This is a genomic window from Evansella clarkii (assembly GCF_002019695.1).
GTDB classification, from domain to species: Bacteria; Bacillota; Bacilli; order Bacillales; family Salisediminibacteriaceae; genus Evansella; species Evansella clarkii.
On sequence record NZ_KV917376.1, the window covers coordinates 2,880,040 to 2,995,382 of the forward strand.

Annotated in this window: 116 protein-coding genes and 1 pseudogene (1 of these 117 running past the window's edge); 111 read left to right on the forward strand and 6 right to left on the reverse strand. The window is 43.3% G+C overall.

Annotation, left to right across the window (positions count from 1 at the left end; translation table 11 throughout):
- The 8 genes from fmt to spoVM form a co-directional block, all read left to right on the forward strand.
- Positions 1 to 936 (forward strand): methionyl-tRNA formyltransferase (gene fmt / locus BK582_RS13365; protein WP_078595514.1); only part of this gene is annotated, 936 nt, incomplete at its 5' end.
- Entirely contained in the window at positions 923 to 2,278 is a 1,356-nt protein-coding gene (gene rsmB / locus BK582_RS13370) for a 16S rRNA (cytosine(967)-C(5))-methyltransferase RsmB (RefSeq protein ID WP_078595515.1), read from the forward strand. The genes fmt and rsmB, both read left to right, overlap by 14 nt.
- A 76-nt stretch (positions 2,279 to 2,354) precedes the next feature.
- Entirely contained in the window at positions 2,355 to 2,579 is a 225-nt protein-coding gene (locus tag BK582_RS27665) for a hypothetical protein (RefSeq protein WP_218190726.1), read from the forward strand.
- A complete protein-coding gene (locus BK582_RS13375) occupies positions 2,552 to 3,310 on the forward strand; it encodes a Stp1/IreP family PP2C-type Ser/Thr phosphatase (protein ID WP_078595516.1) in 759 nt (252 codons plus the stop codon). Before BK582_RS27665 ends, BK582_RS13375 begins: the two co-directional genes overlap by 28 nt.
- A complete protein-coding gene (gene pknB / locus BK582_RS13380; protein ID WP_078595517.1) occupies positions 3,307 to 5,361 on the forward strand; it encodes a Stk1 family PASTA domain-containing Ser/Thr kinase in 2,055 nt (684 codons plus the stop codon). The genes BK582_RS13375 and pknB overlap by 4 nt, the downstream gene beginning before the upstream one ends.
- A gap of 87 nt (positions 5,362 to 5,448) precedes the next feature.
- Positions 5,449 to 6,330: a ribosome small subunit-dependent GTPase A gene (gene rsgA, locus BK582_RS13385; protein ID WP_078595518.1), complete on the forward strand. Its 882-nt coding sequence runs from the start codon at positions 5,449 to 5,451 to the stop codon at positions 6,328 to 6,330.
- Positions 6,331 to 6,334: 4 nt separating this feature from the next.
- Positions 6,335 to 6,985: a ribulose-phosphate 3-epimerase gene (rpe, locus tag BK582_RS13390; protein ID WP_078595519.1), complete on the forward strand. Its 651-nt coding sequence runs from the start codon at positions 6,335 to 6,337 to the stop codon at positions 6,983 to 6,985.
- Between the two features lie 389 nt (positions 6,986 to 7,374).
- Positions 7,375 to 7,455, forward strand: coding sequence for a stage V sporulation protein SpoVM (gene spoVM, locus BK582_RS13395; RefSeq protein WP_078595520.1), 81 nt, complete (start codon positions 7,375 to 7,377; stop codon positions 7,453 to 7,455).
- Positions 7,456 to 7,636: 181 nt separating this feature from the next.
- On the opposite strand, the gene rpmB is transcribed toward spoVM, so the two are convergent.
- On the reverse strand, positions 7,637 to 7,825 hold the full coding sequence (gene rpmB / locus BK582_RS13400) for a 50S ribosomal protein L28 (protein ID WP_078595521.1): 189 nt from the start codon (positions 7,823 to 7,825) through the stop codon (positions 7,637 to 7,639).
- 535 nt (positions 7,826 to 8,360) lie between these two features.
- On the opposite strand from rpmB, the gene BK582_RS13405 reads away from it, so the two are divergent.
- The 17 genes from BK582_RS13405 (at position 8,361) to yfkAB (ending at position 26,435) form a co-directional block, all read left to right on the forward strand.
- Positions 8,361 to 8,723, forward strand: coding sequence for an Asp23/Gls24 family envelope stress response protein (locus BK582_RS13405; RefSeq protein ID WP_078595522.1), 363 nt, complete (start codon positions 8,361 to 8,363; stop codon positions 8,721 to 8,723).
- A gap of 15 nt (positions 8,724 to 8,738) precedes the next feature.
- Positions 8,739 to 10,421, forward strand: coding sequence for a DAK2 domain-containing protein (locus tag BK582_RS13410; RefSeq protein WP_078595523.1), 1,683 nt, complete (start codon positions 8,739 to 8,741; stop codon positions 10,419 to 10,421).
- Positions 10,422 to 10,450: 29 nt separating this feature from the next.
- Positions 10,451 to 11,311, forward strand: a complete 861-nt coding sequence (locus tag BK582_RS13415) for a DegV family protein (RefSeq protein WP_078595524.1) — start codon at positions 10,451 to 10,453, stop codon at positions 11,309 to 11,311.
- Between the two features lie 239 nt (positions 11,312 to 11,550).
- Positions 11,551 to 12,213: an L-serine ammonia-lyase, iron-sulfur-dependent subunit beta gene (sdaAB, locus tag BK582_RS13420; RefSeq protein WP_078595525.1), complete on the forward strand. Its 663-nt coding sequence runs from the start codon at positions 11,551 to 11,553 to the stop codon at positions 12,211 to 12,213.
- A 26-nt stretch (positions 12,214 to 12,239) separates the two neighbouring features.
- Positions 12,240 to 13,124 (forward strand): L-serine ammonia-lyase, iron-sulfur-dependent, subunit alpha, encoded by an 885-nt coding sequence (gene sdaAA / locus BK582_RS13425; RefSeq protein ID WP_078595526.1) that lies wholly within the window; start codon positions 12,240 to 12,242, stop codon positions 13,122 to 13,124.
- A 6-nt stretch (positions 13,125 to 13,130) separates the two neighbouring features.
- Positions 13,131 to 15,167, forward strand: a complete 2,037-nt coding sequence (gene recG, locus BK582_RS13430) for an ATP-dependent DNA helicase RecG (RefSeq protein WP_078595527.1) — start codon at positions 13,131 to 13,133, stop codon at positions 15,165 to 15,167.
- Positions 15,168 to 15,249: 82 nt separating this feature from the next.
- On the forward strand, positions 15,250 to 15,804 hold the full coding sequence (gene fapR / locus BK582_RS13435; protein ID WP_078595528.1) for a transcription factor FapR: 555 nt from the start codon (positions 15,250 to 15,252) through the stop codon (positions 15,802 to 15,804).
- Between the two features lie 18 nt (positions 15,805 to 15,822).
- A complete protein-coding gene (plsX, locus tag BK582_RS13440; protein WP_078595529.1) occupies positions 15,823 to 16,824 on the forward strand; it encodes a phosphate acyltransferase PlsX in 1,002 nt (333 codons plus the stop codon).
- Positions 16,825 to 16,829: 5 nt separating this feature from the next.
- Positions 16,830 to 17,768, forward strand: coding sequence for an ACP S-malonyltransferase (fabD, locus tag BK582_RS13445; protein WP_078595530.1), 939 nt, complete (start codon positions 16,830 to 16,832; stop codon positions 17,766 to 17,768).
- Between the two features lie 5 nt (positions 17,769 to 17,773).
- Entirely contained in the window at positions 17,774 to 18,514 is a 741-nt protein-coding gene (fabG, locus tag BK582_RS13450) for a 3-oxoacyl-[acyl-carrier-protein] reductase (protein ID WP_078595531.1), read from the forward strand.
- 102 nt (positions 18,515 to 18,616) lie between these two features.
- Positions 18,617 to 18,850: an acyl carrier protein gene (acpP, locus tag BK582_RS13455; protein WP_078595532.1), complete on the forward strand. Its 234-nt coding sequence runs from the start codon at positions 18,617 to 18,619 to the stop codon at positions 18,848 to 18,850.
- Positions 18,851 to 19,032: 182 nt separating this feature from the next.
- Positions 19,033 to 19,740, forward strand: coding sequence for a ribonuclease III (gene rnc / locus BK582_RS13460; RefSeq protein ID WP_236939327.1), 708 nt, complete (start codon positions 19,033 to 19,035; stop codon positions 19,738 to 19,740).
- Positions 19,741 to 21,096: 1,356 nt separating this feature from the next.
- Complete coding sequence (locus BK582_RS13465) at positions 21,097 to 22,083, forward strand: DMT family transporter (RefSeq protein ID WP_078595534.1); 987 nt, start codon at positions 21,097 to 21,099, stop codon at positions 22,081 to 22,083.
- A gap of 15 nt (positions 22,084 to 22,098) precedes the next feature.
- Positions 22,099 to 23,004, forward strand: a complete 906-nt coding sequence (locus BK582_RS13470) for a GNAT family N-acetyltransferase (protein WP_078595535.1) — start codon at positions 22,099 to 22,101, stop codon at positions 23,002 to 23,004.
- A 101-nt stretch (positions 23,005 to 23,105) separates the two neighbouring features.
- Positions 23,106 to 24,278, forward strand: a complete 1,173-nt coding sequence (locus BK582_RS13475) for a TraB/GumN family protein (protein ID WP_078595536.1) — start codon at positions 23,106 to 23,108, stop codon at positions 24,276 to 24,278.
- Between the two features lie 249 nt (positions 24,279 to 24,527).
- Positions 24,528 to 25,124: a hypothetical protein gene (locus BK582_RS13480; RefSeq protein WP_078595537.1), complete on the forward strand. Its 597-nt coding sequence runs from the start codon at positions 24,528 to 24,530 to the stop codon at positions 25,122 to 25,124.
- Between the two features lie 186 nt (positions 25,125 to 25,310).
- The gene (gene yfkAB, locus BK582_RS13485; protein ID WP_078595538.1) at positions 25,311 to 26,435 is read left to right on the forward strand and encodes a radical SAM/CxCxxxxC motif protein YfkAB; all 1,125 of its coding nucleotides are present in this window, start codon (positions 25,311 to 25,313) and stop codon (positions 26,433 to 26,435) included.
- A gap of 123 nt (positions 26,436 to 26,558) precedes the next feature.
- Here the strand turns inward: yfkAB and BK582_RS13490 are convergent, their stop codons facing one another.
- From BK582_RS13490 to rnz, 3 genes are all read right to left on the reverse strand, one after another.
- The gene (locus BK582_RS13490; protein WP_078595539.1) at positions 26,559 to 27,596 is read right to left on the reverse strand and encodes a cytochrome d ubiquinol oxidase subunit II; all 1,038 of its coding nucleotides are present in this window, start codon (positions 27,594 to 27,596) and stop codon (positions 26,559 to 26,561) included.
- 1 nt (position 27,597) lies between these two features.
- Complete coding sequence (locus BK582_RS13495) at positions 27,598 to 28,941, reverse strand: cytochrome ubiquinol oxidase subunit I (protein ID WP_078595540.1); 1,344 nt, start codon at positions 28,939 to 28,941, stop codon at positions 27,598 to 27,600.
- Positions 28,942 to 29,214: 273 nt separating this feature from the next.
- Positions 29,215 to 30,132, reverse strand: a complete 918-nt coding sequence (gene rnz, locus BK582_RS13500; RefSeq protein WP_078595541.1) for a ribonuclease Z — start codon at positions 30,130 to 30,132, stop codon at positions 29,215 to 29,217.
- Between the two features lie 135 nt (positions 30,133 to 30,267).
- Between rnz and BK582_RS13505 the strand changes: the two genes are divergently transcribed.
- From BK582_RS13505 to BK582_RS28305, 3 genes and pseudogenes are all read left to right on the forward strand, one after another.
- Positions 30,268 to 30,966 carry a hypothetical protein gene (locus tag BK582_RS13505; protein ID WP_078595542.1) on the forward strand — a complete coding sequence of 233 codons (699 nt, stop codon included), beginning with the start codon at positions 30,268 to 30,270 and terminating at the stop codon, positions 30,964 to 30,966.
- A 67-nt stretch (positions 30,967 to 31,033) separates the two neighbouring features.
- Positions 31,034 to 31,522, forward strand: a pseudogene (locus BK582_RS28300) (nucleotidyltransferase family protein); the annotation flags it as partial.
- A 42-nt stretch (positions 31,523 to 31,564) separates the two neighbouring features.
- Positions 31,565 to 32,023 carry a DinB family protein gene (locus BK582_RS28305; RefSeq protein WP_078598010.1) on the forward strand — a complete coding sequence of 153 codons (459 nt, stop codon included), beginning with the start codon at positions 31,565 to 31,567 and terminating at the stop codon, positions 32,021 to 32,023.
- A 57-nt stretch (positions 32,024 to 32,080) separates the two neighbouring features.
- Here BK582_RS28305 and BK582_RS26520 read toward each other — a convergent pair whose 3' ends face one another.
- Together BK582_RS26520 and BK582_RS13525 are read right to left on the reverse strand one after the other, a co-directional pair.
- Positions 32,081 to 32,311, reverse strand: coding sequence for a hypothetical protein (locus BK582_RS26520; protein ID WP_134163562.1), 231 nt, complete (start codon positions 32,309 to 32,311; stop codon positions 32,081 to 32,083).
- Between the two features lie 209 nt (positions 32,312 to 32,520).
- Positions 32,521 to 32,745, reverse strand: coding sequence for a DUF1128 domain-containing protein (locus BK582_RS13525; RefSeq protein ID WP_078595544.1), 225 nt, complete (start codon positions 32,743 to 32,745; stop codon positions 32,521 to 32,523).
- A 484-nt stretch (positions 32,746 to 33,229) separates the two neighbouring features.
- Here BK582_RS13525 and smc point away from each other — a divergent pair, with 484 nt between their 5' ends.
- The 83 genes from smc to BK582_RS13930 all read left to right on the forward strand — a co-directional run.
- Positions 33,230 to 36,799: a chromosome segregation protein SMC gene (gene smc, locus BK582_RS13530; protein WP_078595545.1), complete on the forward strand. Its 3,570-nt coding sequence runs from the start codon at positions 33,230 to 33,232 to the stop codon at positions 36,797 to 36,799.
- A 21-nt stretch (positions 36,800 to 36,820) separates the two neighbouring features.
- A complete protein-coding gene (gene ftsY / locus BK582_RS13535) occupies positions 36,821 to 37,831 on the forward strand; it encodes a signal recognition particle-docking protein FtsY (protein ID WP_078595546.1) in 1,011 nt (336 codons plus the stop codon).
- Between the two features lie 185 nt (positions 37,832 to 38,016).
- On the forward strand, positions 38,017 to 38,346 hold the full coding sequence (locus BK582_RS13540; protein WP_078595547.1) for a putative DNA-binding protein: 330 nt from the start codon (positions 38,017 to 38,019) through the stop codon (positions 38,344 to 38,346).
- Positions 38,347 to 38,358: 12 nt separating this feature from the next.
- Positions 38,359 to 39,711, forward strand: a complete 1,353-nt coding sequence (ffh, locus tag BK582_RS13545; protein ID WP_078595548.1) for a signal recognition particle protein — start codon at positions 38,359 to 38,361, stop codon at positions 39,709 to 39,711.
- Between the two features lie 413 nt (positions 39,712 to 40,124).
- Complete coding sequence (rpsP, locus tag BK582_RS13550; protein WP_078595550.1) at positions 40,125 to 40,397, forward strand: 30S ribosomal protein S16; 273 nt, start codon at positions 40,125 to 40,127, stop codon at positions 40,395 to 40,397.
- 37 nt (positions 40,398 to 40,434) lie between these two features.
- Positions 40,435 to 40,662 (forward strand): KH domain-containing protein, encoded by a 228-nt coding sequence (locus BK582_RS13555; RefSeq protein WP_078595551.1) that lies wholly within the window; start codon positions 40,435 to 40,437, stop codon positions 40,660 to 40,662.
- Positions 40,663 to 40,730: 68 nt separating this feature from the next.
- Positions 40,731 to 41,147, forward strand: a complete 417-nt coding sequence (locus BK582_RS13560) for a YlqD family protein (RefSeq protein WP_078595552.1) — start codon at positions 40,731 to 40,733, stop codon at positions 41,145 to 41,147.
- Positions 41,140 to 41,661 carry a ribosome maturation factor RimM gene (gene rimM / locus BK582_RS13565; RefSeq protein ID WP_078595554.1) on the forward strand — a complete coding sequence of 174 codons (522 nt, stop codon included), beginning with the start codon at positions 41,140 to 41,142 and terminating at the stop codon, positions 41,659 to 41,661. Before BK582_RS13560 ends, rimM begins: the two co-directional genes overlap by 8 nt.
- 2 nt (positions 41,662 to 41,663) lie before the next feature.
- Entirely contained in the window at positions 41,664 to 42,413 is a 750-nt protein-coding gene (trmD, locus tag BK582_RS13570; RefSeq protein WP_078595555.1) for a tRNA (guanosine(37)-N1)-methyltransferase TrmD, read from the forward strand.
- Positions 42,414 to 42,528: 115 nt separating this feature from the next.
- Positions 42,529 to 42,879, forward strand: coding sequence for a 50S ribosomal protein L19 (gene rplS, locus BK582_RS13575; RefSeq protein WP_078595556.1), 351 nt, complete (start codon positions 42,529 to 42,531; stop codon positions 42,877 to 42,879).
- A 499-nt stretch (positions 42,880 to 43,378) separates the two neighbouring features.
- Positions 43,379 to 43,927, forward strand: coding sequence for a signal peptidase I (lepB, locus tag BK582_RS13580; protein WP_078598012.1), 549 nt, complete (start codon positions 43,379 to 43,381; stop codon positions 43,925 to 43,927).
- An 11-nt stretch (positions 43,928 to 43,938) separates the two neighbouring features.
- Positions 43,939 to 44,790, forward strand: coding sequence for a ribosome biogenesis GTPase YlqF (gene ylqF, locus BK582_RS13585; protein ID WP_078595558.1), 852 nt, complete (start codon positions 43,939 to 43,941; stop codon positions 44,788 to 44,790).
- A gap of 164 nt (positions 44,791 to 44,954) precedes the next feature.
- Complete coding sequence (locus BK582_RS27025) at positions 44,955 to 45,101, forward strand: hypothetical protein (protein WP_169911005.1); 147 nt, start codon at positions 44,955 to 44,957, stop codon at positions 45,099 to 45,101.
- An 86-nt stretch (positions 45,102 to 45,187) separates the two neighbouring features.
- A complete protein-coding gene (locus BK582_RS13590; RefSeq protein WP_078595560.1) occupies positions 45,188 to 45,958 on the forward strand; it encodes a ribonuclease HII in 771 nt (256 codons plus the stop codon).
- A 39-nt stretch (positions 45,959 to 45,997) separates the two neighbouring features.
- Positions 45,998 to 47,335 (forward strand): hypothetical protein, encoded by a 1,338-nt coding sequence (locus BK582_RS13595; RefSeq protein WP_078595561.1) that lies wholly within the window; start codon positions 45,998 to 46,000, stop codon positions 47,333 to 47,335.
- The gene (locus BK582_RS13600) at positions 47,332 to 47,628 is read left to right on the forward strand and encodes an EscU/YscU/HrcU family type III secretion system export apparatus switch protein (protein WP_078595562.1); all 297 of its coding nucleotides are present in this window, start codon (positions 47,332 to 47,334) and stop codon (positions 47,626 to 47,628) included. Before BK582_RS13595 ends, BK582_RS13600 begins: the two co-directional genes overlap by 4 nt.
- Before the next feature lie 119 nt (positions 47,629 to 47,747).
- Positions 47,748 to 47,921 carry a small, acid-soluble spore protein, alpha/beta type gene (locus BK582_RS26525; protein ID WP_134163563.1) on the forward strand — a complete coding sequence of 58 codons (174 nt, stop codon included), beginning with the start codon at positions 47,748 to 47,750 and terminating at the stop codon, positions 47,919 to 47,921.
- A gap of 613 nt (positions 47,922 to 48,534) precedes the next feature.
- Entirely contained in the window at positions 48,535 to 49,698 is a 1,164-nt protein-coding gene (sucC, locus tag BK582_RS13605) for an ADP-forming succinate--CoA ligase subunit beta (RefSeq protein WP_078595563.1), read from the forward strand.
- 26 nt (positions 49,699 to 49,724) lie between these two features.
- Positions 49,725 to 50,630, forward strand: coding sequence for a succinate--CoA ligase subunit alpha (sucD, locus tag BK582_RS13610; RefSeq protein ID WP_078595565.1), 906 nt, complete (start codon positions 49,725 to 49,727; stop codon positions 50,628 to 50,630).
- Between the two features lie 93 nt (positions 50,631 to 50,723).
- Entirely contained in the window at positions 50,724 to 51,605 is an 882-nt protein-coding gene (gene dprA / locus BK582_RS13615) for a DNA-processing protein DprA (RefSeq protein ID WP_078595566.1), read from the forward strand.
- Between the two features lie 209 nt (positions 51,606 to 51,814).
- Positions 51,815 to 53,887, forward strand: a complete 2,073-nt coding sequence (topA, locus tag BK582_RS13620; RefSeq protein WP_078595567.1) for a type I DNA topoisomerase — start codon at positions 51,815 to 51,817, stop codon at positions 53,885 to 53,887.
- 231 nt (positions 53,888 to 54,118) lie between these two features.
- On the forward strand, positions 54,119 to 54,997 hold the full coding sequence (locus BK582_RS13625) for a tyrosine-type recombinase/integrase (RefSeq protein ID WP_078595569.1): 879 nt from the start codon (positions 54,119 to 54,121) through the stop codon (positions 54,995 to 54,997).
- A 28-nt stretch (positions 54,998 to 55,025) separates the two neighbouring features.
- Positions 55,026 to 55,571, forward strand: a complete 546-nt coding sequence (gene hslV, locus BK582_RS13630; RefSeq protein WP_078595571.1) for an ATP-dependent protease subunit HslV — start codon at positions 55,026 to 55,028, stop codon at positions 55,569 to 55,571.
- A gap of 276 nt (positions 55,572 to 55,847) precedes the next feature.
- Complete coding sequence (hslU, locus tag BK582_RS13635) at positions 55,848 to 57,248, forward strand: ATP-dependent protease ATPase subunit HslU (protein WP_078595573.1); 1,401 nt, start codon at positions 55,848 to 55,850, stop codon at positions 57,246 to 57,248.
- Between the two features lie 15 nt (positions 57,249 to 57,263).
- Positions 57,264 to 58,040 (forward strand): GTP-sensing pleiotropic transcriptional regulator CodY, encoded by a 777-nt coding sequence (codY, locus tag BK582_RS13640; RefSeq protein WP_078595575.1) that lies wholly within the window; start codon positions 57,264 to 57,266, stop codon positions 58,038 to 58,040.
- Positions 58,041 to 58,466: 426 nt separating this feature from the next.
- A complete protein-coding gene (gene flgB, locus BK582_RS13645) occupies positions 58,467 to 58,871 on the forward strand; it encodes a flagellar basal body rod protein FlgB (RefSeq protein WP_078595577.1) in 405 nt (134 codons plus the stop codon).
- 6 nt (positions 58,872 to 58,877) lie between these two features.
- Positions 58,878 to 59,333, forward strand: a complete 456-nt coding sequence (gene flgC / locus BK582_RS13650; RefSeq protein ID WP_078595579.1) for a flagellar basal body rod protein FlgC — start codon at positions 58,878 to 58,880, stop codon at positions 59,331 to 59,333.
- Between the two features lie 32 nt (positions 59,334 to 59,365).
- Positions 59,366 to 59,674: a flagellar hook-basal body complex protein FliE gene (gene fliE / locus BK582_RS13655; RefSeq protein ID WP_078595580.1), complete on the forward strand. Its 309-nt coding sequence runs from the start codon at positions 59,366 to 59,368 to the stop codon at positions 59,672 to 59,674.
- A 179-nt stretch (positions 59,675 to 59,853) separates the two neighbouring features.
- Positions 59,854 to 61,440, forward strand: coding sequence for a flagellar basal-body MS-ring/collar protein FliF (gene fliF, locus BK582_RS13660; protein WP_078595582.1), 1,587 nt, complete (start codon positions 59,854 to 59,856; stop codon positions 61,438 to 61,440).
- Between the two features lie 12 nt (positions 61,441 to 61,452).
- The gene (fliG, locus tag BK582_RS13665; RefSeq protein ID WP_078595584.1) at positions 61,453 to 62,463 is read left to right on the forward strand and encodes a flagellar motor switch protein FliG; all 1,011 of its coding nucleotides are present in this window, start codon (positions 61,453 to 61,455) and stop codon (positions 62,461 to 62,463) included.
- Entirely contained in the window at positions 62,456 to 63,244 is a 789-nt protein-coding gene (gene fliH / locus BK582_RS13670) for a flagellar assembly protein FliH (RefSeq protein ID WP_169911007.1), read from the forward strand. The genes fliG and fliH overlap by 8 nt, the downstream gene beginning before the upstream one ends.
- Positions 63,241 to 64,560, forward strand: a complete 1,320-nt coding sequence (gene fliI, locus BK582_RS13675; RefSeq protein WP_078595587.1) for a flagellar protein export ATPase FliI — start codon at positions 63,241 to 63,243, stop codon at positions 64,558 to 64,560. Before fliH ends, fliI begins: the two co-directional genes overlap by 4 nt.
- On the forward strand, positions 64,560 to 64,994 hold the full coding sequence (gene fliJ / locus BK582_RS13680; protein WP_078595589.1) for a flagellar export protein FliJ: 435 nt from the start codon (positions 64,560 to 64,562) through the stop codon (positions 64,992 to 64,994). The genes fliI and fliJ overlap by 1 nt, the downstream gene beginning before the upstream one ends.
- A gap of 15 nt (positions 64,995 to 65,009) precedes the next feature.
- On the forward strand, positions 65,010 to 65,579 hold the full coding sequence (locus BK582_RS13685; RefSeq protein ID WP_078595590.1) for a MotE family protein: 570 nt from the start codon (positions 65,010 to 65,012) through the stop codon (positions 65,577 to 65,579).
- A 22-nt stretch (positions 65,580 to 65,601) separates the two neighbouring features.
- On the forward strand, positions 65,602 to 66,837 hold the full coding sequence (locus BK582_RS13690) for a flagellar hook-length control protein FliK (RefSeq protein ID WP_078595592.1): 1,236 nt from the start codon (positions 65,602 to 65,604) through the stop codon (positions 66,835 to 66,837).
- Between the two features lie 10 nt (positions 66,838 to 66,847).
- Positions 66,848 to 67,297, forward strand: coding sequence for a flagellar hook assembly protein FlgD (gene flgD, locus BK582_RS13695; protein ID WP_078595595.1), 450 nt, complete (start codon positions 66,848 to 66,850; stop codon positions 67,295 to 67,297).
- Between the two features lie 29 nt (positions 67,298 to 67,326).
- The gene (locus BK582_RS13700) at positions 67,327 to 67,719 is read left to right on the forward strand and encodes a TIGR02530 family flagellar biosynthesis protein (RefSeq protein WP_078595596.1); all 393 of its coding nucleotides are present in this window, start codon (positions 67,327 to 67,329) and stop codon (positions 67,717 to 67,719) included.
- Positions 67,720 to 67,795: 76 nt separating this feature from the next.
- Positions 67,796 to 68,986, forward strand: coding sequence for a flagellar hook protein FlgE (locus tag BK582_RS13705; protein WP_078595597.1), 1,191 nt, complete (start codon positions 67,796 to 67,798; stop codon positions 68,984 to 68,986).
- A gap of 98 nt (positions 68,987 to 69,084) precedes the next feature.
- Entirely contained in the window at positions 69,085 to 69,309 is a 225-nt protein-coding gene (locus tag BK582_RS13710; protein WP_078595598.1) for a flagellar FlbD family protein, read from the forward strand.
- 1 nt (position 69,310) lies between these two features.
- Entirely contained in the window at positions 69,311 to 69,742 is a 432-nt protein-coding gene (gene fliL, locus BK582_RS13715) for a flagellar basal body-associated protein FliL (protein WP_078595599.1), read from the forward strand.
- Between the two features lie 37 nt (positions 69,743 to 69,779).
- Positions 69,780 to 70,766, forward strand: a complete 987-nt coding sequence (gene fliM / locus BK582_RS13720; RefSeq protein WP_078595600.1) for a flagellar motor switch protein FliM — start codon at positions 69,780 to 69,782, stop codon at positions 70,764 to 70,766.
- Between the two features lies 1 nt (position 70,767).
- Positions 70,768 to 72,018: a flagellar motor switch phosphatase FliY gene (gene fliY, locus BK582_RS13725; RefSeq protein WP_078595601.1), complete on the forward strand. Its 1,251-nt coding sequence runs from the start codon at positions 70,768 to 70,770 to the stop codon at positions 72,016 to 72,018.
- A gap of 17 nt (positions 72,019 to 72,035) precedes the next feature.
- The gene (locus BK582_RS13730; protein ID WP_078595602.1) at positions 72,036 to 72,398 is read left to right on the forward strand and encodes a response regulator; all 363 of its coding nucleotides are present in this window, start codon (positions 72,036 to 72,038) and stop codon (positions 72,396 to 72,398) included.
- 35 nt (positions 72,399 to 72,433) lie between these two features.
- On the forward strand, positions 72,434 to 73,132 hold the full coding sequence (locus BK582_RS13735) for a flagellar biosynthetic protein FliO (protein WP_244895497.1): 699 nt from the start codon (positions 72,434 to 72,436) through the stop codon (positions 73,130 to 73,132).
- Entirely contained in the window at positions 73,129 to 73,797 is a 669-nt protein-coding gene (gene fliP / locus BK582_RS13740) for a flagellar type III secretion system pore protein FliP (RefSeq protein ID WP_078595604.1), read from the forward strand. Before BK582_RS13735 ends, fliP begins: the two co-directional genes overlap by 4 nt.
- Positions 73,798 to 73,811: 14 nt before the next feature.
- Positions 73,812 to 74,081, forward strand: a complete 270-nt coding sequence (gene fliQ, locus BK582_RS13745) for a flagellar biosynthesis protein FliQ (RefSeq protein ID WP_078595605.1) — start codon at positions 73,812 to 73,814, stop codon at positions 74,079 to 74,081.
- A 4-nt stretch (positions 74,082 to 74,085) separates the two neighbouring features.
- Entirely contained in the window at positions 74,086 to 74,865 is a 780-nt protein-coding gene (fliR, locus tag BK582_RS13750; RefSeq protein WP_078595606.1) for a flagellar biosynthetic protein FliR, read from the forward strand.
- Positions 74,865 to 75,944: a flagellar biosynthesis protein FlhB gene (flhB, locus tag BK582_RS13755; RefSeq protein ID WP_078595607.1), complete on the forward strand. Its 1,080-nt coding sequence runs from the start codon at positions 74,865 to 74,867 to the stop codon at positions 75,942 to 75,944. The genes fliR and flhB overlap by 1 nt, the downstream gene beginning before the upstream one ends.
- A 47-nt stretch (positions 75,945 to 75,991) precedes the next feature.
- Positions 75,992 to 78,031 carry a flagellar biosynthesis protein FlhA gene (flhA, locus tag BK582_RS13760; protein WP_078595608.1) on the forward strand — a complete coding sequence of 680 codons (2,040 nt, stop codon included), beginning with the start codon at positions 75,992 to 75,994 and terminating at the stop codon, positions 78,029 to 78,031.
- Entirely contained in the window at positions 78,031 to 79,146 is a 1,116-nt protein-coding gene (flhF, locus tag BK582_RS13765; RefSeq protein ID WP_078595609.1) for a flagellar biosynthesis GTPase FlhF, read from the forward strand. Before flhA ends, flhF begins: the two co-directional genes overlap by 1 nt.
- A 4-nt stretch (positions 79,147 to 79,150) precedes the next feature.
- A complete protein-coding gene (locus BK582_RS13770) occupies positions 79,151 to 80,047 on the forward strand; it encodes a MinD/ParA family protein (protein ID WP_078595610.1) in 897 nt (298 codons plus the stop codon).
- Positions 80,034 to 81,113, forward strand: a complete 1,080-nt coding sequence (locus tag BK582_RS13775) for a protein-glutamate methylesterase/protein-glutamine glutaminase (RefSeq protein ID WP_139368252.1) — start codon at positions 80,034 to 80,036, stop codon at positions 81,111 to 81,113. The genes BK582_RS13770 and BK582_RS13775 overlap by 14 nt, the downstream gene beginning before the upstream one ends.
- Before the next feature lie 5 nt (positions 81,114 to 81,118).
- Positions 81,119 to 83,161 carry a chemotaxis protein CheA gene (locus BK582_RS13780; RefSeq protein WP_078595612.1) on the forward strand — a complete coding sequence of 681 codons (2,043 nt, stop codon included), beginning with the start codon at positions 81,119 to 81,121 and terminating at the stop codon, positions 83,159 to 83,161.
- 225 nt (positions 83,162 to 83,386) lie between these two features.
- Entirely contained in the window at positions 83,387 to 83,866 is a 480-nt protein-coding gene (locus BK582_RS13785) for a chemotaxis protein CheW (protein WP_078595613.1), read from the forward strand.
- On the forward strand, positions 83,863 to 84,504 hold the full coding sequence (locus tag BK582_RS13790; RefSeq protein WP_078595614.1) for a chemotaxis protein CheC: 642 nt from the start codon (positions 83,863 to 83,865) through the stop codon (positions 84,502 to 84,504). Before BK582_RS13785 ends, BK582_RS13790 begins: the two co-directional genes overlap by 4 nt.
- Positions 84,497 to 84,991 carry a chemotaxis protein CheD gene (locus BK582_RS13795; RefSeq protein WP_078595615.1) on the forward strand — a complete coding sequence of 165 codons (495 nt, stop codon included), beginning with the start codon at positions 84,497 to 84,499 and terminating at the stop codon, positions 84,989 to 84,991. The genes BK582_RS13790 and BK582_RS13795 overlap by 8 nt, the downstream gene beginning before the upstream one ends.
- A gap of 75 nt (positions 84,992 to 85,066) precedes the next feature.
- The gene (locus BK582_RS13800) at positions 85,067 to 85,840 is read left to right on the forward strand and encodes a FliA/WhiG family RNA polymerase sigma factor (protein ID WP_078595616.1); all 774 of its coding nucleotides are present in this window, start codon (positions 85,067 to 85,069) and stop codon (positions 85,838 to 85,840) included.
- Between the two features lie 112 nt (positions 85,841 to 85,952).
- A complete protein-coding gene (locus BK582_RS13805) occupies positions 85,953 to 87,335 on the forward strand; it encodes a DUF342 domain-containing protein (RefSeq protein WP_078595617.1) in 1,383 nt (460 codons plus the stop codon).
- 90 nt (positions 87,336 to 87,425) lie between these two features.
- Entirely contained in the window at positions 87,426 to 87,755 is a 330-nt protein-coding gene (locus tag BK582_RS13810) for a hypothetical protein (protein ID WP_078595618.1), read from the forward strand.
- A 12-nt stretch (positions 87,756 to 87,767) separates the two neighbouring features.
- Entirely contained in the window at positions 87,768 to 88,271 is a 504-nt protein-coding gene (locus BK582_RS13815; protein ID WP_078595619.1) for a DUF6115 domain-containing protein, read from the forward strand.
- 156 nt (positions 88,272 to 88,427) lie between these two features.
- Positions 88,428 to 89,126 carry a 30S ribosomal protein S2 gene (gene rpsB, locus BK582_RS13820; protein WP_078595620.1) on the forward strand — a complete coding sequence of 233 codons (699 nt, stop codon included), beginning with the start codon at positions 88,428 to 88,430 and terminating at the stop codon, positions 89,124 to 89,126.
- Between the two features lie 118 nt (positions 89,127 to 89,244).
- Positions 89,245 to 90,126 carry a translation elongation factor Ts gene (gene tsf / locus BK582_RS13825; protein ID WP_078595621.1) on the forward strand — a complete coding sequence of 294 codons (882 nt, stop codon included), beginning with the start codon at positions 89,245 to 89,247 and terminating at the stop codon, positions 90,124 to 90,126.
- Positions 90,127 to 90,376: 250 nt separating this feature from the next.
- On the forward strand, positions 90,377 to 91,102 hold the full coding sequence (pyrH, locus tag BK582_RS13830) for a UMP kinase (protein ID WP_078595622.1): 726 nt from the start codon (positions 90,377 to 90,379) through the stop codon (positions 91,100 to 91,102).
- On the forward strand, positions 91,102 to 91,659 hold the full coding sequence (frr, locus tag BK582_RS13835; protein ID WP_078595623.1) for a ribosome recycling factor: 558 nt from the start codon (positions 91,102 to 91,104) through the stop codon (positions 91,657 to 91,659). The genes pyrH and frr overlap by 1 nt, the downstream gene beginning before the upstream one ends.
- Positions 91,660 to 91,834: 175 nt before the next feature.
- On the forward strand, positions 91,835 to 92,602 hold the full coding sequence (locus BK582_RS13840; RefSeq protein WP_078595624.1) for an isoprenyl transferase: 768 nt from the start codon (positions 91,835 to 91,837) through the stop codon (positions 92,600 to 92,602).
- A 15-nt stretch (positions 92,603 to 92,617) separates the two neighbouring features.
- Entirely contained in the window at positions 92,618 to 93,409 is a 792-nt protein-coding gene (locus BK582_RS13845; protein ID WP_078595625.1) for a phosphatidate cytidylyltransferase, read from the forward strand.
- Between the two features lie 69 nt (positions 93,410 to 93,478).
- Positions 93,479 to 94,627 (forward strand): 1-deoxy-D-xylulose-5-phosphate reductoisomerase, encoded by a 1,149-nt coding sequence (locus tag BK582_RS13850; protein ID WP_078595626.1) that lies wholly within the window; start codon positions 93,479 to 93,481, stop codon positions 94,625 to 94,627.
- 13 nt (positions 94,628 to 94,640) lie between these two features.
- On the forward strand, positions 94,641 to 95,900 hold the full coding sequence (gene rseP, locus BK582_RS13855; RefSeq protein WP_078595627.1) for an RIP metalloprotease RseP: 1,260 nt from the start codon (positions 94,641 to 94,643) through the stop codon (positions 95,898 to 95,900).
- 52 nt (positions 95,901 to 95,952) lie between these two features.
- Positions 95,953 to 97,650 (forward strand): proline--tRNA ligase, encoded by a 1,698-nt coding sequence (locus tag BK582_RS13860; protein WP_078595628.1) that lies wholly within the window; start codon positions 95,953 to 95,955, stop codon positions 97,648 to 97,650.
- Between the two features lie 431 nt (positions 97,651 to 98,081).
- Positions 98,082 to 102,386: a PolC-type DNA polymerase III gene (locus BK582_RS13865; RefSeq protein ID WP_078595629.1), complete on the forward strand. Its 4,305-nt coding sequence runs from the start codon at positions 98,082 to 98,084 to the stop codon at positions 102,384 to 102,386.
- Positions 102,387 to 102,609: 223 nt separating this feature from the next.
- Entirely contained in the window at positions 102,610 to 103,086 is a 477-nt protein-coding gene (gene rimP, locus BK582_RS13870; RefSeq protein ID WP_078595630.1) for a ribosome maturation factor RimP, read from the forward strand.
- Between the two features lie 25 nt (positions 103,087 to 103,111).
- The gene (gene nusA / locus BK582_RS13875; RefSeq protein ID WP_078595631.1) at positions 103,112 to 104,251 is read left to right on the forward strand and encodes a transcription termination factor NusA; all 1,140 of its coding nucleotides are present in this window, start codon (positions 103,112 to 103,114) and stop codon (positions 104,249 to 104,251) included.
- Between the two features lie 14 nt (positions 104,252 to 104,265).
- Positions 104,266 to 104,541, forward strand: coding sequence for an RNase P modulator RnpM (gene rnpM / locus BK582_RS13880; protein ID WP_078595632.1), 276 nt, complete (start codon positions 104,266 to 104,268; stop codon positions 104,539 to 104,541).
- On the forward strand, positions 104,538 to 104,843 hold the full coding sequence (locus BK582_RS13885) for a YlxQ family RNA-binding protein (RefSeq protein WP_078595633.1): 306 nt from the start codon (positions 104,538 to 104,540) through the stop codon (positions 104,841 to 104,843). The genes rnpM and BK582_RS13885 overlap by 4 nt, the downstream gene beginning before the upstream one ends.
- Positions 104,844 to 104,920: 77 nt before the next feature.
- Positions 104,921 to 107,113, forward strand: a complete 2,193-nt coding sequence (gene infB, locus BK582_RS13890) for a translation initiation factor IF-2 (protein WP_078595634.1) — start codon at positions 104,921 to 104,923, stop codon at positions 107,111 to 107,113.
- Complete coding sequence (locus BK582_RS13895) at positions 107,110 to 107,391, forward strand: DUF503 domain-containing protein (RefSeq protein ID WP_414457985.1); 282 nt, start codon at positions 107,110 to 107,112, stop codon at positions 107,389 to 107,391. Before infB ends, BK582_RS13895 begins: the two co-directional genes overlap by 4 nt.
- Before the next feature lie 38 nt (positions 107,392 to 107,429).
- Positions 107,430 to 107,780: a 30S ribosome-binding factor RbfA gene (rbfA, locus tag BK582_RS13900; protein WP_078595635.1), complete on the forward strand. Its 351-nt coding sequence runs from the start codon at positions 107,430 to 107,432 to the stop codon at positions 107,778 to 107,780.
- 209 nt (positions 107,781 to 107,989) lie between these two features.
- A complete protein-coding gene (gene truB / locus BK582_RS13905) occupies positions 107,990 to 108,922 on the forward strand; it encodes a tRNA pseudouridine(55) synthase TruB (protein WP_078595636.1) in 933 nt (310 codons plus the stop codon).
- A 17-nt stretch (positions 108,923 to 108,939) separates the two neighbouring features.
- Positions 108,940 to 109,884, forward strand: coding sequence for a riboflavin biosynthesis protein RibF (ribF, locus tag BK582_RS13910; protein WP_420841230.1), 945 nt, complete (start codon positions 108,940 to 108,942; stop codon positions 109,882 to 109,884).
- A gap of 711 nt (positions 109,885 to 110,595) precedes the next feature.
- The gene (gene rpsO / locus BK582_RS13915) at positions 110,596 to 110,865 is read left to right on the forward strand and encodes a 30S ribosomal protein S15 (protein WP_078595638.1); all 270 of its coding nucleotides are present in this window, start codon (positions 110,596 to 110,598) and stop codon (positions 110,863 to 110,865) included.
- Positions 110,866 to 111,296: 431 nt separating this feature from the next.
- A complete protein-coding gene (gene pnp / locus BK582_RS13920) occupies positions 111,297 to 113,390 on the forward strand; it encodes a polyribonucleotide nucleotidyltransferase (RefSeq protein WP_078595639.1) in 2,094 nt (697 codons plus the stop codon).
- Positions 113,391 to 113,566: 176 nt separating this feature from the next.
- The gene (locus tag BK582_RS13925; protein WP_078595640.1) at positions 113,567 to 114,538 is read left to right on the forward strand and encodes a polysaccharide deacetylase family protein; all 972 of its coding nucleotides are present in this window, start codon (positions 113,567 to 113,569) and stop codon (positions 114,536 to 114,538) included.
- Positions 114,539 to 114,559: 21 nt separating this feature from the next.
- Positions 114,560 to 115,343 carry the 5' portion of a M16 family metallopeptidase gene (locus BK582_RS13930; RefSeq protein WP_078595641.1) on the forward strand. 458 nt of this gene lie beyond the right edge of the window, so the window shows 784 of its 1,242 coding nt (coding positions 1–784); it begins with the start codon at positions 114,560 to 114,562; its stop codon lies off the right edge, out of view.

Sequence of the window (115,343 nt, forward strand, 5' to 3'; positions counted from 1 at the left end):
ATGGGAACACCGGACTTTGCGGTTCCGGTACTCACCGGGTTAACAGAAAAAGGTTATGATGTCAGCCTTGTCGTTACACAGCCGGACCGGCCAAAGGGCAGAAAGCGGACACTCACTCCGCCTCCAGTAAAAACTGCAGCTGAAGAATTCGGGATTCCTGTTTTCCAGCCGGAGAAAATTAAAAATGAATGGCAGGAAATAGAGAAATATACCCCTGATATAATTGTTACCGCCGCTTTCGGCCAGATCCTTCCTAAGGAGCTGCTTGATATTCCGCCACTTGGATGCATCAATGTGCATGCCTCGTTACTGCCGAAATATCGCGGCGGAGCCCCGATTCATCAGGCGATCATAGACGGGGAAAAGGAAACAGGGATAACAATCATGTATATGGCTGAAAAGCTGGACGCAGGAGATATCCTGAGCCAGCAAGCGATACCGATTGAAAAAACAGACACGACCGGAACGATGCATGAGAAACTTAGTATCGTGGGAAGGGACCTTCTGCTGGAAACATTGCCGCAGCTTGAAGCGGGCACAATTACAGCGGAGGAGCAGGATGAATCGGCAGTTACATACGCGCCTAATATATCTAAAGAACAGGAAGAAATACGGTGGGAACGACCTGCATCCTCTGTTTATAATCAAGTAAGAGGACTCGTTCCATGGCCGGTTGCCTATACAACATGGGAAGGAAACCGGATGAAAATCTGGTGGACGGAAGAAAGCGCCCTGACTTCAGAGGCCTCTCCTGGAACAGTTGTAAAAATTGAGGAAGAGGCTTTCTATGTTGCCTGCGGGGAAAACACAGTATTGAGAATAGACGAAATTCAGCCTTCAGGTAAAAAGAGAATGGATGTAAAAACTTTCCTTCTTGGAGCTGGCAAGAACTTATCTGAAGGTGCAAGATTAGGAGCAGACAATGAAACAAGGTAATGTGCGAGAAGCAGCTCTGGATGTTCTGTTAAAAATTGAGAAAAGTCAGGCATACAGTAATCTGCTGCTTAATGACACGATAAAAAAAACAAAACTGAATCAAAAAGATATTCCGCTGCTTACGGAACTTGTATACGGAACTTTGCAGTACAAGAAAACACTGGACTTTTATCTGAAGCCTTTTTCAAAGCGGCCAATTGAAAAGCTGGAATTGTGGGTGCTGATTCTTCTTCGTCTGACTTTGTATCAGATTGTTTATCTGGACAGAATACCTGAGCGGGCTGCCGTCCACGAAGCCGTGCAAATAGCCAAAAAGAGAGGCCACCAGGGAATTTCGGGGATGGTAAACGGTATTCTAAGAACAATTCAGCGAAAAGGGCTTCCTTCTTTTGAAACGATAGAAGATTCTGAGGAGCGGCTCGCGGTAGAAACGAGCCATCCGGAATGGCTGATAGCCAGATGGACAGATCAGTTCGGCAAAGAACGGACAAGGCTGATGTCACAGGCTAACTTAAAACATCCTCTTCATACTGCGCGGGTAAACACTGTGAAAACAGACAGAGATACAGTAATAAAAAGTCTGCAGGAAGAAGGAATTGAAGCAGAACCAAGCAGCAGGGTTCCTGATAGTATTGTAGTTAAAAAGGGTTCACTCAGCGGGACAGAAGCTTTCCGTAAAGGGTGGCTCACCATTCAGGACGAAGGCTCTATGCTCGTAGCCTTCGCACTGGCACCTGCAGGGGGAGACAGAATATTAGATGCCTGTGCAGCGCCGGGAGGCAAATCCACCCATATTGCAGAAAAAATGAACGACGAGGGAGAAGTTGTTTCTCTCGATATTCATAAGCATAAAGTTGGTCTGATAAAAGAACAGAAAGAACGTCTTGGTTTAACTATCATCTCTCCGCAAGTAATGGATGCGCGAAAAGCCCACGAGTTTTTTGAAGAAGAGGCTTTCGATAAAATTCTGGTCGATGCCCCCTGTTCAGGTCTTGGGGTCATACAGCGCAAGCCGGATCTGAAATGGACGAAAACTCCGGAAGATGTTGCCCGCCTGTCCAGTATACAGAAGGAAATTCTGAATGAAGTATGGCCGCTCCTGAAAAAAGGAGGACGCCTTGTCTACAGCACGTGTACAGTAGATAAGGAAGAAAATGAAGCAGTTATTGATTCATTTGTTGAGGCTCATAAAGATGCTTCATTTGACAACGGATTTTCAGGCAGGCTGCCTGAAAGCTTTCAGCAGTCTGCCGGAGCTGGAGAAGGGAAGCTCCAGCTGTTTCCAGGTGAGCATGAGACTGACGGATTCTTTATTTCAGCCGTTGTGAAATCAGACAGCTGAGTTTTCTCAGACCGCCTTTAAAGGAAATAATGCCGCCTTTGGCGAAAAAATAATAAGTATTGCACAGTTTAATTATATGGTAGAAACCAAGTACCAAACACTTGGTTCAAATGTTCCCTCAAGGGAAAACAGCATATTGTCATTTTATTTAACATGCAGTATGAACATAGCTTCACCATTATCACCATACAGGGGAATTCAGAAACAGAATGTCCTGACCAGACGTCTGTTTCTGTCTGGTGGAGAGGAAGAAGAAACGAGGGGATTTGTTATATGGAAGCAGTTTTTCGTACAGATGTAGGGAGGATCAGATCCCACAATGAAGATGACGGATTTATATCCGAACAATTGAACGGGCAGATGCTTGTCCTTGTTGCCGATGGAATGGGAGGGCATCAGGCTGGTGACGTTGCGAGCAAAATGACTAAAGATATACTGCTGGAGAAGTGGCAGGAAAACAATCGGCCGCTGAACCCGAAAGAAGCTGAAAAGTGGCTGGAGGATTCGATATACGAAGTGAACCGGAGGCTTTTTGAGCACGCTCAGAAACACCCACAGTGTAAAGGGATGGGAACCACCCTTGTAGCTGCCATATGTACTGATCAGTTTATTTCCCATGCTCATGTAGGTGATTCGAGAATTTACTTAAAATCGGAAGGTCAAATGAAGCAAATTACATCTGATCATTCCCTCGTAGCAGAACTTGTCCGCTCAGGGCAGATCAGTGAAGAGGAAGCACAGAATCATCCAAGGAGAAACGTCGTATTAAGGGCCCTCGGTACAGAGAGCAATATTAAAGTTGATGTAAACACGATAAACTGGGATCCGGGTGCTTTATTAATGCTTTGTTCTGACGGGCTGACTGATATGCTTCCTGAAGACGAGATTTACCATCAGATAACAGATAAGGGTGAGCTGGAAAAGCTCGCAGAACAACTGATACAGATGGCAAATGATCGTGGAGGGGAAGACAATATCACAATTGCGCTGATCCGTCACACCGGGGATTTAAAGGAAGTGACTGATCGATGAAAGAAAAGCGTATAAATGACCGTTACGAGCTGCTGAGGCCAGTGGGCGGCGGAGGAATGGCTGATGTTTATTTAGCAAAAGATATCATTCTTGACAGAGAAGTGGCTGTAAAAGTCCTGAAACCTCAATTCTCAGGGGACGATGAATTTATCAGGCGTTTCCGGCGGGAAGCGCAGGCCGCAACAAGCCTTTCACATCCCAATGTGGTGAATATATACGATGTTGGGGAAGAGGACGATCTGTATTATATAGTAATGGAATATATCAGCGGTGATACGCTGAAGGATTATATCCAGAAAAAAGGAAAGCTGAGTGTGGAAGAAACAGTCAGCATTATGGAGCAGATTACAGCTGCAATCGGACATGCTCATGAAAACCGGATCATACACCGGGACATTAAACCTCACAATATACTCATAGGCTCAGACGGGCAGGCGAAAGTTACGGATTTTGGTATTGCAAGAGCAATCAGTGAGGCGACGATTACACATACAAATTCTGTTCTGGGTTCCGTTCATTATCTTTCACCTGAACAGGCAAGGGGAGGCCATGTAACCAGCAAATCCGATATTTATTCACTGGGAATAGTAATGTATGAAATGCTCAGCGGGGCAGTCCCTTTTAATGGTGACACAGCTGTATCTGTTGCAATCAAACATTTGCAGGAACCTCTGCCATTTCTCCGTGATAATGAACCATCCATACCTCAAAGTGTGGAAAATGTAGTTCTGATAGCCACAGCGAAAGACCCTCAAGCCAGATATGACTCAGCGGACCAGATGGCAGAGGATCTGACTACCGTCCTGTACCCTCAGAGAGAAAATGAAAAGAGAGCGGTTCAGGGTGAACAGGATACGGAAGCCACAAAGGCAGTGCCTGTGGTCCTCAGCGGAAATGAGAAAGATAATGAACAAACGATGATACACAATAAACCAGCAGGAAAAAATCCGCCAGCTGGCGAGGACGACTCAGGGAAACACGACAATAAGCAAGAAAAGAAAAAACGAGGGAAAAAGTTCTGGATAACTGCAGTAGTAGTATCTCTGCTGGCCATAGTCATTGCAATAGCTATTCTGCTGCCAGGCTGGCTTAGGGTCGATGAAGTTACTATCCCCGAAGATCTGGTCGGTATGGAGTACGAGGAGGCACTACAGGAACTTGCCGCCCTTAATCTGGAGGTGGAACCGGAGTTCCGCTTTGATGAAGAAGTGGAAGAGGGCATAGTACTGGCCCATTCTCCAGGATCAGGTGCAACTGTAAAAGTAGGAACAAGCGTGAGGCTTATTGTAAGTGAAGGTTCTGAGCCGGTTGAAATGCCAAACCTTGTTGGTGAATCATTAAGCTATGCAGAACAACTGCTGGAAAATTACGAACATGTAGAACTAAATTACCAGGAATCAAGCGAATATGATGAAGACACTGTTTTGACCCAGTCACCAGAGGCTGAATCCATGGTTATTCCAAGCGAGACTACTGTTACTCTTACAGTAAGTGAGCGTCCGGTTTATATGATGGCAAACTTGTATGGAATGTCAAGGACTGAAGTTCTGGAGACACTTGAAGATAATGATTTAATCGTTCTTGATTTTACAGAAGAGTACCATTCTACAATTGAACCAGGGAAAGTTGTTTCACAAGACCCTCCCAGGGGAACTGAAATTCGTGAAAGAACTACTGTGAGAGTTGTATTTTCTGCTGGACCGGAACCAGAACCAGAACCAGAACCGGAGCCGGAACCAGAACCAGAACCGGAAAATGAACCGGAAGAACAGCCGGTATCAGCCAGTGTTCCGTTTGATGTCAGTATCCCTGACTGGGATGGAGACGAGGAAGACCGACCAGTTTACAGAGTAAGTATTTCCGTTATTGATATGAGAAGCGAAGAACCGAGACAGGTAATAGACAGAGAAGTATCCGAAGATGAAAGGTTTCATATAGATATGAGGGTTGCCCCCGGTGAATCAGGCTATCTTGTTGTCATCGTTGACGGTGAAGAGCATGAAGAATCACCGTATGAATACACCTATGAAGAATTGCAGGAGTATGAGTAAAAATAGCAGCTGAAAGATTATGAAAGATTAATATGTAATATAAAATACGAAAGGGAGGAATTTCATTGGTTTTTTTCGGAGGTACGAATGGCTCAAGGTAGGATTGTAAAGGCGCTAAGCGGGTTTTACTATGTAGAAAATGAAGATGGAATATTTCAATGCCGGGGGCGGGGGAACTTCCGGAAGCGGAAGATCACCCCGTTAGTAGGCGATACGGTTGAATTTGAAGCGGAAAATAAAACGGATGGATATGTTTTAGAAGTAATGGAGCGGAAAAACGAACTGATCCGTCCTCCAATCTCAAATGTGGAACAGGCAATACTGGTTTTTTCTACGGAAGAACCGTCATTTAGTTCCTTGCTCCTTGACAAGTTCCTCGTTCACGTTGAAGCCAATGACATCGAGCCTGTCATCTGCCTCTCAAAAATTGACCTGCTCGATGAAGTGAAGGAAGCGGAAATGCAGAGGGCGGAAAAAATATATAAAAAGCTCGGCTATGAAGTAATAAACACTTCCATTTATCTTGAAGAAACGATTGAGACTTTGAGGCCCTACTTAAAAGACAGAGTCTCCGTGTTTGCCGGACAGTCAGGGGTGGGGAAATCTTCTCTGCTGAATGCTCTCAGGCCTGAATTGAACCTGGAAACAAGGCCAATTTCCAAGAGTCTCGGAAGAGGAAAACATACGACCCGCCACGTAGAACTTATCCCGGTGGAGTCAGGGTATGTTGCGGATACGCCAGGTTTCAGCTCTCTTGATTTCCACGGCATAGAAGCGGAAGAGCTCAGCTATTGTTTTCCCGAGATGAGAAGCCGGGTGAATGACTGTAAATTCCGGGGCTGCACCCATATTAATGAACCTTCCTGCTCTGTAAGAGAAGCAGTAAAGGATGGAGAAATTGCCGACTTCAGGTACGAACATTATTTGCAGTTCTTTGATGAAATAAAATCACAAAAGCGGAGGTACTGAGATTATGGTAAAAATTGCACCATCGATTTTATCAGCGGATTTCGCCAGATTAGGCGAAGAAGTTTCAGATGTGGAAAAAGGAGGAGCTGATTACATTCATGTGGATGTAATGGACGGGCATTTTGTTCCAAACATTACGATCGGCCCCTTGATTGTGGATGCAATAAGGCCTGTAACCAGGCTTCCGCTGGATGTTCATTTAATGATAGAGAATCCGGATCATTTTATTCCCCAGTTTGCGAAGTCAGGGGCAGATATTATAAGCGTTCACGCCGAAGCTTGCACTCATCTTCACCGGACAATACATCTTATTAAGGAAAATGGATCGAAAGCCGGTGTCGTACTGAACCCGGCAACTCCGGTGGAAGCAATCAAACACATTATCGAGGATGTGGACCTTGTTCTGCTTATGACCGTAAACCCCGGATTTGGCGGACAGTCCTTTATTCCTTCTGTACTTCCGAAAATCGCCCATGTTCGTGAGCTGGTAAACAGAACGGGTAAAGAGATTGAAATAGAAGTGGACGGAGGAGTTAACCCGGACACGGCAAAACAATGTATTGAGGCTGGTGCAAATGTGTTAGTAGCCGGTTCTGCCATATATAACAGCCGTAACAGAGAGCAGGCTATCTCGGCTATCAGAGGAACCATTTAAACGTTTGGAAACTGCAGGTTACCCCTTTTATCTGAGGGGGCCTGTTTTCTTTGTTCTGGCTTAATTTTTTAATGTTTTTTCAGTTTGGAAACCGCACATGTTTTAACCTTTATCATATGCTAATGAATATCCGGGCAGAAAACAATGGGTATGATTTTCCGCCGCCAGAAGGAAGATAATTACGGATTTATTTTTTTGTCCGAAAAAGGCAGAAGAGGCTGGTTTTCTAAGTGCCGCCGCACAACTTGCCTTATTTGAGAAGATGTATCTTCAGAAAAAGGGTACTATTTTCTGAAGGATGAATATAATGGGTAATAACGAAACACGTATTTATTCTTAAACTTTATGTCCTGTTCTGGCCATGGAAGCTCATTTGAGGAGGGGGAAAAATGAAGTTTTATACAATTAAACTGCCAAAGTTTATTGGCGGCTTTGTAAGAGCATGTCTGGGAGCCTTTAAGAAGGGTTAAATGCTGTATTGCAGTACGGACAATCCTTTCCATCCTGAATTTAATTGAGGTCATGGTAAGAGCAGATACACCGGGAATTCTGACTTCTTCCATGAACAGCAAAAAACGGCGCAAGAGGCGCCGTTTTTTAGTACAACTATAAAGAGAGGGAGTTCTGAATTCCGTCTCTTTTCATTTAATATTAAACGCGTTCAACTTTACCAGATTTAAGCGCTCTTGCAGAAACGTATACACGTTTTGGCTTTCCGTCTACCATGATACGCACTTTCTGAACGTTAGCACCCCAACGGCGTTTCGTTGCGTTTAATGCGTGAGAACGCTTGTTTCCTGTTTTAGGGCCTCTACCCGTAATTACACATTTACGTGACATAGTTTTTCCCTCCTTCGTAAAACCGGTCAAATTCCAAGTCTTCACTAATCAAGTTTCATAACAAACACTAAAACATCTTAGCACAGGAAAAAAAGAATTTCAAGTAGTATAAATTTTAGTTTAAAGGTTATCCCCTTGACAGCAAGCGTGACAGACAAGATAATAATATATTGTGCCGTCTTGTTCCTACAAACCAGCAGGAGTAAGTTCTTTAAACATACCGTTATTTTGTCAGACCTGATTTACGGCCGGGGATTGATTATACATAAATTCTTTACGCCAGAACAGGGAACAAGCAGCATCAGCCGGTTATTCTAATAGTATGATTAGGCACCCATCAGAGGTGCCTTATGAAATGGCTGATTTCGACAGTTATGGCAGGGGGATGGACTGCAGCGGAAGCGTCCCGGTTTAATACTTTTATCCGCTGCAGCCGGCAAATAAAGAAATCCTTTTCAAGTTTTCTTTTAAATTAATTTTTTTTATAGTAAAATTACACTAGCCATGAGGAAAACATCCAAAGGGGGGCTTTTGCATGACCATTGAAATGAAAACGAACTACGGAACAATTGACGTTTCAAAAGAAGTGGTAGCTGTTATTGCAGGCGGAGCGGCGATCGATTGCTACGGAATTGTGGGAATGGCTTCACAAAAGCAGCTTAAAGACGGAATTACCGACCTCTTAGGCAGAGAGAATATGGGACGCGGAGTTGTAATACGGGAAAAAGAAGAAGAGGTTTATATTGATATGTACATTATTGTAAGCTACGGAACTAAGATTTCAGAGGTAGCGCACAATGTCCAGTCCAAAGTAAAATACCAGCTGAAACAAATGCTGGGCCTGGAAGTAAGTTCGGTAAATATATTCGTACAAGGTGTACGTGTGACAAACCCATAGTTAGGAGGAGCATTCGTGACGATCAAGATAATTGAAGGAGAAAAGTTCGCCCAAATGTTAATTGAAGGAGCGAACAACTTATCCAACAATGCGAAATCCATCGATGCCTTAAATGTATTCCCTGTACCAGACGGAGATACAGGAACAAATATGAATTTAACAATCACTTCAGGTGTCAAGGAAGTTAAGGCACAGAGCAAGACCCATACAGGACAGGTGGCAGGTTATTTTGCCAAAGGACTGTTAATGGGAGCAAGAGGAAATTCCGGTGTAATATTATCACAGCTTTTCCGCGGTTTCTCCAAATCGGTGGAAGGGAAAGAGTCAATAGGAAGCAAAGATTTAAGTAAAGCCTTCGCTTACGGGGTAGACATGGCATATAAGGCTGTTATGAAGCCGGTGGAAGGAACGATCCTTACTGTGGCTAAAGACTCAGCGAATAAAGCCGTGGAATTCGCCAAAAAAAATGACGATACAATTGCGCTTATGGAGGCTGTTGTAACGGAAGCAAAGGCTTCTTTAGAGCGCACACCTGATCTTCTGCCTGTATTGAAGGAAGTTGGGGTAGTGGACTCCGGAGGACAGGGGCTTGTTACGATCTATGAAGGCTTCCTCGCTGTGTTAAAAGGGGAGAAAATCGCCGAAACAGAGGTACAGGGGCCAAGTATGGACGAGCTTGTTAAGGTGGAACATCATCAGTCTGCTCAAAGCCATATGTCCACAGAGGACATCGAATTCGGGTACTGTACAGAAGTGATGGTGAAATTTGAAGAAGAAAAAGTAGAGGAAAACCCATATAGTGAAACTGATTTCAGAGAAGAACTCAGCGAACATGGCGATTCCCTGCTTGTCGTTTCTGACGAAGACCTCCTGAAAATCCATATTCACGCAGAGTATCCCGGCAATGTAATTTCTGCCGCTCAAAGATATGGTTCTCTCGTCAATGTGAAGATAGAAAATATGCGGGAACAGCATACGAGCATCCTTCAGCAGGAAAGCCATTCTGCTGCTGCTCCATCTGTACCTGCAAAAGCGGAGAAAACCGAATACGCCGTAATCACTGTAGCAATGGGGGAAGGAATTTCCCAGTTATTCAAGAGCCTCGGCGCTAAGCGTGTTATCGAAGGCGGCCAGACAATGAATCCGTCAACAGAAGATTTTGTTAAAGCGATTGAAGAGAGTAACTCTGAAAAAATCGTACTGCTTCCGAATAACGGAAATATTATTATGGCTGCTGAGCAAGCTGCCTCGGTTTCCGACAAAGATGTTGTCGTAGTTCCTTCAAAGTCTGTTCCTCAAGGTTTAGCTGCCCTGCTGGCATTCAATCCTGCAGCTGATCTGAAAGATAATGAAGAAGAAATGAAGGAAGCCCTGTCAACAGTTAAAACCGGTGAGGTAACATACGCTGTCCGGGATACAAGTATTAGCGGTGTGGAGATTAAAAAAGGAGATTTCATGGGCATTGTCGAAAAAGATATAGTATCCACCGACAGTGACGTACAGGGTGTTGCAAAAGAGCTTCTGAGCAAAATGGTGGATGAAGACAGTGAAATCATTACGATTATCCGAGGAGAAGACCGTACAGAGGAAGAAGCGGACGAACTTGCTTCATATCTGGAAGAGCAATACAAGGATGTGGAAGTAGAAGTCCACGAAGGAAACCAGCCTCTATACTCATACATCATCTCAGTGGAGTAAGAGGATAAATTAAACAGGGGGTTGCGTTTATGGGAAAAGTTTTAATAGTCACCGATTCAACTGCTGATATACCGAAATCTCTGCAGGAAGAACTGGGAATAACAGTTGTGCCTCTGAAAGTCCACTTTGGTGAAGAGACTTTCGAAGATGGAGTCGATCTAAATCCTGGCCAATTTTATGAAAAACTAAAGAAAGCAGACCAGATTCCAACAACATCTCAGCCAACCCCGCATCAGTTTGAAGAGGAATACCGCCGCTTATCAGAAGAAAATCCTGAAAGTGATATTATTTCCATTCACTTGTCATCTAAACTGAGCGGTACATACCAGTCTGCTTATATAGCTTCCCAGACGCTTGGAGAAGAAATTCCGGTTACTGTGGTTGACTCAAAGAGGGCTTCTTATGCTATCGGAGTAGTCGTTGTGGAAGCTGCAGCTCTTGCCAGGAAGGGAGCTTCCAAAGACGAAGTAATCTCGAGGATTAACGAACTCCTTGAAGAAACTACCGTGTTTTTCATGGTTGACACCCTTGAGTACCTGGAGAAAAACGGACGAATCGGTAAAGCGTCCGCGGTACTAGGCTCCTTGCTGAAAATTAAGCCAATTCTTTCTCTGACAGAAGAAGGGGAAGTTTATCCGTATGAGAAAGTGAGAGGCAATAAGAAAGCTGTCGCAAAAATTCTGGATGAATTTGAGGACCGCTTCGGCAATGATCCTGTGCACGTTGGAATCTCCCATGCGGAAGTACAGGGAGAAGCCGATGAGCTTATGGAAAAAATTAAGGACCGGTTTAATGTAAAAAAAGAAATAGTTACAAATATCGGGCCAGTAATAGGCACCCATGTAGGCCCTGGCACAATCTCTATTGCATTTGGCAGGAGCAAAATGTAACACTTTGGAAACAGCCCTGATCTAAGGAATTATCCTGAGATCAGGGTTTTTTCCTGCTTAACTACTTTTATTCCTGCAGTGAAAGCTGCTGACATCTTTACATTCAGCATCTTAAACCGGCGATAACCTGTCCAGCCGGTTATGATAGCCCTTTTTCCCGCAATTTGTTAATATATACATAGTATTTTTGATTAAATGTGTTATTGTAATTAAAGAGAGTTTCCAGGGAGGAATTCGTAATGAAATACAGAAGTGTTTTTGATATTATCGGCCCGGTTATGATCGGGCCGTCAAGTTCACATACAGCAGGGGCCGCCAGAATCGGCCTCGTAGCAAGACAATTATTCCGCGCTGAACCAGCATGGGTGTCCTTTCACTTATACGGATCTTTTGCAAAAACGTATCAGGGGCATGGGACAGATGTCGCTCTTACAGGTGGAGTTTTAGGATTCGATACTTCGGATCCCCGCATTACCGATGCTCTTAATATTGCAGATACTAAAGGTATGAATGTATCCTTTCATGAAGAGGAAGCTCAGCCCGACCATCCGAATACTGTGAAGATTCGTCTCGGAAACGGGGTTCAGGAACTGGAATTAGTGGGTATTTCCATAGGTGGGGGAAAAGTTGAAATTACCGAACTGAATGGTTTCCCATTAAGGCTGAGCGGTAATCACCCTGCCATACTGGTCGTCCATAATGACCGGTATGGTGCAATCGCTTCCGTTTCCAGCCATCTTGCAAAATACGAAGTCAACATTGGACGTATGGAAGTTTCCAGAAAAGATGTGGGGAAAGAAGCATTAATGGTCATTGAAATGGACCAAAATATCGGAGAAGATATTTTAAAAGAAATTGAAGCGCTGGAGCATGTTGAAACAGTAACTAAAATAAACGAGTAAGACTTCAGCACCAAGGAGGTTGCATCATGTTTCGCAATGTTGAAGAATTGGTTGCTATAGCCGAAAAAGAAGGTATTCAGATTTCCGAAGTGATGATTCGCCAGGAAATGAAAATACACGATCGTTCCAGAGAGGAAGTTATTGCCCAGATGGAACGAAACCTTGATGTAATGGAAAAAGCAGTACACAGGGGTATTCATGAAGAAGTGAAATCCTTGTCCGGCCTTACAGGCGGAGACGGAAAAAAACTGTACGAATATATACAATCAAATGATACGCTTGCTGGTCCCCTCATGCTTGACGCGGTGGCAAAAGCAATGGCTACAAATGAAGTGAATGCTGCTATGGGAACAATCTGTGCAACACCAACCGCAGGTTCAGCAGGTGTAGCGCCAGGTGTGTTGTTTGCTCTTAAAGATAAGCTAAATCCAACAAGAGAACAAATGGTAAGATTTCTTTTTACTTCCGGAGCATTTGGATTCGTGGTAGCCAACAACGCATCGATCTCAGGTGCTGCAGGCGGGTGCCAGGCAGAGGTAGGTTCTGCCACCGGAATGGCGGCAGCTGCTGCAGTAGAAATGGCAGGGGGGACACCGCAGCAGTCAGCGGAAGCGATGGCGATCGCGCTAAAAAATATGCTCGGATTAGTTTGTGACCCTGTTGCGGGATTAGTGGAAGTTCCTTGTGTAAAAAGAAATGCTGCAGGTGCCTCGGGCGCTATTGTGTCCGCGGACCTGGCATTAGCCGGAATTAAAAGCCGAATACCTTGTGATGAGGTAATCGATGCCATGTACCGTATTGGTCAATCCATGCCGTCAGCATTGAGAGAAACTGCTGAAGGAGGACTGGCTGCAACACCGACCGGCCGTAAATACCAGGAGAAAATATTCGGCAAGTCTGCAAAGGTGTGATAACTAATGGAACAGCCAATTACAGAGATTCACGGAGTAGGCCCCAGGAGCTATGAACAGCTGCAGGCCATGGGGGTTTACACTGTAAACGATTTGCTTGATCACTTCCCGTTCAGGTACGAAGACCATGCAATCCGCCCGATTATGGAAGCCCAGCATAATGAAAGGGTTACTGTAAGAGGAAAGGTACACAGTGAACCATCTCTTAGATTTTACGGGAAAAATAAGTCCCGCCTGACCGTTCGCGTTCTCGTGGACGGTCTCTTAGTGCAGGCTGTCTTCTTTAACCAGGCGTACTTAAAAAAACAAGTTCGTCTTGGCGATACGATTATCCTGAGTGGTAAGTTCGATCGTAACCGGCTGATGATAACAGGAGGGACTATAAAGCAGGAACAAACTGACGGACCTGGACAAGGTCTGGAACCTGTTTACTCGGTGAAAGGCGATTTAAGGATAACTACCTTAAGAAAGTTGATCAGGCAGGCAATACAGCAATTCGAAGGAGAAATTGAAGAGATACTGCCTCCACAGCTTCTTGCTGCATACCGTCTGCTGCCACGGGAAGAAACTATCCGGGAACTGCATTTTCCTTCTTCTCCTGCACAACTGGGACAGGCAAAACGAAGAATGATTTATGAAGAACTGCTTCTTTTCCAGCTGAAAATGCAGATGTACCGCAAAATAGAGCGGGAAGCAGACGAAGGCCAAAAGAAAGAATTTGAGACAGAACTAATCAGAGATTTCGTCAGAGAGCTGCCATTTTCCTTAACCGGAGCACAAAAAAGAGTGCTGAAGGAAATTATTGATGATTTAAAAAGTGACTACAGAATGAACAGGCTTCTTCAGGGAGACGTGGGTTCAGGAAAAACAATCATTGCAGGCTGTGCCTTATTTGCTGCTGTACAAGCAGGTTTCCAGGGGGCGCTGATGGTGCCGACTGAGATTTTGGCAGAGCAGCACCTGGAGTCTCTAAAAGGACTGCTTGAACCTCATGGAATTAAAGTAGCCCTGCTGTCCGGATCGGCAAGAGCTAAAGAGCGAAGAGAGATCCTGGCTGACTTAAAGGATGGAAAAATAAACGTTTTAATAGGCACCCATGCGCTTATCCAGGAAGGGGTCGATTTCCATCACCTTGGTCTCGTTATAACGGACGAGCAGCACAGATTTGGTGTGGAGCAAAGGAGAATCCTGAGGAAAAAAGGCGTACGGCCTGATGTTCTCTTTATGACAGCAACTCCAATACCACGTACGCTTGCCATATCTGCTTTTGGCGATATGGACGTTTCCGTAATCGATGAAATGCCAGCCGGGAGAAAGCCGGTGGATACAAGATGGGTGAAGCCGGAAGTTCTTCCTAAGGTGATTGAATTTATAAAAAAAGAAATCAATAAAGGGCATCAGGCTTATGTAATCTGCCCCCTGATTGAAGAATCAGAAAAACTCGATGTCCAGAATGCGATAGATGTACATTTTCAGCTCCAGCAGGCGCTTCCGGATATAAATGTGGGCTTAATGCACGGACGCCTTTCCTCCCAGGAGAAAGATGAAGTGATGAATGAATACGCTGAAAATCAGGTTCAGGTCCTTGTCTCTACTACTGTCGTAGAGGTAGGAGTCAACGTTCCTAATGCCACAGTTATGGTCATCTACGACGCAGAAAGGTTCGGGCTTGCACAGCTTCACCAGCTGAGAGGCAGGGTAGGAAGAGGAGATGCTCAGTCCTACTGTATACTGCTTGCTAATCCAAAGACAGACGTTGGCAAAGAAAGAATGTCAATCATGACAGAGACAACAGATGGCTTTGAATTGTCAGAACGGGATCTGGAACTTCGGGGTCCAGGAGACTTTTTTGGGGCAAAACAAAGCGGACTCCCGGTATTTAAAGTTGCTGACATTGTAGAAGACTATCGGGTGCTTGAGGTGGCCAGGCAGGATGCGGTAAAGCTCGTTCATTCAGAAACATTCTGGAATGGGCAGGACTATGCAAAACTCCGGCAGTATTTAAAATCTGAGGGTATCTTTTCAGAAGAAAAACTGGACTAATAAATATTTATTGTTGAAAAGTACAGTACTACAAATATATACTACTATTAGTACCTAGTCATAGAAACGTGGAAGTGAGAAAATGAAAATATCTAAAAAACAAAGACAGCCGATGTTAAAAGAGAAAATTGCCGAAAATCCGTTTATAACCGACGAAGCATTAGCGGAGGAGTTTAAAGTCAGTGTACAGACAGTCAGGCTGGACAGACTTGAGCTTAATATCCCTGAAGTCAGAGAGCGTATAAAACATGTTGCTAAGCAGCAGTACGACACAGTTAAAGCACTCCCCATTGAGGAGGTTATCGGAGAAGTCATTGATCTTGAACTGGATAAGCACGCAATTTCCATCCTGGATATAAAGGAAGAGCATGTTTTTTCAAGAACTGGCATTGCGAGAGGGCATCATCTTTTTGCACAGGCAAATTCTCTGGCCGTCGCTGTAATTAACGATGAACTGGCATTGACCGCAGCAGCAAATATGTCCTTTAAAAGGCGTGTTAAAGTTGGGGAGCGTGTCATTTCAAAAGCGTACGTAACGGATATCCGCGAGGACCGCACCTTCGTTGAAGTAAACAGCTACGTTGGCCAGGAGCTTGTTTTTCAGGGAGAGTTCTCCATGTTTCGACAAGAACAATAAATTAAGGTTGGTGTAACAATGAGGCTATCAGTAGACGCAATGGGCGGTGACAATGCCCCGGAGAGCATTATAAAAGGGTGTGAAGCTGCTTTAGATAAATATAATGATCTTGAAATAATCCTGACAGGTAACGAAAATGAAATAAAAAAGTTTATTCAGCCATCTGACAGAGTACAAATTATCCATACAGAAGTTGTCATTGAAGGGGAAGATTCTCCGGTCCGGGCAGTCCGCCGGAAGAAAGACTCTTCTATGGTTCTTGCAGTACAGCAGGTGAAAGAAGGCAAGGCGGATGCTGCTGTTTCTGCTGGGAACACAGGAGCATTGATGACAGCCGGCCTCCTGGTTCTCGGAAGAATAAAAGGAATCGAACGGCCTGCTCTTTCTCCTATGCTGCCTACATTAGGCGGGGAAGGGTTTCTGCTTCTTGATGTGGGTGCTAATATGGATGCAAAGCCTGAACATCTCCTTCAATATGCCAAAATGGGAGATGTGTATATGCGGAAAGTTCGTAAAGTCGACAACCCAAGAATCGGGCTGTTGAACGTAGGGACTGAAGCAGGAAAAGGATCCGAGCTGACAAAGCAGGTCTATGGACTTTTGCAGGACAGCTCTGTTAATTTTGTTGGCAACGTGGAGGCCAGGGATCTTCTTGAAGGTGCCGCCGATGTGGTGGTATGTGACGGATTCTCAGGCAATCTCGTGCTTAAAACTATTGAAGGAACAGCCATGTCGTTGTTTTCCCTGCTAAAAGAAGAACTTACTTCTTCGTTCACAAATAAGCTGGCTGCCGGAGTGCTGAGGCCATCGTTTAAGCGGGTCAAAAATAAAATGGATTATTCCGAGTATGGAGGCGCCGGTCTTTTCGGATTAAGGGCTCCGGTAATTAAAGCTCATGGGTCCTCGGATGAGCGGGCATTTTTCAGTGCAATCCGGCAGGCAAAAACGATGCATGAAGAGAAAGTAGTCAGCACGATCGAGCAGGAGATTCAAAAAACAAAATCAGCTGAGGGGGAGTAATAACTATGGTAAAGATTTCATTACTTTTTCCCGGCCAGGGATCACAGCAGGTCGGTATGGGAAAAGAGCTTGCTGAGGCTTACCCTGTTTGCAGGGAGGTATTCAGCAAAGCGGATAAAGTTTTAGGTGAGTCGCTGTCAGAACTTATTTTTTCAGGTGAAGAAGAACTAAAAAGAACAGAGAATACTCAGCCTGCCCTCCTTACTGTAAGTACTGGCATATGGGAAATATTAAGAGAAAAAGGAATAACCGCGGACTTTGCTGCCGGGCACAGTCTTGGTGAATATTCGGCTCTTGTGGCTGCAGGTGCGTTGTCGTTTGAGGATGCTTGCGCAGCTGTAAGAAAGCGTGGACAATGGATGGAAGAAGCTGTGCCTGCAGGGAAAGGCACGATGGCGGCAGTTTTAGGTATGGACAGAGATTTACTCCAGAAAATTACGGACGAAGCGAGCGAAACAGCAGGAGCGGTTCAGCCTGCAAATTTTAACGCGTCAGGGCAGATTGTTATTTCCGGCACTGCCGAAGGAGTTGCTGCCGCTTCGGAACTAGCGAAGTCCAGGGGTGCAAAACGGGTAATCCCGTTAACAGTAAGCGGGCCGTTCCATTCATCACTCATGGAGCCAGCTGCTGAAAAAATGAAAGAACATCTCAAGAATGTTGAAATTTCGGAACCGAAAATACCAGTGGTTGCAAATGTAACTGCGGAAGAAACGAAGGATCCTGAAGAAATCAGGGAGCTGCTTTACAAACAAATCTACTCCCCGGTACTCTGGGAAGACACTATACATAAGCTAGTTGAAGAAGGTTCAGACACATTTATTGAGTTAGGGCCGGGAAAGGTTTTAAGCGGCCTTGTAAAAAAAGTTTCACGACGGGCTAGAGTATTGCCGGTCTATGATATGGAAACATTAGATAAAGCTGTTAAAGTGCTGACTGAGGAGTGAAGAGCATGAAAGGACAAAACGCATTAGTAACAGGAGGATCCCGTGGGATAGGCCGCGCGATTTGCATTGCCCTGGCGAAACAGGGTGTAAACGTAGCTGTAAACTACTCCGGAAGTAAAGAAAAAGCAGAGGCAGTGGCAGAAGAATGCCGCTCCTATGATGTAAAAGCATTTGCTTTACAGGCGAATGTAGCTGATTCAGAAGCTGTGAATGGAATGGTGAAAACCACTATTGAAGAGTTCGGGTCCCTGGAGATCCTAGTGAACAACGCAGGGATAACGAAAGATACACTTATCATGCGGATGAAAGAAGCGGACTTTGATGCCGTAATCGAAACGAACCTGAAAGGTGTTTTCAACTGTTCAAAGGCGGTTACCCGGCCGATGATGAAGCAGCGTTACGGGAGAATTATAAACATTTCCTCCGTAGTCGGAGTGCTTGGGAATGCCGGGCAGGCTAATTATGTGGCAAGTAAAGCGGGAGTTATCGGTTTAACAAAATCGATGGCAAGGGAACTTGCAAACAGAAATATAAATGTTAACTCTATTGCTCCCGGGTTCATTGAAACAGATATGACGGAAGCTCTCTCCGAAGAAGTAACCAGTGAAATGCTGAAGCAGATTCCCCTTGGGAAGCTTGGAACCCCCGAGCAGGTAGCAGATGTGGCGGTATTTCTTGCCAGCGATGCGTCTTCCTATATGACAGGGCAGACACTTCACGTAGACGGCGGAATGGTAATGCAATAACCACGCAGTAACCAGGGAAAAGCCTTAAATAATACTAAGTTGAAATCTAACTAGTTTTTTTCACCTGTTTATCCTATAATTACTTGAGAGGAGGTGAGTGTAATGGCAGCAATTCTTGACCGCGTTGCGAAAATCGTTTCAGATCGTCTTGGCGTAGATGAATCCGAAGTGAAGCCGGAAGCTACGTTTAAAGATGATTTAGGAGCAGACTCCTTGGATGTAGTTGAGCTTGTAATGGAGTTAGAAGACGAGTTCGACTTGGAAATTTCCGATGAAGATGCTGAAAAAATATCTACTGTAGGTGACGTGATTCAATACATAGAGCGTCATCAATAGTTTTAAACCCAAGCCCCTCACCGGGCTTGGGCTTTCAATAATGCTTAACGGCGTTATTATATTAAAAAGCTCATCCAGAGCAGACTAAACTGTCAAACTGAGACAAAGCGACGGGGGATCTCATGCAACAATCACGAAAGATTCAAAGAAGAGGAATAAAACGCCCAGCAAGAAAGCTTCAAATGACAAAGGCGCAAAAACAGAAGTACCGCCAGTTCTTATCTTCCATAGATATTCATTTTGATAATGAAGACCTGTTTATACAAGCCTTCACGCATTCATCTTATGTAAACGAGCACAGAATACGGCCGCATGATGACAATGAACGGCTGGAGTTTTTAGGCGATGCAGTTTTGGAATTGGCCATCTCTCAGTACCTCTACAAAAAATACCCGAACATGAGCGAAGGTGAGATGACCAAACTCAGAGCTGCAATCGTATGCGAACCATCATTGGCAAAAACAGCCGACCATCTCCACTTCGGTGATTATGTCCTCCTCGGTAAAGGAGAAGAAATGACAGGGGGCAGAAAACGGCCCGCACTCCTCGCAGACGTATTCGAGTCATTTATCGGGGCCCTTTACCTTGACCAGGGAATGGAAGCCGTATACAAGTTCCTTGAAGAACACGTCTATCCGAAAATCGAAGAAGGCGAATACTCTCATATGATGGATTTTAAATCCCAGCTGCAGGAACTCATTCAGCGTGAAGGGCAAGGCCACATCCAATACAAAATCGTACAGGAAAAAGGCCCCGCCCACGCAAGAGAATTCGTCTCGGAAGTATGGCTCGAAGAAGAAGAACTAGGCGCCGGAACCGGCAGATCCAAAAAAGAAGCCGAGCAAATGGCCGCCCAAAAAGCACTGGAAAAACTCACAAACAACCACTAATTTTATCGACTGACCAGGAACTGGAAAAGAAATTGCCGATGAATTCATTCAGCAAGGCAGCATCTCTTTTTCCAGTTCTTTTTTTATGCGCAGTGTTAATTTGCGAGGATGGCAGGCCTCGCAGGACAGGGGATAAATTAGCTCGCTCGTGGGAATTATTCCAGTGTGTCCCCTGCATTTGGGCCGGGAGTGGTGAGTGGTGCAGGCAGAAGTTGCAATTTGAACGTCTCGCATACCCGCTCGGGATAAAATAACGCCCAAGCGGTAACGCGAGCACGTCTCGCATACCCGCTCGAGATAAAAAATCGCCCAAGCGGTAACGCGAGCACGTCTCGCATACCCGCTCAGGATAAAAAATCGCCCAAGCGGTAACGTGAGAGCATCTCACACACCCGCTCGGGATAAAATAACGCCCAAGCGGTAACGCGAGCACGTCTTGCATACCCGCTCGGGATAAAATAACGCCCAAGTGGTAATGCAAGAACGTCTCACATACCCGCTCGGGATAAAATAACGCCCAAGCGGTAACGCGAGCACGTCTCGCATACCCGCTCGGGATAAAAAATCGCCCAAGCGGTAACGCGAGAGCATCTCGCATACCCGCTCGGGATAAAATAACGGCCAAGCGGTAACGTGAGAGCATCTCACACACCCGCTCGGGATAAAAAATCGCCCAAGCGGTAATGCAAGCACGTCTCGCATACCCGCTCGGGATAAAATAACGGCCAAGCGGTAACGCGAGAACGTCTCGCATACCCGCTCGAGATAAAAAATCGCCCAAGCGGTAACGCGAGCACGTCTCGCATACCCGCTCAGGATAAAATAACGGCCAAGCGGTAACGTGAGAGCATCTCACACACCCGCTCGGGATAAAATAACGCCCAAGCGGTAACGCGAGAACGTCTTGCATACCCGCTCGGGATAAAATAACGCCCAAGTGGTAATGCAAGAACGTCTCACATACCCGCTCGGGATAAAATAACGCCCAAGCGGTAACGCGAGAGCATCTCGCATACCCGCTCGGGATAAAATATCCCCCAAGCGGTAACGCGAGAACGTCTCGCATACCCGCTCGGGATAAAAAATCGCCCAAGCGGTAACGCGAGAGCATCTCAACCCCTCTCTGTCCCCATGCATACCCTCCAATCCCAAAAACAAAAATAATAAATTATCAGAAAAGTGTGTTATACTTACTTCATATATTATCCAAAGGGATGATTAACCAGGGCCGCTCTTCTAAGCTGCGGTCATTTTTGACGGCTTTATTCCTTTTCGGAAAACAGCTTAACATAATTAATTTATTGTAAACAATCAACGCAACGCTGATCTTTTTAAAACAACTGAGGCGGGAGATGTATGAGAGAAATATTAATCGGCATTGCAGCATCGATGTTTTTTGCAGTCACATTTATACTTAACCGTTCCATGGAGCTTGGCGGCGGAAGCTGGTTATGGAGCTCTTCATTAAGATTTTTATTTATGGTCCCGTTCCTGGTTATTATCGTACTCCTTAGGAAAAACATGAAACAACTGCTCCAGGAGATGGTAAAAAACCCTCTCCCATGGATAGTATGGAGTTTTACAGGATTCGTCCTGTTTTACGGCCCTCTTACATATGCAGCAGCTTATGGGCCAGGCTGGCTTGTAGCAGGAACCTGGCAGCTCACTATCGTAGCCGGCGTCTTACTGACACCATTTTTTTACAAAAGCATACCTGCTCCAACAGGAACAATCAAAGTAAGAGAAAAGATTCCTGTATTTGCGTTAATATTTTCTGTGATTATTTTTTCAGGCGTCATGCTCATGCAATGGCAGCACGGCAGTAATCTCACATGGAGTATTGCTTTATTAAGTATTTTGCCTGTGGCAGTGGCCGCTTTTGCATACCCTCTGGGCAACAGAAAAATGATGGAGTTATGCGGGGGGAGGCTTGATACTTTTCAGAGGGTTCTTGGAATGACACTGGCAAGTCTCCCATTCTGGGTAATAATTGGGTCTGCTGGGTACGCAACTGCCGGTCTTCCGTCATCCAGCCAGATGATCCAGGCTTTTGTCGTAGCTGTCTGCTCAGGGGTTGTAGCTACTACATTATTTTTTATAGCTACTGACAGAACGAAGGGTGACCAGGGAAAACTCGCTGCGGTAGAAGCTACCCAGTCGACTCAGGTAATGTTTGTATTAGTAGGGGAAGTACTGCTTCTTTCAGCTCCGCTGCCTGACGGTCTGGCATTTGGCGGGCTGTTCCTGGTGGTACTCGGTATGCTCCTTCACAGTTTTTTTGCCAGAAAGTCTGTGGAAAAATTACCGGATGTTAATGTGATAAAGAGTGAACAAAAAATTTAATAGGTGGGGAAGCATATGATGGAAATAAGAAAACCTGACAGTTACGCTGAAGCAGCAGAATTTATTGCAAAGATGAACAAAAAGAAATCGTCTCATACTGGATACTGCGGTACTGAGGCAGATGAAGTTTTACATACTCTGGAGAATGACTTTTCTGATTTTCCTCTGGACGATTCTCTCATAGCTGCCTATAAAGACGGCGAGCTGGTTGGCCTGCTCGGAATAGACGGGGACGAGGATCAGAAAACCGGAGAGTTATGGGGCCCGTTTATAGACATACCAGAGTGGGAAGATACAGCTGTGAAAATGTGGGACAAACTGGTTAGCCAGCTCGCTGGGAAAATAGAAAAAGCTTTCGGCTTTTATAATATAGCAAATGCTGAATGCGAGCTTTTTATGGAGATGGGAGCAGCTGTTAAGAACAGAGAAGACGTTATCTTAAGAATAACCCGGGAAGATATTCGCACAACTAATCAGCCAGCTATTGAGGAAATTTCAGAGCCGTATTATAAAGATTTTCAGCAGCTTCATGAAGAAAGTTTTAAGAATGCTTATTATACAGCTGCGGAAATACTGGAAAAAAGTGATGAGTACAATAAAACTATTATAGAAATAAAGAATGGTAAAATGGCCGGCTATGTCTATTGTGAAGCACGACCGGATTTCTCTGAGGGAGATATTCATTTTATTGCCGTTTCTCCATCTGGCAGAAACCAGGGTACAGGCAGGAAGTTAATTAATCATGCACTTTCTTATTTGTTTTCTTTTAAAGAGATTACCAATATTATTTTGTGTGTTGATGCGGGTAACAAAGCAGCTCTTAAAGTATACGGAAGCTCAGGGTTCAGTGAGCAGCACAGGCTGAATTTCTATACACTTGACTTTAAAAAAATTGAAGCTGTGAAAGCTGGACAATTATAGAGCAAATGGAGAAATAAAATGGTATGATAGTAAAATACTATTGCTTGTGAGCTTTTTAACATCCAAAAGCAATTAGATATACGGTAAAAGGAAGGTAGCAAATGTCTGAAGAAAATATCACCAGGTTAGAAATAAACGGAAAAGAGCTCATATTAATCGGTACTGCTCATGTTTCGAGGCACAGTGCAGAGCAGGTAAAAGAAGTTATTGAAGCAGAACAGCCGGATACTGTTTGTATTGAGCTTGATAAACAAAGATATGAATCAATTATGGATGCGGACAAATGGAAAAACATGGATATATTCAAGGTTATTAAAGAAAAGAAGACGACGTTGCTTCTTATGAACCTGATGATTTCATCTTTTCAAAAGCGTATAGCCAAACAATTCGGTATTAAGCCAGGCCAGGAAATGATACAGGGTATAGAATCGGCAAAGGATACAGGGGCGGAACTCGTTCTTGCTGACAGGAATATTCAGGTAACTTTCTCCCGTATATGGCACGGAGTCGGCCTTGGAGGAAAACTGAAACTCATGCTGCAAATCTTTGCCAGTGTACTGTACAATGAAAAGGTTTCAGAAGAAGAACTGGAAAAAATGAAGCAGGAAGATATGCTGGACTCTATGCTTGAAGAGTTTACAGAGCATTTTCCTAAATTAAAGAAGCCTTTGATTGATGAAAGGGACCAGTATTTATCACAAAAGATCAAAGAAGCTCCAGGAAACAAGATAGTAGCTGTGTTAGGAGCAGCACATGTTCCTGGAATTAAGAAAGAAATCGAAAATGACCATAACATTGAGGAACTTAACAAAGTGCCTCCAAAATCAAAAGCACCTAAAGTGATCGCTTGGGCGATACCTTTGCTTATTATCGGAATGATTGCATATACTTTTTATGCAAATCCGGAGGCGGGCCTGCAGCAGACACTAAGCTGGGTATTATGGAACAGTTCATTCTCTGCTATAGGGGCAGCAGTTGCTTTCGGACATCCCCTTGCTGTACTGATGGCATTTATTATTGCTCCGCTAAGTTCATTAAGTCCGATGCTGGCAGCAGGCTGGTTTGCCGGAATTGTTCAGACATATTACCGCCGGCCGAATGTAGGGGACTTTGAAAACCTTAGTGAGGACGTTTATTCGGCAAAAGGGTTCTGGAATAACAAAGTGACCCGGATCCTCCTGGTCGTAGTTTTGACTAACCTTGGAAGTACATTAGGCACTTTAATTGCAGGTGCAGATATAGTAAGGCTGTTTATTCAGAATGTTTTTGGATAAGCTGCAGCAGGAAGGCGTTTTCCATACTGGGAAAATGCCTTTTCTAATTCCGAATATATTATAAACAGGCTCTGTTAAAGACTAATATAGATCGAATAAATCGACGGGTTTGCGGAGAAGTAGTGCTCTTTGAAGCAATGCCTGAAGCACTTGGGCTCCCTGTATTGAAAATTAACAACTAAGTTTCAGAGCCTGTAAATAAAATAACGGTCATCTTCACATTCTAAGAAAAAAGGGCAGGTATTCCATATGGATGTGAACTTGGCTAAGGAACAGGAAAATCAACTGGAAAAGATAAGAGTTCTCAATGAACAAATAAGCCAGCTGGAAACCGAATACTGGCATCAATTTTCCAGCATGAGCGAGATAAAGTTCTGGGTTGTTCTCCTTTTGTTTGCAGTGCCATTAATTGCACTGCTGTTATTTATAGACAGGAGGCGTGTGTTTTTACTATGTTTTTATGGATTTAACATACATGTATGGTTTGGCTACCTTGATACCTGGGGAGTGAAGCAGGGAATCTGGGAATATCCGTATCAGCTTCTGCCTTTCCTGCCCGGAAACGTAACACTTGAAGCTTCTTTAATGCCTGTAGCTTTTATCTTTGTCTATCAGCTGACAATTGCGAGCTTTAAAAAGTATTTAATTTATACTTTAGCTCTTTCTGCCTTCTGGTGTTTTATATTAAAGCCGATATTTGTAATGCATGATTTATTCAGACTGTATAAAGGGGTTAATTTTTTTCATTTATTCATCATATTAATTGGTGTTTTTCTGTTCTCTAAGCTGCTGACATATATATTTCTTAAATTGAGCGAACAATCAGGAGCCTTTACAAGAGACTAGATATATCGTGGCGCTCCGGCATCAAGTGCATTCCAGAGTTTTATCAGTTTGAGGATAGTTACAGGCTAATTTACATTCGTCTATAACACTCTGTTGACTCGCATGTTAAAATGTAAAATGGCATTCAAATGCATATGGCTGTGAAATTCATCGGGCAGCCAGTAAACCAGAAAGGATGCGGTAAACATGCCAGCAGTAAATACGAATCACCGTCTTTCTCCGGAATATGACCCGTGGGAAGCTTACATAGATGTTGAAGAATACGGGGAAATGGTCTTATCAAATATTGAATTTACTACGACAACACTTTGTAATATGCGATGCGCCCACTGTGCCGTCGGGTATACATTGTCAAATAAGGATCCTGAGGCAGTTCCCATTGAACTTATACTGGGAAGATTAGAGGAAGTTCCATATTTAAGAACTCTCAGCATTACAGGCGGAGAACCAATGATGTCGCAAAAATCGGTTGATAACTATGTTCTCCCTTTACTTCAATATGCTCACAGCAGAGGCGTGAGAACGCAGATTAATTCCAACCTCACATTGCCTTTTGAAAGGTATAAAAAGATAATCCCTAACCTTGATGTGCTCCATATCTCTCACAACTGGGGGACAATCAGAGAATTCACAGAAACAGGGTTTGCCAGGATGGATCGAAAACCAGCTGAAAGTCAGCGGGAAAGATATTTTCACAGAATGGTTGAAAATTCAAAGCGCCTCTCTGCGGAAGGGGTGATGGTGTCTGCTGAAACAATGCTGAATAAACGTACTTATCCATATCTTGAATCTATCCATGACCATATCATTGAAATGGGGTGCAGCAGACACGAAATTCATCCAATGTACCCTGTCGATTATGCCAGCCAACTTGAAACTCTGGAGCTTCATGAAATGCGTGCGGCAATTAAACGGCTTTTGAGCCATCGTGACCAGAATGTGTGGATGCTGTTTGGGACACTGCCTTTTTATCCATGCAGTTCCTCGGAAGATGATCTGGAGTTAATCAGCCAGCTGCATCAGGCGAAAAACGTTACTGTGAGAAATGATCCCGATGGCAGATCCAGATTAAATGTAAATATTTTTACTGGTGAAGTGATTGTCACAGATTTTGGAGATGAACCTCCATTGGGGAATATCCAGAATTCATCCTTAACGGAAGCATATGAACGGTGGCTGAAAACACCAACGGCGAAAAGCTTAAACTGTCATTGCCCCGCTGTGAAATGCCTAGGGCCAAATGTTCTTGTAAAAAACACGTACTATGAAGAGGAAGATTTTCAGAAAAAGAACGCAAAGATCAGTTTTTAATAGAGAAATTAGTATATAGTTGCCGTTATGCACTAAGTATTAGCACCTGCTGGCGGAGAAAAATATTATACATTGAAAAACCCCCGTCATGCGTTGTATGGCGGGGGAGTTTTTGGTGGTCTTTTATTTTTCTTCCTGGTTGATTTGAAGATACCTTTTGTCCTTCATAAATAACCGCCAGAAGACGATGAAAGCAGGTATCAGGATTGCCAGCCCGCCTCCATAGCCGTACAGGAGCCAGCGGAACATAACTGGGTCAGTAAAAGCTTCGTACACTGTCAAGTCGGGATAGAGAATGTATGGCATGTGGGAGAGCCCGTATCCAAAACTTGCAAGGCCGAACTGTAAAATGATCAGCAGAACTCCTATTCTGGGTCGGCCCAGGTTTGTTTTATCAGACTTCCACCACAGGGTGCTGTATCCAATAACAGCAGCTGCCAGTGATAAAGCAAATAAATACCAGATATCCATCATAGTTTCGACCATCCAGGGAGCCTCTGGGATTAATGTAAGGAGAGCGGATACTGCGAACAATAATGTAACAGGTCCTAAAACAATGGCATTCTTTCTGTATATTCCATATACTTCTTCGTTTCCCGCCTCTCTTGCATAATCACTGAGAAGAAGCGCGGAAAGAAATAATTCTGTTGCTAAGCCGAAGCCAATGTGCGTATAAACGGCCGGACTGGTTAATACCTCATTAAAAAGGATGAAGTGCCTCTCGCCTGAAGAAGCAATAAATCCTCCAATGGAAACAGGGAGAATGCTCACCATCAGAGCAGGGATTAATAATCCGGTAAGCCCTGATATTACAGTAAGAGTCCTTGTATATTTCTTTACGGTAAAGGAATACACCATAAAAGCACTGCGTATCGCCAGTAAGATCAGCACAAGGCTTACCGGCAGAATCATGAGAGTACCGAGATAAAAAGCGGCCCCCGGGAAAAAACCGACTAATGCAATGACCAGCAGTACGAGAAAAACATTCGTTACTTCCCAGGAAGGGGACAAATATCTGTTCGCAATCTGAGATGCCTGTGTCTCTTTGCTTGTCTGATAAAACATCGCCCAGAAACCTGCACCGAAATCGATGGAGCCTGCAATCGCGTAAACAAACAGGAAAACCCAGATAATTAAAATTGCTATATATACTTCACTCATCTTAGTCCAGCACCTGCACTTTCATTTTTGTCAGGTCTTCGTGGAGCGGATTTTTTGAGAAGTAATACTTCAGAACAAGACCGGTTAACACAAGCAGCATGACGTAAAGAGCCATGAAGAGGATGAAAAGTGTGCCGATATTACCTGATTGTGTCGCTGCATCAGTTGTTGACTGGATACCGTATATTGTCCATGGCTGCCGGCCGGTGCAGCTGAAAATCCAGCCCATTTCTATGGCGAGCATGGACAATGGTCCGGTAGTTACTAGTATTAAAAGCAGCCATGCGGGAAAATCCCGTCCTCTGAATAAAACAGACCATGCTATTGCTATCCCTGCTATTCCAATAAGTGAAAAACCAATCCCTACCATAATATTAAACAGAGTGTGGACAAATAGGGGCGGCCATTCTTCTCTCGGAAAGTCGTTCAGGCCCTGTACGACTCCTTCGGTTGTGCCTGTCGCAAGCCAGCTTAACATCCCGGGAATCTCTATTCCTCCAATTATCGTTCCTGTTTCAGGATCAGGAATACCCATGATAGCCAGTGGGGCATTTGCCTGGGTTTCAAAAAGACCTTCTGCAGCTGCAAGTTTTAAAGGCATTTCATTATGCAGCATTTTAGCGGTATCATGGCCGTTCGTTGCAGTATAAAGACTTGCAATTAAAGCTACAACGAGGGTCAGCATGAGGCCTTTTTTGTGATAAGCACGTTCATGATCGGAATTCGTTTTTCTCAAAAGCTTATATGCGGCAATAGAAACAAGAACAAAAGCCCCGGTCATATAAGCGGTTGCAAGAACATGCTTGGAAGTATACTGCATACTTGGATTCATAACTGCTGCCCATGGATCTACATCTGTTACCTGGCCGTCTGTAAGCTGGAAACCCCTGGGTGTGTTCATCCATGAATGTGCGATATTTATTAAGTATGCTGAAGAGGAAGCACCAAACGCCACTAAGGCAACGCTTATTACTCTCATGACATTTGACAGCCTGTCAGCTGCGTAAATATAGATAGACATAAACACAGCTTCGAGAAAAAATGCAAAAATTTCAATTTGAAAAGGAACTGCAATTACTTTACCGACAATCTCCATGAAACCTGGCCACAGTAAAGAGAGCATAACTCCAACAATCGTCCCGGATGGGATAGCAACTCCAAGGAGTATAGCAAAACCCTTCGTCCATCTCTTTGCCATAATACCGTAATCATCATCTTTCCGAATCCACCGCATTATTTCAGCAAACAGTATCATTAACGTTACTCCTACACCCAGCGTAGCGAAAATGATGTGAAAAGCCATTGAAGAGCCGAATAATGTGCGGGTTAGTAAAACCTGATCCATTTCTCCATCTCCATTCAATACCAGTTTTAAAATTAGAATGCGTCATAAGATGGGGAGTATTCATTTATTTTCCAAAAATAGTTTTATATTAAGTTCAGTAATTTTCAGGCAAAACAAAACCCTCAGAATTCCACTGAGGGTTTCCCATTTATACGAAAAACTATATCTGTATTTACAAAAATTTAAGATGGAACAGTTCAAACAGATCAGGCTGGAGGGTAATCAGGATTATAATTCACCAATTGAAAACGGACAGAGGGAGCCAGCGAATTTTTATACAGTAAAAGAATATAAATCCTCAGCGATAAAAGTTTCAGGAAAAACTTCCCTGGCTTCCTCCAGCATAAGGTCAACTGCCTTTCCCTGATACCTGGAACTGATATGGTTCAAAATTAGTTGTTTTACTCCGGCAGCTCTTGCAGTTTTAGCGGCCTGTAAGGCAGTTGAATGAAAATATTCCTCTGCCAGTTTCACTTCACTTTCTTTGAAAGTAGCTTCATGGACAAGTATATCTGCTTTTTCTGCGAGCTCCGCGCATTTTTCAGTAAACTTAGTGTCCCCTATTATCGTTACTGTTTTTCCGGACTTTGGTGGACCTAAAAAATCTTTTCCCTGAATAAAACGACCGTCAGGAAGGGTAACATCCATCCCTTTCTTTAGGTGTTTATACAATGGGCCAGGAGGAACACCTTCACTCTTGAGCTTTTCAGCCAGCAATGCCCCAGGCTGTTCCTTCTCTGCCACTCTGAAACCGTAAGAAGTTATCCCATGGTTAAGTTTAGCGGATGAAACGACATACTCACTGTCTTCAAATATTGGACCGTTGCTGTCTATTTCCTTTATTTCCAGCGGGTATCTTACATACGTACTGCTGGCTCTGAGAGAAACTTCAATAAACTCTCTGATTCCTGCAGGCCCATAAACAGTAAGAGGTGTTTCTGCCCCATGAAAAGAGCGGGTGCCTAACAGACCTGGAAGGCCGTATATATGATCTCCATGCATGTGTGTGATGAATATTTTATTAATTTTCCCTGGCTTTAAAGAGGTATGTAAAATCTGATGCTGGGTTGCCTCGCCGCAGTCAAAAAGCCAGACAACCCCCTTTTTATCCGCAAGCTGCAGAGCTAAGGAGGATACGTTTCGATGCTTAGCAGGTATTCCTCCGCCTGTTCCTAAAAATGTTATTTTCACGAGCGGCCTCCTTCTTATATTTCTTTGCAATTCTAATACTAATAAAGGAATTGAATAACAGCAAACAGAATAATACATTGAAAGAACTTAACAACGTGTTTTTTGCAGGCAAGGTTAAACAGGAGGAGCGTTTTAATGAAAAGAAAACCAGTGATAATCATTTTATTTCTTACATCTTTTTCAGTAGTTTACTTTTTATCCTGCAAAGAGTCATCGGTAGTTGCAGGTTTTCCTGTACCAGTTACGGCAGAGCTTACTAAAGAGGATAAAACAGAAATGTTTGAAATTTATGATTGGCGGAGGGCTTCTGAGGAAAATGGCCTGCCCCTGTCTTACCTTGCCATGATCAGGCTTTGGGGATGGAAAGAAGCAGACGTAATGGGAACTATGACAACCTATGAAAAGGATGGCAGGAAGGTGGATGTGGTTTCCCAGACCCGGTATCTCTCCATCAGCGAACCTTCAGCCGTCAGGGACAGAGAGAGAACCCCCTCTAAAGTCTCTGTAGATGAATGGGGTACGGTGCCTTATAAGGGAAGATATTATCTATATTTTGTCCTTAAAGTTAAAGAAGCAGACAAGGATATTGCCATGCTCGAAAGTATCGACATAGAGGAGGGAAACATTTCGTTTGAACAGTTTATCATTAATTATACCCCTTCAGATGACCCGGAAGTATGGCAGGAACAGGATGAATTAGAACTGCCAGTTAAGGCAGAGGCTGGGGGGGGATATCTGATTATTATCTCATCAGAAGACAGTGCAATATTTGAAGAAATGGATCAGTACGGATTGACTATCCACTTTAACAATTATATTTATGAAGTTAAGTGAAAGAAGAGGATTTTTAATGATAAAAAATGAGGCTGACATTATTCGCCTGATAAAACAAGACAGCTGGATGGTGCGTGTATTACATGCTGCTCAAAAACTGGATCTGCCGGACTGGTGGATTTCCGCAGGGTTTGTCCGTTCGAAAATCTGGGATGTGCAGCATGGGTATCAAACCAGGACTCCGCTTCCGGATATCGATGTCATTTATTTTGATGAAGGCTGTACAGCTGAAGCGAAAGAAAAGGAATACGAAGCTTACTTGCGGAATTTCTTTCCTAATACTCCCTGGTCTGTGAAAAATCAGGCAAGAATGCATCTACTGAACGGATTTCCGCCGTATAAATCTTCTCAGGACGGAATTGCTAAATTTCCTGAAACAGCTACCGCGCTGGGGGTGAAACTGGACAGCACCGGTAATATTTTGCTTACAGCGCCCCACGGTGCGGAAGATGCTATTAATATGATATTAAAACCCAGTCCATTTTTTGAAAAAGACCCTCAAAGATTGATAATTTTTGAACAGAGGGTGGCCAAAAAGAACTGGAGAAAAATATGGCCTGAAGTAAAGATGCTTCGGTTGCAAAAGGAGGATGATCTTATGATCGATTTTTTTCGATATAACTGGCAGGTAAGGGATGAATGGTTTGAATGGTGCCAGCAGCTGACACTGGAACAGCTCACAGCACAGAGAACGGGAGGGCAGGGGAGTATATTATTTACGCTTTTTCATATTATTGATGTTGAATACAGCTGGATCCGCGCTGTAAAAGGTATGGAAGATATAAGGGTGGATTACGCTGAATACGATACCGTTGAAAAATTAAAAACCCTCTCTGACAGGTGGCGAGGAGAAATAGAAGATTTTTTAACAAGCTATAATGATTTTTCTAGTAAAGAGGAAATTTATGCGCCCTGGCTCAAAATGAAATTTCCGGCGGGGGAGGTTTTCCGCCACATTATCAGCCACGAGATACATCATACAGGTCAGCTTTCCGTATGGTCAAGGGAATTAAATTTAAAGCCAGTTTCGGCTAATTTCATAGGAAGAAGCTTTTAAACAAAAAGAATGAACGCTTCACCATAATGATGAAGCGCTCGTTCGTCGAACTATTAATTAATAGCCCCCCATATGTCCTCCGTGATGATGTCCTGGATGTCCGTGATGATGATGGGGCCAGTGGTGCCCGCCGTGGTGATGATGTCCCCAATGGTGAGGGGCGTGATGCCCCCAGTGATGGTGCGGCCAGTGATGTCCGCCGTAGTATCCCCAGTGGGGACGTCCGAAACCTGGCCCAAAACCTGGGCCAAAACCTCCTTGTGCGCCGAAAAGAAGTGGCAGAAACATAAACATCTCTCCCTGAATAATATAAGAGCTGCTGTCATATTCACTGAATATCAGCCTGCACCCTATATGTATGAAAACAGGGATAAAAGTGCATCAGCAGGCGCCCGTATGTATGAGCCTATTGCAAAGTATTTTCCAGCATAAAAAAATCACCCTGAAATAGTCAGGATGACCCTTATCATTATGCTTTTATTATAAGTATTAATGTATTATTTATCCCGGAGGCTGCCTAATTCTGAAACGATAGCATCCATTTCACTGACACTAAAGTTACTTTTCTTCATTACCATTGTATGCAGTTCTTCAATATCCTCAAACCGGTCAAGGGAATAGTGTTCCGCTTTCATAGCGCCGCCATTTACAATCTGGAGCTGGCTTTTTATATCTTCAATCATTAAGTCCAGGTTCTCGCGGTTTTTTTCTTTCGTGCTCATCCTTTTCACCTGCCCTTCTTATTTATTTATAATTCCATTTCCTTATTGTAACATTATAAAACGAAAACTACATATTCATTTGAGTCAATTTCATAATTCAAGACTTTCATCATTAATACGAACATTTTTCTGAATTGTTATATTATTGTTCAATTTACGCTACAGACGGACGCGTTCTGCGGGCACGGCTTCAACTAATTATTAACGGCTGAACGCCGTCGATAATGGATTTTCAGCTTTTCATGCTTTTCCCGCCAGAGTCGCCGTCTTACGCTGCAATCAAAAATAATGTTCGTCTTTTTTTATGCAAAGTCTATATATAAAAATCATTCATTTTGAATAGATTTAAACAGCCGCGCAGTTTATGGTAAAATAGACAGGTTAGGATGTTAGTTCATAATTCGTACAGGATAACTTACAGCATCTAAATTAAAACGATTTACATAGAATACTTATTTTAAAGAAGTAATTGGGGTGAAATATTGTGTTTTTAAAGAGACTGGACCTTGTCGGTTTTAAATCTTTTGCCGACAGAATCGCAATAGATTTTGTCCCGGGCGTCACTGCTGTAGTAGGACCGAATGGCAGTGGTAAAAGTAATATATCCGATGCGATTCGCTGGGTTCTTGGCGAACAGTCGGCGAAAAACCTTCGTGGTTCAAAAATGGAAGATATTATTTTTTCAGGAAGTGACAGCCGTAAGCCGTTAAATATGGCTGAAATTACTCTTGTACTTGATAACGAAGACCATCATCTTTCTATCGATTACAGTGAGGTTGCGGTTACCCGGAGAGTATACAGGTCAGGAGACAGTGAATATTTAATTAACAAACAGCCATGCAGACTGAAAGATATCATCGATCTGTTTATGGATTCAGGACTTGGGAAAGAAGCTTTTTCGATCATTGGGCAGGGCCGGGTTGAAGAAATACTCAGCAGTAAGTCTGAAGAGCGGCGGATGATTTTTGAAGAGGCTGCAGGTGTACTTAAATATAAGAAAAGAAAGCTGGCTTCCGAAAAGAAGCTCAATGATACACAGGATAACCTTAACCGGGTGAAAGATATATTATTTGAACTGGAGTCACAGGTTGAACCGCTTAAAGAACAGGCGTCGGCCGCTAAAGAATATCTTGCTAAAAAAGCGGAATTAAAAGAGTACGAAGTAGGTGTGCTTGTTAAAGAAATTGAGGATTTCCACGAGCAGTGGACGAATGAGAAGAAAGAGTGTGAAACCCTCCAGCAGAAGGAGAACGGTTTGCAGACCACTGTAAAGCAGCAGGAAGCAAAAGCGGAACGGCTCCGGTCGGATATGCAGGCCATAGATGACTCTGTAAACGAACTTCAGGAGATCCTCCTTTCCACGAGTGAGGAACTGGAAAAACAGGAGGGGCAGAAAGAAGTCTGGAAAGAACGAAAAAAGAATTTTGCCCAGAATAAAGAACAGTTTATACAGGAAATGGAAGACCTGAAAAAACAAAAAATTACCCTTAAAGAAAAGCTTGAAATTCAGGAAGAAGCTTTAAAGAAGTACAGGGAAAAGGCAAACGCCACCTCCTCTCTGCTGAAGGAGAAACAAAGTGTTCTCGAAGAGCTCGAGAAAAATACAGCGGAACGCCTTGAGCAGCTGAAGGGTGATTATATTGAATGGCTTAACGGGCAGGCCTCTGCAAGAAATGAGATGCGTTATCTTCAGGAGCAGGTTGCGAAGCTGGAGGACAAGCAGGCCCGGCTGGATACTGATAATAAAGAGCTTTTAAGCAAGAGAGAAGATTTTCAGGATAAACTGACGGATTTACATGCTTTATGGGAAGAGCAAAAACAGCTGATAAATATAAAACTGCAGGAATATGAACAGAAGAAAAGAGCTTTTGAGAAAGGAGAGAATGAGTATTCAAAAAAAGAGACTCTCCTTTATGAAGCAATGCGTCATTTGCAGCAGCTGAAATCGAGAAAAGAAGTTCTTGAGGAAATGCAAAATGAGTACTCTGGTTTTTTCCATGGAGTAAAGGAACTGCTGAAGGAAAGAGACATGGAATTTACCGGAATAAAAGGCGCGGTAGCGGAGCTTATTGACGTGGATAAAAAACACCAGACCGCACTGGATATTGCATTAGGTGCAGCCCAGCAGCATGTTGTAGTTGATAATGAACAGACTGGACGAAAAGCGATCCAGTTTCTGAAACAGAGGCGTCTTGGCAGGGCGACCTTGCTGCCTATGGATGTTATAAAGCCAAGGAGCGTCCCCCCTCATGATCTGCAGGGAGCTATGAATCAGCCTGGCTTTATTGGGGTGGCAAAAGACTTAATAAGCTATTCACCGGAATATGAGAATGTTCTCTCCCACTTACTGGGCCATATTCTCATTGCTGAGGATATGAAATCCGCCGGTTCAATCGCAGGAGCACTCCGGTACAGATACAGAATTGTTACCCTGGAGGGAGATGTCATCAACCCTGGAGGAGCTATGACCGGGGGAAGCATTAAACAGAAGCAAAGCCAGATTCTCGGCCGCCAGAACGAACTTGAGAATGTGACCAGAAAACTGGATAAACTTGAAGGAGAAACACATAAACTTCAAAAGGAAGTCTCGGAAATAAAAGAGAACCTGGCAAACCTTCAGACAGAGATGAAGAAGATCCAGAGAGAGGGAGACCAGATCAGGGAAGAGGAACGAAGCAGAAAATCTGCAGTCCATGAACTTGAATTGTCTGCGGAAAATATAAACGAAAGACTAAAATTGTATGACCTCGAAAAAAGGGAATTTACTTCTGAACTGAGGGAAAAGAAGGAACGGATTAAAGAGCTGCAGGCATTGGCGGAAGAAGCGGAAGTTAAAACAGAAAGCCTTAATAAGGAAATCGAACTGCTCTCCAAGCAGGAGGAAGAGGACAAAACCTCAAGGGAAACAGTTTCTGAAGAGGTTACGGAAATGAAAATCCTTCTTGCTAAAGAAAACGAACAGCTTATCTATGCACAGGAGAACTACAGCAGGCTGAAACAGGACTTTGACACGGTTTCCGGGACACTGTCCTCCAAAGAAAGTGATTTTATCCTTCTTGAAAAAGAGATGTCTTCCCAGACGGAAAATGTGGACTCCCTGGAGTCCATCATCACTAAAAGAAGGCAGGAAAAAGACCAGACGATTAAACTGATCTCAAAAAGGCGATCAGAAAGGCTTTCTCTTCAGCAGGAACATGATGACCTGGAAAGGGAGCTTAAAGAAAATAAACGGCAGCTGAAGTTTCTTTCCTCGGTTCTCCATGAAACAGAAGTAAAGGTGAACCGGCTGGATGTTGAGCTTGACAATCGGCTTAACAAGCTTCAGGGAGAATACGAGTTGTCTTATGACGGCGCTAAAAACGACTTTCCTCTTCCGGTTCCGCTTGAGGAAGCGAGGAAAAAAGTAAAACTTATAAAAATGTCCATCGAAGAACTGGGAACAGTTAATACCGGGGCGATTGAAGAATACGAACGGGTAAAAGACCGCTATGAATTTCTGCTGAAGCAAAAAGAAGATCTGGAAGAAGCGAAAAACACACTGCACCAGATCATTTCAGAAATGGATGAAGAGATGACAAGAAGGTTCAAGGAAACATTCGAGCAAATCCAGTCCCATTTCCATGTCGTTTTTAAAAAGCTGTTCGGAGGCGGACAGGCTGATCTGAAGCTGACTGACCCGGAAAACCTGCTGACAACAGGAGTTGATATAGTCGCTCAGCCTCCTGGAAAAAAACTGCAGAACCTGGCACTATTATCAGGCGGGGAACGGGCATTAACTGCGATTGCCCTCTTGTTTGCCATTCTGAAGGTAAGGCCAGTGCCTTTCTGTGTCCTTGATGAGGTGGAAGCGGCCCTGGATGAAGCGAATGTGGCCCGTTTCGCCCAGTATTTAAAAGCCTTCAGCGCAGAGACGCAGTTTATTGTCGTCACACACAGAAAAGGCACTATGGAAGAAGCTGATGTCCTGTATGGGGTGACTATGCAGGAATCAGGCGTATCAAAACTGATGTCAGTCCGGCTGGAAGAAAGTGAAGAATTAGTTGGAGCTGATTAACATAAGGAAGGAGCACAACAAATGAGTTTTTTTAAGAGGTTAAAAGAAAAAATTACTCACCAGACAGACACCGTAACAGAAAAATTTAAAGACGGCCTTTCCAAGACGAGAAATTCATTCGTAGGGGCGATGAATGATCTCGTGAAAAATTACCGGAAAGTGGACGAGGAGTTTTTTGAAGAACTGGAAGATATATTAATATCTGCTGATGTTGGAGTCCACACTGTTATGGATCTAATAGATGAACTTAAAGATGAAGCGAGAACAAGGAATATTAAAGATGCGGTTGACCTTCAGCCGGTTATATCCGAAAAACTTGCTGAACTTCTTCAGAAATCTGACGAGGAGACCACCCTTAATATAAAAGAAAATGACTTAACGGTTATTCTTTTTGTTGGGGTGAATGGTGTTGGTAAAACAACGACAATTGGAAAACTAGCTCACAAATTTAAGCAGGAAGGCAAAAACGTCCTTCTTGCTGCTGGTGATACTTTCAGGGCAGGGGCGATAGAGCAGCTGGAAGTGTGGGGAGAGCGTGTCGGCGTAGACGTAATTAAACAGCAGGCCGGATCAGACCCGGCAGCAGTAATGTATGATGCTGTCCAGTCAGCCAAATCCCGCAATGCGGATGTCCTTCTGTGCGATACGGCGGGAAGGCTGCAGAATAAAGTGAACCTGATGAACGAGCTTGAGAAAGTAAAGCGGGTTATTACAAGAGAAATACCAGATGCTCCCCATGAGGTTCTTCTCGTGCTTGACGCCACTACCGGCCAAAATGCCATGAGCCAGGCCAAGACATTCGGCAAAGCAACAGATGTATCCGGGATCGTGCTTACGAAACTCGATGGTACTGCAAAGGGAGGCATTGTGCTTGCCATCCGCCACGAGCTTGATATTCCGGTAAAATTAGTCGGGCTTGGGGAAGGTATGGATGACCTCCAGGAATTTCAGGCTGACCAGTATGTTCACGGTCTGTTTGCCGATGTTCTCGCCCAGTCAGAAGAAGCAGCAGAAGATCTTGATAAGTACTGAAAAATGGCTGTGATATAATAAAATAATTAAGCTGCGGCTGTACCCCCGGAAAGGGAGGGGCAGTCGCAGCGTATGATACAGGAGTAAGTCCGGAACACTGACAAGATAAAAACTTGACAGTCTTCCAATCCTCTAGTACTATAGTTTAATGTAAAGCGAAATTCCTTAACAAGGCGGTGTTTGATTTGCTTGAAAAAACTATCCGCATGAATTACTTGTATGATTTTTATCAGACGCTGCTCACCTCGAAACAGAATCAGTATATGTCGATGTACTATCTCGATGACTGGTCTTTAGGGGAAATCGCCGAACACTTCGAAGTGAGCCGGCAGGCTGTCTATGATAATATCAGGCGGACGGAAGCTTTGTTGGAGGAATATGAAGAAAAGCTGATGCTCCTGCAAAGGTACGAACAGCGTAAAAAACTTTTCAGCAGGCTGAAAGAAACTATAGAGGAAAATGGAAGTCCCGGTACAATGATCGAGATCGTAGAATCTCTCGAGAAACTGGAATAGGGGGCAAATTGAATGGCATTTGAAGGTTTGGCAGAACGCCTGCAAGGAACCTTAAACAAAATCCGCGGAAAAGGAAAAGTCTCGGAAGCGGATGTAAAAGAAATGATGCGGGAAGTGCGTCTTGCACTTCTTGAAGCAGACGTTAACTTTAAGGTAGTAAAACAATTTATTGCCAGCGTAAAAGAACGGGCTGTGGGCCAGGAGGTATTGCAAAGCTTGACTCCTGGGCAGCAGGTAATCAAAGTAGTAAACGAAGAACTTACCAAACTCATGGGCGGAGAGCAGAGCAAAATAGCAGCTGCAACCAAACCGCCTACAGTTGTAATGATGGTAGGTTTGCAAGGTGCCGGTAAGACGACAACGACCGGAAAACTTGCAAACTACCTGAGAAAAAAGAATAACAGGAATCCTCTGATGGTGGCGGCAGATATATACAGGCCGGCTGCGATAAAGCAGCTTGAAACTCTTGGTAAACAGCTTAATATGCCTGTCTTCTCCATGGGTGATCAGGTAAGTCCTGTGGAAATTGCCAAAAATGCAATGGAAAAAGCCAGGGAAGAGCATCATGATTATGTGCTGATTGATACTGCCGGCCGGCTTCACGTTGATGAAGAGCTGATGAATGAGCTTGCGGAGATTAAAGAACTGACTCAGCCTGATGAAATCCTTCTTGTTGTTGACGCGATGACAGGGCAGGATGCTGTCAATGTCGCTGAAAGCTTTAACGAACGCCTTGGGATTACCGGTGTAGTTTTAACCAAACTGGACGGTGACACCCGCGGTGGTGCAGCTCTTTCTGTTAAGGCAGTTACAGACACGCCGATTAAGTTTGCTGGTATGGGCGAAAAAGTCGATGCTCTGGAGCCGTTTCATCCCGACCGTATGGCATCCCGTATTCTCGGCATGGGGGATGTGCTTACTCTTATTGAGAAAGCACAGACAAATGTGGATGAAGAGAAAGCGCGGGAACTTGAAAAGAAGATCCGCTCCAATGATCTCACATTCGACGACTTTCTCGAACAGCTTAATCAGGTGAAAAGTATGGGTCCTCTTGACGAGCTGTTGAATATGATGCCTGGTGCCGGGAAAATGAAGGGCTTGAAAAACGTCCAGGTTGATGATAAACAGCTGGGCCACATTGAAGCTATCGTTCAGTCCATGACCAAGGAAGAAAAACAGGATCCGTCTCTCTTAAATGCAAGCAGACGCCGGAGGATTGCTAAAGGAAGCGGGACGTCCATCCAGGAAGTTAACCGCCTCATTAAACAATTCAGCGAAATGAAAAAAATGATGAAGCAGATGACCGGTATGCAAAAAGGGAAAAAAGGTAAGAAAAAAGGCGGATTTAACCTTCCGTTTATGTAAATCGCAGCATTTTTTATAGGAAATTATATATATTTTCCGACGAAAGTTATCTAGCTTCAGCGCCTACGAGCTCGAGGTCACTTCAGGCCTTTTTGGAAGCCAAATGCGGCTTCTGTTCAGGCATCCTCGAGTAGGCTGTCCAACGAGCATAGCCTCTTGAGCCACTGCGAGTTGCCTCGACGGATACACTCCGAAGCTGAACTCGCAGAGGAAGAGGCAGTGCTTGGGCCTGCGGTTACTCGGCCCAAATTTACGCTTCGAAGCCCACGCAGGCCGCATTTGTCGCTCGTGAGCAAGGCGCTTACGCTTTTATTTGAAACACTGTAAAGTTTTTTTACTTTACTGGGGTTGTCCCCCGGTAGAATTTATGATAATATATCTAATTGTGTGAATGATATTTGGAGGTGAAACACATGGCAGTTAAAATTCGTCTTAAGCGAATGGGAGCAAAGAAATCACCGTTCTATCGCGTAGTAGTAGCTAATTCCCGCTCTCCGCGTGATGGTCGTTTTATTGAAGAAATCGGAACTTACAATCCACTTAAAAATCCTGTAGAATTTAACGTAGATGAAGATAAAGCGTTAAAATGGATGATGGATGGTGCTAAACCTTCCGATACAGTACGTAACTTGTTCTCCAGCGCAGGATTAATGGAAAAGCTTCACAATGCAAAAAACGAAAAATAAGTTTTTTGCGTGGAAATAAAGTCCAAAGGTGAGTGACATGAAAGAACTAGTTGAATCTATTGCGAAGGCTCTTGTAGATCACCCTGATGATGTCCGGGTTACAGAATTGGAAAATGGCAGATCACTCACGCTAAAGCTGGAAGTCCATGCGGATGACATGGGGAAAGTGATCGGTAAACAAGGGCGTATAGCAAAAGCGATTCGTTCTGTTGTGAACGCAGCAGGAGCGAATCATAACAAACGCATTAATTTAGAGATCGGGTAAAGGGTGAGGTGTGTCCTCTCCCTTTTTCCGTATATATAAAATGTTCATAAATGCGGAGGTGCAGTTTTATGGAAATTATAAAAAAGGTAGTCGTTAAACAAATTCTCACAGAGGAAAGCAGACAGCGCCTGAAAGAACAGTTTATCGGCAGGCAGTATCAGTTAAATAAAGAAATTCAGCAGCTTGAATTTGTGCTACATAAAAAGCTGAAAGATAACAAAAATAATATAAAATATCAGAATTCTTTAAAAGAAAGCTTTAACAGGGAAGTAAAACGCCGTAAAGACCGTTTACGCCAGCTCGAACTGAAGCTGGGCCAGCTGGATGAGATGGACCTGGGCTCTGAACTTCGTGAAGGGACGATTCAGATGATTGAACAGGTTGCAGAGGGAGATAACTGGGAAGAAATTATGAAAGGTACAGAAATCGTTATTAAAGACGGTGTTGTACATGAAATCCGCCAGGGAGGCGTAGAGGATGAGTGATTGGCTCAACGTCGGGAAGATTGTGAATACACATGGGGTACGAGGGGAAGTCCGTGTTATTTCCCGTACCGATTTTCCCGAAGAGCGCTATTCCGAAGGCAGCATTCTTCATGCTGTGAACGAGCAGGGAGAGCGGCGCCCGCTTAAGGTCGTTTCCTGGAGAAAACATAAACAGTTTGACCTCCTGACCTTTGAAAGTATCGATTCATTAAACGATGCAGAAATGCTGAAGGGGAAAATTCTGCAGGTTGACCGTTCTGCCATTAATAACGAGCTGCCTGAAGGAGAATTTTTTTACCATGAAATCATCGGGTGTGAGGTTTTCACAGAGTCTGGAGAAGCGATTGGCAAAGTGAAAGAAATACTCTCGCCAGGTGCTAATGATGTATGGGTTGTACAGCGGAAGGACAAAGGGAAAGACATTCTTATTCCTTATATAGATGAAGTGGTAAAACAAGTAAAACCTGAGGAACAGAAAGTTGTTATTAACCTCATGGAAGGGTTGCTTGATTAATAATGAAAATTTCCATCCTGACATTATTTCCTGATATGTTTACCGGTGTATTCCAGCAATCTATTCTGAAAAATGCCCAGGAAAAAAACCTGGTGGAGTACGAGCTGGTTAATTACAGAGAATACACAAAGGACAGGCATAACAGGGTTGACGACTATCCCTATGGAGGCGGCGGTGGAATGGTTCTGACCCCCCAGCCGGTTTTTGATGCTGTCCAGGCAGTGAAACAGCAGGGTTCAGATGCAAAGACTCCAAGAGTCATCCTTTTATGTCCCCAAGGCAAACGGTACACTCAGAAAAAAGCGGAAGAGCTGGCAAAGGAAGAACATTTAATCTTAATTTGCGGTCATTACGAAGGTTATGACGAACGTATCCGTGAACATGTTGTTACCGAGGAGATTTCCATTGGTGATTATGTACTCACAGGCGGGGAAATTGGTGCAATGGTTATCGCAGACAGTGTAACCCGCCTGCTTCCAGGGGCACTTGGAAATGAAACGTCGGCAGTAACCGATTCGTACAGCACCGGCCTGCTGGAACATCCTCATTATACAAGGCCAGCAGACTATCAGGGTATGAAAGTTCCTGATGTCCTTCTTTCCGGCCATCACGAAAAAATCGACCGGTGGCGGAGAGAACAGTCTCTGAAAAGGACATATGAAAGACGTCCTGAACTGCTGGAAAACATAGACCTCACTAAGGAAGACACAGAATTTATAAAGAAGCTGAAGGAAACTGAGGAAAACAGTTGAGATTAGTGTAAGGCTGTGGTATTATAATCTTTGTGGTTTTTAAACCACTGATCAAGACGTTCCGCTGTCAGACAGTCAGGACAAGAATGTCTGTAGGGAAGGAGGCGAACAGATAATGGAACAAATCATTCGTGAAATTACGAAAGAGCAATTAAAATCTGATCTTCCGGAATTCCGTCCTGGTGATACGGTTAAAGTACACGTTAAAGTTGTTGAGGGTACTCGTGAGCGTATTCAGGTGTTTGAAGGTGTAGTAATCAAACTTAAAGGATCCGGTATCAGCGAAACATTCACTGTTCGTAAGATATCTTACGGTGTAGGTGTTGAGCGTACATTCCCTGTACACTCCCCGCGTGTCGATAAGATTGAAGTTTCTCGCCGAGGTAAAGTGCGTCGTGCGAAGCTTTATTACTTACGTGAACTTCGCGGTAAAGCTGCTCGTATTAAAGAAAGAGCACGCCGATAAGCAGAGTAAAAATGTTCAGAAAGAGAGCCTGTCAGCAGGTTCTCTTTTTTTCTGTCCTGCCTTATTTTTTTAGAGTTTAATGAGTATGTCATTAGCTCAAAATGACTATAAAACTCATTTATAAATGAGATATTGATGAGTTCGGAGCAAAGGAGACTGTCTCTTCCTCTTCCAGATTAGCTCCGCAGAATATCTGTCGAGACAAATCGAAGCATTTGCGGAGGAGCGATGCTCTTTCCGGTCGGGAAAAGCAACGGCAGAAGACTTAAGTAATATATACAACCGAGGAATGCCCGTATTACACAACAAATTACATAAAAAAACATTAGATAGTTTAAGTAAACTCCCCCATTCTATGTTAAAATAACTTCTGTAATCATATTAGTAATATATGGTTAAGAGGGGGTTCCCTTAAAGACATATCACGTATAGTTTGAGTATAAAATTTGACAGCTATGCCTGGCGAATATATATAAATAAGCTGGAGGATGGATATAGAATGGCAAAATCAGAATCATGGGAGTGGATTAAAGCAGTCGCCGTTGCGCTGCTGCTTGCAGTTGTAATCCGTTATTTCTTTTTCGCGCCGATAGTAGTTGACGGGCAGTCAATGATGCCCACACTTGAGCATAATGACCGAATGATAGTTAATAAAATAGGATATACAATAGGGGAACCTGACAGGTTTGATATAATTGTTTTCCACGCACCGCAAAATAAAGATTATATAAAGCGTGTAATCGGACTCCCGGGGGATACCATATATTATGAGGATGATGTGCTCTATATAAATGGGGAAGCTGTGGAAGAGCCTTATTTAGATAAATTCAAAGAAGAAACATTGAACCGTCCGTTTACAAGGGACTTCCATTTGAGCGAAGCACCTGGTGGATATGAAACAGTGCCTGAAGGTCACGTGTTTGTCCTCGGGGATAACCGCCAGCACAGTAAAGACAGCCGCCATATCGGGGTGGTCCCGTATGAAGAGGTGGTTGGTAAAGCAAACCTTGTATTCTGGCCGTTCTCAGAAGTTCGTGTTGTAGAGTAGGAGGAAGCATAATGGCTATTCAGTGGTATCCGGGCCATATGGCTAAAGCAAGGCGCCAGGCTCAGGAAAAGCTTAAATTAATTGATGTAGTAATTGAACTGGTTGACGCAAGGATTCCATTGTCGTCACGTAATCCGGTGATAGATGAACTGGCAAAAGGGAAGCCAAGACTGATGCTGTTAAATAAATCAGACCTGGCAGACCCGGCCCTCACAGAAAAATGGGTGGCTTATTTTGAGGGCAAAGGATTTTCTGTGTTAAAAATAGATGCCCAGAAAGGAACCGGAGTGAAATCCGTTCCTGAAGAAGTACAGCTCCTCGCCAAACCTCTCACAGACAAAATGAGAGCAAAAGGGATGAACCCGCGAGCTGTCAGAGCTCTTATCCTGGGGATTCCAAACGTGGGTAAATCAACGATTATTAACAGGCTTGCCAATAAAAGAATTGCTAAGATTGGAGACAAGCCAGGTGTAACTAAAGCACAGCAATGGATTAAAGTTGGGAAAGAAATGGAACTCCTGGATACACCGGGAATTCTCTGGCCTAAATTTGAGGATCAGGCTGTCGGTTACCGTCTGGCACTAACTGGAGCGATCAAGGAAGAGATAGTTGATCTCCAGGACCTCACAGTTTTTCTGCTCCGATTCCTGAAAGAGGAATACCCAGGCAGGTTGAAGGAAAGATACAAGCTCGAAGACATCCCCGACGATGTCGTTGAACTTTTTGATGAAATCGGCAAAAAAAGAGGAGCCCTGATGGGGGGCGGAATGGTGGATTACGACAGAGTGGCTGAAATTCTCTTCAGAGAGTTTCGCTCAGGTACTATGGGGAGAATAACCATGGAAAAGCCGCCTGTTAACTGAGTTATACTGTAAGATGAAAAGCGCGCCAGGTGCGTGCTTTTTCATATTCTTGGGAGAATATCAGGTGTTTTCAGAGGATAACTATCGGGCAAAATTACATTATGCTTGAATGAATTTCATAAATAGACTTTGTATAGTAAAATACGAACGACGCTTCTGTTCGATTGCAGCGTAAGACGGCGACTCTTGCGGGAACAGCGCGAGCTGAAAATCCATTTTTGACGGCGTTCAGCCGGAAGAAATTAGTTGAAGCCGTGCCCGCAGAACGCGTCCGTCTGAAGCATAAATCGAACAACAAAGTAACCTTTTAAGGTAATGTTCGTATTAAAATTATGAAATTGATTCCCTTTATAAAAGTTTATTTTCAGCCGATACATAACTTGAGGAGTGAATTACCGTGGTTCAAAAATTGTCAATTAAAGAAATCAAGACTGCTATGCAACAGATAACAGAGCCTGATGATCCGTTTCTTGAACAAATAAAAGCAGACGGCAGAAAAGGAGTACAGCAGCTCTATACATCATGGACAAAACAATACAGTAAAAACCAGGAACTACATAGAAATTTTTATGAAATGAGAAAAAATGAAGAAAGTTTATGGAATAAGGGGTACAAGCTGGTTGGCGGAATAGATGAAGTGGGAAGAGGTCCTCTGGCAGGTCCTGTGATTGCTTCTTGTGTTACCTTATCCCCTGATTTTTATCTGCCGGGCCTGACTGATTCTAAGAAACTTTCAAAACAAAAAAGAGAAGAGTTTTTTCAGCAAATCAAGGAACAGGCTCTTTGTATAGGCATCGGCACTGCTGATGCAGAGGAGATTGATAAGCTCAATATTTATGAAGCTACGAAACTGGCAATGGAAAGGGCGGTAGCCGACACAGGCTCGTCAATTGATTATCTCCTCATAGATGCTATGAAGCTTTCAAACGGGATACCACAAACGTCTATCATTAAAGGAGACGCGACAAGCATAAGCATCGCCGCCAGCTCCGTTGTTGCTAAAGTGACAAGAGACCGGTATATGGAAGTGGCGGGAAAAAATTATCCAGGGTATGGATTTGAAAATCACATGGGCTACGGAACAGAGGAACACTTAACCGCAATCAGAGAACTTGGGATTACAAAGGAACACCGGAAATCATTTGCTCCTGTAAGAGAGGTAATCTGATTTTTTTTAAGTTAGCCTAATCAGGGGGGAGGCGGGAGAATGCTGCAATCAGTAATGCTGAATCAGCTCTTAAGTTCGGCTGATATTACCCGTGCAAAACAAATACAGCTTCGTCCTGGAGAGATCTTTCAGGGCAGTGCGGTCAGGTTTTACCCTGGACAGCTCGCCCAAATGAAGCTCGGTGGCTTAACGTTGACAGCAAAGCTTGAAACTCCACTTGAAGCAGGGAGGAAATACTGGCTTCAGGTACTTGGCCAGGAAGGACTTCCTAAACTTAAAGTTCTGGAAAATGTGCCCGTTATACAGAAAAGTGGTAATGAACAAAGCAGCATTAAGCATCTTCTGCAGCATTTTGGCATCATATCAGCTAAAGAAGGAGAGCAGCTTATTAAACAATTAATTCGTGAAAATATTCCTTTTACGAAGGAAAGTTTCAGGGAAGCATCAATAATTCTGAAGAATTCTCCCCTACCTCTGGAGGAGGGTACAAGAGTTATGACGCAAATCTTAAAATCCGGCCTTCCTGTTACTAAAGAGACCTTTCTCAGTATAGCTTCATTGTTGTCACAAAAGACAATGGGAGAGACAATGCTTCGTTTTCAGGACGCCATGGAAACCGGTGGACTTACCACAAGATTTCCTCAGTTATTTACTTTATTGGAAAGCTTTCGCCAGCACCAAATAAGTGACTATATAAAACCTTATACTCCTGGTGAAAAAGAGCGAGGACTCGTTTCGGAGAGGCCTGGGGCGGTACTGTCCCAGCTTCTTAAGCAATTAGGTATGCAGAATGAATTCCAGCTGAGGCAAAGTGTGGAGGGCAGTCTCCCGGCGTCTCAGCAGACTAACTTAAAAGCGCTTCTCCTGCAATTTCTGCAGCAGACTCCCATCCATTCTTACCAATTGAGGGAACAGGCTGAGTTTATGGTTAACCGAATAACTGCTTTTCAGTTATTATCTTCAGATTCTCAAAGCCAGGTCTCCACCTATTCTGTCCAGGTCCCCTTCCATTCAGGAAGCAAGCTGGAAGACCTGACTGTTCAGTGGGAGGGGAAAAAGAATACGCGGGGAGAGCTTGATGAAGATCACTGCAGAATAGTGTTTTATCTCCATTTAAAACATCTTAAAGAAACAGTGATTGATGTTCAGATTCAGAGCAGGGTTTTAACTGTAACTATTTTTAATGAGACGCAAAAATCATCGGCTGCTAATGATAAATTGCTTAAAATGCTTGAAGAAAATCTGGCTGAACTGGATTATCGTCTGTCTGCAGTAAAATGGGTGCATCCCGGTAAGTTTCAGCCGTCCGGAAAGAACGGGGTGCCTTACTCCCCTGATACCAGCGGGGCGTATAAAGGAGTTGACATCCGTGTATGAGGAAGACCCATATCAGGACACAAAGAGCAGTTGCTTTAAAATATAACCAGGAATTACATGGTGCTCCAGCGGTGGCTGCAAAAGGGAGCGGTTATGTAGCCGAAAACATTCTCAAAGCAGCAAAAGAGAAGAATATACCCGTCCAGGAAGACCCTGCATTAGTGGAAATGTTATGCCAGCTTAATATTAATGAGGAAATCCCCCCAGCTCTTTATGAAGTAACAGCTGAAATTTTCGCTTACATATACCGTCTTGATAACTCTCAGGAAAGTGAAGAGGCCGGAGAAACTTAATTTTTCCATTGTCTCCTGGATTCAATATGGAAATCCTCCTTAAGAGTATCATTTGTTTTTCAGACGAATGCATAACGTTTTCTGAACAGGTGATTCTATGATTAAAGGAGGTAATGGCAATGGAAAAACGATCAAAGCTTGTTGTTAAAGGTGTTGATGAATTTATGAATTCATACAGCGAAGAAATCGCTCAGGAATTCGGGGTGTTCCACAGCACCACTCAGTCAGACCAGCAGGCAGGCATGGCTTCAGCAACAGATAAGCTGCTGAAAAAGAATAAAGAAAACAAATAAAATATCTGTATGGATATTCTTACGAGGCCTGGGTAATAGCCTGAGCAGTTCCGGTTACAGTGGAGAAAATCCGGAATAACAGATGAATTAACATTGGAAAACACATTATGATTAACTCCATAAAATATCAGACAAAACGCCTGGATCTTAAACCAGGCGTTCTGTTTGTTTACTTAGTTCAACTTATCTGCCCATTTATTAGTGAATGTGCTTTTTTACGGATCCTCAATCCGCTTTTCCGTTTTCTCTGAGTACAAGAGCAATTAGCCTTTGCTTTCTCCAACTGGCTAGTTTTAAGGGCTTAAACGAGGTGAAATCCGCACCATTTTGTATAATTTCAGCCAGATAAAAGGACGCCATGAGTAAAAAAAAGACGTTGTCGAAAAAAAAGTTGAGCATATATTCACAAAATTGTCGAGGAATATAGTAAAATAGTCAATGTGTGAATAAAGAGGCGAAATTTATCACACTTCTGCAAGGTAAACGCAGTAATTGAAACAGGATCTGTTACAGATCCAGGTTATGATTTTCATAACAAAAGTTAGAGCCATTCGAACGGCAGTTTTGAACAGTCAAGAGGGAATGGCCTAATTACTCAGTAAGGAGGATGGCAATGAATATCCATGAGTATCAAGGAAAAGAAATTTTAAGAAGCTACGGCGTTGCGGTACCTAACGGGAAAGTTGCTTTTTCTGTGGATGAAGCAGTGGAAGCGGCTAAAGATTTAGGTACAGATGTAACCGTTGTCAAGGCGCAGATTCACGCAGGCGGAAGAGGTAAAGCCGGTGGTGTTAAAGTAGCGAAGAGCTTAGACGAGGTACGTACATATGCTGACGAGATCCTTGGAAAAACGTTAGTAACACATCAGACAGGCCCTGAAGGCAAGGAAGTAAAACGACTGCTTATTGAAGAAGGTTGCGATATTAAGAGTGAGTATTATATCGGCCTTGTAGTTGACCGTGCAACTGACCGCATCGTTATGATGGGATCTGAAGAAGGCGGTACTGAAATTGAAGAAGTTGCAGAAAAAACACCAGAAAAAATCTTCAAAGAAGTTGTTGACCCGGTAGTAGGTTTAATGCCTTACCAGGCCAGAAGACTGGCATTTAATATCAATATCCCGAAAGAATTGGTAAGAGATGCGGTTAAATTTATGATCGGTCTTTACCAGGTTTTCGTAGATAAAGACTGCTCGATTGCAGAAATCAACCCGCTTGTTACTACAGGAGACGGGAAAGTTATGGCGTTAGACGCTAAGCTTAACTTTGATTCCAACGCACTTTACCGCCAGAAAGATATTCTGGAATACCGTGACCTGGATGAGGAAGATCAAAAGGAAATCGAAGCCTCAAAGTTTGACCTTAGCTATATTTCACTTGATGGAAACATCGGATGTATGGTTAACGGCGCGGGCCTTGCTATGGCGACAATGGATATCATTAAGCATTACAATGGCGACCCTGCAAACTTCCTTGATGTTGGGGGCGGAGCTACAAAAGAAAAGGTTACTGAAGCCTTTAAAATTATTTTGTCTGACGACAGTGTTAAAGGAATCTACGTGAATATCTTCGGCGGTATTATGAAGTGTGACATAATTGCTGAAGGTGTAGTGGCTGCTACGAAAGAAATCGGCCTACAAATTCCGCTTGTGGTGCGTCTTGAAGGAACTAACGTGGAACTTGGAAAGAAAATCCTTGAAGAATCCGGACTGGATATTACAGCAGCAGATTCCATGGCTGACGGAGCCGAAAAGATCGTATCACTAGTGAAAGCTTAAGTTTAATTAGAAAGGCGGGATAAAATATGAGCATCATGATAAACAAAGACACAAAAGTCATTGTTCAGGGGATCACCGGTTCAACCGGTTTATTCCATACAAAGCAGGCGATTGAATACGGTACAAATATTGTGGGCGGGGTAACTCCCGGAAAAGGCGGTACAGAAGTAGAGGGTATACCTGTATTTGATACAGTTTCAGATGCAGTTGCTAAAACCGGTGCCAACGCTTCCGTAATTTATGTTCCACCAGCATTCGCAGCCGACGCAATAATGGAAGCTGCAGATGCAGGAGTAGAGCTTGTAATTACTATTACTGAAGGTATTCCTGTGACAGATATGATTAAAGTGAAACGTTATCTTGAAGGCAAGATGACAAGACTTATCGGTCCAAACTGTCCAGGTGTCATTACACCGGAAGAATGTAAAATTGGAATTATGCCTGGCTATATTCACAAAAAAGGCCATGTTGGCGTAGTTTCCCGTTCCGGTACATTAACTTATGAAGCTGTACACCAGCTTTCCACAGAAGGTATCGGGCAGTCTACTGCTGTAGGAATTGGCGGGGACCCTGTTAACGGTACTAACTTCATCGATGTGCTGAAACTTTTCAACGAAGATGAAGATACTTATGCTGTTATCATGATTGGTGAAATCGGCGGTACTGCTGAAGAAGAAGCAGCAGAGTGGATTAAGGAAAACATGAAGAAGCCGGTAGTAGGCTTTATCGGCGGTAAAACTGCGCCTCCAGGAAAGCGTATGGGCCATGCTGGCGCTATTATTTCCGGTGGTAAAGGAACTGCTGATGCAAAAATCGAAACACTTGAAAGATGCGGTGTAAAAGTCGCTGAGACTCCTGCCGTAATGGGAGAGACACTCATCGAAGCACTTAAAGAAAACGGCATTTATGAAAAGTGTGTTACACATAAATAAACAAGCTGTGCCCCCGTCACGGACGGGGGCTTATTTCCATTCAGGCAATTCCCCGTTACATTTCTCCTCTATTTCAGAAAGGCTGTGAAAAAAATGAATATCCAGGAAAGAATTGTCCACCTTCATTATTGTTCCTCCGGTAATCACCGTTTTCTCGCTGCTATAGCAAAATCAGACCCCTCTTTTACCACAGTTTATTCTCTCTCTCCCAACTCTTTGGCCAGTCTGACAGGAGTAAATCACGATAAGGCGGGAAAATTTCTCAATCTTCTTCATTCAGTAAGTCTGAATAAATTAAAAAGGAGTTACATAGATAAAGGAATAAGTTATGTAACCGTTTTTGATGAAAATTATCCTCCAATGCTGAAAAATATATATGACCCGCCGTGGGTGTTATACTATCATGGCAACTTCAAACACGTAACTGCCGGAGCAGCATTGAGCGTTGTTGGAACAAGGCATCCCAGTGAGTATGCCTGGGTGGAAATGAAAAGTATTCTGGAGCCTGTTATAAAAAAAGGCGTAACTATTGTCAGCGGACTCGCGCTGGGGATTGACCGGATGGCTCATGAGCTTGCCGTTGCCCATTCCGGAAAGACCGCGGCAGTTCTTGGGTATGGATTAAATTATATGTATCCAGCAGCAAATAAAAAGGTATTTAATGAATTGAAAGAAAATCAGCTTCTCATAACAGAATATCCTCCATATATAAAACCTCAAAAGTGGCATTTTCCGGAACGAAACAGAATTATAAGTGGTTTAAGCCCCGCTGTATTTGTGGTAGAGGCGAAAGAGAGAAGCGGTTCACTTATTACAGCTGAATTGGCGGTGCAGCAAAACAGAGATGTGCTGGCGCTGCCTGGGCGTATTTCCAGTCCCGAATCTGCAGGTACTAACAGGCTTATTCAGGAAGGGGCAAAAATAATTTTATCGGCTGAAGATATTTTAGAGGAATATTTACATCTAAATGTGTAAATTACAAGAACAACGAGTAATTAATCAGTTCAGGACAGTATATCTGACTGGAAATTATTTTAAAAAATATAGTGGAAAAAATGCCAGTATTATCATCTTTTTCAGAAATTTTTATCTTTTCTTTTGCATAACATGTTTGACAAACCGTAAAAGTGTGTTTAATAATAGGGAAGATTTTAATTTTACCTCTAAAGGGGAGGAACGTGGGTATGTCCGATTACTTAGTGATCGTGGAATCTCCCGCAAAAGCAAAGACGATTGGGAAGTACTTAGGTAAAAAATATTCAGTGAAAGCATCTATGGGGCATGTTATTGACTTGCCAAAAAGTCAGATGGGTGTGGATGTTGAAGATAATTTTAATCCTAAATATATAACAATCCGCGGGAAGGGACCAATCTTAAAAGAATTAAAGGCAGCTGCAAAGAAAGCAAAACGTGTTTATCTGGCGGCTGACCCCGATCGTGAAGGGGAAGCTATTGCCTGGCACTTAGCGCACAGCTTAAATATTGATGATAAATCTGAATGCCGTGTAGTTTTTAATGAGATTACAAAGCAGGCTATTAAAGATTCATTTAAAACACCAAGAACGATTGATATGAGTTTAGTTGATGCCCAGCAGGCTCGCAGGGTACTGGACCGGCTTGTTGGTTACAATATCAGTCCATTATTATGGAAGAAAGTGAAAAAAGGATTGAGTGCAGGAAGAGTACAATCTGTCGCTGTGAAAATGATAATAGACAGAGAAAAAGAGATTAATGCATTCGAACCGGAAGAGTACTGGACCATTGAAGCGAACCTTAAGAAGGATGGCGAAGAATTTACTGCAAAATTTGTTTCTGTGGAAGGGAAAAAGAAAGAGTTATCTTCGGAACAGGATGTTAACGAAGTACTTTCTAAAATCTCAGGAAAAGACTTTAAAATTGCGGAAGTAAAAAAACGTGAGCGTAAACGTAACCCTGTTGTTCCTTTTACTACTTCATCGCTTCAGCAGGAAGCGGCCCGAAAGCTGAACTTCCGGGCTAAAAAGACAATGATGCTTGCTCAGCAGCTCTACGAAGGTATAGATGTGGGAAAAGAAGGAACAGTAGGTTTGATTACTTATATGCGTACTGACTCCACAAGACTTTCAGAGACTGCAAAAGCGGACGCCTTGCAATACATTGAAACAAATTACGGTAAAGAATATGTAAATAAAACCACTTCTAAGGGAAAACAGAACACAAAGACACAGGACGCCCATGAGGCTATCCGCCCTACTTCAGTAACTATGACGCCTAAATCTGTCAAAAGTTATCTGAGCAGGGACCAGCACCGTCTTTATAAGCTGATCTGGGAACGAATGGTGGCCAGCCAGATGGCCCCTGCTGTAATGGATACAATGTCAGTTGATATCGTTAATAACGGTGTAACTTTCCGGGCAACTGGTTCAAAACTTAAATTTCCTGGTTTTATGAAAGTATATATAGAAGGAAATGATGACGGTAAAAAAGAAGAAGACCGGCTTCTTCCTGAAATGAATGAAGGAGAAACAGCAACTGCTGAAAACATTGATCCAAATCAGCACTTCACACAGCCGCCTCCAAGATATACGGAAGCCAGGCTTGTGAAGACGATGGAGGAACTCGGCATAGGAAGGCCGTCCACCTATGCACCGACCCTTGACACAATTCAGCGCCGTGGTTATGTAGCTCTTGAAGATAAACGTTTCGTCCCTACTGAGCTGGGGTCCATCGTTCTTGAGCTGATTGAAGAGTTCTTCCCGGAAATATTAAATGTTGATTTTACTGCGAAAATGGAAGCGGACCTTGATTCCATAGAAGAAGGTAAAGAAGACTGGGTAAAAGTCATCGATCAGTTTTACCGGGATTTTGAGAAGAGACTAAAAACAGCTGAAGAAGAAATGAAGGAAGTAGAGATTAAAGATGAACCGGCCGGGGAAGATTGTGAGAAATGCGGCCATGGAATGGTTTATAAAATGGGAAGGTTCGGAAAGTTTATGGCTTGTTCAAATTTTCCGGAATGCAGAAATACGAAAGCAATTGTTAAAGATATTGGTGTAACATGTCCTGAATGTAAAGAAGGAAACATTGTGGAACGGAAAAGCAAAAAGCGTCGTTTGTTTTATGGCTGTGACCGTTATCCTGAGTGTGAATTTATCAGCTGGGACAAACCGATTGCACGTACATGCCCGAAATGCAGCCACATGCTCGTGGAAAAGAAAACGAAAAAAGGAGTTCATGTTCAGTGCTCCAATTGCGACTATAAAGAAGAGCAGAACTAATTGCTTGCTATTTTCGGCCGGTTCATGTAAATTACCAACGGAGAGATTGTTTTATACTCTGAAGGAACCGCGCTGGTCCAGTCCATGTTTACCGGCCGGAAGGGGAAGCATGTGAACAAATATCGGGCACAATTCAGAATTTTGTGAAAAAAGTGTAAATTTTATTGAAAGAGCTACTGAATTGTGATAAGATTTAGTAGCTCTTATAGATGTGCAAAGGTGAAGGTATAAATGTACCAGGAATGGATTATAAAGTTTATACGGTATTTACAAATTGAAAAACAGGCTTCTCAGCATACCATAAGGAATTATCAGCGGGATATCAGCGATTTCCTGGATTTTTTTTGTTTGGATAAATCAGTGGAGGTATCATACAGCCAGGTCCGTCATTACATGGAAGAACTGCGCCTGATGACACTGGAAAGCAGTACAGTGGCAAGGAAGCTGTCTGCACTCCGCACGTTTTATAATTTTCTCTTAAGGGAAGGAGCTGTAGAACAGAATCCTTTTAAGATGGTGTCAGTAAACTGTTCTGTAAATAAACTTCCGCCTGTCTTTTACGAAGAAGAAATTACTGAGATGTTTCAGTCTGTAAACACTAATTCCCCGCTCGGAAAAAGGAACCTGGCCATCATAGAACTTATTTATAGTACAGGTTTGCGTGTAAATGAATGTGTAAACCTGAACATAATGGATTATGACAGCCGGATTGGCACTTTGCTTGTAAACAGTGAAGGACGGAAGGAAAGATATGTTCCTGTAGGAAGTTTTGCCAGGGAAGCTCTTGAAGCATATATGGAAAGCGGAAGGCCTGCTTTGAACAAAAACAGCGAAAAGGCTCTGTTCCTGAATAACCGGGGCGGCAGGCTTAGTGACAGGGGAATCAGAAAGATTTTCAGCAGGCTGCTTGACGGTACTGCAGATACAGCCAGGCTGAACCCCCGCAGTTTGAGGGAGGCATTTGCAGCCCATATGGTAAGAGCAGGTGCAGACTCCCGAATTGTTCAGGAGATCCTCGGGAATAACGGTCTCCCAAATTCCAGAGTTTACTCCGGAGCGGCTGAAAACAAGCTGAAAGAAATTTATAACTCTGCTCATCCCCGTGCTTGAGAGTATTACCCCTCAAGGAGGCATTTAAATGGAAAAAATTAAAGGAACTACTATATTTGCCGTAAAACATGACGGAGGAAATGCTATTGCAGGTGACGGACAGGTTACGTTTGGAAATGCAGTAGTTATGAAACATAAAGCAAGGAAAGTCCGTACATTGTACAGAGGGAAGGTTATCGCCGGTTTTGCAGGGTCTGTCGCGGATGCTTTCACACTGTTTGAAAAATTCGAACAGAAACTGGAAGAATTCTCAGGCAACCTTCAGCGTGCAGCAGTTGAACTTGCTAAGGACTGGCGGAGCGACCGGGTACTTCGTAAACTAGAGGCTATGCTTATCGTGATGGACAAAACCAACCTTTATTTAATCGCCGGAACCGGAGAAGTCATTGAACCTGATGATGGCATACTGGCAATTGGTTCAGGCGGGCATTATGCTCTGGCTGCCGGAAGGGCGCTGAAAGACTATGCTCCCCATCTTTCTGCCAGAGAAATAGCAGAAGCAGCTCTGAGGACAGCCGCGGAGATTTGTGTATATACAAATGACTCAATAATTGTCGAAGAGCTAAGCGATTAATGTACAATTATGCAGTCTGCTTTCCTGTCTAAATGATATAGGTTGTAATTTTCCAGGATAATTGTCCAGCTCCAGCGACGAGCGTTTACATCACGAGTATGCTTCGAGTTGTCTCGACGGATATCCTTCGAAGCTAAAGCAGGCCGCATTTGACTCCTGCGCCACTTCGTTTGCTCGTCGCAGGGTAAAGAGTGCTCCTGCGATTGCTCGTCGCAGATAAAGAGTGCCACTCGTGACCAAGGCGCTTACGCTTTTCTTAATAAGGGAGGAACGTATATGAGTGATTCATTAACACCGCGCCAGATTGTAGAGAAACTGGATCAGTATATCGTCGGACAGACGAAAGCAAAAAAGTCAGTGGCAGTTGCTTTAAGAAACCGGTACAGGCGCAGTCAGCTCACTGAGGATTTGAGGGAAGAAATAACCCCGAAAAATATTCTGATGATCGGTCCGACCGGTGTAGGGAAAACGGAGATAGCCCGACGTCTTGCAAAGCTGACTGGTGCCCCTTTTGTTAAAGTCGAGGCAACGAAATTCACTGAGGTAGGTTATGTGGGCAGAGATGTGGAATCTATGGTCCGTGACCTTGTTGAAACTTCAGTCAGGCTGGTTAAAGAAGAAAAAATGAATAAAGTAAAAACCCAGGCTGAAGAAAATGCAAATCAACGGCTGGTAGAATTAATTGTCCCGAAGAAAGCAAAAGAAAGTAACTACCGGAACCCGTTTGAGATGCTTTTCCAGGGGAACCAGGCTGCTGAACAGCCTGATCCGGAAGAGGCAAGACAGGAAGAATCTGTCCGGGATAAACGACGCCGGGTTGCACAGCAATTAAGAGCAGGAGAGCTTGAAGACAATATAATTACAGTAGAAGTGGATGAGCAGCAGTCTAACCTCCTTGATATGTTCCAGGGCTCGGGTATGGAACAGATGGGCATGAACATGCAGGAAATGCTCGGCGGTATGATGCCTAAACGTAAGAAGCGGAGAAAAATGAAAGTAAAAGAGGCCCGCAAGGTTTTAACTGTTGATGAAGCCCAAAAGCTGATTGATATGGATGAAGTAAATCAAGAGGCAGTTTCAAAGGCTGAACAATTGGGAATTATCTTTATTGACGAAATAGATAAAGTAGCAGGGAAAAGCCAGCAGCAGACAGCCGATGTTTCCAGAGAAGGTGTACAGCGTGACATACTCCCAATTGTAGAAGGATCCACAGTAATTACCAAGTATGGTCCTGTAAAGACTGACCACGTACTATTTGTTGCAGCTGGAGCATTTCATTTTTCGAAACCTTCTGATTTAATTCCGGAACTGCAAGGGCGGTTTCCTATCCGGGTTGAATTATCAAGCCTGACGGTGGATGATTTTGTTAAGATCTTAGTTGACCCTGATAATGCATTAGTGAAACAATATCAGGCTCTTTTGGAAATTGAAGGAATAAAATTAAAATTTTCTGACGATGCTATTTATGAGATAGCGTCCATTGCTACAGAAGTAAACGATGAAACAGAAAATATCGGTGCGCGGAGACTTCATACCATTCTCGAAAAGCTACTGGAAGATCTGTCATATGAAGCTTCTGAAGTAACATTGGAAGAAATAGTCATCACAAAGGAATATGTAAAAGAAAAACTTCAGGACGTCGTAAAAAACCGTGACCTTAGTCAATATATTTTATAATTAGGAGGAGAAGAAATGGATTTATTATCAAAAACAAGAAGGATTAATGACTTATTGCAAAAAAGTGCTGGACAATCGGTGAACTTTAACGATATGGCAGTAACATTGCGGGATATTATAGAGGCTAACGTTTTTATTGTAAGCCGTCGTGGTAAGCTGCTTGGGTTCTCTATAAAACAGGAAATAGAAAATCCGCGTATGCAGCAAATGCTTGAAGACCGCCAGTTTCCTGAGGAGTATACTAACGGGCTGTTTAAAATTGAAGAAACTTCCTCAAACCTGGATGTAAACAGTGAATTCACTGCCTTTCCAGTGGAAAACAAAGACCTCTTCGCTGAAGGCTTAACAACAATCGTCCCAATCCAGGGTGGCGGTCAGCGTCTGGGTACGTTAATTCTTGCCCGTCTGGAAGATACATTCGATGACGATGATCTCCTATTAGCGGAGTACGGAGCAACAGTCGTAGGCATGGAAATTCTTCATGAGAAGACGGAAGAAATCGAACAGGAAGCAAGAAGTAAAGCGGTTGTACAGATGGCAATCAGCTCCTTATCCTACAGTGAGCTAGAAGCTGTTGAACATATTTTTGAGGAACTTGACGGAAATGAAGGCCTTCTGGTCGCAAGTAAGATTGCAGACAGAGTGGGAATCACCCGTTCAGTAATCGTTAATGCGCTGAGGAAGCTTGAAAGCGCAGGTGTAATAGAGTCCCGGTCCTTAGGAATGAAAGGTACTTACATTAAAGTACTTAATAATAAGTTCCTTAAGGAATTAGATAAAATTAAAAGCTAAATGAATTTTTCTTAATTAAAAGCACCCCTTGTGCCAGATGCATTCTGGCACAAGGGGTGCTTTAGTTTTTATGCGGTCTGTTTAACCGGCTTCCGTTTAAGTTCACTTTTGAACTCTATATTACTAAAACAACAAAAAACATAACAAAACAAATTAGGGAATTTTTTACAAATTCTAGAGCATATAAACGAATTGACAAAGTATCTGGAGGTAATTTTATGTGACTTTATAATTAAGAAATAGTAGGTCTTTTATATATACATAATGCCATTTTTCGGGACAGTTAGACAATTGGTTCCATTTTATATAGAATTAATATACGTGGAAAATGTTAGAAACGTAATAATTGGAGAATTACCTGGAGAATATCAGCGGTTTTTGTCAAACAAGTATCAACAGAAATCCTTAGATTAACGGAGGAAAACGATGAATCTTTTAAATAATTCGGTTAACAGTCTGCTTCAGCATGCTTTATCCGCGTCAACAGTGAGACAGAGCACAATTGCCGGGAATATTGCCAATGCTGACACACCAAATTATAAAGCGAAGAAAGCAGTTTTCAGCCATGAATTGAATAATGCGGTCAATACAGCAAAACTGCAGGCTTATCGTTCCGATCCACGCCACGTCCAGTTCAGAGACGGAAATGAAAGAGAAAACATCCGTGTGGTAGAAAGAAACAATACTCAATACAACCATAACGGCAATAATGTGGATATGGATACAGAAATGGCTGAACTGGCAAAAAACCAGATATACTACAACACACTGATAGACAGGCTGAATGGGCGTTACAACAGTATCAGAACCGTCCTTGGCCAGGGGAGGTAAGACATAATGAGCATTTTTAACGGAATGAACATATCCGCGTCAGCTTTAACAGCACAGAGATTCAGAATGGATACAACATCCGCAAATATGGCCAATGCAGATACCACGCGTTCCCGGCTGGTCGACGGGGAATGGGAGCCATACAGACGTAAAATGGTTGTCATGGAGCCTGGCGGGCATCGTTCTTTTAGTTCTTTTCTTAATAGGGCGATGGGTGAGACTACAGGCAAAGGGGCCGGTGTAAAAATCAGCAGAGTGATTGAAGACCAGTCTCCCAATAAACTTGTATATCAGCCGGAACACCCGGATGCTAATGAAGAAGGATATGTAGAACTGCCAAATGTGGATCCCCTTAAAGAGATGATAGATTTAATGGGTGCGACCAGATCCTACGAAGCAAATGTCACAGCATTTGATGCCCATAAAAACATGCTGCTTAAAGCACTGGAAATCGGCCGGTAATTTTAAATCAGAAATCAGAAAGGAGGTTCCTCATGTCGGAAACAAACTATGTAACCCATTTAAACTCAATTATGAGACCTTCATCCTCCGGCACCAGCTTCAGGACATCGGGAGAAGCACAGCAATCCTTTAAAACCTGGCTGAATGATGCAATTAAAGAAGTTAATGAGGCTCAGTCTGCTTCTGCCAAAGTAACTGAAAAAGTTGCCCGGGGTGAAGATATAGACCTGCATGATGTTATGATTACTGCGCAGAAAGCGAGCATCTCTCTTCAAACGACAGTTGAAGTTCGTAATAAAGCTATCGAGGCCTATCAGGAAATTATGAGAATGCAAGTCTGATAATTTAATTACCCGTAATTTTTAGTTTTAAAACCTTTCTTTTATTAATTTCGTATTTATTTTTATTTTTTTGGGGGCTGTTTTAATTATCGGTAAGAAATAAATAATTTTAACAATTTAGAATAAAACAGTTAAATTATGTAATTAACTACTTAGTGGCAAGGCAAGTGGGAGGAGACATGAACGAAAAGTTAACGCATTATAAAAATAAAACAATTGAAACCTGGCAGGGAAGATCGAAGAATCAAAAGGTCATGATCGTTTCTGCTTTCCTTATCACGCTGCTTCTGCTTCTGGTATTCATGTGGTCTGGTTCCAGGACGAGCTATGTTCCTTTATATACAAATCTCACTGTACAGGAAACAGGAGAGATTAAAGCGACACTTGACAGCAGAGGTATACCTTCAGAAGTTAACCGGGACGGTACGGCCATTTCAGTACCCGAAGGGATGGTAGATGACCTGAAGGTATCTCTTGCAGCTGAAGGAATTCCACGTACAGGGAGAATCGATTATTCCACTTTTAGTGAGAATATGGGTTTTGGTACAACCGAAAACGAATTCAATCTCCTAGAGAGAGCAGCAATACAGACTTCTATTGAAGACCTAATACGTAATATAGATGGCGTACAGGCGTCTCAGGTAATGGTCACTATGCCCGAAGAGAGTATCTGGCTGTCAGATGAGCCAAACCAGGCTACCGCCTCTATTCTTCTGACGCTGCAGCCAGGTTACCAGCTCGATCAAAAAGCTATTCGTGCTCTCCATCACCTGGTCTCCAGAAGTGTGCCTAATCTGCCTGTGGAAAATATTGTGATTATGGATCAGAACTTCCAGTATCTTGAGCTTAATGAAGACCCGGAAATGGCGACGGCACTTTCGGTGTACGAGCAGCAAAGGAAGATACAGAGGGATATTGAAAAAGACCTGCAGCGCCAGGTACAGCAAATGCTCGGTACAATTATAGGGCATGACAAAGTAGTAGTAGCTGTTTCAACTGATCTTGATTTCACCCAGGAGAACAGACAGGAGCAGCTTGTAACTCCTGTAGATGAAGAAAGTATGTCCGGTATCACTTTAAGTGTTGAGCGGATTACTGAAACATACACCGGTGAGGAATTGCCAGAAGGAGGAGTGCCTGGCACAGGGGAAACAGATATTCCAGGATATCCTGGAGCTTTTGGAGCTGGCTATGGAGATTATGAGCGAATTGAAGAACGAATCAATGATGAAGTGAACCGGATTCAGAGAGATATTGTAGAAAGCCCGTATAAAATAAGAGACATTGGAATTCAGGTCATGGTTGAACCGCCAGATCCGGAAGATCCGTTAACTCTCCCTCCGGAAAGACTTAATGATATTCAGCAAATACTCGGCCAGATTGTCAGAACCTCTATTGATAATGAATATTCTTCTGAATGGGGTCAGGAAGACATTGATGAAAGGATATTCGTATCTTCTCAGCAGTTTTTCGGCAAAGCAGATTTTGAACAGCCTGAACAGTCTTCGCCTCAATACTGGCTTTATGCGGTCATCATCCTCGTTCTTCTTATAGTTCTGCTTTTGTTCCTTTTATTCAGAAAGAAACGTTCAGCAGCAGAGACCGAGCTTGAAGAGGAAGAAGAGACAGTTACTTTTCAGGTTCCTGAAATTGAAGGAGAAAGAGAAACAGAAGGAAAAGTACGTAAACGCCAGCTGGAAAAACTGGCAAAGGAAAAGCCTGAAGAATTCTCTAAGCTGGTAAGAACATGGCTGTCCGAGGATTAGGAGGGAAGGAAAATGGCTAAAAGAAAACAGCTTTCCGGTGCTGAAAAAGCAGCAATATTACTAATATCTATGGGACCGGATGTGTCAGCTCAAGTATATAAACATCTGACTGAAGAAGAGATAGAAAAGCTGACTCTTGAAATAGCCGGTGTCAGAAAGGTGGATTCTTCCGCAAAAGAAGAAATATTAGAACAATTCCACCAGCTGGCGTTAGCTCAGGAGTATATATCTCAGGGAGGAATCGGCTACGCGAAAGATGTGCTGGAAAAAGCACTGGGGACAGAAGAAGCTATGGAAGTAATCAACCGGCTTACATCCTCACTGCAGGTCAGGCCTTTTGATTTCGCCCGGAAAGCTGATCCTGGGCAAATTCTTAATTTCATTCAAAGTGAGCACCCTCAGACCATCGCTTTAATACTTTCCTATTTGGAAAGTGAGCAGTCCGGGCAAATATTATCTTCACTCCCTCAGGAAGTCCAGGCAGATGTAGCTAAGCGTATTGCTGTGATGGACAGTACTTCACCTGAAATCATAAGTGAGGTGGAGAATATTCTCGAGAAAAAGCTTTCCGCCACGGTAACTCATGACTTCACTCAGGCGGGAGGCATCGAATCAGTAGTCGAAGTTCTTAACAAAGTGGACAGAAGTACTGAACGGACAATACTTGATTCTCTTGAGATTCAGGATCCGGAACTGGCTGAAGAAATTAAAAAGCGCATGTTTGTATTTGAAGATATTGTCACTCTGGATAACAGGTCCATACAGAGAGTAATCAGAGATGTGGAAAATGAAGATCTCCAGCTGTCTCTCAAAGTTTCCAGTGACGAAGTGAAGGATATTGTTTTCAAAAATATGTCACAGCGTATGGCAGACACATTTAAAGAGGAAATGGAATTTATGGGTCCTGTCCGGCTTCGTGATGTTGAGGAGGCACAGACGAGAATTGTCTCTGTAATAAGACGACTGGAAGAAGCTGGTGAGATCATTATTGCCCGCGGCGGGGGAGATGATATTATTGTCTAAATTAATCAAGTCAACTAATACAATCGTCTCTGGACCTGGAGAAAAAGTGATTAAACTGCGCCTTTATGGCCAGCGGGAGAAAGTCCGTGATAATAGAGAATCCGGGGCACAACCAGGTATGGGTGTTCACTATAAAGAACGAAATTTACTGGAAGAAGATGCGAAAAAGACAGCAGAGGAAATTATTCAGAATGCAAAAAGGCAGGCGGAACTTCTGCAGAACGAGCTACTGAAGCAGGAAGAAGAAATCAGGGCTGAGGCTGAACAGATCTTTCAGGAAGCAGAGAAGAAAGGCTGGCAGCAAGGATACGAAGCTGGACAACTGGAAGGAAAAAGCCAGTATGAAAAGGAGATTCGAAAAGCCGGAGATCTTGTGAGAAAAGCGAAAGAAGATTACTTTTCCCACCTGGAGAAGGCGGAGCCCGTCATGCTTGAGCTCGCTATGGAAGTAGCAGAAAAGATAATAGGGGAAACATTGGAAAGAACCGGCGATGCATGGACTTACCTTATTGAAGAAGCTGTAAGAGAAGTGAGGAGCCATGAAGAAATAACTATATATATCCATCCGGAAAAATATGAAAATGTTCTTCATCATAAGGATGAACTTCAGCAAATTGCTCTTCATACAAGAGAACTTTATATTTACCCGGAGGCAGGCATTGGCAAAAACGATTGTGTAATTGAAACTCCATACGGCCGGGTAGATGCCGGCGTGGACAGCCAGCTGAAAGAAATCAAGATGACCTTGCAGGAAAAGCTTAAAGAAGGTAGCGGACAATGAACTTCAGCAGTCTTATTGAAGAGGTTAAAAAGACAGACCCTTATAAACAATACGGTAAGGTTACTCAGGTTGTCGGCCTGATGATTGAATCGAAAGGGCCTCAGGTTTCTGTTGGGGAGGTTTGCTATATTCATGCTGAAGGGGCATCGGGAAGAAAAATTATGGTGGAGGTCGTAGGCTTTCGCAATGAAAAAGTATTACTCATGCCATTTGACAGAATTGATCAGATCTCCCCAGGCAGTTTAGTGGAAGCTACTAAGAAACCTCTGGAGATTAAAGTAGGGACGAATTTGACAGGCAAGGTGCTGGATGGTCTTGGCAGGCCGCTGGATGATGGTTTCCCGGACACAGGGTTAATTTCTTTCCCTACAGAAAACACTCCTCCAAATCCTTTGAAGCGTCCGCGTATCAATGAACCGTTAAGTTTAGGTGTAAGGGTTATCGATGGGCTGTTCACAGTAGGCAAGGGGCAAAGGGTAGGAATCTTTGCCGGAAGCGGTGTTGGTAAAAGTACATTAATGGCAATAATTGCCAAAAAATCAGCGGCAGACATTAATGTAATTGCTCTGATTGGAGAGAGGGGCAGGGAAGTAAGAGACTTTGTAGAAAGGGATCTCGGTCCTGAAGGGCTGAAAAATTCTGTGGTAGTTGTGGCAACTTCTGACCAGCCAGCACTAATGAGAATAAAAGGGGCCATGACAGCTACCGCCATTGCAGAATTTTATCGGAGCCAGGGACTATCGGTAACATTGTTAATGGATTCTGTTACAAGAGTTGCTATGGCCCAGCGTGAAATTGGCCTGGCTGTGGGGGAGCCTCCCACCACTAAAGGATACACCCCTTCAGTATTTGGTCTTTTGCCAAGGCTGCTTGAACGGAGCGGAACAGACGAAGCCGGCTCAATCACAGCATTCTATACAGTGTTAGTTGACGGGGACGACTTAAATGAACCCATCGCTGATACAGTAAGAGGAATATTGGATGGCCACCTTGTGCTCGACAGGAAACTTGCAAATAAAGGGCAGTTTCCTGCAATCAATGTATTAAAAAGTATCAGCAGAATTATGAACGATATTGTAAGTGAAGACCACCGGAAAGCAGCGGACCGCTTCAGAAACGCCCTTGCAGTCTATACAGATTCTGAAGATTTGATTAGTATCGGAGCCTATAAGCGGGGGACTAACCGGGAAGTAGATGAAGCAATCAGTAAATACCCTGAACTTATCAATTACATAAAACAGGGTACCGGGGAAAACGTGGAATATGATGCTGCTGTTAACGACTTAATCAGCCGCTTTGGGGGAGGGGTTCTTTAATGGGATTTCAATACACCCTGCAAAAAGTACTTGAAGTGAAAGAACACGAACAAGTAGAAGCACAGGCAGCTTATGAACAGGCGATGAAGCAATTTGAAGAAACCGCCACAGAACTTTATCATCTGCTGAAGCAGAAAGAAGATATGCTGGCTTCTTATGAGGATAAACTTTCCGGAGGTATCCCTGTAGCGACTATACAGTATATACAGGAATCTCTTCGATTTATGCAGCTGAGAATCGATAAGCTGCAGATAGATACTCAGCGGGCGAGGGATCTGATGACTAAAAAGCAGATTCGGCTGAATATAACCGCTGTAGACGTCAGGAAATTTGAAAAAATGAAAGAAAAAAAGTACGAAGCCTTTATTGAGGAAACGAAAAAGCAGGAAAACCAGTTCCTCGACGAAATCTCCGTACAGAAGTTTTTTAAATAGAAACAGGGTGAATATATGAGCGGAGATCAGGAAAAGAGTAAATTTCAGTGGTTTTTTATAGTTATATTCATCCCTGCTGTATTCGTTATGATTCTTGCTGTTGTTCTGATGTATTACACGGGAGTTAATGTAGGTGGAGCAGTTAGGGAAGCGGCTTCTGTCCTCCCGTTTATCGACTCTGATGAAGAGAGCCATGAAGAATATTCCTCAGAAGAGCTTACGGTCAGACTTGAGCATGAAAATGAGAATTACGCTAAAGAACTGGCCAGGCTGGAAATGGAGCTTGAAAGCAAAGAGGAAGAGATCATGAGGCTTGAAGAAGAATTGCTCCTTCTTAATCAGGAGGAAGAACACGGAGATGATTACGAGGCAGCTGAAGAGGACGTTAACCGCCAGGATATAAGAGACATAGTCAGAACTCTTGAGAGCATGACAGCCTCAAAAGCAGCAGACATACTGGAAGAAATGAGTGAGGATGAAGCTGCTGGTTACCTGCGGCAAATGAATATTGACAAAAGAGCACAGATATTAAGCAGAATGGATCCTGAAACAGCTGCAAGCCTGGTAAACCAGTTAGCAGAGTAAATGGAAAGGGGGTGAACAAAAATTGATCAATGGAATTATACCTGGCCCTGTTCCTGGCAGGCAGCAGACTGGGGTTGATACTTCCGTGCCAGCAGATATAGCTAGGAAAGACAAGGAAGGTAAATCATTTCTATCTTTTCTGGAAGAGAAGATTGGTGAAGGAGCAGATGAATCTGGAGCCGGCCTTATCACGCAGTCTTTCCCTGAAGGAGAGGGGCAGGATCTGCAGGAACTATTTGTTTATTTGAGAGATGCAGTCCTGACCGATGCAGATATACTATTCAATGAGTCGGCGGACGGGGGATTTTTTACAGAAATTATGCCTGAAAAAATGGCAGCCGAGATAGTTAATAAACTGCAGGAGGCAGTTGAAATGGAAGAAATGGGCATGCAGCACAAAATGCTCGATGATCCAGAGTTCATTATAGCTCTTCTTTCAGTTATGCCGCAGTCTGGAGCAGATTACGGTCAGAAAAATATCCAGGCTTTTGAGCGGATCCCGCCTTTCTTAAGTGAGTCACTACATAAGCTCTTCCCAGGGCTTTCATCACTCGCTGTCAAAAACATGAATACATTGGAGGAACTGGGCAGACAGTTCGTAGAGATTCTTAAAGAACTCCCGGAGGATAAACTGAGAGCAGCAGGCCTTAGAGACTGGACGAGTTTAATCGCGGGTAAAACAAAGCCAGAAGGTTCATCCGGACAATTTATTCTTCCGCAATCCGGGAAAGAATTCACCGCTCATATACAAATAGACCCGGCATCCAGCCACTTGTCCAGGCTTCAGCAGTTTTTTCTTCATACCGGTTCCCAGCCTTCTGAAAGAATTACTGAGGAACAGTTCCTCCGCCAGTTTCAGTCTGTTCTGAAAGGAGGAGTATTCAGGAATATGGAAAACGGAATCCAGCAGCTGACTGTTAAACTGAATCCGCAGCATCTGGGCAGGCTTGATATAACGATTCAGCAGGTAAACGGTGTGCTTATAGCTAAATTGACTGCCGCCACCTCTCAGGCAAGGGAATTGATTGAAGGGCAACTGCATCAGCTTCGCCAGGCCTTTCTTGGCCAGCAGATACAAGTGGACAGGGTCGAGGTTACCCAGCAGCAGACCCAGCAGCAGGCTCTGAAAGATTCTCAGGGACAAGCTGGAGAAGAGAGTGGGGACCAGCAGCCTTCCCCAGAGAAAGACAGAGGGGAAGAAGAGGATGAAGAAACATTTGCAGCATTTTTAGAAGAGACGATTAACACGAAAGTGTAGGTGACCACCAGTGGAAACTACTATTAACAGCCTGTATTTGTCAGATTATCAGAAACAGCAGAAAAGCAGACATACAGGTGATCTGGATAAAGATGCGTTTCTCCGGCTGCTGATTACCCAGCTTCAGAACCAGGATCCTCTTAATCCAATGGAAGACCAGGAATTTATAGCTCAGATGGCACAATTTTCTGCTCTTGAACAAATGACTAATATGAATGCAAACCTTCAGAAATTCCTGGACACCCAGCAGCAGAGCGCTTTTCATTCACATAGTGAACTAATTGGAAAAAGGGTTGCCTGGGAAAGGGAAACGAAGCTCGAAGACGGCACCACGAGGAAAGAGACAGGGGATGGAGTTGTAACCTCTGTAAGATTTAAAGATGGAACTGCAGAACTGATTATAGACGGAGACCGGCCAGTAAGCACCTCAGATATTACAGCTGTATCCCTGGCTGAATAAGATATTATTTTTTCGGAGTTGATGGTCAAATGAATAAAATCATGCCACACCATCTGCAGCAGCTGGCCAACCCATCTGTAAAAGTAAACCGGCAGCCTGAAAAGGTAAAAGGGGACATCTCCTTTCAATCTCTTCTTCGGAACGAGATAGACAAAACCGGTGAGATCAAGCTGAGCAGGCACGCTGAAAAAAGAATCCAGGCAAGAGGGATTGAAATAACAGAGAAGGCCTGGCAGGAAATTAATGGGAAAGTCGATGAGGCAGGGGCAAAAGGTGTAAATGATGCTTTAGTAATAACAAACAGTGCGGCATTAATTGTAAATGCCAAAAACAAAACTGTGATCACAGCAATGGACAGAGAGGAAATGAACACTCAGTTATTTACCAATATAAATGGAGCTATAGTGATTGAGGACGAATAAGCGGCCGGACCGAAAGGAAGCCGTATGCTGCTGACCGACAGAAGCAGCATCTCTAAATTTGAAGGGAGAGATTAAGATGTTAAGAGCAATGTATTCAGGTATCGGCGGGATGCAGAACTTTCAGACGAAACTCGATGTAATTGGTAATAATATCGCGAATGTAAATACATTCGGATATAAAAAAGGAAGGGCGACTTTCCAGGATCTTGTAAGCCAGCAGATGTCCGGGGCAGGTACACCAGCAGAAAATCGCGGCGGTACTAACCCAATGCAGGTAGGGCTCGGAGGATCTTTAGCAACAGTAGATACTATTCAGACACAAGGTTCTTTGCAGACTACAGGGAGAGATCTTGACATGGGGATAACCGGAGACGGGTTTTTCATCGTGAATGATGGGAATCAGTCGTTCTATACGAGAGCCGGTAACTTTTATCTTGATCAGCAGGGGAACCTCGTTGCCTCCAACGGAATGTATGTCCAGGGGTACCCGGTAGATGCAGAAGGCAATATTAACGCAGCAGCAGGCACTGGGAATCTTCAGATTACCTCAGGAGCGCAAGTAGCTCCTGAAGCAACTGATAATGTAACGCTGAGAGGGAATCTTAGAGCAGACGACCCGGTTAATACAGAGAGGACACTCGCTTTTAACGTGGTAGATGACATTGGAACTCAGCATCCTGTAAATATTAATTTCACAAAAACCGCTGAAAACACATGGTCTTACTCAGTAAACGGAACTACTGGAACGCTTAATTTTAACGGAGGAAGTAACAATGCCGGACCTTTTAACCTGCCAGTTACTTCTTCGAGCGGCACAGGAAATTTCAATGTGGAAATCGATTTTTCACGGATTACCCAGTATGCATCTCCTTCTACTGTGGACGTTGCAAGCATGACAGGAAGTATTGATGGTACATTGGAAAGCTACAGTATTTCACAGACTGGAGAAATTAACGGGATTTTCTCTAATGGAGAAGTAAGATTGCTTGGGCAGATTGCTCTCGCATCATTCAATAACCCGGGAGGACTTTCTAAAGCAGGGGACAGCCTGTTTCAGGCAACCAACAACTCCGGAAATCCGCAAGTTGGGCTTGCCGGTATTGCAGGAAGAGGCACGCTGACAGGCTCGGCTCTTGAAATGTCAAACGTGGACCTCGCTGAGGAATTTGCTGAAATGATTGTCACCCAGAGGGGCTTTCAGGCAAATACAAGGATGATCACCACTTCTGACGAGATCCTACAGGAACTTGTTAATCTGAAACGTTAATAAAGTTAGTGGCTTGGTGCTCTTGAGGGCACTAAGCTGCCTGTTACCGGGAAAGGGGGAAGGCTGCGGCTCCAGGCTAGTCCGCAGCCAATAATCATATGATTAAGCTTACGAGGCTGAACAGCCAGGAATTTACTCTGAATGCAGTATATATAGAACAGATCCAGTCCTTTCCTGATACCACCATCACATTGACAAACGGTAAAAGGCTTGTAGTTTCTGAGAAAGAAGATGAAGTTATCAGGAAGGCGACGGAATTTTACAGAAATGCTGGTTTGCTTGCTGCAGTTCAAAACCAGGGCAGCAGCCTAAAGGGGGATTGAGATGTTCCGGAATAAACTGGTGAATATAATGCTTGTTATTCTTGGGGCCCTGACTGTGGCAGGTGTTTTAACAATTGTGATTTATACGCAGCTTGCAGAGGAAACACATGCAGAAGGTAAACCGGGAATAGAGGAAATTCTGAAAGTTACGGTGGAGACAGACGAAATTATTACGAACTTATTGTCCAGCCATATTATCAGGACTCAGTTTGTTATCCAGCTTGATAACAGAAATGCTAAATCAGAGCTCGAAAAACGTGACTTTCAGGTAGAGAATATTATTATCCGCGAGCTTTCCGATATGAAAGAAAGTGATTTTCAGGGCTCTGAAGGAATTGCATCACTGGAAAAACAAATTAAGGATAAAGTAAATGAAATTATGCAGGATGGAACCGTTGAGGAGGTTTATTTAAAACAACGGGTAATTCAGTAGCACGGTTAGCTGCAGCGTAGAAGGCGAGGTGAAGCACTTGACAGATGTTTTATCCCAGGGGGAAATTGATGCTTTGTTATCCGCACTGTCAACAGGTGAGATGGATGCAGAGGAATTAAAAAAAGAAGAGAAAGAAAATAAGGTAAAAACGTATGACTTCAAACGTGCTCTAAGATTTTCAAAAGACCAGATTCGAAGTTTAACGAGAATCCATGAGAATTTTGCGAGATTACTAACGACACAGTTATCCGCACAGCTCAGAACATTTGCGCAAGTTTCTGTTGCCTCTGTAGATCAGTTGTCTTATGAAGAGTTTATTCGTTCAGTTCCTAAGATGACAATATTAAATGTGTTTACGCCTGAACCCCTTGAAGGGCGTTTTGTGATGGAAGTGAACCCCAACATAGCCTTCGCTATGCTTGACCGTATGCTTGGGGGGAGAGGTGAAGCATTCAGTAAGGCGGAAAATCTTACAGAAATTGAAACCCGGATACTCACACAGCTTTTTCAGAGGACACTGGAAACTTTCCGTGAAGCCTGGGATTCGGTTAAAGAGTTTGAGCCTGTTATGGATGATCTGGAGATAAATCCTCAGTTCCTTCAGTTAGTCTCCCCCAATGAAACGGTCGTAGTTATTTCATTTTCCACTGCCATTGGAGAGGCATCGGGAATGATCAATTTATGTCTCCCGCATGTTGTTATTGAGGAAATCCTTCCTAAATTGTCTGCACATCTGTGGATGCAGCAAAAGAAGAAAGAAAGAGAACCAGGAGAACTAACTTCGCTTCAGAACAGCGTTAAACAAGCTCCTCTGGAGGTTGTTACTGAACTTGGAAAGTCTGAAATTACAATTGAGGAATTCCTCCACCTTGCAGTAGACGATGTAATAGAACTTAATCAGTTAATCGAGGATCCTTTAAAGGTAAACGTTGGAAGCCTGGCGAAATTTTATGGCCAGCCAGGGAAACTGCGAGGAAATGTTGCAGTTCAGATAACAGAAGTAATTGGAGAGGAAGGGGATTGAGATGAACGACGATATGCTGTCCCAGGAAGAAATCAATGCCCTGTTAAACGGAATGGGTGACGAGGAAGAAGACGATTCTTCAGAAGAAACTGCGGTGGTTGAGGATTATTTATCAGGTATAGAGCAGGATGCTGTTGGTGAAATAGGCAATATTTCTTTTGGCAGCTCTGCGACCGCCTTATCTACTCTTCTCAACCAGAAAGTGGATATCACCACTCCCGAAGTGAGTATTGTGAAGCAGTCAGAACTTGATAAAGAATTCCCAAAACCCCATGTAGCTGTAAGTGTAAAGTACATAGATGGTTTTGAAGGCATGAATGTCCTTGTAATTAATACTAAAGACGCTTCAATAATTGCAGATTTAATGCTAGGGAATGATGGAACTTCCGCGCCTGAGGAATTAGGTGAGATGGAGGTCAGTGCGGTTCAGGAGGCAATGAATCAGATGATGGGCTCCGCATCAACCTCCATGTCCACCATTTTCGGAAAGAGGGTGGATATTTCCCCGCCGGATATCGAGGTCTTGCACTTGCCTGAAGAACCAAACAAAATCGAGCTGCCTGGTGAAGAAGCTCTTGTCATGATTTCCTTTAATTTAAAAATAGGAAATTTAATAGATTCTAAAATTATGCAGCTTCTTACAGTAGGGTTTGCTAAGGAAATGGTCGAGCTGTTAATGAATCCGGCAGCTGCTGATCAGAAAGAGGAAAAATTGTATGACGAAGTTTCAGCAGCAGCTGAAGGGGATTCGAACTCAGAATCAGCCTCTTATCAACCTCGTCACCAGCGGGAGGCAGCCGAACCGGCCCAGGAAACAAATATTCCGGCAGGAGAAGACCGGTCCAGACTACAGGAACAGCAGGAATTAAGAAGTAATTCATCTGATGAGAACAGCCATGAAGTGAAGCAGAAACCGAAACCAAAACGTGCTGCTAACATTCAGGCCGCAGCTTTCTCTGATTTTGGCCAGCCTGTCCCTGGAGAAACAGGAACGAAGAATCTCGATATGCTTTTGGATATACCCCTCGAAGTAACTGTTGAACTTGGGAGAACCAGGAAATCCGTGAGGGATATCCTGGAGATGACTCAGGGCTCGATTATTGAACTGGATAAACTCGCAGGAGAGCCGGTGGATATTTTGGTGAATCAGCGTCTTGTAGCCCAGGGGGAAGTAGTCGTTATTGATGAAAACTTTGGTGTGCGCGTAACAGATATTGTGAGCCAGAAAGAACGAATCACAAAATTAAGATAAATAAGGAGGAAACAGTAATGCCAGTAAAAGTTTTAGTAGTGGATGATGCCGCATTTATGAGAATGATGATTAAAGATATTCTGACGAAAAACAACTTTGAAGTAGTTGCAGAAGCCGGAGACGGTGCTCAGGCAATAGAACTTTACAAGGAGCATTCTCCTGAACTGGTCACTATGGATATTACTATGCCTGAGATGGATGGAATTACAGCATTAAAAGAAATCCGGAACTTTGACGCTAATGCTAAAGTGATCATGTGTTCAGCAATGGGGCAGCAGGCTATGGTAATTGATGCAATTCAGGCAGGAGCGAAAGATTTTATAGTAAAACCCTTCCAGGCAGAACGGGTGCTGGAAGCAGTTAACAAAACACTGGGATAGCATACAGCTTCAGAGGAGTGGCATTATTGAAACACGTGAGTGGTATTTTAATTCTATTTTTAGCTTTTAATATTCTGATAAGCACAGACGCATCCGCCCAGGAATGGGGGGACGGGGACGGAACTATCAGTGATATGATCAATCAGGGAGAGCCTGAGGGAGAAAATGACAGCAGCGATAGAGAAGAAGAAAGACAGGGAAATATACTGACAGGCGATGCTGGAGAGAATGGCAGCGGAACTATTGGCACTGGTGAGAACACACCTAATTTATTCTTGCTTTCACTGCAAATGTTTGCTGCTCTTGCGGTCGTCATCTTTTTAATCAATGCCCTCCTCAAATTTGTCAATAAAAGAAGCAGGTCTTTCCAGCAGCATTCAACGATCGAAAATATAGGTGGAGTGGGACTCGGGGCAAATCGCTCAGTACAGGTTGTGAAGGTCGGAAGAAAGTTGTTCCTTGTAGGGGTTGGAGAAACTGTCCAGCTCATTAAAGAAATAGAAGATCCGGAAGAAATTAAAGAAATTACCGAGTCCGTTCAGCCGCAGCAAATTCTTGACCAGCCAGTCAGCCAGGCTGCGGATTGGGTGAAAAACCTTATTTCCGCAACTAATCGAAAAGAAAAAGAAGCGGGAGACAAGAAAAACTTCCACAATATGCTCAACAGAGAAATGAAGGAAGTAAGAAAAACACAGGACAAAATTCATTCCGCAGTTAAGGGGAACAGCAGATGATAGAAATTCCAGCATTAGATATTTTCAGCGATGAACCTGAAAACTTAACAGCTACTGTCCAGCTTCTCCTTCTGCTAACAGTTCTTACTCTTGCACCAAGTATCCTGATCCTGATGACCTGCTTCACTAGAATTATAATAGTTTTGTCTTTTGTCCGCTCAGGTCTGGCTACACAACAAATGCCGCCTAATCAGGTGCTTATCGGACTGGCTCTGTTCCTGACATTTTTCATTATGGCTCCAGTATTTTCTGAAGTAAACGAACAGGCACTCCAGCCAATGTTTGAAGGGGAAATCAGCCAGGAAGAAGCTTTTGAAGCAGCAGCACTCCCGATGAAAGAATTTATGGCAAGACATACGAGAGAGAAAGATCTGGCATTATTCATGGGATACGCAGGGCTTGACAGGCCTGAATCTCTTGACGACATACCTTTGACTGCTCTTGTCCCTGCTTTTGCTATCAGTGAACTAAAGACTGCTTTTCAGATCGGATTTATGATTTTCGTTCCGTTTCTGGTAATAGATATGGTTGTTGCGAGCGTTTTAATGTCGATGGGTATGATGATGCTTCCTCCGGTTATGATCGCACTTCCGTTTAAAATTTTGTTGTTTGTAATGGTAGACGGCTGGCATCTTGTTGTCCGCTCACTGCTGCTTAGTTTTTAAGGGGGAGTAAGAAAATGACTTCAGAAATGGTAATAGGATTAGCTGAAAGAGGTATCTTCGTCGTACTGGCTGTATCAGGGCCTTTGCTTATAACTGCTCTGGGACTTGGTCTTATTGTAAGTATATTTCAGGCAACAACTCAGATTCAGGAACAAACGCTCGCTTTTATTCCTAAAATCGTCGGCGTACTTCTCGCTTTATTGGTATTTGGCCCCTGGATGCTTGATCAGGCACTGACATTTGCAGAGCAAATTTTCGGTAATCTCAATCAGTATATAGGATAGCGTGATGGCTGAGATATTTGACTGGTTTCCTGTATTTTTATTAATTCTTGTACGTGTATCTGCTTTTATGGTCACTCTGCCCTTTTTCTCTTATCAAAATATACCTGCCCAGCTGAAAATTGCTCTTTCTGTCTTTATCTCCTGGATGATGTTTTTTTCCGGAGACTGGCCGGTGCTGGAAATTGACTACACATATTTTCTGCTGATAATAAAAGAAGCGCTGACAGGGCTGACAGTAGGACTCATTGCTATGATCCTTCTTTATGCAGTCCAGATTGCCGGCGGGTTTATAGATATAAAAATGGGCTTTATGATTGCCAACGTAATCGATCCTCAGACTGGGGCTCAAAGCCCTATGATCGGAAGTTATTTGTATACTTTTACAATACTTTTCATTCTGGCAACTGATGCTCATCACCTCCTCCTCGATGGAGTTTATTACAGCTATCAGTTTGTCCCGGTGGACCAGCTGTATCTTCCTTTTGGAGACGAAGCGGTCATCAGCTTTGTTGTCAGCACGTTCAGCACGATGTTTATCATTGCTTTTCAAATGGCCATGCCGATTGTCGGATCTTTATTCCTTGTTGATGTAGCACTGGGGATGGTATCAAGAACCGTTCCTCAGGTCAATGTTTTCGTTGTTGGCCTGCCGCTTAAAATACTTGCTGGATTCATCATCCTGGTGTTAGTTATGGCTCCTTTTTTTGTAATCGTGCAGCATCTTGTTGAAACGATGACGCTGACAATGAGGACACTGATGGAGATTTATGGAGGGGTATCGTAGTGTATCTTAAGCTGAATATACAATTTTTTGCCCAGGAAAAGACAGAAAAGGCAACCCCGAAAAAAAAGCTCGAGACAAGGAAAAAGGGCCAGGTAGCGAAAAGCAATGATGTAAATACCGCGTTCATACTCCTGTTTGTATTTTTGTTCTTCTGGCTGATCGGCCGCTTTGTGGTGGAGCAGCTCTTCAGTATAGCGCAGTTTACGTTGCAGGAATATTTGCTGATGGAGCTTACGAAAACAAACGTCAGGACTTTATTTACAGAATTAAGTTTTCAGGCTGCGCTGGTAATTGGCCCTGTTATGCTGGCAGCTATAGCCGCAGCAATTTTCAGCAATTATCTCCAGGTTGGTGTTTTGTTTGCTCCCGAGGCAATCAAAATGAAACTGGAAAAAATCGATCCTATTAAAGGGGCAAAAAGGATATTTTCTGTCCGGGCTCTGGTGGAATTTTTAAAATCAATGCTTAAAATCTCTCTCGTTGGCCTTGTTACGTTTTCAGTATTATGGATTTCCATGGATGAGATTTTAAAGCTGTCCCTGTACTCTGTTGGAGAGAGCGTACGTATTATTGGTAACCTGACACTTATAATGGGTCTGGCGACAGCAGCATTGCTGATTTTCCTCTCTGTGCTTGATTACATGTACCAGAAGTATGACCATGAAAAAAACATCCGGATGTCCAAACAGGATGTAAAAGATGAATATAAAAAAACCGAGGGTGACCCTCTTATAAAATCAAAAATCAAAGAAAAACAGAAGCAAATGGCAATGAGCAGAATGATGCAGGAGATCCCTAATGCGGACGTAGTTATTACTAACCCGACTCATTATGCTGTAGCTTTAAAGTACGAAGATGGAAAAATGGCAGCACCGGTAGTCGTGGCAAAAGGAGTAGATTATATTGCTCTTAAAATCATTAACGTTGCAAAGAATAATGAAGTTATTACCGTAGAAAACAGGCCGCTTGCAAGAGCTCTGTACAGCCAGGCTGAAATTGGAGACCAGGTGCCGGAAGATCTTTTTAAAGCGACTGCTGAAGTACTGGCATACGTCTATCGTATCCAGAGGAAGATTTGACATGCCGCAATATGCATTGCCTCAAACGCCGGAAGGGAAGAACGTAAATGGCAGGTAAAGATTTTAGTATTTTATTAGGAGTAATTCTTATAGTTGTTATGCTCATCATTCCGCTGCCGCCTGGAATGATAGACTTCTTAATTATTGTGAATATATCATTTGCGCTCTTGATTATCCTTGTTTCCATGAATACGAGAGAGCCGCTGCAGTTTTCTATTTTTCCGACACTGCTCCTGCTCGTAACATTATTCCGCCTTGGACTGAATGTATCCACAACGAGGGCTATCCTCGGTAATCAGGGTGATGCAGGTAATGTTATTGATACATTCGGGCAGTTTGTAGTTGGAGGAAACGCGCTAGTCGGATTTGTCGTATTTGTCATCCTTGTTGTTATCCAGTTTGTCGTTATAACAAAAGGAGCCGAACGTGTATCCGAAGTAGGTGCCAGATTTACTTTGGATGCTATGCCGGGGAAGCAAATGAGCATAGATGCAGATTTAAATGCAGGCATGATCTCTGATGGGGAAGCAAGAGAAAGACGTAAAAAAATTGAACAGGAAGCTGATTTTTACGGGTCGATGGATGGGGCCAGCAAGTTTGTTAAAGGGGATGCCATTGCTGGTATTGTTATTGTTCTGATCAATATTATCTTTGGTTTCGTCATCGGTATGGCACAGGAAGGGCTCAGTTTAGGAGAGGCGGCCGGTAAATACACACTTCTTACAGTAGGAGACGGATTGGTCAGCCAGATCCCTGCACTTCTTATATCCACTGCAACGGGAATCGTAGTGACCCGGGCTGCCTCAGAAGGAAATTTGGGCCACGATATTACGAAGCAGCTGTTTGCCTACCCCAAAATGCTTTACGTAGCAGGGGGAACGATTGCACTGCTGGGGTTCATGACTCCGATCGATCCTTTTGTTACAACAACTGTTGCTGCAGCACTTGGAGCAGGAGGTTTTATCCTCAGTAAAAATGAGAGAAAAGAAAAAGAACTTGAAGATCTGGAGATTCCCCCTGATGAACAGGACGAGGAAATAAAATCTCCGGAAAGTGTTGTAAATCTTCTTCAGGTAGACCCGGTGGAATTTGAATTTGGCTATGGACTTATCCCTCTTGCAGATGCTAACCAGGGGGGCGACCTTCTTGACAGAGTTGTGATGATAAGACGTCAGCTCGCAATAGAACTGGGGATGATTGTCCCGGTAATCCGGATAAGAGATAATATCCAGCTGCAGCCTAACGAATATTCGATAAAAATTAAAGGGAATGAGGTTGCGGGAGGAGAGCTGCTTCTTGATCACTTTATGGCGATGAGTCCTGGGGTCGATGATGAGAACATCACCGGAATAGAAACAGTGGAGCCTGCTTTTGGCCTTCCGGCACTCTGGATTTCTGAAGAACTGAAGGAACAGGCTGAAATGGCCGGCTATACAGTAGTTGACCCTCCTTCAGTTGTTTCCACACACCTGACGGAAGTTATAAAGCGCCATGCCCATGAGCTTATAGGACGACAGGAAACAAAACAGCTTATTGATCATTTGTGCGAGACCTATCCTACCCTTGTAGAGGAAGTTACGCCGAATCCCCTGACTACTGGGGAGATTCAAAAGGTGTTAAGTAATTTACTCAAGGAGAACGTTTCTATACGAAATCTGCCGGTAATTTTTGAAACGCTTGCTGATTACGGGCAGATGACAAAAGATACAAACCTGCTTACGGAATATGTCCGGCAGTCATTATCAAGACAGATTTCCAAGCAGTACGCACCTAATAACGAACCTCTTTATGTAATGACAGTGAGTGGTGCGGTAGAGAAAGCGCTCGCTGATGCAGTGCAGCAGACGGAACACGGGAGCTTTTTAAATCTTGATCCTGATTCTGCCCAGTCAATTGTTGAATCAGTTATGAGAGAAGCAGAGAGAATGCAGGAAACGGGCCATATGCCGCTCATTTTATGCTCTCCCGCTGTAAGATTATATGTCCGGCAGCTAATCGAAAGATACTTGCCGCAGGTTCCTGTTTTATCTTATAACGAGCTGGAGCCGTTTGTAGAAGTTCAAAGTGTCGGGGTGGTGAATAACTAATGAAGGTAAAAAAGTATACAGCTCTAAATATGAACGAAGCTATGCGGCAGATTCGCGGGGAATTAGGGGACGATGCAGTGATACTGAATTCACGGCAAGTGGAAACAGGAGGGATATTCGGCTTGTTCAGAAAGAAGGGCGTGGAAGTTATCGCTGCAATCGATCCTGAAATCAAAAAAAAACCGGTGAAAATTGAACGGAAGCCAGTTCCTAAAACAAAGGCAAAACCTGAACCGGAAAGCGGTATGGCAAATGAGTTGTCAGAGATACGGCAAATGGTTGAGCGTCTCAGCAAACAGCAACAAGCGGATACAGACAATATAAGTTACCCGCCTGAATTAAGGTCTGTTGTAAAAACACTGGATGGACAGGAAGTAGCCCCTCATATTACTGCGGTAATAATGAAGCAGCTCCTGAAAAAATGGTATTCCGGTGAAAGAGAGGAACTGGATCCGGAAACGGTCAGCAGCTGGGCAGCAGATGAACTGACAGCTCTTCTCGAAGGAGTAAATACTGGTCCTTTTAGTTATGGAAAACAGCTCCTTTGTGTAGTGGGGCCCACCGGTGCAGGAAAGACGACTACTTTAGCCAAAATAGCAGCCTACACTGTACTTGAAGAAAAGAAGAAGGCAGCATTTATTACTACCGATACATATCGGATTGCTGCGGTTGAACAGCTGAAAACATATGGTGACATTTTAAACATGCCAGTGGAAGTAGCCTATTCAGCAGAGGATTTTAAGCAGGCGAAAAACAGGCTGAAAGACTATGATGTCATTTTGGTTGACTCTGCAGGGCGGAATTTCCGAAATGCAGAATATATAGAACAGCTTGGCGGCATAATCGACTTCGATGAAGAAATGGAAACGCATCTCGTGCTGCCTTTAACAGCAAAATACAGAGACATGGAAAAGATCATTACTGAATTCAAGACTATCAATCCGGATAAAGTCATTTTTACTAAATCTGATGAAACCGGCTCTCTTGGAGCTGCAATCAATATACAGTATGAATATAAAATTGGCAGTTCGTATATAACTACCGGCCAGAACGTACCCGATGATATCCTTCCTGCTTCAGGGGAGTTTTTCATTAAGGAGATTTTAAGGAGCTGAGCAAATGGATCAGGCAGATTCGTTGAGAAATAAAATGGCTTTACAACTGTCGGACCAGAAAAAACACACATCGGGGAACGCCCGTGTGATAGCAGTAGCAAGCGGAAAAGGGGGGGCGGGCAAATCGAATTTCACCGTCAATTTTTCCCTTGCCCTGCAAAGGCTCGGTAAAAAAGTCCTCGTATTTGACCTTGATATCGGAATGGCTAACATAGACATTTTACTTGGGCAAAGTGCTGAATATACGATTGTTGATATGCTGAGGCAGCGGCTTTCAGTATGGAAGATTATCGCCAAAGGCCATGAAGGGCTGCCATTTGTTTCAGGAGGCTCCGGTTTGAATGATCTAATTGAATTCAGCGGAGATGAAATGGAATACTTTCTTGAACAGCTCCAGTTAATTGGAAAAGAATACGATTATATATTTTTTGATATGCCGGCAGGAGTAAGCAGGACCAGCCTCCACTTCTTATTATCTGCAGATCAGGCCTTTCTGGTAACGACACCTGAGCCAACCTCTGTGACAGATGGATATGGGATGATTAAATTTTTACATGTTAACAATAAAAACCTCCCTGTCTGTTTAATTATTAACCGTATTAAAAATAAAAAAGAAGGCTCTGCAACAGCCAGTAACATTTCAGCTGTGTGCAGGCAGTTTTTAAATAAAGAAATAAAAAGTCTGATTTACATACCAGATGACGACACGGTTGGAAAGGCAGTGAGGGCTCAGACACCCTTCATTGCTTATTCACCTGATGCCAGATCGTCTGCAGCAGTTCTTCAGGCGGCAAGACAGTATACAAATGAATTGAATTCACAAGAGAAGTATACAGAGTTTTCCTTTACAGCTAAACTCAGACGCTTTTTTACAACTAAGGGGAGGAATACTTTTGGTTAATGTCCTTGTAGCAGATGATTCCGCTTTTATGCGGAAAATGATCGCAAGTATGCTTTCTTCAGATCCTGATATAACAGTAATCGGAACAGCGAGAAACGGAGAGGATACATTACGGGGCATAAAAAAATACAGGCCGGATGTTGTAACTCTTGATGTGGAAATGCCTGTTATGAATGGTCTTGAGGCCTTAAAAAGGATAATGGAAGAATGTCCTGTTCCAGTGATTCTCGTTTCCAGCAGGACAGAAGAAGGGGCCGATGAAACCCTTAAAGCAATGGAATATGGAGCTTTTGATTTTATACCAAAGCCGTCCGGATCTATCTCTCTGGATATAGAAACTATTAAGACGGATTTAATTAACAAAGTGAAACATGCAGCATCAGCTGCAGCGGAACGGCCAGGCAAACCAAGGAAGGCCCGGGTGCCGGATACAACAATTTTAGAAAAAGAAGAAGCGAAAACAGAAGATTTCCATACTAATATCCATCTTAAAACATTAATAGCTATCGGAGTTTCCACAGGAGGGCCTAAAGCGCTTCAGAAAGTTTTGCCGGCACTGCCGAAGGAACTCAATGCCCCTGTCCTGATTGTTCAGCATATGCCTGAAGGATTTACGAAATCGTTAAGCAGCAGGCTTAACAAGTTATCAGGCATAAGAGTTAAAGAAGCAGAAGATGGGGAACTTCTTCAGCCTGGCACTGCTTATATAGCTCCGGGAGGCAGCCATCTCAGAGTACGGAAACTTGGCGCTTCCCTGGCATGCGAACTTAGTGAGGATCATCCGGTTCATGGCCACCGGCCTTCCGTGGATGTATTATTTGAGTCACTAGCTTTACTCACTAAACACAAAGTAATAGCAGCCATTTTAACAGGGATGGGAAGCGACGGAACAAAAGGCCTTATAAAATTAAAACACTCTGTTAAGACGCTTGCAATCACTGAATCTGAGAAAACAGCGGTTGTATACGGAATGCCGAGAGCTGCAGCAGAAGCCGGGGTGGCGGATATAGTAGCCGATATTGACCAGATAGCCGCAATAATTGAAAGGTTTACCAGGAGGGGGTAGTTGCTTTGGAGAAAAATCAGTATTTAGACATGTTTATTGAAGAGAGTAAAGAACACCTGCAGGCGATGAATACACATTTTTTAAAGCTGGAGGAAGAACCGGGAAACATTAGTCTAATTAATGAAGTTTTTCGTTCTGCCCATACTTTAAAAGGAATGGCAGCTACCATGGGATTCTATGACCTTGAAAAGCTGACACACCAGCTCGAGAACATTCTCGACGGGATCAGGAATGGTGTCCTGAACACATCTGCTGAACTTCTTGATATGATGTTTGAATCTGTTGATGACCTTGAAGCAATGGTGGAAGATATTTCAGCCGGCGGAGAAGGAAAACGCAATGTTACAGAAATAATTGCAGCCTTGAAGAAATTAGAAGAGGGAGCTGGTTTACCTTCCCCACAGAGCACAGCCCTGCAGGAGGCAGCAAGCACTGCTGTTCCTGAAGAACAGACTATCATTCTGGATGACTTTGAATTAACTGTTATTGCTCAGTCGGAAGAGCAAGGTTTTGAAGCATTGCAAATAGATATTACGCTTCAGGAAAATTGTGTTTTGAAAGCCGCCAGAGTATTTATGGTTTTTGAAGCTCTGGAAAAGTCAGGTGAAATTATTAAGGCGTCTCCTTCTGTAGATGAGCTTGAAGAAGAGAAGTTTGAGAATTCGTTCACAGTAATCCTTGTTACTAAGTCTTCTTCGGAAGAGGTTAAGTCCTCAATTCTGAATATTTCTGAAATAGAAAGTGCGGAAGTTACAAAAATTTTTACAGGAAAAATTCAAACTGAGGAAGATAAAAACGCTGATAAAGAGCCTGAAAATTCGGTGGATGAAGAAATGGAGAATGACTTGCCCCGAAGTTCAGAAGATAGCAGCCGCAGGCAGGCACGGGCGCAGTCAGCAAATAAAACCATCCGTGTAAATATAGACAGGCTTGATACTTTAATGAATCTGTTTGAAGAGCTTGTCATTGACCGTGGAAGGCTGGAGCAGATTTCAAGAGAATCCAATAACAGCGAACTTACTGAAACAGTGGAGCATATGACAAGAGTTTCTGGTGATTTACAGTCTATTATTCTTAATTTAAGAATGGTTCCGGCCGAACAGGTTTTTAATCGTTTTCCGAGAATGGTCCGGAGCCTGGCTAAAGAGCTGAACAAAAAAGCAGTTTTAACAATAAGCGGGGAAGACACAGAACTTGACAGGAATGTGATTGATGAGATCGGCGATCCGCTTGTCCATTTGCTGCGCAACTCTCTTGACCATGGTATAGAAAGGCCAGAAGACAGGATAAAGGCTGGAAAAGATGAAGCAGGTAAAATAAACCTGTTGGCTTACCATAGCGGGAACCATGTATTTATTGAGGTATCTGACGATGGTGCCGGAATTAATAAAGAAAAAGTCCTTGAAAAAGCACTTAAAAACGGAGTTATTAATAAAGGAGACACAGGGAGCCTTTCTGAAACGGAAGTGTTTGAACTTTTGTTTGCGAGCGGTTTCAGTACAGCTGAAAAAGTTTCAAATGTTTCCGGACGAGGCGTTGGGCTCGACGTCGTTAAAAATAAAATAGAATCCTTAGGGGGTTCTGTATCTGTAGAATCAGAAAAAAATAAAGGGACTAAGTTTACAGTCAGGCTGCCGCTGACTTTGTCGATAATTCCTTCACTGCTGGTTAAGATTCAGGAGGAAACATTCGCAATCCCTTTGTCTTCTATTATTGAAACAGCAATTATTAAAGACGAAGATATTTTATCGGCCCACAAACAGAAAGTGATTGATTTTCGGGGCAAAGTTATTCCGCTGCTCGATTTAACAGGATATTTTGATGTTCCTGTTTCTGCAGAGGCGAGCAATCACCTGCATGTAGTAATTGTAAGAGTGCAGCAAAAAATAGCAGCTTTAGTAGTAAATCAATTTATCGGGCAGCAGGAAATTGTTCTTAAGTCTCTGGGGAACTATCTTTCAGCAGTACCGGCAATTTCAGGAGCTACTATCCTGGGCAATGGACAAATCGCCCTGATCATAGACTGCAATTCTATTATGCAGCATTAAAATTAATGCTCTGTTTATGGCTGATGTTGATTTTTAATAATACTGTTGATTTACGCGAAAGGTGCGAGACGCCTGTGGGAATAGCATTAGCTGAAGATCCCGCAGGGTGTTCTTCCCGAGGAAGCTGAAGCAATGCCCGCGGCAAGCGAGCACACTGCAGCAAAAATCAACAACATAGTTTAATAGAGCCAAAATTAAAAAAGCTCATTTAGAGGGGGAACTAAAATGGAAAGTGCAGCAGTAAAAAATGAAGTGAAGGTCATTGTATTCGAATTGAAAGATGAAGAGTACGGGGTGCCAGTGGAGCAGGTTCGTTCTATCGAAAGAGTACAGCATATTACAAGAGTTCCTAAAACGCCGGACTTCGTTAAAGGAGTAATTAATCTCAGAGGAGTTGTTACACCTGTTATTGATCTCAGAAGCCGCTTTGAGATTGAAGAGGAAGAATATTCCTCACATACGAGAGTGATTATAGTTTCTGTGAACGATACGGAAGCCGGGTTAATTGTAGATACAGCGAACGATGTAATTGATATTCCGGCAGGTGAGATTGAACCGCCGCCTGAAGTTGCTGGCGGAGTGGAGGCAGAGTACATATACGGCGTGGCTAAGCTGGATAAACGACTCCTCATACTTTTGAATCTCGATAAAGTGCTGAATACAGAAGAAATGAAAGAGCTGAAGCAAATTGAGGCGCATCAATGAGTATGTCCCGGCGGATTGAACCATTCCATCTTGATGTATTGAAGGAAGTAGGGAATATTGGTGCAGGTCATGCCGCCACAGCTTTATCCAGTTTATTGGACAAGGATATTGATATGAAAGTCCCTCAAGTAAAGTTAGAACCCTTTCATATGTTTGGTAATATGTTCAGGGAAGATATGGAAAATGTAGCAGCAATATATTTCAGGATAGATGGCGAGGTAACAGGAAGCATGTTTTTTATGCTTCCTGTTAAAGAAGCAAATTCTTTTGTACAGAAACTGACCGGGGATACTTCACAGAAAATAACGGTTTCCAATACAACCGAATTAGCAGTATCGGCTCTGAGCGAGGCTGGTAATATTCTGGCTGGTTCTTATTTAACAGCACTGGCGGATTTTACACGGCTGAACCTTATTCCTTCTCCGCCAGGCTTTGCAGTCGACATGGCTTCTGCTATTTTAAGTTATGCTCTGGTGCCATTATCTGCAGCGGCTGACGAAGCACTCATAATTGAAACAGAAATTATTGAAAATGACAGGGAAAGCAACAGGGTTTTAAATGGATATTTCTTTTTTCTTCCCGATCCTGGGTCCCTGGGAAAAATACTTCAGTCTCTCGGGGTGCCTGCAGATGAATAAAGTGATCAGAGTTGGTATGGCTGACATTAATTTTGCAGCTTCTCCTTCAACAATACGTACTTCGGGCCTCGGTTCCTGTGTTGGTGTGGTTATATACGACGAAAAGTTAAATATCGGCGGAATGGCACACATCATGCTGCCCGATTCTTCCATGTCGAGAGGCGGAATAGTTCAGAGAGCTAAATACGCCGATACTGCGGTCACTGACCTGGTCTCCTATTTCCGCAGTAAATCTAAGCAAGGAGAGGCTGTCCGGCTGAAAGCGAAAATTGCCGGTGGAGCTCAGATGTTCCAGTTTTCAACGAGCACCGAACTGTTCCGGATCGGTCCGAGAAATGTTGAAGCAGTGAAAGAACAGCTGAAAAACATGAAAGTAATGCTTATAAATGAAGACACTGGAGGCAGCAGCGGAAGGACGATTGAGTTTGACCCGGAAACGAAGAAATTGTATATCCGTACTGTTAATAAAGGTGAAAAAGTAATCTGACAGGCATACTATATTTTGTTTTCCGGCGCTTTTGCGCCAGCGACAGGAAAAACCATGAAGGAGGGGCAGATACTCATGCCACATGCCTATGCTGCAGTACAGTTTAAAGACGAATGGAATCAATGGACTAAAGGTGATGAATCAGCAGGCGACAGACTGGTTGAGGCATTTCTCCCGCTCGTGGAATATCATGTAAAAAGAATTGGAGCAGCCTTGCCAAAAAGTGTCCAGATTGATGAGCTCAGAAGCCACGGGATGCTTGGATTATATGATGCTTTACGAAAATTCGATCATACAAGAGACCTGAAATTTGATACATATGCCTCTTTCCGTATAAGGGGGGCGATTATTGACGGGCTGCGCCAGCAGGACTGGCTGCCAAGGTCTTTGAGAGAGAAGTCAAAAAAAATCGAACAGGCATCAGAACAGCTGGAACAGAAGTATGGCCGGTATGTGAGCGCTGCGGAGGTTGCTGTTTATCTCGGTCTCAGCGAGGAAGAAGTTCTTCAGACGATGAACGAAAGTTATCTGTCGCATCAGCTTTCCATTGATGAGACGGCACAGGATTCAGAAAAAGAGGAAACGTTCACTGCTGCCATTCCAGACAACCGAACCTTAACTCCCGAGCAGGAGCTGGATAAAAAAGCAAGGATAGAAGAACTTGCAGAAGTTATAAAAACACTGAATGAAAAAGAACAGACAATCATCAGCCTGTTTTATTTTGAAGAGCTTACTTTAACAGAGATCGGTGAACTGCTTAATTTATCGACTTCAAGAATTTCTCAGATTCATTCCAGATGTATTTTTAAGCTTCAGCAGAAACTGAACAAAATAGGTAGCAGGAATTAAATGAAAGGCCTATGGGAGGTCAATCTGCAAAAGCTCCGGGGAGAGCTTTTATCATGGTTTAAGCAGATAGTCCTCATAGAGAAGTGATAAAGAGAAAGAGGGTATTGCTGCCGTGGAATTAGAAGATTTTTTTGAGTTGGAAATCAGCGGGGACGGGATGACAGCCGCCCTGAAACAGAAACAGCTTAAAGATTATGAAAATGACATCACAGAAGAGCAGCTTGCTGAGTTTTTAAAGCTGCATGGAATAGTTTTTGGAATTAAACCCGGGATTGCAGGCAGGCTCAATGAAGGTCCTGTATCAGAAAAACTTCTGGTCGCAAAAGGAAGGCCTGCGGTAAACGGGAGAGATGCCGCCATGCAGCTCGTTGTTAAAGCGCCAGCGCGCAAAGACGTTCTTAATGATAGTAATTCATCTGTTAATTTCCGGGATATTATTGAAATACCATCTGTGCAGCAAGGGGATACAGTTGCTGTAAAAATTGAAAAAACTCCCGGTGCTGACGGAACAGACGTATACGGCCGGGAAGTCACAGCACGGGAAGGAAGAGACTTTAAATTAAGGCCGGGTAAAAACACTAAAGTAAGCAGAGACTCTCTGAGGCTTATCGCTTTGTCGGCCGGCCAGCCTTCCACAGGCAACAAAACGGTACATGTCTACCCTGTCTATGAAGTGCACGGAGATGTTAGTATGAAGGTAGGAAACATCGATTTCGTGGGTAATGTTACTATAAACGGAGGCGTTCCTTCTGGTTATTCTGTTAAAGCTAAAGGGGATATCCGAATCAGCGGCCCAGTGGAAGGTGCCGAAATAAGCGCTGGTGGATCTGTTTATATTTCACGAGGCATAGTGGCGCAGAATAAAGGTTTTATAAAGGCAGGAGTGGACATATTTACTTCTTTTATCAACCAGGCGGAGGCGGAAGCAGGCGGTGATATTTATGTTACCCAGTCCATCCTTCACAGCAATATTTCTGCCGGAGGATTTGTACGCTGCATAAAAGGGCGTGGGAATATTGTTGGCGGGAGTATATCCGCTGGAAAAGGAATCGAGATGAATGAAGCGGGTAATTCGATGAATACCCCAACCACTTTCTTTATCGGAGCCGGAAAGAATACTTTCGAAAAGGAAAAGTTTTACGAAGAAAAATTAAAAAAATCAGCTGAAGAGCTTGAGAAGCTTCATCTTCTGCTTGATAAGCTTACTGAGAAAGAAGAAAAGGGCGCTGCCGGGGCGAAAGACAGGATAATGATACTGCGGATTCGAAGTACAATAGAAAAGGCAAGCCGTGAATATGAAGAAAGCCGTGAGGAGCTCGGGGAGTTAGCGGAGGTTTCGCATAATGGGACAGAGGGATTCCTTACAGTACATAAAACAATATACCCTAATTCAGCCATTCAGTTCGGGAAATACAGATGTAAAATAAACTCACTGCATCAGCATCTTATTTTTAAACTGGAAGCAGGGGAGATCAGGTTTGAATCTGTTACATAAGCCAGATTTACTTTACTAAGAGAACTTCAGCAATGCTAAAGCCCAGGTACAATGCTCCTGGGAAAGTGCGAAAGATCAGGGGGGATTCTGATGAGCGGCTTAAAATCCATTGAAATGCAGGTTGCACTGCCAAGGACGCAGTCTGCAGGGAAGATCCAGGATCAGCTTCAGCAGAGGACAGCAGTGGCCCAGGGGCAGCTTGCTGAAGCGGGTGTGAAAAAACAGGAACGTGTCAAACAGACAGTTACATCTGCCGAGCAGACCTTATATAAAAGGCTTGCAAATGATGAAGAGAGGGGTACAGGCAGTGGTGGACAGCAGGAAGGAAAAAAGGGACATAAAAAGATCAGTACCTTACCGGGTGAAGATCACGTGGAAGAACACCCATATAAAGGAGTTCATTTTGATGCGAAATGGTAGAGGAGGATACGAATGCTCTATTTATTAATTATCAGCTTTCTCCTTCATTTAGTTTGTTTTTATTTTATTATCCTCCTTTATCAGCGGCTGAAACAGCAGGAACCTTTTGATAAAGAAAAAACACTCGATGAAATGGAAGAAATGCTTCTTGCCTATACAACGGAAATGAAAGAAAATAACGAGAAAATAGCCAGAATAGTTTCACGTAAACTGAATAACCAAACAGCCGGTCTGAAACCTGATGACAGGTCATCGGCTGCAGAGCCTGATGAATCTGAAAGAGAACAGGAAGAACCGGATGGGGAAATAATAGCTTTTCAGACAGAACAGGATTCAGCAGAGCAGAAAGAATATACACCGCCTCTTCCTGATGAAGAGAAGGCTGTCAGGGTGGACACCTCCCCCCAATCCAGAGTTTTATCCCTTCACAATGAAGGCTATACTATAAAAGAAATCGCCCGTAAACTGAATATGGGAACAGGTGAAGTAGAGCTTATGATAAAATTTTATAAATAAATCCCCTCAGCACTTGCTATAGACTTTGCATTATGGTATATTATTTCACGGTGTTAATACACACGTTTCCTGATTTATGCAATGGTGCTGCAATACGCAGTTTTGTATAAAGAGGAGGGAAGCGGAGGCCAAAAAAACCAAAAGGAGGTGAGTGATGTGGCAGTTATTTCCATGAAACAATTACTTGAAGCTGGGGTACACTTCGGTCATCAGACACGACGCTGGAACCCTAAAATGGATCGCTACATCTTCACAGAAAGAAACGGTATTTACATTATCGACCTTCAAAAGACGGTCAAGAAAGTTGACGAAGCATTTAACTTCGTTCGTGACCTTGCAGGACAAGGCGGAACAATGCTTTTCGTAGGAACTAAAAAACAGGCTCAGGATTCCGTGAAAGAAGAAGCGGAACGTGCTGGGATGTACTACATCAACCAGCGCTGGTTAGGCGGAACATTAACAAACTTCGATACTATCCGTAAACGTATCGGCCGCTTAAAAGAAATTGAGCGTATGAAAGAAGACGGCACTTTTGACGTTCTTCCTAAAAAAGAAGTTGTTCTTTTAAACAAAGAACTTGAGCGTCTTGAGAAGTTCTTAGGCGGAATTAAAGATATGGAGAAGCTTCCTGATGCATTATTCATTATCGATCCGCGTAAAGAGCGTATTGCTGTAGCGGAAGCTAAAAAATTAAACCTACCGATCGTTGCGATCGTGGATACTAACTGTGACCCTGACGAGATTGACTACGTTATTCCTGGAAATGACGATGCAATCCGTGCTGTACGTCTTCTGACAGCTAAAATGGCTGACGCAATTATTGAAGCAAACCAAGGTGAAGAAACAACTGCTTAAAATGTTGTCCAAAAGGGTGATAGAGGGCTTGACCCTTTATCACCTTTTTTCTACAAAAATTTACTGACAATTCTATGTAAATATTAGTAATTGAAACCTTTGAAGGAGGAATTACCCAATGGCAATAAGTGCAAAGATGGTAAAAGAACTTCGTGAGAAAACAGGCGCAGGCATGATGGACTGCAAAAAGGCTCTTACTGAAACTGATGGTGATATGGAAAAGGCGGTCGACTACCTTCGTGAGAAAGGTATCGCAAAAGCTGCCAAAAAAGCTGACCGTGTTGCAGCAGAAGGGCTTGCTCATATTAAAGCTCAAGGTAACACAGCTGTAATTGTTGAAGTTAACTCAGAAACGGACTTCGTTGCTAAAAACGAAGGTTTCATTAACCTTATTAATAAAGTAGCTGACCACCTGCTTGAAAATAAACCAGCTAATGTGGAAGAAGCATTAGGCCAGGAAGTTGAAGGAGAAGGTACATTACAGGATTACTTCAACAACCAGATTGCTAAAATTGGGGAGAAAATTTCTCTTCGCCGCTTCGAAATCGTTGAGCGTGGCGAAAATGAAGCATTCGGCGAGTATATCCACATGGGCGGACGTATCGGTGTTCTTGCAGTACTTGAAGGTACTACTGACGAAGCTCTCGCTAAAGACATCGCAATGCACGTAGCGGCGATCAATCCTAAATATGTAAGCCGTGATGCTGTTTCTGAAGAAGAAATCAATCGTGAGCGTGAAGTACTTAAGCAGCAGGCCCTAAACGAAGGCAAGCCTGAGAAAATCGTTGAAAAAATGGTTGAAGGACGCCTTGGAAAATACTTTGAAGAAATCTGCCTGAACGACCAGGCTTTCGTTAAAGACAGCGACCAGAAAGTTGGTAAATACGTTGCTTCTAAAGGTGCAAGTGTAAAAACTTTCTACCGCTACGAAGTTGGCGAAGGTATGGAAAAACGTGAAGACAACTTTGCAGAAGAAGTAATGTCTCAGGTTAAAAAATAAAAAACAAAGAAGAAAGGGGCACATTGTGTCCCTTTTTCCTGAGTATTACATTGTTTTATCCCGATGTAACCGTCCGTAAAACTCCCGCTTCAAAACATGAGTGGAAGCGAAGATGTATAGGCGGGAGATAACGGACGCTAACATCCCGATTGGTTCAACTAACAATCAGTGGGGGATGAATCACCCCCCCACTGATTGAAGTTTCACTTTATAATATGAGTTATAGCATGGAGTGTTGAAGGAGGGCATTATGGAAAGAACAAAATACAACCGTATTGTGTTAAAATTAAGTGGGGAAGCTTTGGCCGGAGAGCAGGGCTTTGGTATTGACCCTTCTGTCATTCAGTCAATCGCACAGCAAATCAGGGACATCATTGACCTGGAAGTGGAAGTGGCTATCATTGTCGGCGGCGGGAATATCTGGAGAGGTATGGCTGGCAGCGCCAAAGGAATGGACAGGGCAACTGCTGATTACATGGGAATGCTTGCTACCGTAATGAATTCCCTCGCATTACAGGACAGTCTGGAAAATATCGGGGTTCAGACCCGTGTGCAAACTTCTATTGAAATGCGCCAGGTTGCAGAGCCGTACATAAGGAGAAAAGCGATCCGCCACCTTGAGAAAAAGCGTGTTGTTATTTTTGCAGCAGGAACGGGTAACCCGTATTTCTCTACGGATACTACGGCGGCTTTACGTGCAGCTGAGATCGAAGCGGACGTTATCCTCATGGCGAAGAACAAAGTAGACGGAGTATACAGTGCCGATCCTTCAATCGATTCCAGTGCAGTTAAATATGATTCACTCACTTACCTCGATTTACTGAAAGAGGGTCTTGCTGTAATGGATTCAACAGCATCATCGCTTTGCATGGATAATAATATACCGCTGATTGTTTTCTCCATCATGGAAGAGGGTAATATTAAGCGAGCAGTAACCGGCGAAGAAATCGGTACGATAATAAGGGGGAAAGAATGATGTCGGATGCAGTAATTAACGAAATGGAAGAAAGAATGAGTAAATCAATCGAAGCTTTTCGAAAGGAACTGGCTACAGTCCGTGCAGGACGTGCGAATCCTTCTTTGCTCGACAGAGTCCAGGTTGAGTATTATGGAATGCTTACACCATTAAACCAGCTTGCGACGATTGCTGTGCCGGAAGCGAGAATGCTTACGATCCAGCCTTTTGATAAGTCTTCTATCTCTGACATTGAAAGAGCGATCCAGAAAGCGGACCTTGGTCTGTCACCGGCAAATGACGGTAACATTATCAGAATCTCTGTCCCTGCTCTTACTGAGGAACGACGCCAGGAGCTTGTTAAAGTAGTAGGCAGATATACAGAAGATGCAAAGGTTGCTGTAAGAAACATCCGCAGGGATGCGAATGACAGCCTGAAGAAGCTGCAGAAGGACGGAGAGCTTACAGAGGATGAACTGAGACGAAACCAGGATGGTGTTCAAAAGCAGACTGACGCTGTAATTAAAGAGATTGAAGAAATAGCAAAAGTAAAAGAACAGGAAATCATGGAAGTATAAAGAAAAAACATGTAAAATAAATGATGATGTAAAAGCTTTCTATGAAACGGTTTTGTAAAAGACCCTCTGTGACAGGGGGTTTTTTTACACTGTTATACATAAATTTTTATGTATTAGAGAAGTACATAAATATTCAGGTATTAACAGGGAACTGAACCATCTGGGGGAAATCCTTATGTTTAATAAATTTACAGGCAAAAAAAAGAATGATTCTGTGCAGGACAGCGAAACTGGTGTGATGCAGGATAACCTCCCGGGCCACGTTGCGATTATAATGGACGGGAACGGCAGATGGGCCAAGAAAAGAGGATTACCTCGAATAGCCGGACACAGGGAAGGTATGAATGTAATCAGGAAGGTCGTCAGGCAGGCGGACAAACTGGGAATTAATACTTTAACCCTGTACGCGTTTTCCACAGAAAACTGGAAACGCCCCAAGACAGAAGTTGACTTTCTTATGGGGCTTCCGGAACGTTTTTTGAATAAAGAACTCCCTGAACTGATGGAAAAAAACGTTATTGTTAAACACACAGGTTCAAAGGATGTGCTCCCGCCTTCTACTCTCAGGGCTGTGGAAAATGCAGTGGAAAAGACGAAGGACAATACAGGGCTTATTTTAAATTTTGCCCTGAATTATGGCAGCCGTTCAGAAATTATTGAAGCTGTAAAAAATATGTATAAATCTCTTGAGGAAAAAGAGTTGTCCATAGATGATGTAACTGAAGACATGTTAAAAGAGAACCTGATGACAGCCGAATTGAGAGACCCTGACTTACTAATCAGAACTAGCGGGGAAGTCCGGCTGAGTAATTTTATGCTCTGGCAGCTCGCCTATTCTGAACTTTGGTTTACGGATACTTTGTGGCCTGACTTCACAGAAGAAGACTTCAACAATGCAATAAGAGCTTATCAGATGAGAGCGCGCAGATATGGAGGCGTATAGAGAGGAGGCAGGCCTGTGAAACAGAGAATAATTACAGCAGTTATAGCAGGAGCAGGTTTTCTTACATTAATTATACTTGGCGGCTGGCCTTTCACTGTATTAATGATAGCACTCGCACTCATAGCAATGAGTGAACTGCTGAAGATGAAACAGGTCAGAATTTTGTCGCCGATGGGATTAAGCAGTTTTTTTCTTATGCTGCTCCTTTTAATTCCGGATAATGTTTTCACCGTTGACTGGCTGCATGTAGACCAGCTTGAATTGTTTTTGCTTTTCATTGTTGTTCTTCTTGCTTCCACCGTTATAAGCAAAAATGAATTCACCTTTGATGAGGCGGGTTTTATAATTCTTGCGGCAGTTTACGTCGGGCTTGGCTTTAATTATTTTATATATACCAGATTTCTGGAAGAAGGATTGATAATAATCTTTTTTATTCTGATATTAGTATGGGCTACTGATTCCGGCGCCTATTTTGCAGGACGAGCCTTTGGGAAAAGGAAGTTATGGCCTGAGATAAGCCCCAACAAAACGATTGAAGGAGCAATTGGTGGAATTGCACTAGCCTTTGCTGCGGGAATCGTCTATTCCTTATTTCTGCCGATCTTCACTTCTATGGTGACTACATTGCTGTTTATACTGGTAGTATCAACAGCTGGGCAGATGGGTGATCTGGTGGAATCAGCATTGAAAAGGCATTATGCCGTTAAGGATTCCGGGCAGGTTCTTCCTGGCCACGGCGGTATACTGGACAGGTTCGACAGTCTGATTTATGTCATGCCGATTCTGTATCTGCTGGGATTTGTATGAAAATAAGGATAATCCCTGATCAATAATTAAATCCTCACTAAGAAACCGCAGGAGAAAAAGGAGTTCCACATGAAGAAAATCGCATTGTTAGGATCTACCGGATCAATAGGCACACAAACTCTCGATGTTGTCAGGGCTCATCCTGACAAATTTAAAATAGTGTCTTTAAGCTTCGGAAAAAACACAGATGCCGGTCTGGCGCAGGTTCATGAGTTCAGACCTGAAATTGTAAGTGTTCAGACGAAAGAAACAGCAGAAAGCATTATAAATGAACTTCCGTCAGGAACCAGGCTTTTATATGGGGAAGAAGGCCTGACAGAAGCAGCAGCAGGAAACGATGCGGATATCGTAATGAGCGCCGTAATGGGCAGTGTAGGCTTAAAGCCTACTCTTGCAGCGATAGAGGCAGGTAAAGACATTGCAATAGCTAATAAGGAAACACTTGTAACAGCTGGCCATATCGTCACAGAGAAAGCCGAAAAACATGGCGTGGAGCTTATCCCGGTTGATAGTGAACATTCCGCCATTTACCAGTGTCTGGAAGATAATGCTGATAAAGAAGTGAGCAGGATTATCCTGACTGCCTCTGGTGGAAGCTTCCGTGACAAAACGAGGGAAGAGCTTAAAAATGTGACGGTAGAAGATGCATTAAAGCACCCAAACTGGCAAATGGGAGCGAAAATCACAATAGACTCTGCGACTATGATGAATAAAGGCCTTGAAGTAATAGAAGCAAAATGGCTTTTCAACATGCCCTATGAAAAAATTGACGTAATATTACACAAAGAAAGTATTATTCATTCTATGGTAGAATATATTGATGGTAGTGTACTTGCCCACCTTGGCACTCCGGACATGCGTGTGCCTATCCAGTATGCAGTTTCCAAACGGGAACGCCTTGAACTAAAGGGCGGAGAAAAGTTAAACTTATGGGAAATTGGAGCGCTGCATTTTGACAAGCCTGATTTTGACAGATACCGCTGTTTAAAGCTTGCTTTTGAGGCTGGTGCAGCGGGTGGAACGGCACCCACAGTATTAAATGCGGCTAATGAGGTGGCTGTTGCTTCCTTTCTTAACAGAAAACTGTCCTTTTTAGGAATTGAAGATATAGTCGAGGATGCGCTGTCCCGCCACACCCCAGTTGCTTCTCCTTCCCTGGAAGAGATTATCGCTGTGGATGAAGAGACAAGAAGGCAAGTATTAACCTATATGAATTAAAGGGTGTGTTTAAATGAATACATTTATTGCGATCATTATAATCTTTGGCCTTCTCGTTTTTGTCCACGAGTGGGGACATTTAGTATTCGCAAAGAGGGCAGGGATACTCTGCCGGGAATTTGCCATTGGCTTCGGACCGAAAATATTCTCTTTTAAAAAGGATGAAACAGTCTATACAATCCGGCTTCTTCCTCTTGGAGGATTTGTAAGAATGGCAGGGGAAGACCCTGAAATGATACAGATTAAGCCAGGATATGAAGTAGGGCTGCTCTTTAACAATGCTGGAAAAGTAAGCAGGATTATTGTAAATAATAAATCGAAGTATCCTGACTGCAAAATCATTCAGGTGGAGAAAATAGACCTGGAAAAAGAGCTCTTTGTTCAAGGGTATACAGATGATGCAGAGGGGCTTGTTACTTACCGTATCGATGATAAGGCAGAATTTGTGCATGATGAGCAGGCGACGCAAATTGCGCCTTATGACCGCCAGTTCGGTTCTAAGACAATTCCCCAGCGGGCGATGGCTCTATTTGCCGGGCCGATGATGAACTTCGTGCTTGCCATTGTTATTTTGATGCTGTACGGCTGGTTCGCAGGAACCCCTTTAAACGAGTCTTTAGTAGGCGGCCTGGTTGAAGATGGAGCTGCTATTGAAGCAGGGCTGGAAACAGGTGACAGGATCACTGCTATTGAAGGGGAACAGGTCAGCACCTGGGAAGAAATGACTTCCATTATTCAGGATAATCCAAACGAGCCTCTGGAGTTTGAAATAGTAAGAGACGGCCAGCAAATGGAGATGACAATTACTCCCGATGAAAGAACCGGCCCTGAGGACCAGGCAGAAGGCCATGTCGGTATTTTTGCCCCTACGGAAAGAACTCTTATGGGAGCTGTTACTTTCGGTTTTACCCAGACATATGAATTTACCCGGCTTATCATTGAGGCGCTCGGAATGCTGGTAACTGGTCAGTTCTCCCTTGACCATCTCGCAGGGCCGGTTGGAATTTACAGTTATACCGATGAAGTTGCTGCAATGGGCTTTTTAGTTCTGATGCAATGGACTGCGATTTTAAGCGTAAACCTGGGTATTATTAATCTTCTTCCTTTGCCTGCACTGGATGGAGGAAGGCTCATGTTTATAGCTTTAGAGGCTGTCAGAGGCAAACCAGTGGACCCGCAGAAAGAAGGGCTTGTACATTTTATTGGATTTGCTTTACTGATGCTGCTGATGCTGGCAGTAACATGGAATGACATTAATAAATTCTTCCTCTGATGTGAAGAAGCTTTATATATAACGACCACGACAGATAATGAGGTGGCTTTAAATGAGACAAAGTACGTATTTTTCACCAACTCTAAGGGATGTACCAAGTGATGCTGAAGCAAAAAGTCATCAGCTGATGCTCAGAGCCGGATTAATCAGGCAGAGCACTTCAGGTATTTATTCGTTCTTACCCCTCGGGTATAAAGTATTGAAGAAAGTAGAAAATATTATTCGTGAAGAAATGGACAGGGCGTTTGCCCAGGAACTCCTTATGCCTGCTATACAGCCCGCTGAATTATGGCAGGAGTCCGGAAGGTGGGAAGTTTACGGTCCGGAACTCATGAGGCTGAAGGACCGCCATAGCAGAGAATTTGCTCTTGGGCCAACTCATGAAGAAGTGCTGACTTCCATCGTTCGGGATGAGGTACAATCCTATAAAAAACTGCCAATGACCCTCTATCAGATCCAGACAAAATTCCGGGATGAAAGAAGGCCGAGGTTTGGAGTTCTCCGGTCTCGGGAGTTTTTAATGAAGGACGCCTATTCCTTCGATAAAGATTATGATGGACTCGATAAGAGCTATGAAGCTATGTATAATGCTTACATGGAAATTTTCAGGCGCTGCGGTCTTGACTTCAGAGCAGTGGTAGCGGATTCCGGAGCTATGGGAGGAAAAGACACCCATGAATTTATGGTTCTTACTGACATAGGGGAAGATACAATCGCTTTTTCTGATCAGTCAGATTTTGCAGCTAATATAGAAATTGCTCCTGTTAACGTAACATACGAGAAGTCTGAGGAAGCAGAGAAAGACCTGGAAGCTGTGGAAACGCCTGGCCAAAAGACAATTTCGGAGGTCGCGGGCTTTCTGAGTAAACCAGAAGATAAGCTGATTAAATCAGTTCTGTTTATTGTCGATGAAGAGCCAGTTCTGGTACTTGTTCGTGGCGACCATGAAGTTAACGAGATTAAAGTGAAACATCTTTTCAATGCCCAGTTCGTGGAAATCGCGTCAGAAGCTGAGACGAAACAGTATACAGGGACGGTACCAGGCTATATTGGACCGGTAAAAATAAGCGAAGATGTAAAAATCATCGCGGATCAGGCTGTAGAAACAATAGTAAACGGAGTTTGTGGCGCAAACAAAGAGGACACCCACTTTGTTAACGTAAATGTTGCAAGAGATTTCAGAGTAGATCAGTTTGCTGACCTAAGGAATATCCAGGAAGGGGACCCTTCACCAGACGGAAAAGGAACAATCCGTTTTAAAGAAGGGATTGAAGTTGGACATGTCTTTAAATTAGGCACGAAATACAGCGAAGCCCTTGGCGCCTATTACCTGGACGAAAACGGAAAAAGCAAGCCGATTGTGATGGGCAGTTACGGCATAGGAGTTTCCCGGACGGTTGCGGCTATTGTGGAACAGCATCATGACGAAGACGGAATTATCTGGCCTTCATCCGTTGCACCATTCCATATACATGTCATTCCTGTAAATGTAAAACAGGAAGATCAGCTGAACCTGGCAGAGGAACTTTACGAACTGTTCAGAGATGAAAGATATGAAGTTTTACTGGATGACCGGAAAGAGAGAGCCGGAGTTAAGTTCAAAGATGCTGATTTAATTGGAATACCGCTGAGAATAACGGCCGGCAAGCAGGCCTCTGAAGGAATAGTGGAATTAAAAGTCCGAAATACCGGGGAAGTATACGAAATTCATAAAGATGAACTGCTTCAAAAGATAAAAGAGCTTATTTAAACACTTAGCTATAGGGCAGAGTGGTACATGTACCACTCTGGACTAAAATAAATATATTTGAATGAATTTCATATATAGACTTTGCATAAAAAAAGATGAACATACTTTTCGATTGCAGCGTAAGACGGCGACTCTTGCGGGAAAAGCATAAGAAGCTGAAAATCCATTTTTGACGGCGTTCAGCCGTCAAAAATTAGTTGAAGCCGTGCCCGCAGAACGCGTCCGTCTGAAGCGTAAATCGAACAATAAAGTATCATTTTAAGAAAATGTTCGTATTAATGATGAAAATCTTGGATTTTGAAATTTATTCATCTGATAATAAATATCAGACTGCATGAGGCTGCTGCTCAGTAGGTTGTATCTTACCCGTGAGCCAGCCTCTTCCCGCTTAACTGGCGGGAAAAACTATTTTTCGGAGGAGGAACACCTCGATGAACGGTGATCAGCAAATCCGCCAGGAGCGGTTTGAGCTGCTGCTTGAACAGGTAGCAATGCCTGATGATATTGTAAACCAATATCTGCAGGAGGGCGCGATTGAGAGATTAGAAGTTTACCAGTCGGAAAAACGATGGAAATTCACAATATATCTTCCTCAGGTTCTTCCATTTCCTGCCTTCGAGCTTTTCCAGAGCAGAATAAGACAAGGCCTTCAGCATATAGCCAAAGTGGATGTATGTCTTACATACGGCAGGGAAGTTTCCCTTGGAGATTATATTAAAGATTACTGGCCGTTTATCGTGGAAACTCTGCGTTCCTCTACAAACGGTCTCATTCGCCGGCTCCAGGAACAGACTCCGCAGATGGATGGAAGAAAACTACTTATAGCTGTGATGAACGAAACAGAAGCGGAAATGGTAAAGAGACGCCTGCAGGAACCATTTCAGAATGTTGTGAGAGAGCTTGGCTTTGAGGTGCCTTTACTGGAAACGGAAGTAAAGGAATCAAAGGAAGCGATTGAGAAATTCGTCGAGCAAAAGAACGAAGAAGACCATTCCAAAGTAGTCGAAGCAATGATGGAGAAGAAAAAACAGGAAGCGAAAGCTAAAGAAACAGGACAAAGCGGTAACATTACTCTGGGGACGAATATCAAACCTGAAGAAATCAGGCCGATTAGTGAAATTATTGAGGAGGAACGGCGGGCTTCTGTACAAGGCTATGTCTTCTTTGCAGAAACGAAGGAACTTCGCAGCGGCAGAACCCTCCTGACTTTCAAAATAACAGATTATACAGATTCCCTGCTCATTAAGATATTCTCTAATGATAAAGAAGATCTGGCAGTACTCCAGTCGATAAAAAAAGGCATGTGGCTTAAAGTCCGGGGCAGCGTCCAGTTTGATACTTTCGTAAGGGATCTAGTAATGATGGGAAGAGACCTTCAGCAAATTACTCCTGCGGAAAGAATGGATAAAGCTCCTGAAGGAGAAAAACGGGTAGAGATGCATCTTCATACTCCAATGAGCCAGATGGATGCCGTAACTTCAGTATCCCGCTATATTGAACAAGCAAAAAAATGGGGCCATAAAGCGATCGCTGTCACTGACCATGGCGTACTGCAGTCATTTCCGGAGGCTTACGGAGCTGGTCAGAAACATGGTGTTAAAATACTTTACGGGGTCGAAGCTAACTTAGTGGATGATGGAGTGCCTATCGTGTACAACGAAGCTGACAGAGACCTTCAGGAAGAAACATATATTGTTTTTGACGTGGAAACTACAGGCCTCTCTGCCGTATATAACACAATTATTGAGCTTGCGGCAGTCAAAATTAAAAATGGGGAAATTGTCGACCGGTTTGAATCTTTTGCAAACCCTCACGAGAAGCTTTCTCCGTTAATTATTGATTTAACGGGAATTACCGATGACATGGTAGAAAATGCTCCGGAAGTGGACGATGTGGTCAGGGATTTCCATGAATGGATTGGCGACGATATACTTGTGGCACATAACGCCAGCTTTGATATGGCGTTTATTAATGCCGCATTCAAGAAAATCGGGCTTGAGAAAGCGAAGAATCCGGTGATAGATACACTGGAGCTTGGGAGATTCCTATATCCCCATTTTAAAAACCACAGGCTGAATACTCTGTGTAAGAAGTTTAATATTGAACTGGTATCTCATCACCGTGCTATTTATGATGCAGAAGCAACCGGACACCTTCTCTGGAAGATGGTAAAAGACGCAGCAGAAAAAGAGATAACTAAACATCATCAACTCAATGAACAGACTTCCGGTGATGACTATAAGAAGCAGCGTCCTAATCACTGCATTATTTTTGCTAAGAATAAAAAAGGGCTGCGTAATCTGTACCAGCTGATTTCGAAATCACATATTGACTACTTTCACCGAGTTCCCCGGATCCCTAAGTCAGTACTCACAAAACACCGGGAGGGGCTTATTGTTGGTTCAGGCTGCGATAAAGGGGAAGTCTTTGATGCAATGATGCAAAAATCCCCTGAAGAAGTGGAAGAGGTTGCGGAGTTCTATGATTACCTGGAAGTCCAGCCCCCGGCCAATTACAGGCATCTCATTGAAAGGGAAATTATCAGAGACGAACTTGCTTTAAAAGATATACTGAAAAAGATTGTAGACCTGGGGGATAAGCTGGGCAAAAAGGTAGTAGCAACCGGAAATGTCCATTACCTTAATAAAGAAGATCATGTTTACAGAAAAATTCTGATTGCTTCCCAGGGCGGTGCGAATCCCCTGAATAAGCAGACACTTCCTGAAGTTCATTTCCGGTCCACAGACGAGATGCTTGAATGCTTCCGTTTCCTTCCAGAACAAAAAGCGAAGGAAATAGTGGTGGAAAATACTAACTTTATTGCTGATGAGATAGATGAAATCAAGCCTATTCCTGATGATCTTTACACACCTAAAATCGAAGGTGCAGATGAAGAAATGAGAGAGATGAGTTACGGAATGGCCCGGAGCATCTATGGTGAAGAGCTGCCGGGAATTGTGGAAGCAAGACTGGAAAAAGAGCTGAACAGTATCATCAGCAACGGGTTCTCGGTTATTTATCTCATATCCCAGAAACTTGTTAAGAAGTCTCTTGAAGACGGATACTTAGTAGGGTCCCGTGGTTCCGTCGGCTCGAGCTTTGTTGCAACAATGACTGAAATTACGGAAGTGAACCCATTGCCGCCGCATTACGTCTGCCCTGAATGCCACCATTCCATCTTTTTTGATGATGGATCGGTAGGTTCAGGGTTCGACCTGCCGGATAAAGACTGCGAAAAATGCGGAACAAAGTATAAAAAAGACGGACAGGACATTCCGTTTGAAACCTTCCTTGGGTTTAAAGGGGACAAAGTTCCCGATATCGATTTGAACTTCTCCGGAGATTACCAGCCGGTAGCCCATAACTATACAAAAGAACTTTTTGGCGAGGAATATGTTTACCGTGCCGGAACGATTGGCACTGTTGCTGAAAAAACAGCTTACGGGTTTGTTAAAGGATATGAGGATGACAACCAGCTTCAGCTCAGAGGGGCTGAGATTGACCGGCTTGTATCAGGATGTACAGGCGTTAAGCGAACTACCGGACAGCACCCTGGAGGTATTATCGTAGTACCTGATTATATGGACATTTATGATTTTTCACCAATACAGTATCCTGCGGACGATTCTTCATCCGAGTGGAAGACAACACATTATGATTTCCATTCTATCCACGACAATCTGCTTAAACTCGATATACTGGGGCACGATGATCCGACGGTTATCAGAATGCTTCAGGACTTAAGCGGTATGGATCCGAAAGATATTCCGGTAGATGATCCTGAGGTGTTCAAGCTGTTCGGGGGAACAGAAGCTTTAGGAGTCACGGAAGAACAGATTATGTGTAAAACCGGAACTTATGGAATTCCTGAGTTCGGAACTCGTTTTGTCCGTCAGATGCTTGAAGAGACGAAACCGAATACGTTCAGTGAACTTGTACAGATATCCGGACTGTCTCATGGAACAGATGTGTGGCTGAATAACGCGGCAGACTTAATTGCTGATGGCACTTGTGTGTTAAAAGATGTTATCGGCTGTCGTGATGATATAATGGTTTACCTTATTTACAAAGGGCTTGAACATTCCCTCGCCTTTAAAATTATGGAGTTTGTCCGTAAAGGAAAAGGGCTGCAGGAAGAATGGATTGAAGAAATGAAGAAACACGGGGTGCCTGACTGGTATATCAGTTCCTGCCTGAAGATTAAATACATGTTCCCGAAAGCCCATGCTGCTGCGTACGTGTTAATGGCTGTCAGGATCGCCTATTTCAAGGTTTATCATCCAATCCTGTTTTATGCTGCCTACTTCACAGTCAGAGCAGATGACTTTGAACTTGATACTATGATAAGAGGATCTGCAAGTATCAGGAAAAGGATAGAAGAAATATATGCAAGGGGCCTTGATGCCACTCCTAAAGAAAAGAGTGTAGTAACTGTGCTCGAACTTGCACTGGAAATGTGTGAAAGGGGTCTTTCCTTCCAGAAAGTCGATCTGTACCGCTCTTCTGCGACAGAATTTATCGTAGACGGAGACACACTTATACCGCCTTTTAATGCTTTAACAGGTGTAGGTACAAATGCCGCGCTTAATATTGTAAAAGCAAGGGAAGAGAGAGAGTTCCTGTCTAAAGAAGATCTCAGGGAACGAAGCAGAATCACAAAAACAGTCCTGGAAAATCTCGACGACCACGGATGCCTTGACATGCTGCCCGATTCTAACCAGCTGTCCCTGTTTTAATGGAAAAACCCGGTTATGGCGTCATTTGCAAGAGAAAATGGTTTATGTTATAGTAAGATGGAAATACTGGTAATAGTAACGGCGGAAAGAGTGGGTCTGATTCCCACTCTTTCTTTTGTACTCATAGAGGAATGTTAAGAGAAAACTAGCTGTTATAAAAAAATGCTGATAAATTTTATCCTGAATCAGCCAGGGAAAACAGAATAGTTAAGGAGGCAAGCGAATGGCTGGCAATGTAAGGGAAATCACGGAATCAATTGTAACCCCTATTTTGTCCGATCTGGCTCTGGAATTAGTAGATGTGGAATTCAAAAAAGAAGGTAAGAACTGGTTCCTTCGTGTCTATATTGAAAGAGAAAATGGGAGCGGAGTAGATCTTGACGACTGTGCCGCTGTCAGTGAGCGGTTAAGTGAAGAGCTGGATAAACGGGATCCTGTTGAGCAGGCATATTATCTGGAAGTTTCCTCACCTGGAGCAGAAAGGCCCCTTAAAAACGAAAAAGATGTGCAGCGGGCTGTAGGCAAAAACATCCATGTAACAACATATGCCCCAATTGACGGCGAGAAACAGTTTGAAGGGAAACTTACAGAGTATGACGGAGATACACTTACGATTGAAACAAGAGTAAAGACCCGCACAAAAGTAGTGGAAATACCATATGACAAAGTAGCTAAAGCAAGACTGGCTGTTGTGTTTTAATAATTGAAAGGGGGAACCTTGTTAAATGAACAGTGAATTTATGGATGCGCTAACGAGCATCGAGAAGGATAAGGGTATTGATAAAGAGGTAATTCTTGAAGCTATTGAACAAGCGCTGATCACCGGTTATAAAAGGAATTTCAATTCCGCTCAGAATGTCAGAGTGGATATTGACAGAGATAACGGAAGCATCCGTGTTTTTGCAAGAAAAGAAGTCGTGGAAGAAGTGTTTGATTCCAGGCTGGAGATTTCTCTGGAAGCTGCGAAAGCGATCAACCCTCAATACGAAGTGGATGATGTTGTGGAAATAGAAGTAACTCCGAGAGACTTTGGAAGAATAGCTGCCCAGACTGCAAAACAGGTTGTTACGCAACGTGTAAGAGAAGCAGAACGGGGTATTATATATTCTGACTTTATTGACAGGGAAGAAGATATAATTACAGGAATTGTACAGCGGCAGGATCACAGATTCATTTATGTGGACCTGGGCCGTGTGGAGGCTCTTATGCCTTTAAGCGAGCAAATGCCTAATGAAACATACCGCCACAATGACAGGATAAAAGCTTTTATCACAAAGGTGGAAAAGACAACGAAAGGCCCGCAGATTATGATCTCAAGAACACATCCAGGCCTTCTAAAAAGGTTATTTGAGCTTGAAGTGCCGGAAATTTACGATGGTACAGTTGAAATAAAATCTGTTTCAAGAGAAGCTGGAGACAGATCGAAAATCGCTGTCCACGCGGAAGACACTGAGGTGGATCCTGTAGGTTCATGTGTAGGGCCTAAAGGGCAAAGAGTTCAGACGATTGTCAATGAGCTTAAAGGGGAAAAAATTGATATTGTCCGCTGGTCTGAGGATCCGAAGGTTTATGTTGCTAACGCACTGAGCCCGTCTAAGGTGCTCCAGGTTACAGTTAGCGAGGAAGAAAAAATGACTCAGGTAGTAGTACCTGATTATCAGCTTTCTCTGGCAATCGGGAAACGCGGCCAGAACGCGAGACTCGCTGCAAAGCTTACCGGCTGGAAAATAGATATTAAAAGCCAGACAGATGCCGAAGAAGCAGGCATCTATGATCCTAATGCTCCTCTGGAACAGGATGAAGAATGGTCTGACTCCACTGAGGCAGATATACAGTATAATGAAGAAAAAGACTTTGATCAGTAAGGGAGTGGCTTGCTGTGGCTGGAATGAAAAAAACACCACTTCGTAAATGTGTTATCACAAACGAGATGAAGCCTAAGCGGGAATTGATCCGCGTTGTCAGAACACCTGATGGAGATGTGAAAATAGACCCAACTTCAAAGCAGTCGGGGCGCGGAGCATACATTAGTGCCGACCCGGAAGTTATACAGGAAGCAAAAAAGAAAAATATTCTTTCCAGGCATTTGAAAACAAACGTGGATGCTGAGCTTTATGACTTGCTGCTTGCTGAAACAGAAGGGCTGAAGAAATGACAGGAAAAACGGATTGGCTAAATCTGCTTGGCCTGATATACAGGGCTGGAAAGCTTGTCACAGGTGAAGAACTTGTGGTAAAAGCAGTACAAAAGCAAAAACTCAGTCTTGTAATTATCTCGGAGGATGCATCAGATAACACAAAGAAAAAGCTCTCGGATAAATGCAGCTATTATAAAATTCCTTTTTTTATTAGAGGCGACAGAGAAGCAATAGGACAGGCAATAGGTAAAGCCGGGCGGGTTGTCATCGGGATAGAGGACCCTGGTTTTGCTAATAAAATCAGATCAATAATTGAATAACTTTATACTGCTGATGCTTAAGTAAGGCATAACACGGTACACGTACCGCCAGTGATATAAAGTCGGGAGGTAAGTATATGAAAAAAATGCGTATATATGAATATGCTAAAGAAAAGAACGTAAGCAGTAAAGATGTTATAAATGAGCTTAAAACTAAGGGGATTGAGGTTTCCAATCATATGAGTGTGCTCTCAGAGGATATGCTTCAGAAACTTGACAGCAAAGGTAATTCCGGAAACAATTCAGCTGGAGGTAATTCCCAGCAGGGCGGCAAAAGCACCAGCAAGCCATCAGGAAACAAAGGAAACCAGCAGGGAAACAGAAACCAGCCAGGAAATAATAATCAAAACCGCCAATCCCAGAGCAACAGCGGCGGAAACCCAAAAAATAAAAAGAACCGTGGACAGCAGAATAACGCTAACAATGCACAAAACAGAAATAACCGAAATAAAAATAAAAACAATCAAAACAGAAATCAGCAGCAGCATAAAAACAATCAGCCTGCGCCAAAAAAGGAAATGCCTAGTAAGGTGACTTATACACTTCCTGTCACAGTAGGTGAATTTGCAGACAAGATTAACAAGGAACCTTCTGAAATTATTAAAAAGCTCATGTTCCTTGGGGTGATGGCGACGATTAACCAGGAACTTGATAAAGATACGATTGAGCTGCTTGCAGAGGATTTCGGTATTGAAACAGAAGAAGAAATCATTGTTGATGAGACGGAATTTGAGAATATGGAAGAAAATGATGATCCTAAAGATCTGAAAGAACGCCCGCCGGTTGTAACTATTATGGGACACGTTGACCATGGTAAAACAACGCTTCTGGACAGTATCCGGCATACGAAGGTTACTGCAGGGGAAGCTGGGGGCATTACGCAGCATATTGGCGCTTACCAGGTTGAAGAAAACGACAAGAAAATCACATTTCTTGATACACCTGGCCACGCGGCATTTACAACAATGCGTGCACGGGGAGCTCAGGTAACAGACATTACTATCCTCGTTGTGGCAGCAGATGACGGAGTGATGCCTCAGACTGTTGAAGCGATTAACCATGCTAAAGCTGCAGATGTTCCAATTATCGTTGCCGTCAACAAAATGGATAAAGAAGCAGCTAACCCGGATCGTGTTATGCAGGAATTAACAGAGCATGGCCTGGTTGCCGAAGCATGGGGCGGGGACACTATCTTTGTAAATGTTTCTGCACTCAACGGAGAAGGAATTGAAGAACTGCTTGAAATGATCCTTCTTGTTTCTGAAGTAGGAGAGTTGAAGGCAAACCCTGATAAACCTGCGAGAGGAACGGTCGTTGAAGCTGAACTTGACCGGGGACGTGGACCGGTTGCTACACTCCTTGTACAGGCCGGAACACTTAAAGTTGGCGATCCTATTGTAGTTGGCAGCACTTTCGGAAGAGTAAGGGCTATGGTAAATGATCTTGGACGCCGTGTGAAAACTGCAGGGCCGTCCACCCCAGTGGAAATAACAGGACTTAACGCAGTTCCTCAGGCTGGTGACCAGTTCCTTGTTTTTGAAGATGAGAAAAAAGCGCGGCAAATAGGAGAAGCGCGAGCGACGAAACAGCGTGAGGCTGATCGGCGCGAGTCCTCGAAGGTAAGCCTGGATGATCTGTTTAATCAGATACAGCAAGGGGACATCAAAGAAATAAACGTAATTATTAAAGCTGATGTGCAAGGTTCTGTTGAAGCGATGCGCGGCTCCCTGGAAAAGATTGATGTGGAAGGCGTAAAAGTAAATATTATCTCTACAGGTGCCGGCGCCATAAGCGAAACAGACGTGATTCTGGCAAGTGCTTCCAATGCTGTAATAATCGGTTTTAATGTGCGTCCTGATGTGAATGCTAAGCGTACTGCAGATGCAGAAAAAGTTGACATCCGTCTCCATCGTGTAATTTATGACGCTATTGAAGAAATAGAAGCGGCAATGAAAGGAATGCTTGATCCTGAGTTCGAAGAGAAAGTAATCGGCCAGGCTGAAGTGCGCCAGACATTTAAAGTTTCTAAAATCGGCATGATTGCCGGCTCATACGTGACAGACGGCAAGCTTACAAGAGACGCAACTGTCCGCCTGATCCGTGACGGAGTTGTAGTGCACGAAGGCGCTATCCGCGACTTAAAACGTTTTAAAGATGATGTGAAAGAAGTTGCGCAAAACTATGAGTGTGGTATTACGCTTGAGAATTATAATGACGTTAAAGAAGGCGACATTATTGAAGCGTATGTCATGGAGGAAATTAAACGTTGATTATAGGTTCCGTCATTGTAGATGCAGTCATATACAATGCGCAATCTTTAAAAGATAAAAGGGCGGTTCTTCAGAGTATTGGGTCGCGAATCCGCCAGCAATACAATGTCTCTCTGGTGGAATCAGACCATCAGGATGTTTGGCAGCGGACAGAATGGGCAATCGTATCCGTAGGAACAGCCAGAACCCAGGCTGAAAAAGAATTGCAGCGGGCTTTGGCGGTCATTGATAACCATCATAGTCTGGAAGTAACGAATATAACCTGGGAATGGTTATAAAGCGGCGTATCTATCCATTGACAGGGGTGTTGTAAAAAATGAGTAATGTTCGAGCCAATCGAGTTGGAGAGCAAATTAAAAAGGAACTTACAGATATAATTCAGAGGGAGCTGAAAGATCCCCGCATTGGATTCATTACTGTTACTGCAGTCGAAGTAACTGGCGATTTGCAGCAGGCAACAGCTTATATAACCGTATTTGGTGACGAAGATCAGCGTGCAAAAACTCTCCAGGGCCTTTCAAAGGCTAACGGTTTTATCAGGTCTGAAATCGGTAAACGAATTCAGCTGCGGAAAACTCCTGAGCTTTCTTTTAAGTTCGATGAAAGCATCGAACGTGGCAACAGAATTGAAGAACTGCTCAGAAAGCTCAATCAGGAAGAGAAATAATGATGCGAGGGTGTCCCAGTTCTTATGGAGACACCCTCTTTTTCAATTATTTTTAACCCTTTTACAAAGAATAACAAAGTATACATATCTCTTCGGATATACAGGCTATTGCGGCCAGGACACCGTGTTGCCGATAATGGCTCCCAAACCTGCGAAAGGATCCAAATGACCGCAAAATAACAATTTATTATTAAAGAGGTGAAGCAATCGTGAATAATGACAGAACGAGCGGGGTTCTCCCCCTGTGGAAGCCAGCCGGAATGACTTCCTTTGCAGCAGTTCAGGAAGTAAAAAAAATATTTCAGACAAAAAAAGCCGGACATACCGGCACTCTGGACCCTGACGTAGACGGTGTACTTCCAGTCTGCCTTGGAAGGGCTACAAAACTGGTCGAATATTTGACCGCCTCTGAAAAAATATATGAAGGGGAAGTAACGATCGGAACTTCCACAACAACAGAAGATAAGTCCGGGGATATCGTGGAGGAAAAAGCAGTGGAGCGTGAAATCACGGAAGCAGAAATTGAAGAAGTGCTTTCCAGCCTCCGTGGTGAAATCACTCAGATTCCTCCTATGTTTTCAGCTGTGAAAGTAAAAGGGAAAAGGCTTTATGAGTATGCAAGGGAAGGACTGACTGTGGAAAGGCCAGAAAGACAGGTAATAATATTTGAACTTGTCCGCACCTCTTCTCCAGCAGTAAAAGCTGACGGCCAGGTTTCTTTCCGCTTCAGAGCCAGGTGCAGTAAAGGTACTTATATTCGGACACTTTCTGTTACTATCGGAGAAAAGCTTGGCTATCCTGCTCATATGTCTGATTTAACGAGAACAGGCTCTGGCAGGTTCTTTGCCGAGGATTGTTTAACATTTGAAAGGCTGAAAGAGCTTAAGGAAGACGATGCCCTTTCTTCTGCCCTGTTTTCTATCGAAGAGTCCCTCTCGGAATTCCCTAAGGCCGTTATCAGCCCTGAGACGGAAGAAAAAGTGATGAATGGGGCGATTTTGCCTGCTTCAGTGATAAACGTAGACGAAAGCCTTGTGGCTCTGTATAATCAACAGGGGGAATGCTTGGCATTATACCAAAAGCATCCGAAACGCATCGGAATGATTAAACCTGCTAAAATGCTTAAAGCAGCAGATGCATAACGTTAGAAACAACTGAGGTGGCAGCATTGGAAACAATATATACTGAACATCCCGATTATCCAGGAGAACTGCCTGATATTGCTCTTGCGCTGGGCTTTTTTGACGGTGTTCATAAAGGGCATAAGGAAGTTATCCTTAAGGCAAAGGAAGAGGCTGAAAAACGAGGCTTCCGCAGTGGTGTAATGACTTTTTTTCCTCATCCGAAAGAGGTTTTGAGAGGTGAAAAAGTCAATTACTTAACCACTCTCGCAGATAAACAGAAACTAATTGAAGACCTGGGAATAGATTACCTCATCGTAGTAAAGTTTAATAAAAATTTTTCGGAGCTTACTCCTCAGCAGTTCGTTGATGATTATTTAATAAGGCTGAACGTAAAGCACGTTGTTGCCGGGTTTGATTACTCATATGGACGTCTTGGAAAAGGAACGATGGAGACGCTTCCATTTCATTCCAGAGGTAAACTTACTGCTTCTGTTGTCGAAAAAGTTACGTCGGGAGAAGAGAAAATTAGTTCTACAAATATAAGGACCGCTCTCTCTGATGGTAATATAGAAAAAGTAAACAAATACCTGGACCGTGTCTATTCAGTATCCGGAAAAGTGGTAGAAGGGGAACAAAGGGGAAGAACGATCGGGTTTCCAACAGCGAATGTAAAGCCCATTGAAAGAAGCTGTGTCCCGGGTACCGGAGTGTATGTAACAGAGCTTTACACGGAAGGGAAGTGGCACAGATCCATATGTAACATTGGCTATAAGCCTACCTTCCATGACAGCTCAGAAGGTGAACCTGTCATAGAAGTCCATATACTGGATTTTAATAAGTATATATATGGGGAAGAAGTGGCTGTCCGGTGGCACCGGAAGCTGCGCGGGGAAATCAAATTTTCCTCCGTGGAAGACTTAATCAAACAGCTTCACAAGGACGCAGACCAGGCCAGGGATTTTTTTGAAAAGCACTCCTGATGAACTGCAGAAGGATAGATAAGGGGTTTGTTGGCAATAATAAAAATTAATGAGTATGTCGTTAGCTCAGAATGATTAAATAATTCATGTTATACAAGAGTGGTTGAGGAGAGCGGAACGAATGAGACTCCTTCGGGAAAAGCAACATGTTTTCATGCGACGAGTAACCGCAGGAGCAGGTGAAGACCCCGCAGGGCGCAGTTCCCGAGGAGGCTGAGGCGTTGCCCGAGGAAAGCGAATTCGTGTAGTTCTCTTCAACACACTTTTTAAGTAACAATCATAATTCTGGGCAAAAGGGATACTCAATTGAATCAATTTCATAATTCAGGATTTTTATATTTAATACGAACGTTACCTTAAGATGTTACTTTGTTATTCGATTTACGCTTCAGACGGACGTGTTCTGCGGGCACGGCTTCAACTAATTTTTGACGACTAACGCCGTCAAAAATGGATTTTCAGCTTCTCATGCTTTTCCCGCCAGAGTCGCCGTCTTACGCTGCAATCGAAAAGTATGTTCGGCTTTTCTTTTTACCAAGCCTATATATGAAATTCATTCAATTAAAAATAAATTTACATTCATTTGCAATAACACTTGAAAAACACTTTAAATACTAGTATGCTAATAGATGTTCTATTAACCATAGCTTGGCGGAGCGATTCACCAACGCCCGCGAGGCAAATGGGGATTATATGAAGGAGGTGGAACGGATGGCATTAACACAAGAACGCAAAAATGAAATCATCGGGGAGTACAAAACTCATGAAAATGACACTGGTTCTCCTGAGGTTCAAGTAGCTATCCTTACTGAGCAAATTAACACACTTAACGACCATTTAAGAACTCATAAGAAGGATCACCACTCACGCCGTGGTCTTTTGAAAATGGTTGGTCAGCGTCGTAACCTGCTTACGTATCTTCGTAACAAAGACGTTACACGCTACCGTGAGCTCATTAACAAACTAGGTCTGCGTCGATAATCACGAAAAAGCGGGAGTAATCCCGCTTTTTTTGTACTTATAATATATTTTCTTAGTAAGAGGGCTGAAATCATAGTTCTTGCAGGTTTTCAGGTAATTTAGCGGAGCCTGGACAGTTTGAGTTTTAGAAAGTGGAACTGTGGATAATACTAATAATAAAGTGTACTTAAAGTACAAGAGTATTTCTTATTGGCAAAATATTTGTTATTATAGTCCGTAGGGAACTTTACAGGAGAAACTTTCCAAACTTCCGTCAAATTTAGACGGAAAACCGCCAATTTACTGGTACATATGTCATTGCCGGCAATTAAATGTAAATATCGAATGATCCCATAAGGCTGAAATGTTCCATATTATCCGGCAGGCAAAGAAAACGACAAAATTTTTATTAATAATAGTCTATATTAATGGACGAGAGGAGTACTCGCAGTATGACACAGGAAAACCAATCTTTTTCAATTGAGTGGGCTGGACGGACACTGACTTTCGAGACAGGGAAATTCGCCAAACAGGCTAATGGTGCTGTGCTTGTCAGATACGGTGACACTGCCGTTTTATCCACAGCTACTGCTTCAAAGGAACCGAAGGATCTGCCGTTTTTCCCATTGACAGTAAACTATGAGGAGCGTTTATATGCTGCCGGAAAAATTCCGGGAGGCTTCATTAAACGGGAGGGGCGTCCGAGTGACCATGCGGTTTTAACAAGCCGTCTTATCGACCGTCCGATTCGTCCTCTGTTTCCGGATGGCTTCAGAAACGATGTACAGGTAATCAGTATAGTAATGAGTAATGACCAGGACGCATCTGCAGAAATGGCTGCTATGGTTGGCTCATCCCTGGCGCTGAGCATTTCGGACATTCCTTTTTCCGGTCCGATTGCAGGTGTTACTGTAGGGCGAATCAACGAGGAGTTTATCGTTAACCCTACCCCTGAACAGCTTGATAAGAGTGATATTGAGCTCGTAGTAGCTGGTACAAAAGACGCTATCAACATGGTGGAGGCAGGTGCTCAGGAAGTACCTGAAGAAACAATGCTTGAAGCTATTATGTACGGCCACGAAGAAATTAAGAAAATTATTGCCTTCCAGGAAGAAATCGTGGAAAAAGTCGGTAAAGAAAAGCGTGATGTACAACTTCTTCAGACAGACAAGGAACTTGAAGAAGAGATCCGCGACAAAGTAGGCGATGATTTAAGAGAAGCTGCCCTTGTTGTTGAAAAGCATGCCAGGGAAGATGCTATCAAAGCAGTAGTGGACAGGGTAACAGAAGAATATGTTACAGAAGAAGAGGACCGTTCTTCCGACGCGAAAGAAGTAATGGACAAGCTTTTAAAAGAAACTGTCCGAACACTTATTACAAAAGATAAAATCCGTCCGGATGGCCGTAAAGTGGACGAAATCCGCCAGCTGAATTCAGAAGTGGATGTCCTGCCGCGTACACATGGTTCCGGTTTGTTTGTAAGAGGGCAGACTCAGGCATTAAGTGTTTGTACTCTCGGAGCACTTGGAGATGTACAAATTCTTGACGGACTTGGTATTGAAGAATCAAAACGTTTTATGCACCATTATAACTTCCCGCAGTTCAGTGTTGGGGAGACAGGTCCAATCCGTGGGCCAGGACGCCGGGAAATAGGACATGGAGCACTCGGTGAGCGTGCACTGGAACAGGTAATCCCATCTGAAGATGAGTTCCCATATACAATCAGATTAGTGTCAGAGGTGCTTGAATCAAACGGATCAACGTCACAGGCCAGCATCTGTGCAAGCACACTGGCTATGATGGCCGCGGGAGTTCCGATTAAAGCTCCGGTAGCAGGTATTGCAATGGGGCTCGTTAAGCAGGATGACGACGTTTCAGTTCTTACTGACATTCAGGGAATGGAAGATGCGCTGGGCGACATGGACTTTAAGGTGGCAGGTACGAAGAAAGGTATTACTGCTCTGCAGATGGATATCAAAATCTCCGGGATCAACAGAGAAATCCTCCAGGAAGCTCTTGAGCAGGCTAAAACCGGCAGGATGAAAATCCTCGAGAATATGCTTAATGCTATTCCTGAGTCCCGCAGTGAGCTAAGCAAGTATGCGCCGAAGATTCTGACTATGATGATTAACCCTGATAAAATTCGTGATGTCATTGGGCCTAGCGGTAAAATGATTAATCAGATCATCGAGGATACAGGTGTGAAGATCGATATAGAACAGGATGGGAAAGTATACATTGCTTCTGCTGACAACGAAATGAACTTAAAAGCGAAGTCAATTATTGAAGATATCGTCAGGGAAGTGGAAGTCGGTCAGACCTATTTAGGAAAAGTTAAGCGAATTGAGAAATTCGGTGCCTTCGTAGAGCTGTTTAAAGGCAAAGATGGCCTCGTCCATATTTCCCAGCTGGCAAAAGAACGTGTTAACAAAGTAGAGGATGTCGTTTCTATCGGTGACGAGGTTCTTGTAAAGGTAACGGAAATTGATAATCAGGGCCGTGTTAACCTTTCAAGAAAAGCTCTTCTTAATGACGATAAGGAATAACACTTACGTAAAAAGACTGGGTGGATTCCCGGTCTTTTTTTGCAGTCAGCGATACTAACTTATCTGCAGGAATACTAAGAGCGGAGGCTGTTTTCCCTCTTCTTGGACAACACGCATGCCTTTTGTTCTATCTTGTCCCCCTTCCGCATAAAGCTTTAGGTGAGGGGGGATAGTTGATGTTATCAAAATTTATTATTCAGTGGCTTACTTTTCTGCTGATCGTGCTTATCTCTTTTTCCAGTGTTCAGCATCCTGTAACGAGTGGATACATAAACGAATTACGGGAGAGGGCAGATACAGTAATGAAGCAGGAAGATCCTTTATATATGGAAATTTTAAAAAGACAGAAAGACTATGAAATTGCTCCGGTGGATGCTGTAATTGATAAAGTATGGAAGGCAATACCAGGTTATAACGGGTTAAAGCTGGATGTACAGGCCTCTTTTGAAAGGCTGAAAGAAGAAAAAGAGTTCCAGGAAGAAAAGTTAGTTTTTACCCAGATTCCCCCTGAGACGGTACTGGCGGATCTGCCGCCGTCACCAGTGTACAGAGGTAATCCGGAAAAGCCAATGGCTGCTTTAATGGTAAACGTGGCCTGGGGCAATGAATACCTGCCCGGCATGTTAAAGACAATGAAAAAACATGGAATTCAATCGACTTTTTTTCTTGATGGCTCATGGGTGAAAAATAATCCAAATCTTGCTAAGATGATAGTAGAGGAAGGCCATGAGATCGGCAACCATGCATATTCACATCCGGATATGAAAAATTTATCCCGGGCTGCTATTAGTGAGGAGATAAGAAAGACTAACGAAGTGATTGAAGCCGTGCTTGATCTGAAACCGGAATTGTTCGCACCTCCAAGCGGAAGCTACCGGCAGGATGTAGTGGAAGTAGCAAGGGAGCATGGGATGTATACGATCCTCTGGACAGCAGATACAGTGGACTGGAAAAAACCGGAGCCTTTTGCGATGGCAGAAAGGACAGTCAGCAAAACTGAACCAGGAGCATTGATCTTAATGCACCCTACTTCATCTGCTGAAGACGGACTTGAAGCTATAATCACAGGGATAAAGGAAAAAGGGCTGGTAATCGGGACTGTCAGCGATGTGCTTAGTGAAAATAGAATTGCTCGCCCGAAACAATAGAGGAATACAGGGAGGATCATTGTGATTAAACGATTTGTAGGGAATAATGGCTTGCGGATTGTATTTGAACCAAACAATACTGTCCGCTCAGTATCAATAGGAATCTGGATAGGAACAGGTTCAAGATTTGAATCTAAACAGGAAAACGGTGTCTCTCATTTTCTTGAACATATGTTTTTTAAAGGGACGAAATCAAGAAATGCCCAGCAGATAGCTGAATCTTTTGATTCTATCGGCGGACATGTGAATGCATTTACCTCAAAGGAATATACCTGTTACTATGCTAAAGTGCTTGATACTCATGCAACACATGCTGTAGATGTACTTGCTGATATGTATTTCAATTCTCTTTTCGATAAAAATGAACTAAAGAAAGAAAAGGGAGTAGTTCTGGAGGAAATAAAGATGTATGAAGATACACCTGATGACATCGTTCATGATCTCCTGAGCAAAGCAAGCTATGGTGAACATCCTCTTGGCTATCCGATTCTCGGTACGGAGGAAACACTGGATTCCCTGTCTTCAGAGTCTTTAATTAAGTATATGGATCAATACTATAATGCAGAAAATGTTGTTATTTCTATATGTGGAAACGTGGATGAAAAATTCGTTTCCTATGTGGAGAAAGTGTTTTCACCTATGAAGCAGGGCAGCGGCATTGATAAATCACTTACCAAACCTGATTTTAAATCTGAAATTATTGCAAGAAAGAAGGAAACCGAGCAGGCGCATCTTTGTATTGGCTTTGAAGGATTCCCTCTCCATGCTGAAGAAATATACAGCCTTATCCTTCTTAATAATACTC

Excerpts from the sequence above, each read along its gene's own strand:
- flgB (WP_078595577.1), top strand. The coding sequence starts at position 58,467 with ATGAATCTTTTAAATAATTCGGTTAACAGTCTGCTTCAGCATGCTTTA.
- BK582_RS13490 (WP_078595539.1), bottom strand. The coding sequence starts at position 27,596 with ATGAGTGAAGTATATATAGCAATTTTAATTATCTGGGTTTTCCTGTTT.
- rbfA (WP_078595635.1), top strand. The coding sequence starts at position 107,430 with ATGAGTAATGTTCGAGCCAATCGAGTTGGAGAGCAAATTAAAAAGGAA.
- yfkAB (WP_078595538.1), top strand. The coding sequence starts at position 25,311 with ATGCCAGCAGTAAATACGAATCACCGTCTTTCTCCGGAATATGACCCG.
- BK582_RS13815 (WP_078595619.1), top strand. The coding sequence starts at position 87,768 with ATGCTCTATTTATTAATTATCAGCTTTCTCCTTCATTTAGTTTGTTTT.
- rimP (WP_078595630.1), top strand. The coding sequence starts at position 102,610 with ATGGCTGGCAATGTAAGGGAAATCACGGAATCAATTGTAACCCCTATT.
- dprA (WP_078595566.1), top strand. The coding sequence starts at position 50,724 with ATGAATATCCAGGAAAGAATTGTCCACCTTCATTATTGTTCCTCCGGT.
- rpsO (WP_078595638.1), top strand. The coding sequence starts at position 110,596 with ATGGCATTAACACAAGAACGCAAAAATGAAATCATCGGGGAGTACAAA.
- trmD (WP_078595555.1), top strand. The coding sequence starts at position 41,664 with ATGAAAATTTCCATCCTGACATTATTTCCTGATATGTTTACCGGTGTA.
- BK582_RS13600 (WP_078595562.1), top strand. The coding sequence starts at position 47,332 with ATGAGGAAGACCCATATCAGGACACAAAGAGCAGTTGCTTTAAAATAT.
- codY (WP_078595575.1), top strand. The coding sequence starts at position 57,264 with ATGGATTTATTATCAAAAACAAGAAGGATTAATGACTTATTGCAAAAA.
- BK582_RS13375 (WP_078595516.1), top strand. The coding sequence starts at position 2,552 with ATGGAAGCAGTTTTTCGTACAGATGTAGGGAGGATCAGATCCCACAAT.
- spoVM (WP_078595520.1), top strand. The coding sequence starts at position 7,375 with ATGAAGTTTTATACAATTAAACTGCCAAAGTTTATTGGCGGCTTTGTA.
- BK582_RS13465 (WP_078595534.1), top strand. The coding sequence starts at position 21,097 with ATGAGAGAAATATTAATCGGCATTGCAGCATCGATGTTTTTTGCAGTC.
- infB (WP_078595634.1), top strand. The coding sequence starts at position 104,921 with ATGAAAAAAATGCGTATATATGAATATGCTAAAGAAAAGAACGTAAGC.
- fabG (WP_078595531.1), top strand. The coding sequence starts at position 17,774 with ATGAAAGGACAAAACGCATTAGTAACAGGAGGATCCCGTGGGATAGGC.
- pyrH (WP_078595622.1), top strand. The coding sequence starts at position 90,377 with ATGGAAAGAACAAAATACAACCGTATTGTGTTAAAATTAAGTGGGGAA.
- fabD (WP_078595530.1), top strand. The coding sequence starts at position 16,830 with ATGGTAAAGATTTCATTACTTTTTCCCGGCCAGGGATCACAGCAGGTC.
- nusA (WP_078595631.1), top strand. The coding sequence starts at position 103,112 with ATGAACAGTGAATTTATGGATGCGCTAACGAGCATCGAGAAGGATAAG.
- lepB (WP_078598012.1), top strand. The coding sequence starts at position 43,379 with ATGGCAAAATCAGAATCATGGGAGTGGATTAAAGCAGTCGCCGTTGCG.
- fliQ (WP_078595605.1), top strand. The coding sequence starts at position 73,812 with ATGACTTCAGAAATGGTAATAGGATTAGCTGAAAGAGGTATCTTCGTC.
- BK582_RS26525 (WP_134163563.1), top strand. The coding sequence starts at position 47,748 with ATGGAAAAACGATCAAAGCTTGTTGTTAAAGGTGTTGATGAATTTATG.
- flgC (WP_078595579.1), top strand. The coding sequence starts at position 58,878 with ATGAGCATTTTTAACGGAATGAACATATCCGCGTCAGCTTTAACAGCA.
- BK582_RS13555 (WP_078595551.1), top strand. The coding sequence starts at position 40,435 with ATGAAAGAACTAGTTGAATCTATTGCGAAGGCTCTTGTAGATCACCCT.
- BK582_RS13495 (WP_078595540.1), bottom strand. The coding sequence starts at position 28,941 with ATGGATCAGGTTTTACTAACCCGCACATTATTCGGCTCTTCAATGGCT.
- BK582_RS13405 (WP_078595522.1), top strand. The coding sequence starts at position 8,361 with ATGACCATTGAAATGAAAACGAACTACGGAACAATTGACGTTTCAAAA.
- rplS (WP_078595556.1), top strand. The coding sequence starts at position 42,529 with ATGGAACAAATCATTCGTGAAATTACGAAAGAGCAATTAAAATCTGAT.
- flhF (WP_078595609.1), top strand. The coding sequence starts at position 78,031 with ATGAAGGTAAAAAAGTATACAGCTCTAAATATGAACGAAGCTATGCGG.
- BK582_RS13685 (WP_078595590.1), top strand. The coding sequence starts at position 65,010 with ATGAGCGGAGATCAGGAAAAGAGTAAATTTCAGTGGTTTTTTATAGTT.
- BK582_RS13505 (WP_078595542.1), top strand. The coding sequence starts at position 30,268 with ATGAAAAGAAAACCAGTGATAATCATTTTATTTCTTACATCTTTTTCA.
- BK582_RS13800 (WP_078595616.1), top strand. The coding sequence starts at position 85,067 with ATGCCACATGCCTATGCTGCAGTACAGTTTAAAGACGAATGGAATCAA.
- plsX (WP_078595529.1), top strand. The coding sequence starts at position 15,823 with ATGAGGCTATCAGTAGACGCAATGGGCGGTGACAATGCCCCGGAGAGC.
- BK582_RS13810 (WP_078595618.1), top strand. The coding sequence starts at position 87,426 with ATGAGCGGCTTAAAATCCATTGAAATGCAGGTTGCACTGCCAAGGACG.
- rsmB (WP_078595515.1), top strand. The coding sequence starts at position 923 with ATGAAACAAGGTAATGTGCGAGAAGCAGCTCTGGATGTTCTGTTAAAA.
- fapR (WP_078595528.1), top strand. The coding sequence starts at position 15,250 with ATGAAAATATCTAAAAAACAAAGACAGCCGATGTTAAAAGAGAAAATT.
- BK582_RS13560 (WP_078595552.1), top strand. The coding sequence starts at position 40,731 with ATGGAAATTATAAAAAAGGTAGTCGTTAAACAAATTCTCACAGAGGAA.
- rpmB (WP_078595521.1), bottom strand. The coding sequence starts at position 7,825 with ATGTCACGTAAATGTGTAATTACGGGTAGAGGCCCTAAAACAGGAAAC.
- sucD (WP_078595565.1), top strand. The coding sequence starts at position 49,725 with ATGAGCATCATGATAAACAAAGACACAAAAGTCATTGTTCAGGGGATC.
- BK582_RS13470 (WP_078595535.1), top strand. The coding sequence starts at position 22,099 with ATGATGGAAATAAGAAAACCTGACAGTTACGCTGAAGCAGCAGAATTT.
- BK582_RS27665 (WP_218190726.1), top strand. The coding sequence starts at position 2,355 with ATGGTAGAAACCAAGTACCAAACACTTGGTTCAAATGTTCCCTCAAGG.
- BK582_RS13790 (WP_078595614.1), top strand. The coding sequence starts at position 83,863 with ATGAGTATGTCCCGGCGGATTGAACCATTCCATCTTGATGTATTGAAG.
- BK582_RS13770 (WP_078595610.1), top strand. The coding sequence starts at position 79,151 with ATGGATCAGGCAGATTCGTTGAGAAATAAAATGGCTTTACAACTGTCG.
- BK582_RS13840 (WP_078595624.1), top strand. The coding sequence starts at position 91,835 with ATGTTTAATAAATTTACAGGCAAAAAAAAGAATGATTCTGTGCAGGAC.
- sdaAB (WP_078595525.1), top strand. The coding sequence starts at position 11,551 with ATGAAATACAGAAGTGTTTTTGATATTATCGGCCCGGTTATGATCGGG.
- fliI (WP_078595587.1), top strand. The coding sequence starts at position 63,241 with ATGAACTTCAGCAGTCTTATTGAAGAGGTTAAAAAGACAGACCCTTAT.
- ftsY (WP_078595546.1), top strand. The coding sequence starts at position 36,821 with ATGAGTTTTTTTAAGAGGTTAAAAGAAAAAATTACTCACCAGACAGAC.
- hslV (WP_078595571.1), top strand. The coding sequence starts at position 55,026 with ATGGAAAAAATTAAAGGAACTACTATATTTGCCGTAAAACATGACGGA.
- BK582_RS13785 (WP_078595613.1), top strand. The coding sequence starts at position 83,387 with ATGGAAAGTGCAGCAGTAAAAAATGAAGTGAAGGTCATTGTATTCGAA.
- fliP (WP_078595604.1), top strand. The coding sequence starts at position 73,129 with ATGATAGAAATTCCAGCATTAGATATTTTCAGCGATGAACCTGAAAAC.
- BK582_RS13850 (WP_078595626.1), top strand. The coding sequence starts at position 93,479 with ATGAAGAAAATCGCATTGTTAGGATCTACCGGATCAATAGGCACACAA.
- BK582_RS13700 (WP_078595596.1), top strand. The coding sequence starts at position 67,327 with ATGAATAAAATCATGCCACACCATCTGCAGCAGCTGGCCAACCCATCT.
- pknB (WP_078595517.1), top strand. The coding sequence starts at position 3,307 with ATGAAAGAAAAGCGTATAAATGACCGTTACGAGCTGCTGAGGCCAGTG.
- BK582_RS13595 (WP_078595561.1), top strand. The coding sequence starts at position 45,998 with ATGCTGCAATCAGTAATGCTGAATCAGCTCTTAAGTTCGGCTGATATT.
- BK582_RS13705 (WP_078595597.1), top strand. The coding sequence starts at position 67,796 with ATGTTAAGAGCAATGTATTCAGGTATCGGCGGGATGCAGAACTTTCAG.
- BK582_RS13865 (WP_078595629.1), top strand. The coding sequence starts at position 98,082 with ATGAACGGTGATCAGCAAATCCGCCAGGAGCGGTTTGAGCTGCTGCTT.
- fliG (WP_078595584.1), top strand. The coding sequence starts at position 61,453 with ATGGCTAAAAGAAAACAGCTTTCCGGTGCTGAAAAAGCAGCAATATTA.
- BK582_RS13415 (WP_078595524.1), top strand. The coding sequence starts at position 10,451 with ATGGGAAAAGTTTTAATAGTCACCGATTCAACTGCTGATATACCGAAA.
- ylqF (WP_078595558.1), top strand. The coding sequence starts at position 43,939 with ATGGCTATTCAGTGGTATCCGGGCCATATGGCTAAAGCAAGGCGCCAG.
- fliR (WP_078595606.1), top strand. The coding sequence starts at position 74,086 with ATGGCTGAGATATTTGACTGGTTTCCTGTATTTTTATTAATTCTTGTA.
- fliE (WP_078595580.1), top strand. The coding sequence starts at position 59,366 with ATGTCGGAAACAAACTATGTAACCCATTTAAACTCAATTATGAGACCT.
- ffh (WP_078595548.1), top strand. The coding sequence starts at position 38,359 with ATGGCATTTGAAGGTTTGGCAGAACGCCTGCAAGGAACCTTAAACAAA.
- sucC (WP_078595563.1), top strand. The coding sequence starts at position 48,535 with ATGAATATCCATGAGTATCAAGGAAAAGAAATTTTAAGAAGCTACGGC.
- topA (WP_078595567.1), top strand. The coding sequence starts at position 51,815 with ATGTCCGATTACTTAGTGATCGTGGAATCTCCCGCAAAAGCAAAGACG.
- fliJ (WP_078595589.1), top strand. The coding sequence starts at position 64,560 with ATGGGATTTCAATACACCCTGCAAAAAGTACTTGAAGTGAAAGAACAC.
- fliY (WP_078595601.1), top strand. The coding sequence starts at position 70,768 with ATGAACGACGATATGCTGTCCCAGGAAGAAATCAATGCCCTGTTAAAC.
- rnc (WP_236939327.1), top strand. The coding sequence starts at position 19,033 with ATGACAAAGGCGCAAAAACAGAAGTACCGCCAGTTCTTATCTTCCATA.
- hslU (WP_078595573.1), top strand. The coding sequence starts at position 55,848 with ATGAGTGATTCATTAACACCGCGCCAGATTGTAGAGAAACTGGATCAG.
- BK582_RS13730 (WP_078595602.1), top strand. The coding sequence starts at position 72,036 with ATGCCAGTAAAAGTTTTAGTAGTGGATGATGCCGCATTTATGAGAATG.
- rpe (WP_078595519.1), top strand. The coding sequence starts at position 6,335 with ATGGTAAAAATTGCACCATCGATTTTATCAGCGGATTTCGCCAGATTA.
- BK582_RS13795 (WP_078595615.1), top strand. The coding sequence starts at position 84,497 with ATGAATAAAGTGATCAGAGTTGGTATGGCTGACATTAATTTTGCAGCT.
- fliL (WP_078595599.1), top strand. The coding sequence starts at position 69,311 with ATGTTCCGGAATAAACTGGTGAATATAATGCTTGTTATTCTTGGGGCC.
- BK582_RS13885 (WP_078595633.1), top strand. The coding sequence starts at position 104,538 with ATGACAGGAAAAACGGATTGGCTAAATCTGCTTGGCCTGATATACAGG.
- tsf (WP_078595621.1), top strand. The coding sequence starts at position 89,245 with ATGGCAATAAGTGCAAAGATGGTAAAAGAACTTCGTGAGAAAACAGGC.
- BK582_RS13860 (WP_078595628.1), top strand. The coding sequence starts at position 95,953 with ATGAGACAAAGTACGTATTTTTCACCAACTCTAAGGGATGTACCAAGT.
- BK582_RS13475 (WP_078595536.1), top strand. The coding sequence starts at position 23,106 with ATGTCTGAAGAAAATATCACCAGGTTAGAAATAAACGGAAAAGAGCTC.
- pnp (WP_078595639.1), top strand. The coding sequence starts at position 111,297 with ATGACACAGGAAAACCAATCTTTTTCAATTGAGTGGGCTGGACGGACA.
- acpP (WP_078595532.1), top strand. The coding sequence starts at position 18,617 with ATGGCAGCAATTCTTGACCGCGTTGCGAAAATCGTTTCAGATCGTCTT.
- BK582_RS26520 (WP_134163562.1), bottom strand. The coding sequence starts at position 32,311 with ATGTTTCTGCCACTTCTTTTCGGCGCACAAGGAGGTTTTGGCCCAGGT.
- recG (WP_078595527.1), top strand. The coding sequence starts at position 13,131 with ATGGAACAGCCAATTACAGAGATTCACGGAGTAGGCCCCAGGAGCTAT.
- BK582_RS13925 (WP_078595640.1), top strand. The coding sequence starts at position 113,567 with ATGTTATCAAAATTTATTATTCAGTGGCTTACTTTTCTGCTGATCGTG.
- BK582_RS13525 (WP_078595544.1), bottom strand. The coding sequence starts at position 32,745 with ATGAGCACGAAAGAAAAAAACCGCGAGAACCTGGACTTAATGATTGAA.
- frr (WP_078595623.1), top strand. The coding sequence starts at position 91,102 with ATGTCGGATGCAGTAATTAACGAAATGGAAGAAAGAATGAGTAAATCA.
- sdaAA (WP_078595526.1), top strand. The coding sequence starts at position 12,240 with ATGTTTCGCAATGTTGAAGAATTGGTTGCTATAGCCGAAAAAGAAGGT.
- rimM (WP_078595554.1), top strand. The coding sequence starts at position 41,140 with ATGAGTGATTGGCTCAACGTCGGGAAGATTGTGAATACACATGGGGTA.
- rseP (WP_078595627.1), top strand. The coding sequence starts at position 94,641 with ATGAATACATTTATTGCGATCATTATAATCTTTGGCCTTCTCGTTTTT.
- rpsP (WP_078595550.1), top strand. The coding sequence starts at position 40,125 with ATGGCAGTTAAAATTCGTCTTAAGCGAATGGGAGCAAAGAAATCACCG.
- rsgA (WP_078595518.1), top strand. The coding sequence starts at position 5,449 with ATGGCTCAAGGTAGGATTGTAAAGGCGCTAAGCGGGTTTTACTATGTA.
- BK582_RS13625 (WP_078595569.1), top strand. The coding sequence starts at position 54,119 with ATGTACCAGGAATGGATTATAAAGTTTATACGGTATTTACAAATTGAA.
- BK582_RS13480 (WP_078595537.1), top strand. The coding sequence starts at position 24,528 with ATGGATGTGAACTTGGCTAAGGAACAGGAAAATCAACTGGAAAAGATA.
- fliF (WP_078595582.1), top strand. The coding sequence starts at position 59,854 with ATGAACGAAAAGTTAACGCATTATAAAAATAAAACAATTGAAACCTGG.
- flhA (WP_078595608.1), top strand. The coding sequence starts at position 75,992 with ATGGCAGGTAAAGATTTTAGTATTTTATTAGGAGTAATTCTTATAGTT.
- BK582_RS13710 (WP_078595598.1), top strand. The coding sequence starts at position 69,085 with ATGATTAAGCTTACGAGGCTGAACAGCCAGGAATTTACTCTGAATGCA.
- BK582_RS28305 (WP_078598010.1), top strand. The coding sequence starts at position 31,565 with ATGATCGATTTTTTTCGATATAACTGGCAGGTAAGGGATGAATGGTTT.